The organism is Rhodococcus daqingensis (assembly GCF_042665615.1).
GTDB lineage: Bacteria > Actinomycetota > Actinomycetes > Mycobacteriales > Mycobacteriaceae > Rhodococcus_G > Rhodococcus_G daqingensis.
This window is the reverse complement of the sequence record NZ_JBHTCS010000030.1, coordinates 226,490-338,736: the sequence shown is the minus strand read 5'-3', so window position 1 is coordinate 338,736 and position 112,247 is coordinate 226,490. Positions and strand designations below refer to the sequence as shown.

Genomic DNA, 112,247 nt, shown 5'->3' with positions numbered 1-112,247 from the left:
CCTGGTGGTGATGTCGCTGGCCGGGCTGGCGGTCGGCTGGCGGATCCACACCAGCCCACTCGAGGCCGCGGCCGGATACGTGCTGCTGCTGCTGTTCGCGTACGCCCTGTCCTGGGTGATGGCCGTGGTGGGGCTGTGGATCCGCACCCCGGAGGTGTACAGCAACGCCAGCTTCATGGTGATCTTCCCGCTGTCGTTCATCGCGAACACCTTCGTACCCACCACGAATCTGCCCACGATGCTCCGGATCATCGCCGAGTGGAATCCCGTCTCGGCGGTGACGCAGGCGGTCCGGGAACTTTTCGGCAACACCAATCCCGCGCTCGAGGTGCCGGACGTCTGGCCCCTGCAGAACCCGGTGCTGGCCTCCCTCGCCTGGATCGTCGGGATACTCGTGGTGTTCGTGCCGCTGGCGATCCACCGCTACCAGAAGGCGGTCAGTCGCTGATGGACCGGACCGTTCGGTCGACGCCCGAGGCGACGGTCGCGGCGGTCCCCACGGGTCGGGCCCACCCCCGCATCCTCTCCCCCGAGCGGATCGATGACGAACGCACGTCACCGTCCGGGGCGAGCGCCGCCATGGGCGACATCGACGTCGGCCAACGTATCGACGACTTCGACCTGATCATGGCGCTCGGCCGCGGCGCGTTCGCCCGGGTCTTCCTCGCCCGGCAACGGTCGATGCACCGACTGGTCGCGGTGAAGATCTCGCACGACCACGGCACCGAACCACAGACGATGGCCCAGCTCGACCACGACTACATCGTCCGGGTCTTCGACCAGCGACAACTCGAGGACCTCCGGGTGAAACTGCTCTACATGCAGTACGTCCCGGGTGGGACGCTGCTCGCCGTGCTGCACCGGAACCGGAGATCCGCACGGGAACCGCGCGGAGGCCAGGTGCTGCTCGACGCGATCGACGAGGCGCTCGAGTCCAAGGGCGAGATCCGGCCGACCGACTCCAGCGTGCGGGCCGAGATCGCGGCGCTCTCCTGGCCGGAGACGATCGCCTGGCTGGGCACCCGCCTCGCCGAGGCGCTCGACCACGCCAGCAGGCAGGGCGTGATCCACCGCGACATCAAGCCCGCGAATGTGCTGCTCACCGCGGACGGAGTCCCCAAGCTCACGGATTTCAACATCAGCTTCAGCGACCGCATCGCCGGCGTAAGCCCGGTTGCGTACTTCGGTGGGTCACTGGCCTACATGTCACCGGAGCAACTGGCGGCCCGGCATCCCGGGATGGCAGGGACCGCCGCCGACCTCGACACCCGCAGCGACATCTTCGCGCTCGGCGTCATGCTGTGGGAACTGCTGACCGGCAGGCGCCCGTTCCGCGACGCGATCGACGCCGACGAGTCGGACGCCTCGCTCGGCACCATGCTGGATCTACGCAGGCGCCGGATCGATTCGCAGGTCGAGGCCGACCTGCCGCTGGACTGCCCGGCCACCCTGCGCCGTGTGCTGCTGACCTGCCTCGAACCGGCCCCGCGGGACCGCTGGCAGACGGGCGCCGACCTGGCGCAGCAGTTCGAGCTGTGCCTCGATCCACGCGCCCGCGACCTGGTCGACCCGCCACCGGACAGCTGGCGGCTGCGGCTGCGGCCGTGGGCGGCACCGATCCTCGCGGCCGGGATCCTGGTGCCGAACGCGCTGGCCGGCCTCTACAACTACACCCACAACCGCACGCTGATCGTCAGCAAACTCTCCCCTCTCGCGCAGGAGCATTTCGGGCAGATCCAACTGGCCATCACCGTGATCGCCTTCCCACTGATGGCGGTGGTGCTCGCCCGCCTGTGCCGCCGCCCGATCCTGGTGCCGCGAGCGCTGGTGCGCGGTCGCACCTTCGACGCGTCGGCCCTCGCGCGGGCACGAACAGACACCCTGCTGCTCGGCGATCGCGTGGTGGTCCTGTTCTTCGCCGCGTGGTGGATCGCGACGGCCGTGAACCTGATCGCCATGCGCATCGCCGCCGGGGCGGTACCGCGGGGGTCGTACGTGCATTTCCTCGCCTCGACGGTGGTGTGCGGCGCGATCGCGGTGGCGTACCCGTTCTTCCTGGTCTCGTTCTACGTCGTGCGCTGCCTGTACCCGGTGCTGCTGCCGCACGGCATCATCAGCGGCGACGACGCCCGGCGGTTGCGCGGGCTCGATCGGCGCAGCACCCGCTACCTGGCCGTTGCCGCGTCCGTGCCCCTGGTGGCGATCGCCGGGGCGACGTTCCTGCCCGCTGCCGAACTGGGGGCGATCGTGGTGCCGATCCGGGTGCTCTGCCTCGGGGCGATCGCCGCGTTCATCGCGGCCTACTGGATGTTCCGGCAGCTCGAACAGGACCTGCGCGCGCTCGAACGCGTCGTGGCGGGCGAACCCGGTCCGCTGTCCACGATCCGCGGCCCCACCCACACGGCGCTATCCTGAGAGGCGTCTCCCGCACGATATCGATCGCTGCAGGCGCATACGCCAGTCCGAGGTTTTCGTCATGAAACGGACCATTCGACCAACGCCCGACGCGACGGGCGCGGCACAATCCTCGCCGGATTCGACGGGCGCGGCGCAGTCACCCATGGACTCGACGGTCGTGGCACAGTCACCGGTCTCCCGCTTCGCGGCCAGCTGGGAGGCCACCGGCACTCCCCCGAACCTCGCCGATTACCTTCCCGAGCGGGAGGACCAGCGGCGCGACTCGTTGATCGAACTGATCAGGGTCGACCTTCGGTACCGGTGGCTGGAGTTCGACAAACCCAAACGCCTCGCCGCCTATCGCGAGGAGTTCCCCGAATTGAAGTCCGAGCCGTTGCCGCCCGAGCTGATCCACGAGGAGTTCCGCCTACGGCGCGAGAGCGGGCTGACCGTGGAGGCGAGCGACTACTCGCGCGACTTCCCGGAAGAGTCCCAGGTGATCAAGACGCCGAGCGCCCGTGACGACCAGAACACGCTGATCGCGACGCCGGTAGCGGAGACCGCGCTCGAGGACATCGACGTCGGCCAGCAGGTGGACGACTTCGACCTGCTGATGGGCCTCGGACGCGGCGCGTTCGCACGGGTCTTCCTCGCCCGCCAGCGTTCGATGGAGCGACTGGTCGCGGTGAAGGTGTCGCACGATCACGGGACCGAACCGCAGACGCTGGCCCAGCTCGACCACGACTACATCGTCCGGGTCTTCGACCAACGGGTACTCGGTGATCACAAACTGAAGCTGCTCTACATGCAGTACGTCCCCGGCGGCACCCTGCTCGGGGTGCTGCGGCGGGTCCAGGCGACGGCGCCCGAGGACCGCAGCGGACAGCTGCTCCTCGACGTGATCGACGAGGCGCTCGAGAGCAAGGGCGAGATCCGGCCGAGCGACTCCAGCGTGCGGGCCGAGATCGCGCCCCTGACCTGGCCGGAGACCGTCGCCTGGTTGGGCCGTCGCCTGGCGGAGGCACTCGACTACGCGGGCAAGCACGGCGTGCTGCACCGCGACATCAAACCGGCCAACGTGCTGCTCACCGCCGAGGGGGTGCCGAAGCTGGCCGACTTCAACATCAGCTTCAGCGACCATGTGGCGGGCGCGAGTCCCGTCGCTTACTTCGGTGGGTCCCTGGCCTACATGTCGCCGGAACAGCTCGCGGCCTGTCATCCGGGCTTGCCGGGTACGGCGAGCGACCTCGACACCCGCAGCGACATCTTCGGGCTCGGTGTCATGTTGTGGGAACTGCTCACCGGCGCACGACCCTTCGACGACGGCCCCCGGGGAGGCCAATCGGAGGGCTCGCTGGAGCGGATGCTGGCGGTACGCGCGCGCGGCGTCGACGAGGAATCCCAGGCCGAGCTGCCACCCGACTGCCCCGCCGCGCTGAAGCGGGTGCTGCTGACCTGCCTGGCCCCCGAGCCGCGCGGCCGGTGGTCGACGGGCGCGGAGCTGGCCCAGCAGTTCGAGTTGTGCCTGGACCCCCGGGCCCGCGACCTGGTCGACCCGGGGCCGAAGAGCTGGCGGATGCTGCTGCGGCGCCTGGTGATCCCGATCACCGTGCTGGCCATGCTGATCCCGAACGTGCTGGCGGGCGTCTACAACTACCACCACAACAAATCGCTGATCGTCAGCAACCTGTCGGTGGAGGCGCAACAAAAGTTCGAGCAGCTCCAGACCGTGATGAACGGCATTCTCTACCCGATCGGCATCGTGGTCGTGGTCTACCTCAGCCGCTATCCGATGCGGATGCCGCGCGGGCTGCGCAAGGGCAGAATCTACGACAAACAGACCCTGGCGAAAGCACGCACCGACACGCTGATGCTGGCCGACCGGGCGGTGCTCGTCATGTTCGGAATGTGGTCGGTGGCGGGAATCGCGTACCCGATCTCCCTCCGGGCCGTCGCCGGCGAGATCCCGACGAGTGCCGATATCCACTTCTTCGTCTCGCTGGTCGTCTGTGGCGCGATCGCGGTCTCGTACCCGTTCTTCCTGGTCGCCTTCTACCTGGTGCGCTGCATCTACCCGATGATGCTGCCGCAGGGAATCACGAGCAGCGACGACGCCCGCAAGCTACGCGGGCTGAGCAGGCGCAGCGTCCGCTACCTGGCCCTGGCCGCCTCGGTGCCGCTGGTGGGTGTTGCCGGGGTGACCTTCCTGTCCCCCGACGAGATCACGTCCGTGATCGTGGCGGTCAGGGTGCTGTGCGTCGGGGCCATCGCCGCGTTCATCCTCGTGTACTGGCTGTTCCGGATGCTGGAGAAGGACCTGCGCGCCCTCGAGCGGGTCGTCTCGCACGAGCCTGCGACCAGGTCGGCCGGGTGATCGCATGGCCGAGCAAACCGATCACGGGAAGCGCCCGGTGAGCGCTGTTCTCGCGGGACCGTACGGCCATCCGTTCCATCCGATCCTGGTGACGCTTCCGATCGGCGCCTGGGTCAGCAGCCTGGTGTTCGACATCGCTTCCCGAATCGTCGAGGATCCGGGATTCCTCACCAAGGGTTCGGTGTGGCTGATCGCGATCGGCGTGCTCGGCGCGCTGGCCGCCGCGACGGTCGGCTTTCTCGACCTGCTTGCCATCCCCACGGGAACACCAGCGTTTCGCACCGGTCTGGTGCACATGAGCCTGAACGTGACGGTGACCGTCGCGTACGCGGTGAACCTCGTGTGGCGCCGCGCCGACTACGGGACCCCGGACGCCGTGGGCGTGGGCCAGCTGGCGCTCTCGGCCGCGAGCCTGGCCGCCTTGGCCGCCTCGGGATATCTCGGCGGCAAGCTCGTCTTTCGCCACGGGGTGCGGGTGGTGGACGAGGCGACCCAGGCCGAGGCCTTCGAGCACAGTTCCCGACGCGGGAAGCATTCATAGCCCCCCGGTCCACCAACTGCCTAGGAGATGTCATGGGTATCGCAGCTCTTGTGACCTGGTTACTGACGGCCGCGGGCGGCTTCTTCCTGCTCGCCACCTGGATCACGAAAGGCGGTGCGCGGCAACCACGCAACAGCCACTTCCCGCCCGCCTTGATCTTCGGGCATTTCGCGCTGGCCGTTGTCGGACTGATCGTGTGGATCGTGTACCTCATCGGCGACAACGACGCCCTGGCGTGGACCGCCTTCGTCCTGCTGGTCCCCGTCGCACTGCTCGGATTCGCGATGCTGATCCGCTGGCTCCCCACCTACCGCGCGGGTGCCGCGGCCGAGGCGCCGTCGGATGCGGTGGCCGAGAAGCACTTCCCCGTGGCGGTCGTCGCAGGCCACGGCTTCCTCGCCGTCGTGACCGTGGTGCTGGTGCTGTTGACCGCCCTCGGGGTGGGCGAGAGCTGAGCGCGTCACGCCACCGCGACCCGCGGCCGTCACACCACCGCGACCCGCGGCCGTCACACCACCGCGACCCGCGGCCGTCACACCACCGCGACCCGCGGCCAGGGCTGCAGCGCCTCGAGCTGTGCGGCCAGGGCCAGGATTCGTGACTCGCCACCGGGCGGCGCCGCGATCTGCACACCCAGCGGCGTTCCGGACTCCGGGTGTATCCCGACCGGGACGGTCGCGGCCGGCCAGCCGACCAGATTCCACACCGGGGTGAACGGCGCGAAACGCATGGTGGCCACGACGTTCGACGACCACGACCGCTCGCTCCAGCGGTGCGCCTCCATCGGCGGACCGGCCAGCGTCGGGGTCAGCACCACGTCGAAATCCTCGAAGAACCCGCGCAACGTGGCGTCCATCCGGTCCACCTGTCCGGGCTTGACGAGCCGACGCATCGCGCGCCCGACCGCGGCGTGGGTGCGGGTGCGTGGCTCCATCAGCGAGCGATCGAGCCCCTCCGCGTACGCGGCCGTACCGGCCGTCCAGCGCGCCACCAGCGGCGTCGGGTTCAGCGAGTACGGCAGTTTCGCGGCCGAGACCGTGTGACCGGCACAGCCGAGCAACTGCGCGCTGGTTTCCACCCCCTCCCGCCAATGCGGGTCCACCGGGACAATCGGCAACGGTGAGCCCGTCGCCACCGCGATTCGCAGCCGGCGCGGAGCTTCGAATTCCGCCAGGTCCGGGCGGTCCGCCATCACCGACAACAGCAGCGCGGCATCCTTCACCGTCGTCGTCAGCGGACCGTTCTCCGCCATCCCGAACCAGGAATTCGCGCCCAGGTCGCGCGGCACCACGCCACTGCCGGGTTTGAAGCCCACCAGCCCGCAGGTCGCGGCCGGGATCCGGATCGAGCCGAGGCAGTCGGATCCGTGCGCCACCGGCACCATCCCGGCGGCCACCGAGACGGCCGCCCCGCCCGAAGATCCCCCCGACGCCCGCTCGGGATTCCACGGATTCCTGACGATCGAATCGGGTGAGTCGGTCGAGGGCCACACACACAGCTCGGACAGCCTGGTCAGCCCCACCGGGATGGCGCCCGCCCGGCGCAGCCGGTCGAGCACGGGGTGGTCGTCGGCCGAGGGCTCATTTTCGGTGGCGGCGGATCCGTTCCCCAGGGGATGCCCCACGATCGGGATGTTGTCCTTGATCGCGATCGGCACCCCGGCGAGCGGCATCGTCGACAGGCCCGGCCTCTCGGCCAGAGCCCTGGCCTCGGCGCGCGCCTGTTCCCCGCGCACGACCACGAACGCGTCCGACCCGGGATCGCGGTCGGCGATCCGGGCCAGGGCCCCCTCCACCGCCTCCACCGGAGACAGTGCGCCCGCGCGAACCCGCGCGGCGATCGCCGCAGCGGTGAACTCGAGTTGGGCGCCGGTGGACGCGGCGTTCACCGAAGAGTTGAACATTCGTCACCGCCTCACCTGGTTGGAACTCAATCGTCCGCCCTGGTGACGGGCACTGATAGCCACCCCGGGGTGGGGCTACGGCCACCCTGGGGTGCGCAAATTGCTTGCGCTACTGGAGAAGGACCTGCGCTCGAATGGTCCCGCGTCGATCACACCGACGCGACCCGCGTCCATCACACCGACGCGACCCGCGTCGCCTTCACACCGACGCGACCCGCGTCCATGGCCGCAGGCGTTCCAGCTGCGCCGCCACCGACAGGATCAGCGCCTCGCTGCCGGGCGGCGCCGCGATCTGCACGCCCACCGGGGTGCCCGACTCGGGGTGGATCCCCACCGGCACGGTCGCGGCGGGCCAGCCCACCAGGTTCCACAGGGACGGGAACGGCGCGTAGCGGATGTTGGCCGCGACGTTGGCGAGCCAGGACTTCTCGCTCCAACGCAGAGCCTCGATCGGGGGCCGGGCCAGCGTCGGGGTGATCACCACGTCGCTGTCGGCGAAGACCCGGCGCAGCGCCGCATCGACCTTCCGCACCTGCTTGGGGTCGACGAACCGGGTCAGGAGGCGTCCGACGGCGGCGTGCCTGCGGGTCCGCGGCTGCAGCAGGGCCGGGTCGAGTCCGGTCACGTCGGTCGCGGCACCGCCCATCCAGCGCGCCAAGATCACCATTGGGTTCGCCGGATAGGGCAGCCGAGCCGTCGTGAGGTGGTGGCCGGCCCCGCCCAGCACCGCGGCGGCGCCCTCCGCGCCAGCCCGCCAGTGCGGATCGACCCGGACCAGCGGCAGGGGCGAGCCGGTCGCGACCGCGATCCGCAGCGGACCGGGCTCGGCGAGGTCCGCCAGCTCCGGGCGGTCCGCCATCACCGACAGCATCAGCGCCGCGTCCTCGACCGTCGTGGTCAACGGGCCGTTCTCCGCCATCCCGAACCAGGAGTCCTTCCCCAGTTCGGCGGGCACCACACCGAGACCGGGCTTGATACCGACCAGCCCGCAGCCGGCGGCGGGGATCCGGATCGAGCCCATCCCGTCCGCCCCGTGCGCCGCGGGAACCATGCCCGCCGCGACCGCGGCGGCCGACCCGCCGGAGGAACCGCCGGTCGTCCGGCCCGGGTTCCACGGGTTCCGGGTGACGGTGTCCGGGGTGTCGGTGGTGCCCCACAGGCACAGCTCCGGGACCGCGGTGAGACCGACCACGACGGCCCCGGCCGCACGCAGCCGCGCGACCACCGGATGGTCCGCGGGCGAGGGCTCACGGGAGCTCGCCTTCGAGCCGTTGCCCAGACGGTGTCCCGCCACCGGCACGTTGTCCTTGATCGCGATCGGGACGCCCGCCAGCGGCAGCGCGGCGAGGTCGGGCCGCGCCGCGACCGCGTCGGCCTCGGCCAGCGCCTGCTCGGCCCGAACGGTCACGAACGCGCCCAGCCGCGGATCCCGCTCGGCGATCCGGGCCAGTGCCGCCTGGACGGCGTCGCGGGGAGTCAGCGCGCCGGAGCGCACCTGCGCGGCGATGGCGGCGGCGGTCAGATCCGTGGACATGCCACGAGTATGGCCCGTCAGCCGCCGTACACCGTGGGTTCGAGGGTTCCGATGTAGGGCAGGTCGCGGTACCGCTCGGCGTAGTCGAGGCCGTAGCCGACGACGAACTCGTCCGGGATGTCGAAGCCGACGTTCGCGACCTCCACGTCCACCTTGATGGCGTCCGGCTTGCGGAGCAGGGTGACCACCTCGAGCGAGGCGGGGTTGCGCGTGCGGAGGTTGCGCATCAGCCAGGACAGCGTGAGACCGGAGTCGATGATGTCCTCGACGATCAGCACGTGGCGGCCGGCGATGTCCTTGTCCAGGTCCTTGAGGATCCGGACCACGCCGGAGGACGAGGTCGACGAGCCGTAGGAGCTCACCGCCATGAACTCCATCTGGGTCGGGATCGGCAGGGCCCGAGCCAGGTCCGTCATGAAGAAGACCGCGCCCTTGAGGACGCCGACCAGCAGCAGGTCGCCCTCCGGCGCGCCGACCGGATAGCGCTCGGCGATGATCGCGGCCAACTCGGCGATCTTGTCCTGGATCTGTTCCTCGGAAATCAACACCGATGCGATGTCGCCTTCGTACACGGCGCGAATCCCTTTCGTTCGACTGACCTGGTCATGGACGGAACTGTTCACTCACCGGTCCGGGCCGATCGCTGTCAGCCCGAGCGTTAGCCTGCCATGCCGCCGCGACAGCACCAACCTGGCTCCCGGACGGCCGCCGCCGATCGCGACGCCACCCTGCCCGCGCCACCGACCGATCAGGTCGTCCGCCGCCCGCAGTTGCCGGTCGGTCAGGTCCCTCGCACCGTTCCCGAGGAGCCACAGGCGCAGCGCCCGGCGCCGCACGGCCGGATGGATGTCGAGGAGCCCGGCCACGTCCAGCCCGCCCTCGGATTCCGCGTCGGCCAGCACCCGGACCGCGATCGCGTCGAGCACCTCGCCGTCCTCTCGCAGCTGGTCCGCGGTGCGGGCCAGCGCCTGCGCCACGCCACCGCCGAGGATCTGTTCGAGCAGTGGCAAGGCCTCCGAGCGCAGCCGCACCCGGGTGAACTCGGGGCTGAGGTTGTGCGGATCCCGATACGGGTCGAGCTCGAGTTCCGCGCAGGCCCTGGCGGTGACGCCGCGGCGCACGGTCAGCAGCGGCCGGCCCCACGGCGCGTCGAAGTCGCGCATCCCGGCGAGCGAGCGCGGTCCCGATCCCCTCGACAGCCCCAGCAGCACCGTCTCCGCCTGATCGTCGAGGGTGTGCCCGAGCAGGACCTGTCTGCCGGATCTGGCGGCGTCGAGCGCGTCGTACCTGGCCGTGCGCGCCGCGGCCTCCAGCCCGCCGTCGCCGCCGACGCGCACCGCCAGGACCTGCGCCGAGGCACAGCCGAGCGCCAGGGCACGGGTCGCGGCCTGCTCGGCCACCGCCGCCGAACCCTCCTGCAACCGATGGTCGACCACGAGGGCGTGCACCGGCCCGGCCTCGGCGACGGCGGCCGCGGTCAGGGCCAGGGAGTCGGCCCCGCCGGACAGGGCCACCGCGACGCCCGCGCCGGTGCCGTGCGCGGCGACCCAACGCCGGACGGCATGCCGCACCTCCAGCAACGCCGGGCCCTCGGGCAGCAGCGGAGGCCGGTTCATGCGAGTACCCGGGTGATCCAACTCTCCGGGTCGTCGATCTCGCCGAGCAGCGGCAGGGTGTCGGGTCCGGTCCAGATCGTGTTGAACTCGGTCATCCCGACCCGGCCGACGACGGCGTCGACGAAGGCCTTGCCCCGCACGTACTGCGCCATCTTGGCGTCCACCCCGAGCAGGGCGCGGACCAGCCGCTGCAGCGGGTTCACCTGCCGGGCGCGGCGCCGGTCGAAGGCCCGCCGGATCGCCACGACCGAGGGGACGGTCGCGGGGCCGACGGCGTCCATGACGTGGTCGGCGTGTCCTTCCAGGAGCGTGCCGAGCATCAGCAACCTGTCCAGCGCCGCGCGCTGCGACTCGGTCTGGGTGGCGCGCAGCAGCCCGAGCACCCCGCGGTCCTCGGGCGCGGTGTCCTCGCCGCCTCGCTGGCGGAGCACGCTGGTGAGCCTGCCGAGGAGATCTGCGACGGTCTGATCGCCGCCCTCCCCGATCGCCGCGACGTTGTCGCGCATGTACCCGGCCAGCCAGGGCGTGGAGGAGAACTGGACCCGATGGGTGACCTCGTGCAGGCAGACCCACATCCGGAAGTCGCTCGGGACCACCTTCAGCGCACGCTCGACGCTGACGACGTTGGGCGCGACCAGCAGCAGCGTGCCGTGCTCGCCGGTGAACGGGTCGTACTGGCCGAGGATCGCCGAGGACAGGAACGCGAGCATGGCCCCCGCCTGCAGCCCGGCGGGCACGCCACCGAACAGGCCGCGGTCGGTGACCGCGTCGTCCCCGGTGAGATTGGCCATCGAGCGGGCCGCGGCTCGGATCCATCCGGCCCGGTCCACCACCTGCGCCTGCGGCACGGGCAGCCCGTCGGCCAGGCCGGTGACGTCCCGGACCGGTCCCTCCGCGCGGACGGACGCCGCGGACAGCTCCGCGACCGCCGCCTCCGCGGAGTACCTCGTGGTGCTCGGGCCGGGCTTGGCCAGCCGCACCCCGGTTCGCGAGGCCAGGTCCCAGTCGACGACGCCGGCGAATCCGCCGGATCGTGGAGATTTCGCCGACTCGCGGCTCACAGGCACCCGCAGGAACGCAGGGTCGACGCGATCGCGTCCAGCGCGGGGCGACTGACGTTCGGCGGCCGGTCGTTGGACATCAGCGCGAAGGTCAGCACCCTGTTGTCGGTGTCGGTGACGTATCCGACGAGCGCACTCGCGTTCGACAGGGTTCCGGTCTTGGCCCGGACCCACCCGGCACCGCGACGGTCGCCCGAGGCGTAGCGGTCGGACAGCGTCCCGGTGGCCCCCGCCACGGGCAGGTAGTCCAGCATCGGGCGCAGCCGTGGTTCGGCATCACCCGCCGCCTGGGTGAGCGCCCGGTCCAGCAGTCGCGCCGGGATCCGGTTGTCCACGGACAGCCCGCTGGCGTCCTGCAGCGTCATCCCGGCGGTGTCGAAGCCCGCCGACCCGAGGGTCTGCCCGATCGCGGTGACCGCGCCGGTGAACGAGGGTTCGGTCCCGACCGCGATCGCGATCTCCCGTCCGATGGCCTCGGCGAGGACGTTGTCGGAATGACCCATCATCTGGCCGAGCCGGTCGCGCAGGGCTGCGGACTCGACCGAGGCGAGCGGGGCCGCACCGGGCGGGGCGATGCCGGGGGTGACCCTGGCGGGGTCGATGCCGAGCGCGGCGGCCAGCGCGCGGCCGGTGTCCAGCGCGGCGGTGCCGGTGCGGGGCGATTCGTCCTCGAGCGGGTTCAGCCGTCCGCCGTCGAGCATGAGTGACTCGATCGGCGCGATGTAGCCCTCGCCGATGTCGGCGGGGAACCAGCCCTGCGCCATCGTCGGCCCCGCATACGCGCTGGTGTCGACCACGATGCTGTCCACAGCGGCCCCCGCGCCGCGGATCTGGGCGGCCAGGTCCTCCAGGCGGGGCGCACCCGGATAGAAGCCGGGTTGACCCGCCGGCTGAGCGGTCAGGGTGGGATCGCCCCCGCCGATCAGGACGATCTGACCCGGGGCGGCCCCCTGCACGACCCGGGTGGCCACCCGGTGCTCAGGCGGCAGGGCGAGCAGCGCAGCGGTGGCGGTCAGGACCTTGGTCGTCGAGGCCGGGGTCATCGGAACCTCGGGACGCTGGCTCCAGAGCACGGTCCCGGTCGCCGCGTCGGACACCGCGCCGGTGAAGTTGCCGAGTCCGGGGTCGGCCAGCGCGCCGCCGAGAGCGGCGGCGAGGGCGGCCGGATTCGGCACCGGGGCGTCCGCGGGGACCGGTGCGACCTGGGGGTCGGGCAGGATCGGCGGCGGCTCCGGCATGGTGGTCGTGGCCGCCTCGGCGGACGAATCACCGGTGAACCGCTGGCCCGCGAACACCGCGGCGCCCGCGCCGATCACGAGGACCAGCGCCGCGGACAGGAGGAGCCGGACCCGCTTGCGCCGTCGCGCCACCAAGGACCCCAGCTTCCGGTCCTTGGATCCGAGCTTTGCCAACACCCCTCCGTTTGCTTTTCCGGCCCGTCGCTGCGCCGCAGGTCCGTCTATGTACATCCACATTATCCCGGACCGGCTACCCTGACCCCGCACCATCCACCGAGACAAAGCGAGGAAGAGGCGTGGAGTTCGACGTCACCATCGAGATCCTTAAGGGTCAGCGCAACAAGTACGAGGTCGATCACGAGACCGGCCGTGTGAAGCTGGACCGCTACCTCTACACCTCGTTCGGCTACCCCACCGACTACGGCTACATCGACAACACCCTCGGCGAGGACGGCGACCCGCTGGACGCGCTCGTACTGCTGCCCGAGTCGGTGTTCCCCGGCGTCATCGTCGAGGCCCGCCCGGTCGGCATGTTCAAGATGGTGGACGAGGCCGGTGGCGACGACAAGGTGCTGTGCGTCCCCGCGGGCGACCCGCGCTGGGACCACATCCAGGACATCGGCGACATCTCCCAGTTCGAGCTCGACGCGATCAAGCACTTCTTCGTGCACTACAAGGACCTCGAGCCGGGCAAGTACGTCAGCGGCGCCGACTGGGTCGGCCGCGCCGAGGCCGAGAAGGTCATCGCGGAGGCGTTCGACCGGCTGAAGGCCAACGGCGGCCACTGAGCCTGTCGCCGGCCCTCGGCCGGCAATCACGACGAGCGTGGGACCTCACCCGAACCGGGTGGGGTCCCACGCTCTTTTGTTGTCGTCGGCCACCACTACCATTCGCCGCGTGACCGGATACGACGACGATCTCGACTACCTCGACACCTCGACGCTGCCGCCCCGCCAGCAGCGGATTCTGGCCGTCATTCGGGATTGGGTGGTCGAGCGGGGTTATCCGCCCAGCACCCGGCAGATCGGCGACGCGGTGGGCCTGCGGTCGTCGTCCTCGGTGTCGAAGCATCTGAAGAGCCTGGAGGAGAACGGCTTTCTGCGGCGCAGCGAGGCGGTGTCGCGGGCCATCGACGTGCGCATGTTCCTGCGCGGATCGGCGGCCAGGGAAGCGGCAGAGGACTCGGTGGCCGTGCCGGTGGTCGGTGACATCGCGGCCGGCAGCCCGATTCTCGCCGAGGAGCACACCGACGACGTGCTGACGCTGCCGCGCGAGCTGGTCGGGTCCGGCACCGTGTTCGGCCTGCGCGTGCGTGGCGAGTCGATGATCGATGCCGCGATCTGCGACGGCGACATCGTGGTGGTGCGCCAGCAGCACGAGGCGCATTCGGGACAGATCGTCGCCGCGATGATCGACGGCGAGGCCACCGTGAAGGTGTTCCGGCGCAGGGGCGGTCACGTCTATCTCGAACCGCGCAATCCCGCCTACGAGGTCATCGACGGCGACGAGGCTGTCGTGCTGGGCAGGGTCGTCTCGGTGATGCGGCGCGTCTGAGCCCACACGCTTTCATCGCGCTCGTCCAAAGCAGCTGAAAGTGTGGGATCTCGGTCGGTCACCGACCGAAATCCCACACTTTTCTGTTCGAACCTACTGCTCGCCGACTTCCTTCCGCGCCGCCGCCGAGGCGGCCAGCCCCCCGGCCGTCCGCAGCGGGACCTCCTTCCAGAAGAACACCAGCACCAGCGCGACCAGCGCGACACCGGTCACCGACAGGAAGACCGTCGACATCGACTCGGAGAAGCCGACCTTGAACGGCTGGGCCAGCGCCGGGCTCAGCTGTTGGATGATCGAGCTGTCCTCGAGGACCCGGCCGGCCGAGGTCACGTCCTGGTTCGCCAGCCCGGTCGACAACGCGACATCGGCCGGGTTCGAACTGTGCAGGCCGTCCACGACCGCCTGCTGGAAGGCCGGTTCTCTTGCGGCGGAACGCAGTTCGTCGCTGATGTTCGGGGTGAGCTGAGCGAACAGGATCGACAGGAACACCGCGACGCCGAGGGTGCCGCCGATCTGCCGGAAGAAGGTCGCGGCCGCCGTCGACACCCCCATGTCCTGCGGGGGCAACGCGTTCTGGATCGCCAACGTCATCGGCTGCATCAGGTTGCCCAACCCGAAGCCGGTGATCGCCATGAACGCCATGACCAACGGCAGCGGCGAATCGGCGTGCACGAAGTGCAGCAGGAACATGCCGAGGGTCAGCATCGAGGCGCCGATCAGCGGGTACACCCGGTAGTGGCCGGTCTTGGAGATCCGCTGACCCGAGATGATCGAACCCGCCATGAGCCCGAGCACCATCGGCAGCATCTGCATACCCGCCATGGTGGGGCTCGACCCGCGGACCACCTGCAGGTACTGCGGCAGCAACGTGATTCCGCCGAACATCGCGGCGCCGACCACGATCGAGATGACCACACCCATCGCGAAGGTGGAGTTCCGGAACATCCGCAGCGGGATCAGCGCGGCGTCGCGCATCCCCCGTTCGACGAGGATGAACCCGAGCACGCCGAGCACGCCGATGACGTAACAGGCGATCGAAAGCGCACTCCCCCAGCCCCATTCACGTCCCTGCTCGGCGACGACCAGCAGCGGGACGATGCCGATCGCGAGGACGAGCGCGCCCCACCAGTCGATCCGCACCCCGGGGCGGCGGACCCTCGGCAGGTGCAGCACCTTCGAGACCACCGCCAGCGCGAACACGCCGATCGGGACGTTGACCAGGAAAACCCAACGCCAGCCGTCGATCCCGAGGATGGCCTCCTGGCCGGCCAGCAGGCCGCCGAGCACCGGTCCCAGGACGCTGGATGTGCCGAAGACCGCGAGGAAATAGCCCTGATACTTGGCGCGTTCGCGCGGACCGACGATGTCGCCGAGGATGGCGAGCGCCAATGACATCAGCCCGCCCGCGCCGAGGCCCTGGAAGGCGCGGAACGCCGCCAGCGCATACATCGACTGGGCCAGGGTGCACAGCAACGAGCCGAGCACGAAGATGACGATCGCGGCCATGAAGAACGGCTTGCGGCCGTACATGTCGGACAGCTTGCCGTACAACGGGGTGGAGAGCGTGGCGGTGATCAGGTACGCGGTGGTCACCCACGCCTGCAGCGCGTACCCCTGCAGGTCGTCGGCGATCGTCCGGATCGCCGTCGAGACGATGGTCTGGTCGAGCGAGGCCAGGAACATGCCCAGCATCAGTCCGCTGAGGATGACCAGGATCTCCCGGTGGCTGAACTCACCGACGGCAGGGGCGGGGGCGGTGCGCTCGGTCGCATCGGTCACCGGGGGCTCCGCGGGGTCGCCTCCGAAGAAAACGTGGGACGCATCCGCTCGTAGTCCGTCACGAACCGGTCCATCAGGCCCGCGAAGGCCTTCAGGTCCTCGACGGGCCAATCGGCGAGCATCGTCCCGAGCCGCTCGTTACGCAGCGCGCGGATCCGTCCCGCGGCGGCCCGGCCGGACTCGGTGACGGCAAGCACGCTCGCCCGACCGTCGGTCGGGTCGGCCTGCCGCTGCACGTGGCCGCGTTCGACCAGCTGCGCCACCTGGCGACTGACGGTCGACGGGTCGGTGTACATCGACTCCGCGAGGGCGCCCGACCGCATCGGACCGTCCTTGAGCAGCCGGAACAGGCACGCGTAGGCGGCGGGATCGATCCCGTCGGTTGACTTGGCGTGCGCGATGGTCCGGTCGCGCACCCGCTGCAGCCGCACCAGGTAATTGCCGATCTCGTCGGCGTATGGCTCGATCTCGTCGCGCATCCCCGCGCCCCCAATGCTTGCGTCACTCAACTAGTTTCCGGCCGCAAGTATGTGACGGGGGCACGCCGCTGGGCAAGCGCGGGTGGGTCAGCGCCCCTGGAAGTCCGGGGTCCGCTTCTGGAACACCGCTGCCATGGCCTCGCCGATGTCCTCGGAGGCGAGGAACGCCGCGTTCCAGGCCGCGACGTAACGCAGGCTGTCGTCGACTCCGGCGGAACGGCTGTGATCGAGCACGTCCTTGATGCCCTGCACCACCAGCGGCGGGTTCGCGGCGATCTCGGCCGCGGTGGCGTGTGCGGCGGCCAGGACCGCGTCGGCGTCCTCGTACACGTCGTTGACCAGGCCGATCTTCTCGGCCCGCGCCGCGTCGATGTCCTTGCCGGTGAGCGCGAGCTCGCGCAGGTGGCCGTCGCCGATGATCGCGGGCAACCGGGCGAGGGTGCCCATGTCCGCGACGATCGCGACCTTCACCTCGCGAATGCTGAACTTCGCGTCGGCGCTCGCGTAGCGGATGTCGGCGGCGCTGACGAGATCGACGGCGCCGCCGATGCACCAGCCCTGGATGGCGGCGACGACCGGCTTGCGGCAGTCGGCGACGGCGTTGATCGACCGCTGCATCTTCTTGATGTCCTCATGGAAGGCGGTCCGCGGCGCGGCCTGCGCCTTGTCGCCGAGGACCGGCGCCATCATCGGCGCCATGGCCGCGAGGTCCAGGCCGAAGGAGAAGTGCTTGCCCGATCCGGCGAGGACCACCGCCCGCACCTCGGGATCGGCGTCCAGCTCGGCGAAGACCAGCGGCAGCTCGCGCCAGAAGTCGGGCCCCTGCGCGTTGCCCTTACCGGGACCGATGAGGGTCACCTGTGCGACGCGGTCCTTGCGCTCGACGGTGAAGGCATTCCAGGTCTGCTCGGTCATTACTCAAGAGTAACAATCCCCGGCGGCGCGCGTTAAGGCTGCGCAAACTCCGCCCGCGGGGCCTTCTCCGGGACCAAACTGGGGCGCACAATCAGCTGTGCCCGGGCCGGGGGTGAGATCGGAGATGCCATGTTGATGCATCAGGGGATCGGGCTCGACAGGTTCAACGCCCTGCCGGAGCGCGGCGCTGTGCACGCGCTGTTCGAGTGTTGCTGCTCGGTGACCTGGGCGCGCCAGGTGGCGGCGGGCAGGCCCTACCGTGCCCACTCCGATCTGCTGACCGCGGCGGACACCGAGCTGTTCGAGCTGTCCGAGGCGGACATCGACCGGGCCCTGGAGGGCCATCCCGGGGTCGCCCGCCGGGCGCAGACCACCGCCTCGAGCTTGGAACAGTGCGCGGTCTGGGCACCCGACGAGGCCATCATGGCCGCGGTGATCGAGGCGACCGCCCGCTACGAGGAACGGTTCGGGTACGTCTACCTGTGGTGCGCCGCCGGCCGCGACGCGACCGAACTGCTCGGCGACCTGACCCACCGCCTGGGTAACGCCCCCGACACCGAACGCAAGACCATGCTCGGCGAGCTCGCGAAGATCAACCGGAGCCGGATCGAGCGGATGCTCGGACCGGAGGACGGCTTCGCGGATCCCAGGTACTGACGGCCTCTATGCGTACGACCAGCGTCCGACGCCACAGAACATCGCGAAACCGTCTGGCGTCTGCGTGACCCTGTCGACCGATTCGTCGCACGGGTCCCTGTGGTTGTGGACGCCGACCACATCCTCACTGCTCCACCTGCCCTCCCCGGTGCGAGGGTGGGTGTGGCAGACGAGATCGCCGCCGGTGTTCGCGTCGACGCCGACCCGTCGCTGCTCCGAGCAGGGCTGCCCGTCGACGGCCACCGGGGGCGTGACGGGCTGCGGATGCTCGCCGGGGTGGGCGTTGGCCACGCCCGCGAATCCGAGCGCGGAGAATCCGATCAACGCCGCGGCCGCGCAGGCTCGGACGGTGGTGAGTGAGTTGTTGGTGGACATGGGTTTTGACCGTTCCATCGGTGATGCTGCGGCGGACCCCGGGGTGCGGGCGCCAAGATCCCTGAACAGCTTCCAAGCCTATTCGCGTGCCGGCCGAGACCACCACCATCCTTGGGGTGGAATCACGCCACCCCCGGCGCTCACACGGTCAGCGCACTCGCGAACAGTTCGGACACCGCGGTGTGCACCGCGCGCCCGTCCACCTGGTCGGGATCCACGGCGTGCTCGAGCATCAGCCCGGAGATCAGCGCCATCAACGTGATCGCGATGTTGCGGGCATCGACCCGCTCGGCCACCCCCCATTCCCGCGCCCGCTCGGAGATCAGCTCCTCGATCTGGGCGCGCAGGTGCCGGCGCTCGCGCAGATACGCCTGCGCGAGCTTCGGATCCCGGGCGGCCTGCAGACCGAACTCGAGGACGAGCAACGCCCAGCCGGGGTCGGAGATCAGCCAGGAGCTGATCGTCTCGCCGCCCCGTCCGGCGGCGTCGGTGGCGCTGAGTCCGGCGATCTCGGCGAGCACCCGGCCTGCCAACTCCAGGGAACGCTGCGCGAACAGCTCCGCGAACAGGTCCTGCTTGGAATCGAAGTTGGAATACACGGCGCCCTTGGTGAAACCGGCCCTCCTGGCGATGTCCGCCAGGGTCGCGGCCGCGAAACCGTTCTCGACGAACTCCTCGGCAGCCGCGTCGATCAGCCGTTGACGCACCACGTCGCGCCCGGGCCGGGTCTGGGGATACCTCCCGGCCGCGGCGGACGGATCCGGCGGTGACGCAGCTCTCCCTTGACCGATCTCATTCACGATACCTACGGTATTCAATACCGAGAGTATCGACAAGGACGCGCCGCGAGAGCAAGGAAGCCATGACGACCACCACCGAACCGCACCGGTCCACCAGCCCGACCGACCGCTACAGCCCGCGGCAGATCATGGTCGCGGTGGTCCTTGGCGTGCTGCTGCTGCAGCTCGGCTTCATCACCAGCTACGTGGCCGCGTTCCACCAGCCCACCCCGCGCGACATCCCGATCGCGGTGATCGCCGAGCCCGGGCTCCCCGACGGCATCGGCCAGCAGGTCACCGACGAGCTCAACCGCATCGACGGCCACCCGGTCGACGCCCGCACGGCCACCAACACCTACGAGGCGCGCTCCCTGATCCGGGACCGCGAGATCATGGGCGCCTACGTCATCAGCCCCACCGGCACCGACACCCTCATCACCGCCAACGCCGCCGGGAGCTCGGCGGCGACCGCTCTCGAGGGCATCTTCACCAAGGCAGACGCCGCCAAGCACCGCGCGTTCGTCGTCCGCGACGAGGTGCCCGTCGCCGTCCACGACAACCGCGGGCTGTCCGGCTTCTACCTCTCGATCGGCTGGGTCGTCGGTGGATACCTGCTCGCCGCTGCCATCGGCCTGCTCATCGGCGCACCGCGCACCCTGCGGGAGGCCGGCGGGCACATCGCGATCATGGCCGGGTACGCCGCGGTCTCGGGATTCCTCGGCGCGCTCATCACCACTCATCTCCTCGGCACCTTCACCGGCCATCTACTGCCGCTCTCGCTGCTCGGCGCGGGCGTGGTCTTCGCGACCGGCGTCTTCACCATGGGGCTGCGGGCCGCGGTGGGCATCCTGGCCGTGCCGCTGGCGATCCTGATCTTCGTCGTGCTCGGAAACCCGAGCGCGGGAGGCGCTTTCGGCTCCAACGTGCTGCCCGGTTTCTACGCCGCCATCGGGCGCTGGATCACCCCCGGGGCCGGCACCGAGGGCGTGCGGTCGATCGTCTACTTCCAGGGCACCGGCGTCGGCCAGCCGATCGTCGCGCTCGCCATCTACGCCCTGGTCGGGGTCGCGCTCATGCTCGTCTGCACCGCACGCCTCGGCCGGCGCACACCGGCCGCCGCGTGAGCGCCGCGACACGTCGGCTCGGATGCCGTGCGGAGCCGCCGCGCCAGTCCTAGTGTGGGGCATGGCCAGGCTCCTGCACCCGAATGCCGCCCACGTCGCGCGCATCCTGATCTCGCGGGGCCATCACGGCGTGGTGGTGACCCAGGACGAATCGACGCACACCGCCGAGGCGGCGGCCGCCGCGCTCGGCGTGAACGTCGGCGCGATCACGAAATCGCTGGTGTTCCTGCTCGATGACGACCCGATCCTGCTGCTGGTCTCGGGGGCGCACCGGGTCGACACCGAGCGCACCGGCAAGCGGCTCGAGGGCACCCTGATGCGGGCGACCGCCGACACCGTCCGAGAGGTGACCGGCCAGCCGATCGGCGGCGTCGCCCCGCTCGGCCACCCCACCAACCTGCCGACGTACGTGGACGCCGCGCTCGCGCAGTACCCGGAACTGTGGGCGGCGGCCGGCCATCCCGCAACGATGTTCCGCACCACCTTCGCCGAGCTGCTCCGCATCACCGCCGGGCTGGCCATCGACGTCGACTGACCCGGGTCCTATAGTGGGCGAAACAGATCCCTGGAGGCCACGTGACTGACGGAGTGTGGAGCCGGCGACACGTCGACCTGTGCCGCACTTCCGCGAGCCAGTGTCCGCGCTGACCTGACTCATCGGCGCGCACCACTGGTGCGTGCGTCCTGTGCAGCCGAAGATCCGGAGAATCCGTTGTCCCAGCCACTCGACAGTTATCCACATGACGATCTGCCACCCGCCGCCACCCCGATAGACCCGGTCGGTATCACCGCCGACCAGTACCGGGCGGCGATGCGCCGCTACCCGGCGGGCGTCACCATCGTCACGCTCGACTCCGCGGCCGGCCCGGTCGGCTTCACCGCCACCTCTTTCGCGTCGATCTCGCTGGATCCGCCGTTGGTCTCGTTCAACATCGCGCACAACTCGTCGAGCATCAAGGCACTGCACGCCGCGGACTCGCTGGTCATCCACCTGCTCGGCGAGCATCAGCAGCACCTCGCCCAGCGCTTCTCGCGCAGCGCCGACCAGCGGTTCGCCGACGAATCGCTCTGGAAGCGTCTCGACACGGGCGAGCCGGTGCTGCACGGCACTCCGATCTGGCTGCGCACGACCGTGCACCAGCTCATCCCGATCGGCGACCACACGCTGGTCATCGGGATGGTCACGCGCGTCCACGACGAGGACGACGCGGAGGCCGCGGCCGCTCCCCTGCTGTACCACGACGGCAGGTACTACCGCCCGACCCCGCTCGGCGAATGATCCCGGCGCCGCTCATGATCGTGCCCAGCTCTACCGTCGACTCTCCCGTTCGGAGTGAGTGTCGCCGCTGTCGTTGACCACGACCGCCGCACACCAACACAGCCGAAACTGGGAGTCACCCATGGTTCATTCCGTACTGGGGCAGCGGGATTCAGATCCCGACCTCGTCCTCACCCTTCAGTTCAGCAACCCCGGATCCGCCGATCGGCAGCAGCTGGTCGCGCTCGCCAACGCCCTGCGCGCGACCGCTCAGGAGCTCGTCCCCGGTGTCAGCACCCGTGCCCGGATGGACACCGCGCCCGCCGCCGCGGCCTCGAAGACGGAGGCGATCGACGCACCGCTGGTCATCGACCTTCCAGCACGACAGGTCTTTTCCCGCGGCGAGCCGGTGTCGTTGAGTCACACCGAGTTCGAGATCCTCTCCCACCTGGCCCGCCGGCCTCGGGTGGTGGTCTCGCGGCGACGACTCCTCGAGCTGAGCGGCAACCTCGGCGAGCGCGAACGGGCCGGGCGGAGCGTGGATGTCCACGTGTCGCGGGTCCGGACAAAGCTCGGGCGTTACGGCTGGCTGGTGTCCACCGTCCGCGGCACCGGCTACCGCTTCGATCCCGATTCCCGGGTCCGCATCATCACCGAGACCGCGGCGGCTTGACCGGCCGGTGACGGGGTGCCGTCGGCCTGGCCGGCCGCGGCACCCCGGCACCGAGCTTCCTCAGGACGCGAGAATGGTTCTGCCGGAGGTCAATCCGAACTGACCCAGCACTTCGCCGAGCGTGGCGGACGGGCGGGTGAGGCCGCGGCCGTGCAGCAACGGCAGCACGTCGTCCACCACCCGGTCGAGCACGCGGGGCAGGACGAGCGGCAGCAGGGTCACCCCGTCGGCGACCCCCGCGGCGCCGATGTCGGCGATGAGCCCGGCCAGCCCCGGCGCCGTACCCACATAGGAGATCGAATCGGGCACCCGGGCACCCCGGAGCCCACCATCGAGCAGGGCCAGTTCCCTTCGCGCGGAACGCGAATCGTCACCGAGGAGCACCTCGACGTCGAGCAGCACGGTGACCGAGTCCGGGTCCCGGCCGTCGGCCGCGACCTCCGCCCGGATCCGGTCGCGCTGCTGCTGGGCCCCACGGAGGTCGTGGGCGCGGATGCGGACCACGGCGCCGGGAACCGCGGCCAGGTCGAGCTGCGCAGCGGGGTCCGCCGGCGCGGTCAGGTCCACCCAGTAGTCGGTGAGCCCGAGCGGAATCCGGAAGTCGGTGTGCGCAGCGGACGCCGGATGGTGACCGGCGCCGGACAATTCGACCGCGACGTGCAGCGGCCGGGTACGGAAAGACGAATCGATGGACATGGGTCTCCTCGAGGGATGCGTACGAGCTGATGAGCTGAGGGCGAGCTCAGCTCAGACACGTGCCCGACGCGGTACGGCAGAGATCCACATGCCGACGGCACCACCGGGCGTCAGTCGCCAGGGTCGTCACGGGTGCCATGGCGCGAGTTTACCCGGCAAGGCCCGGCGCCGGGCGGCGACCGTCCACCAGTTCGCGCAGCGCCACGACCAACCGGTCCACGTCGGCCGCGTGACTGCCCAGGCCCAGGCTCGCCCGGACGGCGCCGTCGGGTCGGCCGAGCCGGGCCAGCAGCGGGTGCGCGCAGAAGCGGCCGTCACGCACCCCGATGCCGTGCCGGTCCGAGAGGTAGCTCGCCACCTCGCGTGGCGCGTAGCCGTCGACAGTAAAGGTGACGATGCCGACCGAATCCGGTGAGTCGGACCAGATCCGGAGCAACTCGACGCCGTCGATCCCGCGCAGCCCGTCGACGAGCCGAGCGCACAGGACTCGCTCGTGGCGCTCCGACGCGTCGGCGTCGAGCCCGGCCAGGGCCGAGCAGGCCGCCGCCAACGCCGCGACGCCGAGCACGTTGGGAGTGCCTGCCTCGTGCCGCTGCGGGGCGGGCGCCCACTCGACACACCCCGACGAGACGTCGCGGGTGGCGCCGCCGCCGACCAGGTACGGCTCGGCGGCGTCCAGCCAGTCCCGCCTGCCGATGAGCGCGCCCGCCCCGAACGGCGCGTACAGCTTGTGACCGGAGAAGGCCAGGTAGTCGACGCCGAGCGCGGCGATGTCCACCCGCCGGTGCGGCAGCAACTGGGCCCCGTCGACCAGGATCCGCGCCCCGCAGGCGTGTGCGACCTCGGCCAGCCGCGCGATCGGCAGCACCTCACCGGTGACATTGGAGGCGCCGGTGACGGCGAGCAGCGCCGCAGGCTTGCTGCACAGTTCGGCGACGATCCGCTCCACCGTCTCGGCGACGGTGTCTGCGGACCGGACGATCCGCGCGCCGTTCTTCTTCCAGGGCAACAGATTTGCGTGGTGCTCGATGTCGAGGACGACGGTGTCGCCGGGCACGCAGCCGGCGAGCAGGTTGAGCGCATCGGTGGTGTTGCGGGTGAACACCACCACGTCGTCCGCGCGGGCCCCGACGAACCCGGCGACCACGTCGCGGGCCCCCTCGTAGCTGGCGGTGGACACCTGCGAGGCGTACCCGGCGCCCCGGTGCACGCTGGCGTAGTACGGCAGCAGCTCCTGTACCCGCTCGGTGACCTGCGCCAGCGCCGGCGCGCTCGCCGCGTAGTCGAAGTTCGCATAGGTGCAGGTCCCGCCGCCTGCCAGCGGGACGGTCAGGTCGGCACCCGAGACCGCGGCGAACGGCCGGTCGGCAGAGCAGCCGATGGCGGGGCGAACAGCAGCGGCGGTGAGAACAGCAGTCATCAGACATCCCTCGGTCAGGACCCGTGTGCTTGTGGAAGACAACGAGCCCGCGCTTGCCGGGTCCGGTGTTGGACCGCAGCCAGGTCGTCACCCGGGGCACCCCACCGCGGTGGAGGGTTGCCGGCCAGCAAGCCGGGGCTATCTGCTGGCACTCATGACCTACGGCGAGGATGGCAGTTCGGTCCGGACGTTGTCAACCGCGTGAACCGGCTCGCGGTTGCGCGAGCCGGTTCACATCGTCCGATCCAACCCTTTCTTCCACTCGAAAATCCTTGGCCCGGAAAGTGTCTGACAATCGGCTCGGCGGCAAGCACTAGCAGGCGGCGAGGAGCATCACCGGCGCGTAGGGCTCCACCCGGACGCACGGCACTCCCAGCGCGCGCACGTGCTGCACCGCCGCCGCGTCGGCGGCCGAGCAGATCCCGTCGAGCACGTCCTCGGTGGCGATCGCGCCGAGCAGGTCGTCGCCGAGCGCCCGCGTGGACTCCAGTCCGTGCCTCACGAGCCACCGCTCCGTCTCGACGAAGGCCGCCGGGGTTCCGATGAACAGCACCCGCCTCGGCGCGGCCGCGACTGCCGTCATCGTCATCGCTGTTCCTCTCCCACAACGGAAGTCACGGATTCCGGCTCTGCGAACATCGCGGCGATGTGGAACTTGATCTGCTCGGTACTCATGACCCCGCCACGTGTAGCGGGTCGCGGATTGGGTGCGTCTGCCACTGCTGTACTCATTCGTGCGCTTCCTCTGCGGTTTGGGATTCGGGGCCGTTTCACTTCCCGGCATGAATCAACTATGGCCCTGGTCCGGGGTTGCGTCTGTCCACCAACTGCCCCTTCTGGCGGATGAACCGGCCGTCCCCCGATCGGAGGACACGCCGGGAACCTGCGCCCGCGCGCGAGCCACCGGAATGCGCGTGGCGTGACCCACATCGATGACGAACTGAGCACAGCATCACACCCGACGCCCCTCGGTTCGCATCATCTGATCAGAATGCTGCGCTATTGACTTCACTATTGACTGCCTTGCCATCGATACGGACTGTAGTTGCGACACACAGCACACCTCGGCACCCCTCATCGCGCCACACAGCCCAGCTATCGGAAGGACGTCAACGATGACCACCCTGGAAGCCCGACCCGTCACCCGCACCCCGCGCAGCGGCTTCGACCACGAACACGTGGTCCTCGAGTCCGGACACCGCTCGGGCCTGCCGATCACCGTCGCCGTGCACTCCACCAAGCTGGGACCGGCGCTCGGCGGCTGCCGGGTGTGGCAGTACCCCGACTGGCAGTCCGGCATGCAGGACGCGCTCCGGTTGTCCGCCGCGATGACCCTCAAGTGCGCGGTCGCGGGCCTGGACACCGGCGGCGGCAAGTCCGTCATCGCCCTGACGCCGGGCGAGGTCCTCGACGGGGACCGGCGCCGCGCGGCCATGCTCGACCTGGCCGACATCGTCGACGGGCTCGGCGGCAGCTACCGGACCGCGGAGGACGTCGGCACCAGCGCGGCCGACATGCAGATCGTCCGCGAACGGACCGCGCACGTCTTCGGCCTGCCCACCGCCACCGGCGGGATCGGCGAGCCGGCCGAGCCCACCGCCGTCGGTGTCTACTCCGCCCTGCGCGCGACCGTCGCCCGCGCGTTCCCGGGCTCGGGCCTCGCGGGCCTGCGGATCACGATCAGCGGACTCGGGCAGGTCGGTTCCCGGCTCGCGCGCACGCTCGCCGCCGAGGGCGCCGTCCTCACCGTCAGCGACATCGACGGCGGCAAGCGGGCGCTGGCCGAGGAGATCGGCGCCCACTGGGTCCGTCCCGAGGACGCCGCCGCCGTGCCTGCGGACGTCTTCGTCCCGGCCGGTGTCGGCGGCGTGCTCACGGACGAGGTGATCGACGGCCTCGACTGCCGCGCGGTCGTCGGTCCGGCGAACAACCAGCTCGCGCACCACGACGGCGCGGATCGCCTGGCCGACAAGGGGATCCTGTGGGCGCCCGACTTCGTCGCCAATGCTGGCGGCGCCCTGTTCGCGATCCTGGCCGACGGCGAGAACCGGGGTTACGACGAGGTCCTGACCCGGGTCAATCTCATCGGCAGCACCCTGAGCGACCTCTTCGATCGCGCCGAGCGTGCGGGCATCACCCCACTGGCCGCGGCACACGCGGCCGCGGACGAACGCCTCGGCCGGGGCTGAGACACGGGGCGCCCGGTCCGAGAGACACGCATCCCCGGGCGCTCCCCCGTGGTCGGCCGTAGGGTTCAGGGCACAGAGAACCGCGCCCGCAACGTCTGGAGAAGCCATGCCCGCATCGCAACCCGCGCCCCGACGACCAGCCCCCGACGCGGTCATCGAAGCGGGGCGCGAGGCCCGGCCGCCGCTCGCGGCACCACGGTTCCGTGTCGCAGACCTCCCCGACCAGCGGGGCCGCACCATCATGGTCACCGGGGCCAACAACGGCCTGGGCCTGCGCGCCGTCACCGCGCTCGCCGGCGCCGGCGCACGCGTGGTGCTGGCCTGTCGCGATCTCGAGCGCGGCGCGCGTGCGCTGGAGTCCGTGCGGGCCGCGAGCGACGGGGCCGGGTCGGGTGCCGAGCACGTACTGGTCCGTCTCGACCTGGCGGACCTGTCCTCGGTGCGGGCGGCGGCGGCCGAGACCGCGGCCGCGGTGGAGTCGGTCGACGTGCTCATCAACAACGCCGGCGTCATGGCAGTCCCGAAGGGCACGACGGCCGACGGGTTCGAGACCCAGTTCGGCACGAACCACCTCGGCCATTTCGCGCTGACCGATGCGATGCTGCCGCTGCTCCTGCGGGCCGGCGCGCCGCGGGTGGTCACCCTGGCGAGCATCGCGCATCTCGGCGGGACCATCGACCTCGAGGACCCGAACTTCGAGCGGCGCCCGTACGAGCGCATGGCCGCATATCAACAGTCCAAGCTGGCGAACCTGATCTTCAGCGCCGAACTCGCCCGGCGGGCCGCGGCCGCGGGCAGCCCGCTCGTGTCGATCGGCGCGCATCCGGGCGTGGCCGCGACCAACCTCTTCGACACGATGCTGCCGCCGATACCCGGGCTGGCGTCGCTCACCCGATTCGGCATGCGGATCATCGTCAACAGCGAGGCCGACGGCGCCCTGAGTCAGCTCTACGGCGCGACCATGCCCGACGTCGACAACGGCGACTACCTCGGCCCGGACCGTCTGCGCAGCATGCGCGGGCCCGTGACCCGGTGCGGACGCAGCCACAACGCCCGCGACCCCCGGCTGGCGCGGCGACTGTGGGAGCTCTCCGTCGAGATGACCGGCGCCGACTACGCGGCGCTGCGCGCCTGACGCGGCCCACCGAACTGGGACACCGCGCCGGAGTTCGATTTGATCCAGATCCTGATCTGCGATTTCCTGTGGCCATGACCGCCGCCACCCTGCTCAGCTTCGCGGGCGTCTGCCTGCTGCTCGCGCTCATGCCGGGTCCCGACTCGTTCCTGGTGCTCCGCTACAGCATCGGCGGCACCCGCCCGGGCGTCGCGGCGGCCGTCGGGGTGTCCATCGGCAGCCTGTTCTGGGCGGTGGTGGTGGCCCTGGGCGTCGCGGCGCTGCTCGAGCAGTCCGCGTCCGCCTACCGGGTCGTCAAGATCGCGGGCGGGCTCTACCTGCTTTACCTCGGGGTCCGCGCCCTGCTCCGGCGGCGGGCGGCGGGACCCGCGTCGACGGGACCGGTCGCGGCCTCGACCGGATCCGCGTTCGGGGCCGGGGTGCTCTCGTGCGCCCTGAACCCGAAGATGGGCCTGTTCTACCTCGCCGTCGTCCCGCAGTTCCTCGACCAGGTGACCTTCGGCTCGGCGATGACCCTGGGCGCGGTCGAGGCGGTGGTGGCGCTGGTGGTGATGGGTGCGTTCGCGGTCGCCGCGTCGCGCCTGGTCGCACTGCTGCGCAGGCCCAAGGTGACCGAGCGACTGGAGACCGTCAGCGCCGGAATCCTCGCCGCGCTCGGCGTCGGCACCCTCGCCTCGGCGGGCGGTTCCTGACCGAGGCGGGTGGGAGATTTCATCACGCTGGCCGGGGGCGAGGCCGAGATCGGCGGTCGCGGCCGCCCGTCGGTCGGAAATCAACACCCAGGGTGTCCTTCGCTCCCCCCTGGGTGGCTGGTGACGGCAGCCACCCGGGCGGACTCTGGACGATGCCCTCGGCAAACCCAGAACAAAGGATTGGAAATGAACACCAAGACAACGCCCGCAACGGCGACAACCGTCACGCCCGGTCGGCGAGGTGTGCTGGTCGCACGATCAGCGATCGTCGCGACCACCGTCACGATCGCCGCGATCGGTCCCGGATTGGGACTCGCACAGGCCCTGATGGGCAGGAACCACAACGAGGTCCTGGCCACCTCACGCCGGTGAGATCGCTGTCGTGTGTCTCCCGAGTCCAGCCGGATTCGGGAGTCGCACTGGACGATTCCCTACTGGCGCGGGCGATGGCGCACGATCGTCGGCGCGCGCGTCGTCATTACGACCGCCGGGAAGGGGCCATCGGGGCGAGGCCGAGATCGGCGAGCTCGGCCGCGCCGCGGGCGGCATGGTCGCCGCCGGCGAGCACCCGGGTCCGCGCCGACTGGTAGCCGCAACCGGCGGCATCAAAGACATCGACCGTGGCGAGCAGCCGCTCCCGGTCCCCGGCGAGCAGCGCTTCGGCCCGCTCCACGATGGCACCGGCGATGGGGTTCCCGGCCACGATGGTCCGGGCCTCGGCCAGGCGGTCCCCCGCATCGGAGCTCCCGGCGAGCACGGTGGCTTCGGCGCGCAGCGCCACGTACCAATGCAGCCAGACCCACGTGACCCATCGCCACACCTCGCCGGGCTCCGGCGCCATCCGTACCAGCGCCCCGCCCGCATCTCCGTTGTGCAGCAACAGCATCGAGTCGTAGACCGCCCGGTAGCCGAAGGTATGTTCCGTCGGCGTGTCGAGTTGATCCAGGACCGCATTCCATTCGCGCCGCGCATCGTGGTCGTCGCGGAGGCCGTGGATCATCGCCACACCGGCCACTGCCGGACCGAGAACCGATCCGGAGGGGCTGCCTGCCCGCTGCCACGCCTCGAGGAACCGGGCACTGCGGGTGCGCACCTCATCGACGTTGCCCGCCAACGCGTCGGCCACCAGCAACTGGCTCGTCGCACGATGGCCGACCTCGGCCAGCATCGGATGATCCGCGAGTTGCCGTGCCCAGCGGCGGGCACCCGGCAGGTCCCCCACGCCGAGGCCGGCTTCGGCGGCCTCACCGAGCGCCTCGATCAGCTCGTGGGTGCCGAGCGGGGTATCCGGCGCGGACGCGAGCAGGGTCATCCGGCGCCGGGCCGTGGCCGCAGCGGCGAACGCGTCACCGGCCCAGCTCTGAACGCCGGTGAGTGTGTCGAGCGCGGCGGACTCGGCGAGCGGGTCGCCGGCGCGGTGGGCGAGTTCGACCGCCCGTTCGGCGCGCGCGATCGTCTCCGGCAGCGCGTCGCCGGGTCCGTCCTGGGCGGCACCGAACGCCTCGGTCAGCGCCCTCCCGGTCTCGGCCAGCGCCACTGCGGCCTGGGCGGCCGGGTCGTCGCCCGCCAGCTCCCGCGCTTCGGTGATGAGCGCGATCGCCTCCTCCTGCGGCAGGGTCCGCACGAACTTGCTCGCAAACCGGTACGCGTTGGCGGCGGCGGTCGCCAGGTCGGCGGCGGCGCCGGCGGTGTCCCCCGCTCGGAGGGCGGCGTCCGCGGCCGCTCGGTTGAGGCGGTACATGTCGTCACCGCGCATCCGGCATCCGGCCACTGCCGCGGCGTGCCGCAGCATCGATGCGGCGGCCTGATCGTCCGCGAGCGCGGCCGCCTGCTCGTACCGCTGCTGGGACTCGCCGATCAGGTGACGGGTGAAGGTCAGCTCCGCCAGGTGCCGGGCGAGCCCGTACGCCTCCACGCGCTGTCCCGGGTGGTCGGCCGCCCAGGCCAGGGCGGCGCGAAGGTCGTCGGCCACCGCGTCGAATCGTGCCCGCCAGTCCGCGCGGACGACCGTCAGTTCCTCCGCCTCGGCCAGGCACCAGCGCAGGTGCCGGGCCCGCGCATCGCCGCGTTCACCGGCCTCCGTGAGCCGCTCCATCCCGTACTGGCGGATGGTTTCCAGCGCCCGGTACTCGGTCCCGCTCGGGGACGCCGTCACCACCAGCAGGCTCTGCTCCGCGAGCCGGGCCAGCCCGTCGGCGACCACGCCCCTCTCGGACGCGGTCGCCTCCGCCGCCGCCTGGACGGTGAACGACTTCATGAACACCGATATCCGGCGTAGGAGCACCTGATCCTCGGGCTCCAGCAGGGCGTGGCTCCAGTCCAGCGCGGCCCGCACCGAACGGTGCCGGTCGTCGGTGCGGGCGCCGCCTGCGAGCATCCGGAGTTGGTCGGACAGACCCGCGGCGAGGCCGTCCAGCCCGAGGGTGGTCCATCGGGCGGCGGCCAGCTCGATCGCCAGCGCCACTCCATCCAGCCGCCCACAGAACTCCGATACCTGTTCGCGCAGTGCATGATTCGGCGGCCAGCCGCTCGCAGCCGCGCGGTCCATGAACAGCGCGACCGCGTCCGATTCGCCTGCGCCTGCCAACGACATCGGCGGGACCGCATACGCCCGTTCGAACGGCACCATCAGCCGGGCGCGGCTGGTCGCCAGGACGGTGACTCGAGGGCACGCCGCGAGCAGCCGTTCGATGAAGAGGGCAACCCCGTCCAGCACGTGTTCGCAGTTGTCCAGCACCAGCAAGGCGTGACGGTCGGCGAGCGCGGCCAGCACCGACTCGTCCATGCCTCGGCCGGGCTGCTCGCCGAGTCCGAGTGCCAGGCCGACCGTACCGGCGACCACGCAGACGTCCGGGCTGTTGATCGGTACCAGGTCGACGAACCACACCCCGTCGGAGAACTCGCCTGCCAGCTCCGCGGCGACCGTCAACGCGAGCCGGGTCTTGCCCACTCCGCCGGGGCCGACCGCGGTCACCTGCCGGTCGTTCTTGACCATCTCGGTCAGCTCGGCCCGCTCCCGCGTCCGGCCGATGAACGAGGTCAGCGGTGTCGGCAGGACCGGTGCCGGGTGCGACCGGTCGGCGCGACCCAGCTCGGACGCGTGCTGGGCGAGCGCCCGCCGATCCGGAACCTCCAGCTTCCGCAGGAGCGAGGAGACATGACTCTCCACGGTGCGCACCGAGATGAACAGTCGCGCCCCGATCTCGGCGTTGCTGAGGTGCTCCCCCACCAACGCGAGCACCTCGGCTTCCCGAACCGAGATCTCCACCGTCGCCGTCATGGGCCTCATTTTGCAGTATCGGCCTCGTACTCATGGTCTTTGGACCGTCTCCGTGGCGAGCACCGCCGATCCGTGCCCCGATCAGTGGGCGATTCCGTGGTCGCCACGGATGTGGAGCAACCCCGCCGAGGGAGATGGTGTTCATACGTCCGGTTCACCCCGACAGACGGACACCACCCCGGGTCGATACGACCCACGACTTTCAGGAGTAATCATGACCAGCTCTGCCACCCAGGGAATCAAGACCGTGCTGCACCCCGTGTCCGACCTCGAGGCAGCCAAGACGCTCTACGCCGCCCTGCTCGGCGTGGAGCCGCAGACCGACTCGCCCTACTACGTCGGCTTCGAGGCCGAGGGTCAGCACATCGGGCTGGTGCCCGGTGGTGGACCGCAGGGCATGACCGCGCCGGTGGCCTACTGGCACGTGCCGGACATCGAGGCGAAGCTGGCCGAGATGACCGCCGCGGGAGCCACGGTGAAGGAGCCCGCGAACGAGGTCGGCGGCGGCCGCCTGGTGGCCACCGTGACCGACACCGACGGCAATGTCCTCGGGCTGATCCAGGACCGCTGAGCCCCGCCCCCACCCCCGCCGCCATCGTCGCTCATCCGATCAAGGAGTCCCCATGAACTCGAACAACAGGTTTCGGCAGATCCACCGCTGGACGGCCATCGTCTTCACGGTCACCGTCATCGTCGCCACGGTCGCGGTGTCGCTGAAGGCCGCCATCTGGTTCTCCTACCTGCCGCTGCTCCCGCTCGCCGTGCTGCTCGTCAGCGGCCTCTACCTGTTCGTGCTGCCGTACACCCGGCGCAATACGCGGCGGGTCGTCGCCGTTCGGTGACCCAGGGGTACCTGCTCGCCGGCATCAGGATCGTCCTCACCAACACTCACACGAAGGAGACAGACCGATGACTGCTCAGAAGGCCAAGTCCGCTGTGGGATTCACTGACGAAGAACGTGCCGCGATGAAGGAGCACGCCCAGGAGCTCAAGACTGCCGCCCGCCGCGGATCCCGCGCGGCCAAGGCGGACGGGGAGGCGGACGTGCTCGAGAAGATCGCCGCGATGGCGGACTCCGATCGCGTCATGGCCGAACGGATCCATGCCATCGTCAAGGCCAACGCACCGGACCTCTCGCCGAAGACCTGGTACGGCATGCCCGCGTACGCCAAGGCAGGCAAGGTCGTGTGCTTCTTCCAGAGCGCCGAGAAGTTCAAGGCACGGTACGCGACGCTCGGCTTCAACGACACCGCGAACCTCGACGACGGCACCATGTGGCCGACCGCTTTCGCCCTGACCACGTTGACCGCCGCCGACGAGAAGAGGATCGGCGAGCTCGTGAAGAGGGCTGCGGGCTGAGGACCGACCGAGGCGGCCCCGCGTACCGTTGCGCGGGGCCGGGCTGACGCGCTGTACTGGCAGCGGCACCGACCGAAGGAACCGGCATGGCACGCGTGGTCATCATCGGCGGTCACGGCAAGATCGCCCAGCACCTCGCGCGGATCCTCACCGGCCGAGGCGACGACGTCACCGCCCTGATCCGCAATCCCGCTCACGCCGCCGACGTCGAGGCGACCGGTGCGAGTGCTGTCGTCGCCGATGTCGAGACCCTCGACACGGACCGGATCGCCGAGCTGATCCGCGGGCACGACGCCGTGGTGTGGTCGGCGGGCGCAGGCGGCGGCAACCCCGCCCGCACCTACGCCGTCGACCGGGATGCGGCGATCCGCTCGATGGACGCCGCGGCCCGGGCCGGGGTCGACCGGTACGTGATGGTGTCGTACCTCGGCGCGCGGGCCGATCACGGAGTCCCGCCGGACAACTCGTTCTTCGCGTACGCGGAGGCCAAGGCCGCCGCCGACGATCATCTCCGCGGCACGGCCCTGTCCTGGACCATCCTCGGACCCAGCACGCTCACCCTCGACGCGGGCACGGGCAGGATCGAGACCGGCCCCGACCTCGAGTCGGGCACGGTGCCCCGCGAGGATGTCGCGCGGGTGGCGGCGGAGGTGCTGGTCAGGCCGGTGACCATCAGTCGGTTCATCGGCTTCAACACCGGCGACACCCCGATCGATGCCGCGCTCGACTCGCTCGCCCGCGAATGACCGCGCGGTCTCAGGAACCGGAGCCCGCCTGATCGATCCGCTCGATGAGTCGGACCGTGACGGTGTCCCCCTCGTCCTTGCCGATCGCCCGTCGGATCTCTGCGCGGACCGGCAGTTTGTGCGTCCCGTCGCCCATCGCCATGAACGAACTCCGGAACGCGCAGCCGTCGATCGTGCCCCGGACCTTCACCAGGCCCCGCGTCCCGAAGAACGTCGCCGATTCCGGCCAGACCACGTACGTCCAGCCACCCTTGCTCGCGCTCTTGCGCATGGTCGCGGTGAATTCCGCCTCCAACATGGTCGTCCTCCTCTGCACGTGCCGTCTACCGATGCCTACCGATGTAGACAGCCGAGCCGATGGAAACTCATCGACCCGGTGCCGACCCGCCGGGGTCAGCGCCGCTCTGCGTGGGTGGCCCTGATCCCCCAGTCGACGAAGGCGCCACCGCGAATGCGACACCACGGCGGAAGAAATTTTCGGGCGTAGTCTGCACGCATGTCTCAGCGGCAATTTCCGCCGCCCGCGCGGGCGCCGATCGCCCCCTACTGCGCGCCGCCCTCGTCCGCGAGTTCACCAGCTAGCAAACTTGTCATGAGATAACGACTCGACAGCCAGCCGACTCAGACAGGAAACATCCGGGTGCCACTGCAGTCCCAACCGGAAACGGATCGATCCCAGCGGATCCCGACCGAGTACCTCCGGTCGCCGCTGGCCCCCACGCCACGCACCCTGGTCGACATCGTCATCGCGACCGCCGAGGCCAACCCCGAGGCCCTCGCGATCGACGACGGCACCACCACCCTGACCTACCTCGAACTGCTCGAGGAGATGTACCGCGGTGCCCAGCGGCTCGGCGAGGCCGGGGTCGGCGCCGGCGACCGGGTCGGCATCCGGATGCCGTCCGGCTCGTACGCGCTGTACGTGGCGATCCTGTCGGTGCTCGCCGCGGGCGCCGCCTACGTGCCGGTGGACGCGGACGACCCGGACGAGCGGGCGGACCTGGTGTTCGGCGAGGCGCGGGTCGCGGCCGTCATCACCGGCGACGCCATCGAGTCCGGCACCGCGCCCCGACGCGATAACCCACCCGCGCCCCGGGTCCCGACCGTCGACGACGACGCCTGGATCATCTTCACCTCCGGGTCGACCGGCACCCCCAAGGGCGTCGCGGTCAACCACCGGAACGCGGCGGCGTTCGTCGACGCCGAGGCACGGATGTTCCTGCAGCATGCGCCGATCGGGCCGGGCGACCGGGTGCTGGCCGGGCTGTCCGTCGCCTTCGACGCCTCCTGCGAGGAGATGTGGCTGGCCTGGCGGCACGGCGCCACCCTGGTGCCCGCGCCCCGCGCGCTGGTCCGCAGCGGCATGGACCTGGGACCGTGGCTGGTCTCGCGCGACATCAGCATCGTCTCCACCGTCCCCACCCTGGCCGCGCTGTGGCCGGCCGAGGCGCTCGAGGCGGTGCGGCTGCTCATCTTCGGCGGCGAGGCCTGCCCGCCGGAGCTGGCCGAACGCCTGGCGGTCGACGGACGCGAGGTGTGGAACACCTACGGCCCCACCGAGGCCACGGTCGTCGCGTGCGGCGCGCTGATGGACGGCTCGGGACCGGTCAGCATCGGGCTGCCGCTCGACGGCTGGGACCTGGCCGTGGTCGACGGCGAGGGCACCCCGGTCGAGGTCGGCGAGGTCGGCGAGCTGGTGATCGGCGGGGTCGGCCTGGCCCGCTACCTCGACGCGACGAAGGACGCCGAGAAGTACGCGCCGATGCCCTCGCTCGGCTGGGATCGCGCCTACCGCAGCGGTGACCTGGTCCGCCTCGAGCTCGGCGGGCTGCTGTTCCAGGGCCGCGCCGACGACCAGGTCAAGCTCGGGGGCCGACGCATCGAGCTCGGCGAGGTGGACAGCGCGCTGCAGAACCTGCCCGGCGTGAGCGGGGCGGCGGCCGCGGTGCGCAAGACCGCGGCCGGGAACTCGATCCTCGTCGGATACCTGGCCAGCACGGACGCCGACTTCGACATCGCCGCGGCCCGCGAGCTGCTCGCCGAGCGGCTGCCCGCGGCCCTGGTGCCCCGGCTCGCGCTGCTCGACGAGCTGCCTACCCGCACCTCCGGCAAGGTGGACCGGGCGGCGTTGCCGTGGCCACTGCCGGGCACCGACACCGGCGACGCCGCGGCGGATGCCGGGCTCGACGGCACCGCGGCCTGGGTCGCCGGGGTATGGGCGTCGATCCTCGGCGCCCAGATCACCGGGCCCGACGACGACTTCTTCGCGGCCGGCGGCGGCTCGCTGTCCGCCGCCCAGCTGGTGACCGCGCTGCGGGAGCGCTTCCCCGAGGTCACCGTCGCGCAGGTGTACGACCACCCCCGGCTCGGTACGCTGGCCGCGTTCCTCGACGAACTCGCCCCCAGCGCCGCCGCGCCGCCCCGCACCGTCGAGCCCACCCCGCGCTCCACCCAGCTGGCGCAGATCCTGCTCACCATCCCGCTGACCACCCTCACCGGTCTGCAGTGGGTGACCTGGCTGGCGATCGTCAACAACGTGTTCGCCCTGGTCGCCGAGGTGTCGTGGGCGCCGACCGTGTCCTGGTGGTGGGTGCTGGCCGCGTTCGTCGCGTTCATCACCCCGCTCGGCCGGATGGCCATCTCCGTCGCCGGGTGCCGGCTGCTGCTGCGCGGGCTCACCCCCGGCAGCTACCGGCGCGGCGGCAGCGAGCACGTGCGGCTGTGGGTGGCGCACCGGCTCACCGAGGCCAGCGGCGCGGCCAACCTGTCCGGCGCGCCGTGGATGATCTATTACGCGCGCGCCCTCGGCGCCACGGTCGGACGCGGTGTCGACCTGCACACGCTCCCGCCGGTGACCGGGATGCTCGTGCTCGGTGACGGCTGCTCGGTGGAACCGGAGGTCGACCTGACCGGGCACTGGATCGACGGCGACGTCGTGCACATCGGGGAGATCCGGATCGGCGCGGGCGCGGCCATCGGGGCCCGCTCCACGCTGCTGCCCGGTGCCCGCGTCGGCAAGAACGCGGAGGTCGCGCCCGGCTCGGCGCTGACCGGCCGGGTCAAGGCCGGGCAGAGCTGGGCCGGATCGCCCGCCGTCAAGGTCGGCAAAGCCGCGCACCCGTGGCCTGCCGAGCGCCCGCCGCTGGCGACCCAGTGGGTGCCGGTGTTCGGTCTCACCTCCGTCGTCATCGCCGGCATGCCGATCCTCGCGCTCGCGGCCGGGATCGCGCTGATCGGATGGGGCGTCCGCGACACCCCCGACCTCGGCTCCGCGGCGGCGCGCGCGCTGGCCTGGCTGCCTGCCGCGACGGTCCTGACCCTCGCCGTGTTCGCGACGCTGACCCTGATCGCGGTCCGGGTGCTCGGCGTCGGCCTCCGCGAGGGCTACCACCCCGTGCGCAGTCGCGTCGGCTGGCAGGTCTGGGCCACCGAACGGCTGATGGACTCGGCGCGGACCCTGCTGTTCCCGCTCTACGCCAGCCTGCTCACCCCGGTCTGGATGCGGCTGCTCGGCGCGAACATCGGCAAGAACACCGAGATCTCCACCGCGCTGGTGCTGCCGAAGTTCACGACCGTCGCGGACGGCGCGTTCCTCGCCGACGACACCATGGTCGCGTCCTACGAGCTGGGCGGCGGCTGGCTGCACATCAAGGAGGCCAAGGTCGGCAAGCGCGCCTTCCTGGGCAACTCCGGGATGGCCGGGCCGGGCCGGCGGGTGCCGAAGAACGGTCTGGTCGCCGTGCTGTCCGCGGCGCCGAGCAAGGCCAAGTCCGGCTCGTCCTGGCTGGGCAGCCCGCCGGTGCGGCTGCGCCGGTCCGCGAACGACACCGACACCTCCCGGACGTTCGAACCGCCGCTGCGGCTCAAGATCGCCAGGGCCGTGGTGGAGACCTGCCGGCTGATCCCGGTCATGATCACCTTCGGCATCGGCCTCGGGGTGCTGTTCGCGCTGCAGGCGATGGCGGGCGCGGTGGGGTTCTGGCTCGCCGCCCTGCTCAGCGGGATCGTGCTGCTCGTGGCCGGCGCCGTGGCAGGCGCCGCCTCGGTGGCGGCGAAATGGATCGTCGTCGGGCGGATCGACAAGGTCGAACACCCGCTGTGGAGTTCGTTCGTGTGGCGCAACGAGGTGTCCGACGCGTTCGTGGAGACCGTCGCAGCACCGTGGTTCGCGCGCGCCGCCACGGGAACCGCGGTGCTGGCCGTCTACCTTCGAGGCATGGGTGCGAAGATCGGGCGCGGGGTCTGGTGTGAATCCTATTGGCTCCCAGAGGCGGACCTGGTGACCCTAGGCGACGGCGCGACCGTCGAGCGGGGCTGCGTGGTGCAAACCCACCTGTTCCATGATCGGATCATGTCCATGGACACCGTCACCCTCGGCAACGGGGCAACCCTGGGCCCGCACTGCGTCGCGCTGCCCGCGGCCGGCATCGGCGACGGTGCCACGGTCGGGCCCGCGTCGCTGGTGATGCGCGGCGACACGGTGCCGCCGAACACCCGCTGGCAGGGCAACCCGATCGCCCCCTGGGTGTGACGATGGCGAAGCCGGGAAAATACTACGAGGAACCGATCGATTCGTACCTGCCGCACGTCGGCAACCACGGCTATCGGGTGTCGCGGTACGAGCTCGACCTGACCTACAAGGTGGCCGGAAACCGGCTGTCCGGCAAGGCGTCGATCACCGCCGCGACCACGGAGATCCGGCCGAGGTTCGCCTTCGACCTGTCACAGAGCCTGTCGGTGTCGAAGGTGTCGGTCAACGGTTCACGGCCGGCGAAGTACACCCACCAACACGGGAAACTGACGATCACCCCGGCGCATCCGATCCCGGCGGGCGGCGCGCTGTCGGTCACCGTGCAGTACGCGGGCACCCCGAAGCCGATCCGCAGCCTCTGGGGCGAGGTCGGCTGGGAGGAACTGACCGAGGGCGCTCTGGTGGCCAGCCAGCCGAACGGCGCCGCATCCTGGTTTCCCTGCGACGACCACCCCGGCTCCAAGGCCAGCTACCAGATCGCGATCACCACGGACTCGCCGTACTACGCGCTGGCGAACGGCGCGCTGGTGCGCAAGCAGGTCCGGGCCAGCCACACCACGTGGGTGTACGAGCAGACCGAGCCGATGGCCAGCTACCTCGCGACCATCCAGATCGGACCGTACGAGCGCAGGCGCGTCGATCACCATGCCGTACCCATGCACGCGGTGCTCCCCCAACGGCTGCGGACGGCGTTCGAGCACGACTTCGGCAGACAGCCGCAGATGATGGAGACCTTCGTCCGGCTGTTCGGGCCCTACCCCTTCGCCGATTACACCGTCGTCGTCACCGACGACGAGCTGGAGATTCCCATTGAGGCACAGGGCATCTCGGTATTCGGATCGAACCACTGCGACGGCAGGCGCAGCGCCGAGCGACTCGTCGCGCACGAGCTGGCGCACCAGTGGTTCGGCAACAGCCTCACGCTGGGGTCGTGGCGCGACATCTGGCTGCACGAGGGCTTCGCCTGCTACGCGGAATGGCTGTGGTCGGAGAACTCCGGCGGGCCGTCGGCCCAGGAGATCGCCACCCAGGCACACCGCAATCTCACCGGGCTGCCGTATGACGTGTTGCTCGGCGACCCGGGACCCGAGCTGATGTTCGACGACCGGGTCTACAAGCGCGGCGCCCTGACCCTGCACGCGCTGCGGACCACGATCGGCGACGAGGCCTTCTTCGACCTGCTCCGGCAGTGGACCGCCAAGCACCGCCACGGGACGGTCACCACCGAGGAATTCACCGACCTGGCGGCGCATTACACCGATCGGCCGCTCCGCCCGTTGTGGGACGCGTGGTTGTTCCAGAAGGCGATGCCCTGACCGCGGCTGCGCCGCCCGTGGGCGCTCGGGGTGGTGAAGAGTTTCCCTCCTGTTGTGGATAGCGGCAGTGGGTGCCGACACGCGAGTCTTGTCGTGTCAGCAAAACCACCACCCAGCAAGGAGATTCACATGTCGAACACCATCAAGCGCACCTTCGCCGCTCTCGCACTCTCGGCCGCGGCCCTCGGGGCAGGCGCGGGCGTCGCCTCCGCATTCCCGATCGGCGGATTCGGCGGTCCCGGCGGCGCCGGCGGATCGTTCAACGCCGGCGTCGGTGGAATCCAGCTGTTTTCCAACGGCGACAACCAGGGCTCACCCCAGGTGGGCAACGGTGGCCCCGGCGGCAACGGGAAGCAGTGCGTCGTCGTGGGACTCTGCTGATCCCCCCGGACTCATTTCGGAAGCCATACGCACCCTGGGCCGCCGCGGCACCGCAGCGGCGGCCCGGCGCTCCGACCCACCCCGACCAATCGACCCATGCCAGGAGGTTTCTACATGTCCATCACCAGAAGTCTGAGCCACGCCGCCACCACGCTCGCTGCCTCCGCCCTCGTCCTCGCCGCGGGCGCGGGTATCGCGTCCGCGCTGGTTCCGAGCGACAGCTTCAACGCGGGCGCCGGAGGCATCGCCCTGGGCCCGCTCGCCACGCCTGGCGTGAATGCGCACCCGAGCGGCGTAGGTGTCGGCGACTTCCGCGTTCCGACCCCGTTCTACCCCGCGGGATAGATGCGGCTTCGCCGCAGTGGTGTGGATTCGGAGTCCCCGGACTCCGTATCCACACCACTGCGCAGCACCACCAGCACCAGGGACGCCACGGCGACGACCGCGCCGATCGCGAACAGCATCGGGTAGCTGAACACCGTCGGCCAGGCCTGCACACACAGCGCCATCGCCGCGGGCACCGCGAACCCGATGTAGGTCAGCGAGTAGAACACCGCGGTGAGCCCGGCGAGGTCGTCGGGGCGCGCGATCCGCTGGATCTCCAGGAGCCCGGACACCAGCGCCATGCCGTACCCGCCGCCCAGCACTGCGGCCGCGGCCAGCGCCAGCGGGACCGTCAACCGGTCGGCCGCGACCGCGCCGACCGCCATGCCCACCACCAGGATCGCGAGCGCGACGACCACGGCGCGAGCGCTGCGCGGGGTGTCGATGCGCCGGCCCAGCGCCTGGATCGAGAACCCCGCGGCCAGCGCGACCACGCAGAGCAGCGCCGAGAACGCGACCGGGCGACCGCCGCTGTGCGGGGCCATCAACGCGGGCATCACCGCATACGCGCAGCTGGCGGAGCCGAACACCCACGGCGCGACCGGGGCGATGACGTACCGGAAGCGCCGGTGCCCGGCCGCCGGGATCCGCAGGTCCTCGCGCAGCGGGACCCGCTGATCGGCCGGCACCGCGGGCCGGGTCTCCGGCGCCGCCAGGAGGGCGACCCCCGACACGACCGCGATCGAGATGTGCACCAGGTACGCCAGCGCGCTGGGCCACGGCGCCCACTGCGCCAGCACGCCCGCCGCCCCGGCACCGAGGGCGAATCCGGCGGTCAGGCTCATGGCCGCCCGCCTGGCCCCTGAGCCTGCGCCGGCACGCGGGTCCCACGGCGACGCCGAGAGTTCCTTGAGCCAGCTGCCGCCCACCGCCATGCCGATGCCGAGCCCGACACCGCTGAGGATTCGGCCCCCGATGAGCAGCGCGGAGCTGTCCGCGCCGGTGGCGAGCACCAGCGATCCGGCGGCCGCGATGAAGGGGGCGGGCAGCATGACGGGCCGGCGGCCGAGCCGATCGGACAGTGGGCCGCCGATGAGCAGGGCAGGCACGATGCCGAACACGTACGCGAACAGGAAGCTGTCCACCACCACCGGCGAGTAGCCGTGGTCGAGGCGGTACATCACCAGCAGCGGGGTGAACTCGTTGCCGCCCCACGCGACGGCGAACATCGCCGCGGACACCAGCGCCCACGGCGCGACGACCCTCCTCCGTGCCCTGTCGCCCGGCCGGGCCCTCCGGATTTCGGTCAGCACGCTCATCGGGCACCGACCGCCAACAGCGGCAGACCGTGCACACGGCGCATGTGCACCGTGACGGCGGCGTCGTAGCCGTCGGCGTCCGCCGCGTCGACCAGGGCCGTCAGCGCCGCGTGGTCCTCGATGATCGATGCGAGCTGCAGCGGGTCGCGGGCCAGCGAGCGCGCGGTCATCCGGCGCTGCCGCTCGCGCAGGCCCGCGTAGAAGGTGACGAGCAGCGGGTTGCCGCCCGCTCGCACGATCAGCCCGTGGAAGTCGGCGTCGAGGCCGCTGAACCCGTCGACGTCCCCGCTCGCTGCCGCTTCGCGCTGGGCCACGAGGTTCGCGCGCAGCGCCGCCGCCAGCTCGGTGCGGGCGGTCTCGTTTCCGGCGACGGTGCGGACGGCATCGGTCTCGACGAGCCTGCGCGCGGCTAAGACGTGTTCGGCCTCGCCGTCCGCGACGGGCACGATCAGCGCCCCGCGCTTGGGGTAGAGCCGCATCCATCCCTCGGCCTCGAGCCGGAGGAACGCCTCGCGGACCGGGGTGCGGCTGGTGCCCATCTCGGCGGCGATCTCGCCCTCGCTGATCAGCTCGCCGCCGGGCAGCGCGACGGACAGGATTCGCTCCTTCACCTCGCGGTAGACGACCTCCGCCGCCGAATGCAACTTAGACACAAGATGTATTCATACCGCAGGCACGCGGCGTCACCGCAGGTGGGGTGGCATTTCGGGTGTGACCTAGGGCACCCAGTACTTGGCCGCGAGGTGCTCGATCACGGGATCGTCGTCGAGCGCCTCATCCAACGCGGCGAGGTCGTCGTCGAGCGCGACCAGTCGCGGATCGTTGCCCTCGCCACGCTTGGAGGGATAGCCGCCGTCCTCGGCGATCTGACGGAGCAGCTTCTCCCGCACGCGGTCCTTCAGCGATTCGGCCATAGCTGAGCATTGACCAGAGCGGCCGCCCTGTCGACCGGACGCGCCGGATCAGTCGTCGTGCTTGCGGAACACCCGACGTGCCACCGGGATGAGCACGACCAGCGCACCCACGAGCACGATCAGCGAGAAGATCTGCATTGCCATCGGATACCTCCGGGTCGAGTTCGTCGATTCGTCAGGTCGGGGCGAGCACCGCTGCGCCGTCACGTCGGGGCGAGCACCGCTGCCCATGGGGTGTTGCGCACCACGGTGAACACCGCCAACAACACCAGTATCGCCGCGGTGGCGGGTCGGCCGAGCACGATCATCCGGTCCTCGACCCCGCCCCACCGCCGCCGCACCCAGCGCACCCACGCCACCGCCAGCACGACGACCAGCGGCAGGATCAGCACGTTGCTCGACACCGACGCGACCAGATCCCCGTGGACGAGGTCGTTCACCGCGCGGAGCCCGCCACAGCCGGGACACCACCAGCCGGTCACCACGTGAAACGGACAGAACCCGTAGGCGCCCGCGCGGTGCGGGTCACGCAGATACAGCAGCGCCGCCGCGCCGGCACCCGCCGCCGCGACCGCGAGCGGCGCGCGCATCGAGCGGGTCCGAATCCCCGACTGTGTCACCGTCATCTCGTCACCGTCGCCCTCACGGCGCCGCCGTCACGGCACCCTTGACCACAACCGACGAGACCAGCATGTCGTGCCAGCACCGGTGTCGCGGATCCCACAGCGGCCACAGGAAATTCAGGAAACAGAGGTCGCCCAGAATCCACAGCAGCAACCACCGCACGAACGCCATCCCGGCCCCGAGGGGCCTACCGTCCGCCTCGCGGACCACCGAGATGCCCAGCCACTTCTTGCCGAGCGACTGGCCGGTGCCGCCCTGCCGGAACACCATGTTCCAGACCAGGATCGCGAGCGCCAGCAGGATTCCGGCCACCATGATCGCGATTCCGAGGCCGTTGACGTTCGTCAGCTCGGTCTCGGTCTCGTAGTAGTAGTCCCCCGAGTAGCCGGTCGTGACCGACCGCGCATCCTTGAACGCGATGACGGCCCCGAGTGCCGCGAGCAGGTAGCCCGGGAGCGGAACCACGATCCGATCGAGCAGGTATGCGCCGACCCGGGACCACCAGGAGGCATACGGGTATGCCGGCGGCGGGGGCGGCGCGTAGTACGGCCCGCCCGGCGGCGGATAGCCCGGCTGCGGATAGCCCGGTTGCGGCGGGTACTGCGGTGCGCCGTATTGCGGCTGTCCCGGTTGAGGCTGCCCGTACTGCGGTTGCTGCTGACCGTACTGCGGCTGAGGTGGCGTCTGGCCGGGCTGTGTGGGATCGGGCGGCCGAGGCTGATTCGGATCCGACATGCCGCCACTTCCTGTCCGCCGGTGATGATTCAATTCCCAAACCATAGCCCGGAACGACATTCCGGCACGTTCCTTGTTTGGTTAGTTCACGAAGGCTACATTTCGCCTGACCCAGCACCACTCGACTCGCAATCGGCGATTGCAGGACAGAAAGTTGGACCAGTTGAAGCTCGTCAAGGCCGCCGCAACCCTGATTCTCACCGCCTCGATGTCGGTGGGGCTGGCGGCGACAGCAACCGCCGAACCCATCAACAACGGAGCAGTCATCGACGGCACCGGAAACGGCACCAATGGCGGTGCGGCCAATGGCGGCTCCGGCCCCGTGGTGATCGACGGCGGGGATTCGCAGGGCGACATCATCATCAACGTGAACATTTTGAGCTTCAATGGAAACGGCAACGGGAACGGTGCGCTGAGCGGCAATGCCAACGGCGCGCTCAGCGGCAACGCGAACGGCACCGCCAACGGTGCGGGTGCGGGCAACGACGTCGGCATCCTGCTGAACACCCTGCTGTCGCGGGTCTTCAATGTCGGCTCCTGAGACTGCGGGACGAGCGGCGGCGACCAGGAGGCAGACATGACCGAACCGGTATTCGACAAGTCGGAGCAGCTCAAACAAGTACAACAGGCCATTCTCGAGGGCGAGACGATCATCGCCGTCTACGACTGCATCGGCGCGGGCACCGGATTCATCGGATTGACGAATCTTCGCCTCGTCATTCAGGACAAGAGCTTCGTCGGCAGCCGAACCGCAATCACCTCGATTCCGTACAAGAATGTCCGGTCGGTGTCCTTTCTCAGCAACAAATCGTGGGCCGGGCATTTCTTCTCGTCCAGCAGCATCGCCGTGGACATCGGCCAGCAGACCTACGAGGCCGACTTTCGCGGGACGGAGAAGGCACAGCATGTGCACCGGGTGATCCTCCAGCACATCACCCGGTAGGCGGCCCCGGCGGAGCGCGTCCAGAGCTCGACGACGACGGGTCCGTCGTGTCGGTGTGGGACTCGCCGCGCTGTTGCGCCGGACACCGCCAGGTCGGAGAGTTGTCCCCCGTGAGCCAACGCATCCACCACCTCAGCTGCGCGACGATGTGCCCCGGCGCGGGCCGCCTCCCGGCCCTGGGCCCGTCCCGCCTGGTCGCCCACTGCCTGCTGGTGGAGGGCCAGGACGGGCTGACGCTGGTGGACACCGGCTTCGGCACGGCCGACGTCGCCGATCCGGCCGGCAGGCTCGGCCGGCTGTTCGTGATGTCGGTCGGCGCCAGGATGGACCTCGCGCTCACCGCCGTCGCCCAGGTCCGGGCGCTGGGCTACGACCCGTCAGATGTCCGCGACATCGTGGTCACCCACCTGGACGGCGACCACGCGGGCGGCCTCGGCGACTTCCCGTGGGCACGAGTGCACGTGCATGCCGACGAGCTCGCGACCGCGCGCGCCCGGTCCAGGATGCTCGACAAGACGCGGTACAGCGCGAAGCAGTGGGCGCACAACCCGACCTGGGTCGAGCACCGAGCGGGCGGGGACCGGTGGTTCGGATTCGAATCGGTGCGGGCGGTGGGCGACGACGTGCTGCTGGTGCCGTTGCGCGGCCACACCCTCGGGCACAGCGCGGTGGCGGTGCGTCGGCCCGGCGGCGGATGGTTCCTGCACGCGGGCGACGGCTACTACTTCACCGATGAGAAGCTGACGCCGCCGTCCTGCCCGCCGGCGTTGCGGGCCATGCAGGTGCTGATGGAGATGGACCGCGGGTCGCGGCTCGCCAACCAGCACCGGCTCCGCGAGCTGCACGCCGCGCACGGCGACCAGGTCACCGTCATCTGCGCCCACGACGCCGGCGAGTTCGACGCGCTGGCCGCCGTCACCGACTGAGCGCGGGCTCGGCTATCCGGCCAGGTCGTCCGGGCCGATGGGGTCGGCGTCCCAGTGGGTCTGCGCGATCGGCTGCCCGGTCCGGAGCCGGTTGACGACGGCGAACCCCACCGCGATGAGCGCCCCGACCGCGGCTCCCGTCGCGACGCGGCGCCATGCGCGGGTGGGCTTGGTCGGTTCGAGAACGGTGGTGGTCATGCGAGGAGTCTCCCGCACTCCCCCGCGAAACCCGAAAGGCCCCTCTCCCGCGGATGCGGGCGAGGGGCCTTTCGGGTGGAGCCGCCTAAGAGAATCGAACTCTTGACCTTTTCATTACGAGTGAAATGCTCTACCGACTGAGCTAAGGCGGCGTGCCCGACCTCGCGGCCGAGCCAGAGGGAGTCTAGCGGCTCACCCCTCGGATACGAAAACGGACCCCACTACTTCAGCTCGGCGCCCAGCTTGGCGACCATCGCCGCCACCGCGAACCGGGGCTTGACGTTGACCGCGAGCGCCTCGCGGCACTCGAGCACCGCCTCCACACACCGCAGCAGCGCCTCGGGGCTGCCCGCCGCGGCCATCTTCCGCACCTGGTCCGCCTTGTCGGGGTGGTTCGGCTGCGCCCCCGAGCCCAGCGCGACCGCCAACGCGTCCCGGTAGAGGCCGGCCAGGTCCATCAGGGCCCGGTCCAGGCTGTCGCGGCCGGTCCTGGTGGCCCGCGACTTCTGCCTGCGCTCGAGGTCCTTGAGCGCCCCCGCCGACCCGCGCAGCGCGCCCGCCGCCCCCTTGCCGGTGCCGCCGGCGCCCAGGGCGGTGCGCAGTTCCTCGGTCTCGCGTTCGTCGCGGGCCGCGCTCATCTCCTTGGCCTCGGCCTCGGCGGCCCGGACGAGCTCGTCGGCCGCCGCGTATCCGGTGGCCGGGCGGGTCGCGGCGGACGCGATGCCCAGCGCCTGGCCCCGCCGCGCCCGCGCCTCCTCGTCCGTCGCCAGCCGCCTGGCCCGGCCGACGTGGCCGCCGCTGATCGAGGCGGCCAGCAGCGCGGTCTCCACGTCGAGCTGGTCTCGTTCGCGCAGCACCCCGGCGATCGCCTCCACCGACGGTGTCACCAGGGCCACGTGCCTGCACCGGGACCGCAGCGTCACCGAGATGTCCTGCGGATCCACCGAGGGCGCGCACAGCAGGAACACGGTCCGCTCCGGCGGCTCCTCGACGACCTTGAGCAGCGCGTTGGCCGCGCCCTCGGTGAGCCGGTCCGCGTCCTCGATCACGACCACCTGCCAGCGCCCGGTGCTCGGTCGGCGGGCAGCGGTCTGCACGATGGCGCGCATCTCCGCGACGGAGATGCTCAGGCCCTCGGGGACCACCCGGCGCACGTCGCCGTGGGTGCCGGCCATCGTGGTGGTGCAGGCGTGGCAGTGCCCGCACCCGGGTTCGCCGTCGCCGGTGCACTGCAGCGCGGCGGCGAAGCAGAGCGCCGCCACCGAGCGCCCGGACCCGGGGGGTCCGGTGAACAGCCAGGAGTGGGTCATCAACGAACCAGCCGAGGCGGCGCCGCCCCTGGCCGCCCGCGCGGCACCGGTCAGCTCGACCTCGACATGCTCCTGGCCGACCAGTCGATCGAATACTCCTGCCACGCGCCGAGCCTATCGGTCGGGTCCGACGGCGCCGGGTGGGTGTCCGAAACGTTCAAGACCGGCCGGACCACGGGCCGCTACCGTCGCGGCATGACACCACAGCTCTCGATGATCGGTCTCGCCGTGGCGGACCTGTCCCGCTCCTTCGACATCTACCGGCGGCTCGGCTTCGACCTGCCCGCCGATCCCGGCCGGGAACAGCACCACGAGATCACCCTGCCGGGCGGCGTGCGGGTGGGCTGGGACACCCTCGAGACCATTCGCAGCTTCGCCCCCGACTTCACCCCCGGGACCGGTGGCCCGTCGCTGGCCTTCGACTGCGGCACACCCGAGGCCGTGGACGCCAAGTACGCCGAGCTCGCCGAGGCCGGCTGCACCCCGGAGTCGAAGCCGTGGGACGCGTTCTGGGGGCAGCGCTACGCGGTCGTCAGGGACCCGGACGGCCACGGCATCGAACTCTTCGCCGCCTCGGCAGGCTGACCGATCAGCCCGGTCAGGGAGGTCTGGGCCAGCGCCCGGACCTCCCGCGACAGGTGCGCCTGGTCGCTGTAGCCCGTCTCGGTGGCCACCGCCGCGAGGGGCACACCCGCGCGGGCCAGGCCCACCGCCCGTTCGAAGCGCAGGACCCGAGCCAGCATCTTCGGCCCGTACCCATACGCGGACAACGACTTTCGATGCAGTTTCCGCGCGCTCCAGCCGACCGCCGCCGCCACCTCGGACACGGGCGCGCCTGCGGCCAGGCGCGCCGCGATCGCGGTCTCCACCGGCCGCCCCACACCGTCGAGCCGGCGCCGCGCCACGGCCGCGAGGGCCCGCAACGGATCCCGCTCGGCCTCCTGGAAGATCCTGCGCACCACGGCATCCGGCCACAGCGCCTCGAGCGGTACACGCCCGCGGCTCCCGGCGTCAGGACTTCTTTGCGGCGGCCTTCTTCGCGGCCGCCTTGGCGGGCGCCTTCTTGGCCGCGGTCTTCTTCGCCGCGGCCTTCTTGGCGGGCGCCTTCTTGGCGGCGGCCTTCTTCTTCACCGGACCACGCGCGCGCCGGTCGGCGAGCAGCTCCGAGGCGCGCTCGTCGGTGATGGTCGCGACGTCGTCGTCCTTGCGCAGGCTCGCATTCGTCTCGCCGTCGGTGACGTACGGGCCGAAGCGGCCGTCCTTGATCACCATCGGCTTGTCCGTCGCCGAGTCCTTGCCGAGCTCACGCAGCGGCGGCGTCGCCGCGCCCGTACGGCCGCGACGCTTGGGCTCCGCGTAGATCTTCAGCGCGTCCTCGAGGGTCACCGTGAACATCTGCTCCTCGTTCTCCAGCGAACGAGAATCGGTGCCCTTCTTCAGGTACGGGCCGTAACGCCCGTTCTGCGCGGTGATCTCTTCCTTCGACTCCGGGTCGACGCCGACCACACGCGGCAGCGAGAGCAGCCGCAGCGCGTCCTCGAGCGTCACCGTCGCCACGTCCATGGTCTTGAGCAGCGAACCGGTCCGCGGCTTCGGGCCCGCGGCCTTCTTGGCGGTCTTCTTCGCCGCCGCCTTCTTCGCGGGCGCCTTGGTCGTGACGGCGCCCTCACCCTCGGCCGTGACCGGCACGATGTCCGGCTCGGGTTCGGGCTCCGGCTCGGGCAGGATCTCGGTCACGTAGGGGCCGAAACGCCCTTCCTTCGCGACGATCTCGTGCCCGGTGAGCGGGTCGACACCGAGCTTGCGGCCATCCTGCGGGGTGGCGAACAGCTTCTCCGCATACTCGGGCGACAGCTCGTCCGGGGGCAGATCGTCGGGCAGGTTCGCGCGCTGCGAGACCGGATCCCCGTCGGGGTCATCGGGATTGACCACCATGCGCTCGAGATACGGTCCGAACCGGCCGACCCGGACCACGACGTCACGACCCTCGGAGTCGGCGAACAACCGGATGGAGTTCACCTCGCGGGCGTCGATGTCCTCGAGGTTGGTGCCGACCATCTTCTTCAGTCCACCGGAACGCGCGACCGAACCCTCGGCGCCGCGCTCGCCACCGAAGTAGAAGCTGGACAACCAGTTCCCGCGTTGCTCGCGGCCACCGGCGATCTCGTCGAGGTCGTCCTCCATGCCCGCGGTGAAGTCGAAGTCGACCAGCCTGCCGAAATGCGCCTCCAACAGCCCGATCACGGCGAACGCCACCCAGGAGGGCACGAGGGCACTGCCTCGCTTGTAGACGTAACCGCGGTCGAGGATCGTCTTGATGATCGACGAATACGTCGACGGGCGACCGATTCCCAGTTCCTCGAGGGTCTTGATGAGGCTGGCCTCGGTGTAGCGGGCCGGCGGGTTCGTGGTGTGACCGTCCGGGTCCAGCTTGGTCGCGGTGACGCCCTGGCCGGCGACGAGCACCGGCAGCCGCGACTCGGCGTCGTCGGACTGCCCGCCTGCCTCCTCGTCGACGCTCTCGACGTATGCCTTGAGGAAGCCCGCGAACGTGATGGTGCGGCCGGAGGCGGAGAAGGTGCACTCCTCGCCGGTGCCGGCGGTGCCGGTGATCCGCAACGTCAGGGTGGTGCCGCGCGCGTCGGCCATCTGCGAGGCCACGGTGCGCTGCCAGATCAGCTCGTAGAGCTTGAACTCGTCGGCGGCGAGCTGCGAGTGCAGCTGGCCCGGGGTCGCGAACACATCGCCCGCGGGGCGGATAGCCTCGTGCGCCTCCTGCGCGTTCTTCACCTTGCGGGTGTACTGCCGCGGCGACGGGCTGACGTACTCGGGGCCGTACAACTCGGTGGCCTGCGCCCTGGCCGCGGCGATCGCCGACGGCGACAGCGTGGTCGAGTCGGTACGCATGTAGGTGATGTGGCCGTTCTCGTACAGCCGCTGCGCGGTGCGCATGGTGCGCTCGGAAGTGAAGCGCAGTTTGCGTGCCGCCTCCTGCTGCAGGGTCGAGGTCATGAACGGCGCGTACGGCTTGCGGGTGTACGGCTTGTCCTCGGCGGAGGAGACGGTGAGGTCGGTGCCGTGCAACGCCTCGGCCAGTCGACGGGCGTAGCCCTCGTCGAGCACCGTGACGCCGGTCGACTTCAGCTGACCGTCGGCCCCGAAGTCGCGGCCCGCGGCGACCCGGCTGCCGTCGACGCTGACCAGGCGCGCGCCAAAGCTGCGCGGGTTCGCCTCGGCACCCGCGTCGAGGGTGGCGGAGATGTCCCAGTACTCGGCGGAACGGAAGGCCATCCGCTCGCGTTCGCGCTGCACGATGACCCGGGTCGCCACCGACTGGACGCGGCCCGCCGACAGCTTCGGCATGACCTTCTTCCAGAGCACCGGGCTGACCTCGTAGCCGTAGAGGCGGTCGAGGATGCGGCGGGTCTCCTGCGCGTCCACCAGGTCCTGGTCGAGGTCGCGGGTGTCCTGCGCGGCCGCGAGGATGGCGGGCTTGGTGATCTCGTGGAAGACCATCCGGCGGACCGGGATCTTCGGCTTGAGGGTCTCGAGCAGGTGCCAGGCGATGGCCTCGCCCTCGCGGTCGGGGTCGGTGGCGAGATAGAGCTCGTCGGCGTCCTTGAGCAGGCTCTTGAGCTCGGCGACCTTGGACTTCTTGTCCGGGCTCACCACATAGAGCGGTTCGAAGTCCTGGTCGACGTTGACCCCGAGCCGGGCCCAGGGCTCACCCTTGTACTTGGCCGGCACGTCCGCCGCGCCGCGGGGAAGATCGCGGATGTGGCCGACCGAGGCCTCGACGACGTAGTTCTTGCCCAGGTAGGGGGCAATTTTCCTGGCCTTGGTCGGCGACTCGACGATCACGAGACGGCGCGTCTGGTCGGCTGTGGCGGGGCTGTCGCCCGCCGTGTCCTTCTCCCGAGCTGCCACCTTGCTGCCTGCACCTTCCTCGACTCGATTCGGCGATCACTTCAGTAACAGGGTGACACACCGCGAGACCATCCTTGCAGATCAATCCCGTGTCGACTGTTCTACACCTGCGGCCAGGCCTCGCGCGCCTCCTCCCGGTCAGGGGCCTGACCGATGTTCTCGACCAGCCGCATCAACCGCTTGTGCCCCGCGATCCGCAGCCCGGGGCCGGCCCCACGGGTACCGATGAGGGTGGGCGCGATCCCGGCCCGCATCAGGGATTGGGCGAGCACGGGGTGGGTGTCGGGGGCGTGCGGGTCGAGCCCGAGCACGAACCGGTCACCCTCGCCCTCGGACCTGCCCGCGGCCAGCGCCCAGGCGCGCAGGGCGCGCGAGTCCGGGATCCAGCCGGCCGGGACGGCCTTGACCGCGCCTTTGGTCCACTGGGCGGCGAGCGCGGCCAGCTCGGGAACCGACGCGGTGCGGACCAGCGGGCTGCCCTCGTCGGACCGGGCGATCTCGGCGACCAACCCGGCCTCCTCGATCAGCTCGGCGACGGCCTCCGCCCGCCACGGCGCGTCGACCACGACGGACACCCGGGCCCGGCCCGCCGTCACGGAGACCTGCCCCTGGGCGGCGAGGAGCCCGCTCAGGTCCGATACCGCGGGCGGCACCGCCTCCGCGGAGAAGAAGGAGAGCTGGTTCACAAGAGGACAGTAGGCCAATCCCGCCGCCCGACCGTCGCCTGACACGACACGGTCCGCGCGCCGAACGGGGCGCCTAACGACTCGTCCCCCACCACCTCACGGTGCTGGGGGACGAGTTGATCCGTCTCGAGGAACGAATGAATCAGACCGCGCGAACGCCGGTGGCCTGGGGACCCTTGGTGCCCTGACCGACCTCGAACTCGACGCGCTGGTTCTCCTCGAGCGTGCGGAACCCGCTGCCCTGAATCTCGGAGTAGTGGACGAAGACGTCAGCGGAGCCGTCCTCGGGGGCGATGAAGCCAAAGCCCTTCTCCGCGTTGAACCACTTCACAGTGCCCTGTGCCATGCTTTTCCTTCACTTTCTAACACCGGATTCGGTGAACAGCAGTCAACAGTCCACCGGGCCGGTTCCGACCGCTGTACCGCTGATTTCCCCCTCAGGAAAAGCATCGAGCACCGCGCTCGCAACATCGATCCTGCGAGCGCGTACACGAACACAGAAGCTGCGACCACTTATAAGTCAATCATGCTTCGCGCGATGACAACAGTCGAAATCCAACAATGGATCGTAAAGAAATGATCTTGTATCCGACGGCCCGTCGGCAACCGCTCTATTGGACACTCGTCAAGTATTGGCAAGGGCCGCACGGTGTTAAACACCTCCCGGCAAGTACCATCAAAACCGCAGGTGAACGGGCACGTGAACGCGGCCAACCAACGAACTCGGAGTTATCAGTGAGCCAAGCGGCCGCCGCCCCAAGCTACGGGCAGTCACTGCTCGATCGGGTGCTCGCGGGCACCCCGCGCGGCGAAGATCCCCTTACCCACGTGGCGGAACTGCCCGCCCGCGAGTCACGGTTCACGCAATGGCCATCGTGGATTCACCCCGACGTCGTCGATGCCGTGCGCGGGAACGGAATCCCCCTGCCGTGGACACATCAGGAGGCCGCGGCCTCGCTCGCCGCGTCGGGTTCGCACGTCGTGGTGGCGACCGGCACCGCCTCCGGCAAGTCGCTGGCCTACCAACTGCCCGTCCTCACCGCGCTCGCCGAGGATCCCCGCGCGACTGCCCTCTACCTGTCCCCGACCAAGGCCCTCGGCGCCGACCAGATCCGGGCCGCGATCGCACTGACCGAGCAGGCCGAGTCGCTCGCGACCGTCTACCCCAACGCCTTTGACGGCGACACCGCGGCCGAGGTGCGCCAGTGGGTGCGTGCCAACTCGCGCTGGATCTTCACCAATCCGGACATGCTGCACATCGGGATGCTGCGCTCGCACCAGCGCTGGTCCCACTTCTTCCGGAATCTGCGCTATGTGGTGATCGACGAATGCCATTCCTATCGAGGTGTTTTCGGCTCGAATGTCGCGCTGGTCCTGCGCAGGCTGCGGCGCATCGCGCACCGCTACGCCGCCGATCCGGTGTTCATCCTCGCCAGCGCCACCACCGCGGCGCCGGGCGCGGCGGCATCCCGCCTGATCGGCGCCGACTGCAAGGAGGTCACCGTCGACGGCTCCCCGCACGGACCGCGGACGGTCGCGCTCTGGGAACCCCCGCTGCTGGCCGAGGTGACCGGCGAGAACGGCGCCCCCGTCCGCCGCGCCGCCGGCTCGGAGGCCGCCCGGATCATGGCCGACCTGATGGTCGAGGGCGCCCGCACCCTGACCTTCGTCCGCTCGCGCCGCGGTGCCGAATTGACCGCGATGGGCACGAAAAGGCTTCTCGCCGAGTCCGCCCCGGACCTGACCGAACGGGTCGCCGCCTACCGGGCCGGGTATCTGGCCGAGGACCGACGCGAGCTGGAGGCGGCGCTGGCGGACGGCACGCTGCTCGGTGCCGCCACCACCAATGCCCTCGAACTCGGTGTCGACATCGCCGGCCTGGACGCGGTCGTGGTGGCGGGATTCCCCGGAACCGTCGCCTCGTTCTGGCAGCAGGCCGGGCGATCCGGCCGCCGCGGCGAGGGCTCGCTGGTGGTGCTGGTCGCCCGCGACGATCCGCTCGACACGTACCTGGTCCACCATCCGGCCGCGCTGCTGGACAAGCCGGTCGAGGCCACCGTCACCGATCCGTCCAACCCCTACGTGCTCGGCCCGCAGTTGCTGTGCGCGGCGATGGAGCTGCCGCTCAGCCACACCGAGGTCGAGCAGTTCGGCGCGGTCGAGCTGCTCACCCGGCTCGCCGAACAGGGTCTGATCCGGCGTCGCGCACACGGCTGGTTCGTCACCGCGGAGTCCAACCCCCATGCGGCCGTGGACATCCGCGGCGGGATCGGCACGCAGGTCGCGATCGTCGACGCCGAGTCCGGCCGGATGCTCGGCACCGTCGACGGCGGCCGCGCCCCGGCAACCGCCCACCCCGGCGCGGTGCACCTGCACCAGGGCGAGTCCTTCGTGGTGGACACGCTCGACCTGGAGGAGGGCCTGGCGCTGGTGCACGCGGAGACCCCGGAGTGGAGCACCTCGGCGCGCGAGACCACCGAGATCGTCGTCACCTCGGTCCTCGAGCACGACGACCACGGCCCCGTCACGGTGGCGTTGACCGAGGTCGAGGTCACCCACCAGGTGGTGGGCTACCTCCGGCGACTGCCTTCCGGCGAGGTCCTCGACTCCGTCGAACTCGACATGCCCCCGCAGCGCCTGAACACCCGTGCCGTGATGTACACCGTGACACCGGAACTGATGGAACGGGCGGGCATCACGGCCGACTGTTTCCCCGGCTCGCTGCACGCCGCCGAGCACGCCGCGATCGGGCTGCTGCCGCTGGTGGCGACCTGCGACCGCGGCGACATCGGCGGGGTGTCGACCGCATTGCACCAGGACACCGGGCTGCCGACGGTCTTCGTCTATGACGGGCACCAGGGCGGCGCCGGATTCGCGGACCGCGGGCACGCCGAGCTGCTGCGGTGGCTGCACGCCACCCGGGACGCGATCGGGTCCTGCGAGTGCGCGGCCGGGTGCCCGTCGTGCGTGCAGTCCCCCAAGTGCGGCAACGGGAACGACCCGCTGGACAAGGACGGCGCAGTCAGGCTGCTCGGCGCGGTGCTCGATCACCTGCGCGGCGACCGCTGACCTGGCTCAGATCAGGTCGGTCTTCTGCATCCACCGCAGGATCGGCCAGCCGGCGAACACCGGCAGCCAGCAGGTCAGTACCCGGTAGAGCAGCACCGACGGCACCGCGACCGCGGCGGGCACGCCGAAGGCGGCGAGACCACCGATCAGCGCGGCCTCGACCGCGCCGACACCGCCGGGGGTCGGCGCGGCGGAGGCCAGCGTGCCGCCGATCATCGTGACGATGGTGACGGTGACGAAGCTGGTGTCGCCGCCGAACGCTTCGACGCTCGCCCAGAGTGCAAGCGCGGCACCGAGAGTGGTGGCCGCGCAGCCGCCGACGATGAGCAGGAAGCGGCCCGGGTCGCGGGCGAGGTCCAGCAGCTCGGTGCTCACGTCGGCGATCTGCGGGCGCAGCTCGTCGATCAGCCAGCGACGCAGCCTCGGCACGATCATGAAGGCCCCGACCACCCCGAGCAGTACGCCGACCACCAGGTAGATGACCGTCGCGTTCGGGATGAAGTTGGACAGGTCCGCGCTCCTGCCCGCCGCCACGCTGAAGACGATCAGCAACCCGACGTGCGTGACCACCTGGACCGTCTGCTGCAGCGCAACGGCCGCGGTCGCCCGGACACCGCCGAGCCCGTTGTGTTGCAGGAACCGAACACTCAGCGCCAGGCCGCCGACCCCCGCGGGCGTGGTGGTGGCCGCGAAGGTGTTGGCGAACTGCATGATCACCAGGTTCTTGAGCCGGACGGACTCTGACGCGCAGGCCCACAGCGCCACCGCCGTCCCGATGTACTTCGACACCGACACCACCAGGCCGAGCAGCGCCCACCACCAGTTCGCGGTCCGCAGCTCGGTGAGGAAGGCCGGCACCTGACTGACGAACGGGTAGGCGACGTAGACCAGTCCGATCAACAGCACCAGCTGGATGATCTGATTCCGGCTGAAGCGGGTGACCTGCTCGGTCTTGATCACCTCGGAGTCGGTCTGGGTCCGGACCTGGTGCCGGGTCGCCGACATCAGGGCGTCCGCCTCCGGCAAGACGCTGCGCAGCCGCTTGGGCATCGCCGCCTTCGTCAATCGGCCCGACGCGGCGAGGACCTCGTCCTCCCCCAGCGTGCCGATCGCGGCGCGCACCGCCGGTTCCGCCCCGAATCGCGCACCGGTGGTCAGCAGCAGCTGGGCGATGTCCGACTCGAGCTGTGCGTCCGACGCGCCGACCTCCGCGTGCGCGAAGCCCTCGAAATGGACTCGGTCGCCGCTGATCCTGAGGTTGTCCGGGCGAAGGTCGCCGTGCGCTACCTGATTCGCGTGCAGGATCTTGAGGCCGGACCAGGCGGCCTCGAGGTGCGCGGGCTCCGCCTGCTCGAGCGGGGTCCCCGCGGGCACCGAATGGGCGTAGAGCATCCAGCCCCGCTCGAGCGGCGACACCGCGACCGCCAGGCTGGAGGACAGTCCCATCCTCGCGACCGCGGTCGACATCAGCGCCCGGTGCTCGACCGCCCGGCGCAGCGACGCGTACGGGGCGGGCGTCTCCGCGGTGCGGAACGTGAGCCAGTGCCAGACCTGACGGACGGCGCCCTCACTCCGCTGATGCGGCCCGAAGAGTTCGAGGATGACGGTGTCATCGGCGCCCACCTTCCGGAGATCGACGCCGAGGTCCACCTTTCGGCTTGCGGCGCTGCACTCCGCCGAGAGCACGAGGGGACCCGGCCCGGTGGGGCTGAGCACCGACAGCGCGTCCACCCTCAGTCCACGCCTGCCGAGCGCGCGGACCGCGAGATCGACGGGGACCTCGAGCGCGGGAGTGCCCACGAACAACACGACCAGCGCGCCGATCAGCCACCCGGCGGTCAGGCCCAGCACCGATCGGGCCGGGACGACCGCGCTGACGAACAGGTGGATCGGCACGAAGGCCAACAGCAGCAGCCACCAGATCCGACGCCAGCGGGCGGGCAGCCACGGACCGGACACGGTCAGCATGGCGGCCAGCATCGCGATCCAACGCGGGTCGTCGAGGAACTGCGACAGGAAGGTGTCCAGGTGCCCGTCCAGATCGAGGTGCCACTTCGGCGCGGACACCCCGGTCCCGGTGATGGACAACGCGGCGACGGCGAGCAGGCCGGCGGTCGCATACCCCGCGAGCAGCTTCCACCGTCGACCCAGGACCAGCCCGACCAGGATCGCGAACGGGAGGATCAGGATCGCGGCCCCGTACAGCAGGTAGATCCGGGTCGACGCCTCCGCCGAAGCGACGCCGATGAGGTCCGACAGCGAGTTCTCCACTGCCTCCCAGCGGCCCCGGGTGATCAGCGAGGTGGCGATCACCGCGCCGACCAACACCGCCGCGATCACGACACGGAGCTGATCATTGGTACGCCGACGCAACGGCTGCAGCAGGCTGCCCTGGACCGGGATCTCTCGTCCGTCGACTCGCATGGGGTGATCGAGCCTATCCGACGTGCACGCGCGGTCGACGGGACACGTCGGGCTCGGCGCGCCGCAACACCTCCCGGGTGACGGGTGCCACCTCACCCTGTCCGATGAACAGGAATCGCAGCAGGTTGGTCACCGGATCGCCCTCCGTCCACTCGAAGTAGACGTGCGGGATGGACCCGGTCCGATCGCGGATGTCGAGCAGGATGGCGGCGATCGAGTTGGGGATGGCCGCGCTGTTGACCCACAGGATCCGGTGCTCGTCGCGCTGGCGTCCGTGCACCCGTAGGTCCGTGGCGAACTCCGAGGAGTCCTTCACGTTCACCTCGAGGAAGAGGATGGGCTCGCCGGCGGGGATGTGACTCTCCAACCGCTGATCGGACTCCTTCTCCCGGTACTCCTCCGAGTCTCGGCGATCCACGTCGTGGGTGACGATCCGGATCGTCCCCCTGGCGGCCTCCTCGAGGAACTTCTCCGCGGTCGCGTCGTAGCTCACCGAGGTGGCGCGCAACTCGAAGGCCCTCGAGAAGCGGGAGGCGAACGAGACGATCAGGATCGCGAGGATGAACAGGATCGCCAGGTGCAGGCCCTCGGGACGCTCGAGAATGTTGGCGATGGTGGTGTACACGAAGATCGCGGAGACCACTCCGAAGCCGAACGCTCTGCGCCGCTGGTTCCGTCGCAGCGCGGACAGCGTCACCGCGACGGCGGCCGAGGTGATCAGCACCAGGACTCCGGTGGCGTAGGCGGCGCCCTGCGCGTCGACGCTGGCGTCGAAGTACCAGGTGATGCCGAAGGCGATGACCGCGAACACCAGCACCAGCGGCCGCACCGCTCGCGCCCAGTCCGGGGCCATGCCGAACCGGGGCAGGTACCGCGGGACCAGGTTGAGCAGACCCGCCATGGCCGAGGCGCCCGCGAACCAGAGAATCGCGATGGTGCTCACGTCGTACACGGTCCCGAAGATGCTGCCGAGGTACTCGTGGGCGAGGTAGGCCAGCGCGCGGCCGTTCGCCTGTCCCCCGGCCTTGAACTCGTCCGCCGGGATCAGCACGGTGGTGAGGAAGCTGGTCACGATGAGGAAGCCGCTCATGATCAGCGCGGCGGTGGTCAGCAGGTGCCGGGCGCCGCGGATCCGGCCGCGGGGGGCGGACCTGGTGTCGGTCGGATCGCCCTGGATCTGCGGCATCACGGCGACCCCGGTCTCGAATCCGGACAGGCCCAGCGCGAGCTTCGGGAACACCAGCAACGAGATGGCGACCATCATCCAGGGGCTGCCGTGCTCGGTGGTCATGGCCGCGGTCCAGTCCGTGACGACCGACGGCGCGGTCGCCACATGCCACAGACCGACGACGACCACGACCAGGTTCAGTGCCAGATACACCGCGACCAGGGTGACCGCGATCCCGATCGCCTCGGAGAAGCCCTTGAGGAACACCGCCGCGAGCAGGGCCAACAGCACCAGGGTGACCCACAGATTCTCGCCGTGCAGGGCGGCGGGGGCGAACGGGTTCTCCACCACGTGCGCGGCGCCGTCGGCCGCCGACAGCGTCATGGTGATGATGAAGTCGGTCGCCGCGAACCCCAGCAGAACCAGGACGAAGATCTTGCCGCCCCATTTCGGCAGCAGCCGGGCCAGCATGGCGATCGAGCCCTCGCCGCGTGGGCTCTCCTGCGCGACACGGCGATACACCGGCAGCGCGCCGAGCAGGGTCAACGCGACCAGGACCAGGGTCGCCAACGGCGAGAGCACGCCCGCGGCCAGCGCGGCGATGCCCGGCTGATAGCCGAGGGTGGAGAAATAGTCGACGCCGGTCAGACACATCACCTTCCACCACGGGTGCTTGTGTTCCGGTTTCGGCGCCACCCGGAACGGACCCTGGTGTCCGGCCGGCTCCTCGGTGACATCCTCGAGCATCCAGGTGTGTAGGCGCGACGGAGCCCGATCCGTGGTGGTCACACTCGAATCCTGCCACCGGCCGCGCCCCTTCCCCGGCAACGCGCTCGATGAACGGGACGGTCGCCGGAGCTCCCGCTCCGGGCGGGCCCGGGGGTGGCTCCCCGCTACGGCACCGGGCCCGCCCTGGCCGCGGCGACGGCATCGCCTCCGACGAGGGCGGGCAGCGGCGGCCGAACCCCCACGGTCACCACCACGTCCCAGCCCTCGACCCGGCAGTCGCGCAGCGCCGCACGCATCCGCCCGGCGATCGCGGTCGCCGACCCGCAGGCCGCCTCGCTGCCGCGCTCCAGTGCGGCCGCCGCGGCCAGCGCGGCCAGGTCGGCGGCCGACTGGGCCCGGTGCCGAGCCGACACCGCCGAGCCGAGGTGGATCACCAGCGCCGCCACCGCGATCAGCGCGAGCATCGCCCAGCAGGCGAGGAGGGTCGCCGATCCGCGTTCATCCCTCACCTGCCGGCTCCTGCCCGCGACGGATCCGGCGGTGGATCGACGGTATCGGGCTCCCCCGTGGACGAGTCCTCCATGGCGGCAACCGCTTCCGCGGAGATGTCGAGCGCGGGGAGCAGCGGTACCGCGGCCCTGACCACCGCCGTGGCGAACCCGTCGACCTCGCGGATCGTGATGTGTGCGCCCCGTGGAGCCACCCGCTGTGCCGCGGGGATCGCCCCGGCCCGGTCGCCCCGCGCGACGAGCCTGGCCGCCTCGCGCGCGGCGTCCACGCAGCGAACGTGCGCGGACAGCGCGACGAAGGAGCCCAGACACAGCACCACGACCACCGTGATCGACGCGATCGCGATGGCGGCCTCCACCGTCACCGCGCCGACATCGTTCACACCGCGGTGTTCAACGCCCTGTCGATGATCCCGGTCAGGGCCGCCACGATGGGAATCGCCCGTCACCACCGAGTACAGCACCGCCCCGAACGCCGCAGCGGCGATCGTGCCGATCGCGTACTCGATAGAGGTAGTTTACATACATGGGCACCTCAAGCAAGCCTAAGCGCGCATTGATTGTCGTCCGGCTCTCACGGGCCACCGACGCGACCACGTCACCAACGCGCCAGCGCGAGGAATGTCGCAGGCTCTGTGACCAGCGCGGATACGATGTTGTCGGCATCGCAGAGGACTTGGACGTATCCGCCGGCCTCACGACTCCGTTCGAGCGCCCGCAGCTCGGCGATTGGCTCGAGAATCGGTTTCATGAATTCGACGTACTGGTCGTCTACCGGATGGATCGAATCGTCCGGCGGCTGCTTGACCTCGCCGATCTGATCCGGTGGGGACAGACTCACTCGGTGTCGCTGGTGAGCGCCACAGAGTCGTTCCTCGACCTCACTTCACCGTTCGGGGACATCATCGCGTTGCTGGTGGCGAAGGTGGCCGAGCTGGAGCTAGAGGCGATCAGCTCTCGAATCGCATCCGCTTACAACCACAATCGGCAGCTTGGGAAGTGGACCGGAGGTGCTCAACTTCCCTGGGGTTACCTTCCCCGCCAGGCCGACGACGGCTGGAGGTTGTTCCCGGATCCCGAAGCTGTCCCGGTAATCCACGAGGTTGCCGAGCGTGTCCTGGCCGGTGAGCCGCTGCGGGCAATCGCCCACGATCTGAACGAACGCAAGGTGCCGACCGCCAAGGATCGGATGAACGCGCACCTGGGCCGAGAGCTGAAGGGATACGAATGGACGTCGGGAGGCCTCAAGCGGTCGATGACGCTGCCGACGATGCTCGGGTACGTGACCGTGCGGGAGCCCAAGCGAAACGCGAACGGCGAGATCCTGCGGGATGCACGCGGACGCAAGATGTTCGAGGCCGAGGACGTCCTGCGCGGCCCTGACGGCTCGCCCGTGCAGCGAGCCGAACCGATCCTGACCAAGCATGTTTTCGACCAGCTTGGCGTGGAGTTGGCAGGCCGCGAGAACCGCAAGGAGCCGACCAAGCGATCGAACGCGCTGCTGCTGCGGGTCATCTACTGCGGAGTCTGCGGGCGACCGTGCTACCGCCTGAAGGGCGGCCAGGGCCGACGGCCCCGGTATCGGTGCTCATCGGCTCAGTACAAGTCGACGTGCGGCAACGGCTCGGTTGCCATGGAGGAACTCGACGAGCTGGTGGTGACGTCGGTTCTGGGCCTGATGGGAGATTCCGAACGGCTGCAGCGGGTTTGGGATGCAGGCGAGGACAACGCAGCCAAGCTAGCCGACGTGAACAACAGGCTGGACGATCTCACTGCGCAGATGGGTCGACCTGCTTTCAGGGCCGGAACTCCGCAGCGTGCGGTACTCGATGCGGAGATCGACGCGCTCGCCGAGCGTCGAGACGAACTCGCGGCAGTGACTACCCGCCCCGCTGGCTGGACCTGGCAGTCGACCGGCGAGACATTCCGGGATTGGTGGGAGTCGCTGGACCTCACCCAGCAGAACGTCTACCTGCGCTCGATGGGTGTCCGGGTCACCTACGACAACCGCGAGGAGCTGAAGCTCCATCTGGAGATGGTCGAGCTGGAACAGATGGCTGCCCAGGTCAAGGCTGTCGGACCAATCGAGACGATGACCGAGACGTACGCCTCGATGACCGAGGCGGGGATCCAGGGAATCGAGACCCACAAGGACAAGACGGTAGTTGTCCTGAAGTCCGGAGAGCGGTTCGAGATCCCGCACTGGCTGGACGAGATCGGTATCTCAGAGATCACGAACGACGATGACGTGCGGATCGTGTGGACCACCGACGGCAGAGGCTGGTACCACCAGCCGTCTGGGGAGTGGATCGCGGTGCCGCTGGGCGACGTCGAAGAGTGACCGGGCGCCGGGGCCGGCCAAAAGCAGGCAGGCCCCGGCACCGTCGGAACCGAGGAACCATCCGCAGCGTCCAACCTCATATGGACGAACGCGAGGATTTCTTACTCTGGGAGCTGGAGATTCTGCGAGACCGTTTGAGGTCCGAGGAAGATCCCGACTAGCCCTTAGGCTCGTGGCGGCGGATCTAGTCGTTCTCGCCTGAGATGACCGGCGCAAGTACGGCCCGGCCCTTGTCGGTCAGATGGCCGCCCGCACGCCCCGGCGACCTCTCCAACAACCCTTTTCGAGTGGCCTGCCATAGGTGATTCTTGATCGCCGCCGCCGACTTCCCAGTGAGCGTGGCGAGGTAATCCAGCGGCTTGTCCTTCCCGGTTTCCACTGCGGTGATGTAGACGCGCGAAAGCAGTACGAGGTACTCCTGAGTGATCGCGCCACCTGCAGCGTGACTGGCCAGCAGGGTGTTCAGGTCGTGGCGGTGCCATCGTTCGGTGAAGGCGAGGCTGCGCCGAAGTCGATCAAGCGCGTACTTGAAGTCGACGTCTCGAAGCACCGTCTGCGACAGTCCGCCCGGCGGGCAGGTGTCGGGGTCGGACGGGTAGATCACCAGTACAGCCGGCCCACCCTGCGTCTCGCCCTCAGGCCACTGCATCTCCGCGACCCATTCGTAGTTCGGGCCGAGATCCATCGTGAACGAGAACTTGCCGTCGCGGTCAACCAGCCACTTCGTCATATCGGCACACTAGCACGGTTAACTGGTTTGACAGACCAGTTAGACGCGCAGTACATTTCCGAATGTCAGTGATGACGCAAGCCCGGATCCGGGCGAACCCACGGCAGCGGGACGAGTTGCCACGAACAGCAAGGAAGACGAATTGACCAACTACACGGCGGTGCTCACGTGAGTCGTCAACAGAGGTCACGTCAGCAGAAGCCGTGGCAAAAAGTCCTGGACGAGGACATCGAAGACCCCGGATCGACCATTGGCGTGGCGGACAACGCGGTCGATCCCACCGATCTCCCGGAGGTGGCGCCCCCACTTCGCGGCGGGTTGGACGAAGTTGTCGATGTCGACGACCAGGGCAAGAAGTGCCTGGTTGAGCAAGCCCCGGTCGTGATGGGCGACGACGGCGACGACAGCCCGGAGATTGCACACGTACGTCCGAGGGTCGACAACGAAAAGCTCGAGAGGGGCGACATCAGCGAGTCTGTGCAGTCGAAACCTGACACGATCGACAACCCGGCTGGGCAGATGATCGAGGCGGGACACGGCTTCACGGTCGATGATCGCCGTAGCCGACCGTGGAAGACCGCCAAGCGCACCAACTGCGCCTTCTGCGGCGGGCCGATGCCTGCCCCGGCTGTCAGCCGGTACCGCTGTGAGTTCGACCCGGATGCCAGCGACGCCGAGCTGGCGCTGATCGGCTCCGACCAGGGTCGAGGCGATCGCCCTGGCCCTCTTTGGGACTTTTGGCCCGGACAGAAGCGTCAGGAACGACTGCACCAGGGGTGCCAGTGCTCCGGATGCAACCTGCGTTGGCAGGTAGCCAACGGGGCGGAACGCAACCGGGGCCAGCCGAAAAAATACTGCTCCAAAGAGTGCACGCGGCGTGCTGGCAACGAACGCAGCGCCTGGAAACGTGCCGTGGTCACTGCTGAGAAGCGAGGCGTGGCGCCGCCGCCTGAGCCCGAAGATCGGGGCCTGAAGTTTGTACTTCGTCGAGGCCCTCGATCCTGCGCCGAAGGCGCATGCCGCCGAGCGTAGCCGCCGAAGTATTCCGTAACAGGTAGAGGGAGGGATGGCTGGCTACCGTCCCGCGTCTTGTTGGGGAGTGACTCGAGAGGCCCGGTCTGCCCCGTCGGCAGACCGGGTCTTTCTTCGGCCACCAACGACTACCTGTATCCAATCCCGAAGGAGGTGGCGACATGCCAGCCCACAGATGTACTGACCACCCGCACGACGGCCCCCATCGCCGGAACGGACGATGTCAGCTCTGCCAGAAGGCAGCCCGCAGGCGGTATGCGGTCCGATGCCGCGAAGCCCACCAAGCGATGAAGGCCGATCAGGAGGCCTAACCGCACATCGCCCGGACCACGTGGTCCAGGACTCACAACCGCGCCGACGTTCGGCGCATCGCCCGACCCGAGGAGGTCAACCCGTTTGAACCACACCATCGACATCGCGACGCGGTTCCCGCGTTCCACGACCAAGGAAGCGTACGAACGCTCCAAGCATCAGGAGCGCTGGGTGTTCCCCGAAGTGATCTGCTCGTCGGTGACGATGATCTACGGCAGGTCGAACGTCGGCAAGTCGTACCTGGTCAGCTCGCTGCTGCTTTCGTTGCTGGTCGAGGACCGCGACTTCCTCGGTCTCCAGCCGACCGACAAGACCAAATTGTGGCGACCGGCGATCTTGTGGACCGATCCCGGCTCGGATGAAGAGTACGGCGACCGTATCCACACGGCGCTGACCGATGTCGATATCGATGTTCCCGCGTACCACATTGGGCGCACCGCACGCGCCGACGAGTGGGAAGCCATCACCGATCATCTTCTGGCCCAAGGGATCAACTTCGTGGTGCTCGACAACCTGATGGGTGCCACCGGGGACACCAACGACGCCGCCGTAATGACGACGGTGTTCGACGGGTTGACCCGTCTCACGAACCGAGGGGTTCCCGTGGTGGTTCTCCACCACGAGTCGGAGAAAGGCATTACCGTCGCTGGCGGCACATCGATGGGGGCGTCCACCGCTGTGCAGAAGTCCCGTGTGTGGATTCAGGTACGCCAATCCAACAAGCGCAAGCTGCGGGGTGGGAACACTGTGCTGGTGATCCAGTCGAACCTGCTGGACCAGCCGCAGGAGATCGTTACTGAGCCGATGGCCGGCCCCGACTACGAGGTTCTGAAGCGGGGTCCGTGGGTCGCACGAAGCGACGCTGTTGACGACAAGCCGAAGCAGAAGCGGTCGCAGGAGACCCTGGACGAGAACGCTCGCATGGCCGCCTGGGTGGTCGAGAACCTCCAGGGCGTAGGCGTGAACCAGGCCGCTGGTCGGGTCGCGGCCGAGTTCAACAAGTCGTCGGCAACTTGTAAGGACAAGCTCACTCGAGGTGCTGTATCGAAGTTGTTGCGCCGCACCGGGGAGGGCACGTCGACCACCTGGGAGCACGCCGCGTAGGTGGTGGCGATCCACCACCAGTCACTGGGTGTTTCCGCAGGTGGCGGGCTGGTGGTGGTGGTGGTGTCCCCCATATAGGTGTGAACAAGTTCCCACCACCCCCCACTTCTCAACCGCTGTCAGCGGTTGGGAGAGACAGATGACTAGGCCGGCACGGACCGGCCTCATCCCGTGATCGTTCTCGATCACGTCAATCACTGGCAGCCGCCTGAATGCGGCTGCGACTCAGAAGAATCCGGTGGATCACCGGCCCATCCGGTGATCGTCGTCGGTTGCCAAATCATCGTGCAACCGACTCACGCTGGCCACCCCGAACGGGTGGCAAACCGGGCTGCCAGCGGGCAGCTCTCATCAGGGTGCGCGAAAACGCACCCTTCAACAGTTAGGAAACCATGCACGACAACATCAGCACCGCCGACGCCGTCAGCCGCTGGAACGCCCTGGGCGTCAAGCTCCCCAAGGAACTTGCGACTGCGGTCGAAAAGTTCGAAGCGATCCGATGGATCGAGACCGGTCACACGGTCCAGTTCGATCTGGCCGACATCACTGCCGCCAACGCAGAAGAGAAGCTTGTCGAGTTCGCCAACCGGCTTGTGCCGGCGCTGAAGACGGGCGACCACCTCAGCCGCACCCCGTTGGAGGAGGCCAAGCAGCGGATGCTCGACGCAGCCGCACGTGAAGTGCTGTGCCAGGCGAATGCCGCCGTTCCAGCCGTGATCGAGCAGTTGACGCCGGAGTTCGACAAGCATGCGGCGGCGTACATCGCCGCCGTTGGCGATCTCCCCGACATCGTCGACTCTGAGTCGCTGCTGCAGGCGGGTCCCCTTGCGGTGCAGGCGTACATGACCGCTCAGACCGAAGCTGCCTACCTCAACAAGGTCTCTTCGTGGGTCGCCGGCACCAGGGACTTGCCAGGCTTCGCCGGCCTCGACGTCGAGGTTGCACTTCGAATCCTGCAGCCCGCGGATGCGTTGCAGCTCGCCAAGCTCGACGCCGCTCAGTACAAGAACGTGAATCAGCAGTTGGGTGCACTCGACAAGGTGCTTTACACCGCTGCTCGCGAGGGCATCAAGTTCGGCATCAACACCCTGCGCGAGTGTGCCGAGATCCGGCAGTCGCTGCCATTCACACCGGAGAAGGTCAGCGGCCGCGTGACGATGATTCGCTGATCCCCGTTCATCCGCGAAGAGCCCCCGGCGATCCACCGCCGGGGGCCTTGCGTCCCACCAAAACCCCAACAGCAAGAGCAGGAGAATCAATGACAACCCGTAGGAAGCTCAGCGCGGCAGCACTGCTGACCCGCCAGATCAACTCGACCAATCGGAAGCCCGACGCCGTCCAAGGCGGCCTTGCTCAGGCGGTCGCTCGCCGGCTGGAGGAGCGCAACATCGCGACGGTTCCCGGCCTCCCCGACGATCAGTCGGAACAAGAGTGGTACGACCTCGCCATCGAGTCCCACCGCCGACACGAGGAGTTCCTCACCGAACGCGAGGCGAAGCACCAGGCCGAACAGCATGCAGTGCTATCGACACCGGACTTGATCCGCTCAGCACTCGCAGGAGCCGCCCGGCACCGCTCATCGACCATGCCGCTCAACGGCACTCGTGTACTCCACGCGGCACTAGCCGGCGGGGGCGGGACGATCAACAGCACTCGACCGTGACGCCGAAACTGAACTGACATTGCAGCGGCCGAGGGGTCGGGCGGACCCCTCGGCATGTCGAGTGCCGTCAATGCGTTGCGATCAGGTAGGAACTCGCTGTTGATGTTCAAAGTTCCGCGCGGCGGTCGCGGCCGCCTTGCCGGCCTGGCGCTCGGAGGCCATCCGCAACGATAAACGGGTGCACCACGAGCGCCACCCAAGCATTGCTGCCGTAACTTGTCGGATGGGCAACCTAGAGTTCGGGCCTATGACTCAGCCGGCGCCGGTGGACAAACAAAATTGTTCTGTGGACGGGTGCGGCAACAAGGTCGACATAAAGAAGCACCAGCTCTGCGCCAAGCACTATCAGGCGTTCTGGCGGCATGGCGACCCACTCGGCAGCCCGAACAAACGGCAGCCAGGCCCTTGCCGCGCGCCCGACTGCGGGCGCAGGAGCACCAGTGCCGACGGACTGTGTCACAAGCACTATCTGCGCCAAAAACGCACGGGCCGACTCGATTTACGCGAACGGGCCGCCTGCTCGGTGCCCGGGTGCTCCCGTAAGTCCAAGGCAAAGGGCCAGTGCCAACTCCACTACGACCGACAACGCGGATCACATCGGTCGTCCAGTCGCACTTGCAGCGAGGCCGATTGCGGCAAGCCTGCCAAGGCGCGCAGCCTATGCAAAACCCACTACGAAGCACTGCAACGGCACGGGAAGCTGCACACCGCGCCGCTGCAAGGCAAAGCTAGTCCCGTCGCGACGCGACACCGACCATGCCAAGGATGCGGTGCAGACATCGCAGGGCTATCGCGGGGGCGTCGCTATTGCAGCGAAGCTTGCAAGCCGCGATGCGCTGGGCCCGAATGCCATCGGAAGGTCCAGGGGCACGGCCTCTGCTCGACCCACCTGAAACAGAAGAACGCTGGGATAGCCCCGCTCCGCCCCATCGACGCACGCGACGTTCGCATGCCCAACCAACCATGCGTCTGGTGCGGAGAGCCAGTCGGGCCAAGTAACACCGCCTCGTACTGTTCGGAAGTCTGCCGCAAACTTGCGCGCCGTCACGCCGAGGCACCTACGGCCGGCAACTGCGCCCAATGCGGCGGTGCCATCGACTACCTCGCGCCCGCGAACGGGACAGGTCGAAGGCTCACACCCCTATCGAAGCGCCTGTGCGACGAATGCCGCCACCGCAGCGCGTCGCTGTATATGTCGGCCGATGCGCTACGACGGCGTGACGGTGACAACTGCCACCTGTGCGGCCTCCTCGTTCCGGCGACGGCACGGAAGCCACACCCATTGGCCGCCGAAGTGGATCACATACAGCCCATCTCACGGGGAGGCACACACGACCCCGAGAACCTGGCACTTGCACACAAGACGTGCAATATCGCCAAAGGAGGTCGGCCAGCGACGTGGCGGCGCGATCCCGCCGAGGTCGCACCAATGGTCGCCAAATGGAATCGCGAAGGTCCCACCGAGCCGCCGAGGACGTGCTCGGTGATTGACTGCGAAGGACGCCCGGCAGGTCACGGAATTTGCAACAAGCACCGCTGGCGAGTGAGGAAGTACGGCACCACAGAACTACCGCGCCGCCCAACTCACTGCACCGTTGACGACTGCGGCATGCCAGTCCGGGTCAATGGCATGTGCCGGCCGCACTATCGCAAGTACCTGATTGGTGATAAGACATGCACCGTCGCCGACTGCTCCAAGCCCGTGCACACCCGTCAGCTTTGCCGACGCCACTACCAGCACTTCCTCGATAACCGCAACGGTCCGAACACGTAGTTGGCGGCCGAAGGCGTGCCGTATCGCGGCCTTAGTCCGGCTAGCTCTGTGGGCCGTAACCCGAACGCAACGCCGCAACGCTGGGGCTCTGGGTGATCTTCTTGCCGTGGAGATCCCGGTAGGCGGGGTAGTTCAACAGCTCCGCGGAGAGTTCGACGGCTCCGGTGTCTGGATTGATCGCGAGGGAGCCAGCATCGAGCAGGCGGTGAATATCGGATCGCAGAAGCAGGCCGCTGTCGACATCGTGCGTCTCGTGTTCAGCAAACGGAATGAGGTGCGCCGCCTCCAGTGCTTCAGCTGGGCATGGTCCAGTTACGGCGCAGGACAGTCCGTACCTGCGTAGCAGTGCGGTTCGGAACTTGCCTTGGCCGACGCGGGCCTGGATCTTCGCGAGCCGTCGGCCGCCCGGGATCGGTAGGGGCAGAACTGGCGTATTAGATTCAGGCAGTGAGACGTTGACGCCTGCCAGAAGATCACCGATCGCGTCGAGGCTGCATGGGCGAATCGCATTCTGTGCAACCCCGGATAGCCATGGCTCTAGCTGCGAGTAGCTGATCGCGCCATCCAACGCCTGCCACTGCGTGCTGTAGTGCGCGATGTACCTGGTGACGGGATCGTCAACCTCGTCTGGCACCGGAAAACGCTTCCGACAGTCCTTATGCGTGCATACGTAGTCCGCTGTTCGGACTCGAGGTTCGATCCCAGTGCGCCCACAGGCCGGACACCGCCTCCGTCGCTTCTGTCCCTGCATCTTGTCAATCTGATCGATGCGGGAAACGCCCATCACCACGTCGTCTTCACGGATCAGAATTACATCGCCGGCCTGCACCCGAAGGTGATAGGCAACACCGCTGTCGTATGGGTATTGAGTACCGAGTACGTCGTCGTAGCCCGTGTTGCTTTGCCAACTGGTCGTTCCAGTGACCGACGTAAACAACCATCCGTTCATGCGGCAACTCTATTCAGAGGTGGTGACACTCGGCGCAATCCGACAACGAGAGAGCTGCTCAATACGTACCCGGTAGCCGGCTACTCCTCGAAGCCGGCGAGCAAGTCATCCTCGACTATCTCGATGTTCTCGGGGTGAATCGCCGGATCCCACTGAGGGTTCGGGGTATCCACGATCACGTGGTCCTCGCCGAGTTCCGCTGCAAAAAACGCGTCCAGGCCGTCAGGAGCCGGCCCCGTGCCGGTGTCGTCAGTCTGCATCGGCACATCGTAGGTCCAGGGGCCGACAACACGAGGCCGACGAAGCGTCTCTGTAGGTCACGAAGGTGACGGCACCCCAGGGGGTTACCCCTCCCACCCCCCTTCCTGACCGGGTGGTAATGCGGTTGAGCCATCGTGTACGGGTTTCCAAGTCGATCAGGACAGTCGGTAGTGGCAACGCCCGGCAGTTGGGAGCGTGTTCGGCGCACTAAGGGGAGCAACCGAGCAAGGCATTCGCCATTGCTCCCAACGCACCCTTGCGAGGTTCGTTGCCCGGCTCAGGGGGCTAGCCGCAGCGACCACTCGACATATCGACCACTGGGCTGCTCGACTAGTCACATAGGTATAGAGCTACGTGACCACGTAGTCACGTAGTTACGCGCTCAGGGCCTTGCGGCCGTTGAGTTCTGCGAGGTCGGACTGACTGCCCGCCTCGTGATAGCCCGAGTCAGAACGTGTCGCGATTCATCCAGCAGTCCCGATACGGTCGGGGTCCGTTACACGGCGGCCGGTACGTCTGCGACGTCGCGGTCCGAGGATGATCGGGGTCCGACTGGCCGTGCGCGAGGGCTCGGGCGAATGAATCCACACATCCAAGGTTCCGTCCGCGAACTGTCCGCGACAGAACCGGTAGCCGTCATCGTCGGTGAACTCGATCTGGGGTAGTGGAATCCACCGTTGAGATTCGTGGGCACTCATCTCTGTTATGTACTCGATGGATTGCGTTTCGCCGTTGTCGACTGCCTCGAGGTTCCCTTCAGAGTCCCCTTCAGAACTTATGGTCACGTCGCTGGACGATTTCTGGTTGGGTTCATCGAAGTTGTACGCGATCATCCCATTCCAGCGAAAGTCATAGATCGGGTGGCCTGAGAGATTCGTAACCGAGACCTTCCAGCCAAGTGCGCTACCACTGGTCGGTATGCTTCGGACGGTTTTCACCCGGACTCTTTTCGCGCGTCGCAGCGCGCGTGCACGTCGTTCGTCTTCGTCTTCCCTGCGGGTTCGTAGAAGCTCCCGCAGGGTCACGAATGCAGCGCCAGAGGCAAGCGCCGTAGCGATTCCGCCGACCCAGGTGCCGAGGTCGCCATATTGAACTCCCCAACCGAAGGCTTTGTTCGCTGCGATGAAACACAGGATCAATGCAAGCGAGGCCACGAGAATGGCGGCGGTTCCGAGCGTGCGTGCGTTGGCTCCCCTTGTGTGGGTCCAGGTAGCTTTCCAGCGAGTCACCGGATGACCCTATCCGCCGAGGCCAGTCCAGCGGCGCAGGTTTCGGCTCGGCAGACCCCGGATGGTGGTCCAGGTAGAGCTAGATTGTCACCGTGCATGCGGACCTTCCGGAGACTGTTTACCACTACACCGACATCCACGGTGTGCAAGGCATTTACGAGAGTGGCGAGCTCTGGGCAACCAGTTCGCGGTACCTGAACGATTCGACGGAGGCGACGCTTGGACTCCACTGGCTGACGCGTCGGCTACTGGAGACGGATACGGCGAATCTAAAGGCGCAGAACGCGATCTACCGGCAGGCATTGGATGACGGACAATCGGTCGCCGATCGCCCTGGTGCGAGCGAGGCACTCGCGGAGCTCGAGGAACGTTCCAGGAAGTTGAAGCCGGTCCTGGATGCCGCAGAGGACGTCGAGAAGTACATCGACTGTTTCATCGCCAGCCTCTCCGAGGTGCCGGACCAACTGAGCCAGTGGCGAGGGTATGCACGGGACGGATACTGCATCGGATTCTCCACCGAGAAGTTGTGCAAGGCACTTGACGAGCAGTACGAGCTCCGCAAGGTCATCTACCACGACGAGGAAGCCGCGACGATCGACTACCTAAACGGCATCACGGCCATCACGACGAATCTCGCCAACTCGACCACCGTTGATGATGAGGATCATCGAGCGTGGGCGTTGCGGAGCGCGATCCGGTTCGAGAGCGCGTTCGTGAAGGATCCCCGATTCAGCGAGGAGAAGGAACTCCGGATCGTGCCGTTCGGCGTTGTCTCTCCGACTCACTTCACTGCCGGACGGTACGGAATGACGCCGAGGCACAAGATCACTATCCCCCGAGATGCAATCACCGAGGTTTGGGTAGGGCCCGGCGCCCACAAGGACCTCAGGGGTCGCTCGCTGGTCGAGTACTTTCATCACTGCCGGGTCCAGTTTGACTGGCAAGCCCATCCGAAGGTGAGGCAGTCGGCGGTGCCGTATCGCGATTGGTAACTAGTGCGGAGCCCTGGTGGGGCACTGCCCTAACCGCACCGACGCCCTTCGGGCGCCTAGACCCTTGGCCCTCGCTTTCCCCCCAGCCCTTCGGGCAGCCCCAACGGAACCCACGGACCTAGCCCCTCACCGTGTCAGGCCAGCACAAGTAGCCCCGCCCTGGAGTAGGACGCGGCTGGGCTGGACCCCGGTGGAGGTGTGCACCCCTCGCACCGAAGTGCCGCCCCGCGAGCTGGACGGACTGTGCTACTCGCGCTCCGTTGGTTAACGTCGGACTGGAGAGGCCAACGACGACCGCAGCACCGGTAGTAAAACTCAACTTCCGAATATTCGGCCGTGGACATGCCCTCCTCGGCGGTCGCCGCGAGCAGCAACCGGGTGCGAAGCGCGCCGATCCCCTTGGTCACCATGATGTTCCCCCTTCTCGGTCACCGTCGCGGCCTCTCCGCGACGGGTTGTCTGGGCCGTTTCGCTGCACTCCCTCACAGCACGCCCCCGCCCAGCACCCGGGTGGCCAGACCGACAACCACGGGGACGATTCCCAGGCACAGGAACGCGGGCAGGAAGCACAGCCTCAGCGGGCCGCTGATCAACACACCCGCCCGCTCCGCCGCGGCCACGGCCCGGTCCTCGATCGCCATCCGACGCTGTGTCGCCAATTCGGCCACCGCGCCCGCGAAGGCCGCACCGGACCGCGACGAACGGCGGGCCATCCGCGCCAGCCCCTCCGTCTCGGAGTCCATCGCCGCACGCTCCCAGGCGATCTCGGGCTCCGCGCCGAGGGCGAGCAGGTTCGCCGCCGACTCCAGCGCGCCGCTCAGCGGCTCCGGAGCCGACTCCGCGACCGCCCCGGCCGCCGCGGCCACCGGCATGCCCGCCTGCAGGCACGCCGCCAACAGGTCGAATCCGGCCGCGATCGCCATGGGGTCGGAGGCGTCACGGCTGCGCCCGCGGCGCGGCCACCCCCGTGACCGCGGCGCCGCGAGCGGCCCCCGAAGGCGCGACGTCGCCGGGGCGCGACCGGGTGCTGCGACGGCGGCGGCCGCGAACAGCACCGCGACCGCGGCGCTCATCCGGTCACCCGCCCGGTGATGCGATCGGTCCAGAGCAGGCCGGCGCAGGCGAACATCGTGCCGAGGACCAGCAGTACACCACCGAGTCCGCCGGACAGGAGCACCCGCAACGGGCTCGCGCCCATCAACTGCCCCAGCGCGATCCCGAGCAGCGGCAGGCAGGCGAGCACCGCCGCGGTGGCCCTGGCTCCCGCCAACCCCGCCTCGACCCGGTCCCGGAACCTGATGCGCCCGAGTAGATCCGTACGGACCGCGTCGAGCAGATCGGCCAGGGCCACGCCGTATCGGTCGGCCACACGCCACGCCGCCGCCACCCGCTCCAGCTCGACGTCGATCACACAGCCGGGAGCGTGCAGTCCCTCGGCGGCACCGCCACCGAGCCGGGCCCGGGCCGCGGCGGCACGAAACGCCTCTGCCGCCGCGCCACTCGACTCACGCGCCGCGGTGGTACACGCGTTCGCCGGGTGGGCCCCGACCCTCAGCTCCCCCGTCGCCGCCTCGAGGCAGCCGAGCAGTCCGCGCAACTCCGCGTCGCGGGCACGCTCTCGGCGGCGCCGCGTCCGGCGATAGGCCACCGTCAGCGCCAGAGCTGCCCCGGCGAACCCGGCTGGGGGTGCGTAGATCGTCACGGCGGCAACGAGTCCGAGCACCGCGGCGGTCCGCGCCCACGCCGGTCCGGGTGCCCTCACGTCGCGCCGCGCCGGGCGCAACCTCGCGATCGTGCCGGGACCGGGCGCGACGACGAGCGCGAGGACCGCGACCGTCAGTACCGCGACCATCACGACCCCGCCCCGACGCCGCGGCTCGCCAGCAACTGCTCGAGACGTCCCGCCCCCGGACAACTCCTGGTGTCCTGGGTCCAGGCCGCCACCACGCCGACGAACCCGCGCTCGTCCCGTTCCAGCACCCCGATCTGCGCGAGTGTGCGCCTGCCGTCCGCCGCCCAGTGCACGTGCAGCACCACCTGCACCGCCGCTGCGAGCTGACTGTGCAGCGCGGCGCGGTCCAGCCCGCCGAGGGCCGCCAACGCCTCCAACCGTGCGGGTACCTCCTCGGGAGAGTTCGCGTGCACGGTGCCCGCTCCGCCGTCGTGACCGGTGTTCAGCGCCGTGAGCAGGTCCACAACCTCGCCGCCACGCACCTCCCCGACCACGATGCGGTCCGGTCGCATCCGGAGCGCCTGCCGTACCAGCTGACGGACGGTCACCTCGCCGACGCCCTCGACGTTCGGCGCGCGAGCGACCAGCCGCACCACGTGTGGGTGGGGCGGGGACAGCTCGGCCGCATCCTCCACACAGACGATGCGCTCGCGACGATCCACCTGCGCCAGCAGCGCCGCGAGCAGGGTGGTCTTCCCCGCGCCCGTCCCACCGACGACCAGGAACGCCAGCCGGGCCGCCACGATCCGCACCAGCAGTTCACGCGCGTCCGGGGGCACCGTTCCGCCGGAGCAGAGCGCGTCGAGCCCCTGGGTCGCCGGTCGCAACACGCGCAGCGACACGCAGGTCCCGCCCTGAGCGAGCGGGGCGAGCACCGCGTGCAGCCGAACCCCGAATCCCACGCCCGCGGCCGCCGGGAGCCGTCCGTCCACCCACGGCTGAGCATCGTCGAGCCGCCGACCCGCGGCGAGCGCCAGCCGTTGCGCGAGTCGGCGCACCGCGGCCTCATCGGCAAAGCAGACCGGTGCACGCTCGAGTCCGGCGCCCCGATCCACCCACACCTGATCCGGCGCGGTGACCAGGACATCGGAGACATCAGACTGCGCGAGAAGCGGTTCCAGCGCTCCCGCCCCCGTCAGTTCGGTCTGCAGGACGTGCAGGGCGTCGAGCAGGTCGGTGTCCCCGAGTACGCCGGAGGCCTCGGCCCGGATCGCGGCGGCCACCATGGCCGGGCTGGGCTGCGCCGACGTCCGCGACAACCTCTCCCGAACCCGGTCCAGGAGTTCAGGCGAGACCAGGGAACTCATGCGACACGCCCCGCCGCACCCGACTCGAGCACCTCGAGGACCGCATGCGCGGCCGCGGACAACGGCGATCGCCTCCGCAGCCGGAGGCCGCCGCGCTCGAGGGCGGCGGACAGGCGCGGCTGCGGCCGCATCGCCGCGAGCGCGGGGATCCCGAGCAGCTCCGCGATGTCCCTGCCGCGCAGCCCTCCGGGCGCCGGACCACGCACCACCACACCGACATTCGGGTTTCTGGTCCGTACGGCGGCCACCACGGCCTCGGCGGCCGCCGCCGACCGCAGCTGGGCCGGCACCACGATCGTCACCAGGTCCGCGAGGTCGAACACCGCGGTCGCCAGGTCACCGAGCCCGCGCCCCACATCGCACACGACGAGATCACCTGCATCGCAACCCGATTCGATCATCGCCCGCATCGCGGCGGCCGACGGCTCCCCGGCATCGGCGCCGCGGCCGCAGGAGAGCACCGCCACTCCGGCACCCGCGCGGGGAAGCGCGTCGTGCAGGGCGGTCGCCGACACCCGCCCGCCCTCGACCACGACCGCCGGCCAGCGCAGTCCCGGCCGGTCCTCCACCCCGAGCAGCAGGTCGAGGCCGCCACCGTGCGGATCCGCGTCGACCAGCAGCGCGCGGCTCCCAGGCCGACGGGCGGGGCCGGTCAGGGCGATCGCCGCGGCCAGTGTCGACGCCCCGGCCCCGCCGCAACCGCCGACGACGGCGATCACCGAGCCACCCGCTGCGGCGCGGTCGCGCCGGTTCGCCAGCGATTCGACGAGCGCGGGTTCGTCGGCGGGGAGCACGAGGACGGACTCCGCCCCGACCGCGGCGGCGGCCTGCCATTCGGCGAGCCCGGGCGGGCCCGAGCACACCACCTGGACGGCCGATCTACGCGGTAGGGCGTCGGAGGCGCAGGTTCGGGCGGCGGCCGGGTCCAGCACGATCGAGGCCGCGGAGTCCCATACCTGTCGGGGGATCGGGAGCACCCGTTCGTCGAGGGTGCGGTCGGCCGCGGCCGCGGCCCTGCGCACGCTCAGGGACAGGCCGTCCTCCGCGAGCACCGCGAGGACCGGACGTACGTTCGACGGATGCGGGGCGCCCGAGGCGTGTGGGGTTTCCATATCGGTGAGCCTGCGTGCACGGACGGCGCCGCAACAGGGGCAGCTCGCCGAATGTGGACAGAACCGACCCTGTGGATGGATTCCGGTACGCGCGAACCACTCCGGGGTCGACACCCACGCGGAAAACGACCGGATGAGCGGGAGAAGGGGAAGCCCGAACGGACCGGAAAATGGAGGAAGACCCCCGCCAGGGGGGGAGGAGGCGGGGGTCTTCAGAGTTCAGCCCCGGGGGGTCGGGCTGAACACACCCAGATCAAGTCCAGGTGGTTTCGATACTACACCCGCCGCGATCCGAGTTTGCAAATTCAAGTATCCCGTCGGAGATCCGAAGATGAACACCGAGAATCGCGCTCGGATCCCCGATTCACCCGGGGGCTCTATCCTGGATTCCGTGACCGCAGAGGCGAACAGACAGCCCGTGAACGGCCGGGTCGCGGCGTTCTTCGACCTGGACAAGACCATCATCGCCAAGTCGAGCACGCTTGCATTCAGCAAACCGTTTTTCGATCAGGGCTTGATCAATCGGCGATCGGTCCTCAAGAGCAGCTATGCCCAGTTCCTCTTCCTGCTCGCCGGCGCCGACCACGACCAGATGGAGCGGATGCGGACGCACCTGACCAACATGTGCGCGGGCTGGGACGTCGAGCAGGTGCGCACGGTGGTCGCCGAGACACTGCACGACATCGTGGACCCGCTCGTGTTCGCCGAAGCGGCCGATCTGATCGCCGACCACAAGCTCCGCGGCCACGACGTCGTCGTGGTCTCCGCCTCCGGGGAGGAGGTGGTGACGCCGATCGCGGACGCGCTCGGAGCCGACCATGCCGCCGCCACCCGGATGGAGGTCAAGGACGGGCGTTTCACCGGTGAGGTCGATTTCTACTGCTACGGCGAGGGCAAGGTCGACGCGATCCGCGAACTGGCGCGGCAAGAGAACTACGATCTCGAGCGTAGTTTTGCCTACTCGGATTCGGTGACCGATCTGCCGATGCTCGCCGCTGTCGGCCACCCGACCGCCGTCAACCCGGACCGCGCGCTCCGCAAGGAGGCCGCCGGAAAGGGTTGGCCCATACTGACTTTCTCGAATCCGATATCCCTCCGGGCCCGACTCCAGCCGCCCTCGAGGAGCACGGTCGCGACGACTGCGGCGGTGGGCATGGGGGCGCTCGCGGCCGGCGCGTTGACCTACGGATTGTTGCGCCGTCGGCGCTGACGGGCGCCGAAGACTGGGATCAATCCAGGTGCGTGTACCCCTTGAAGCGCGTGCGGTCACGGGGTACAAAGGAGTTACGGAAGAACGGCAGGCCAAGGTCGACTCGGAAGAGAAGGATCGATCTCCCGGCCGGGAAATCCCAGCACGGACACCAGGCACCCACGCGGAGCAGCAAGCCACTATAAGGGCAGCAGCGTTGTGGGCCTGCGTGACTCGAACATTCGGCAGCGAGGACCTTGCACAAGTTGCAGAGGCGAACTGGCGATGCTTGAGCCCACGCCGAGGCCGGACACACAACCCACAAAGCACGCTTGGTAACCAGGCGATCCGTGCTAGCGGGCGGCGAAGTCGACGAGAGTCGGCAGCGCCGCTCGCATTGCGTCCGGAGGCGTTGACGCACTGATGCCCAGTGCCGTTGCCTTGCAGACGATGTCCGCCCCGGCGCAGGACACCACCGGCCGATGGATCAGCCCGCGGCCGCATCCGCGATCGACGTGGCCTCCCTCGCCCCGGCCTCCATCGCCCCGCAGCACAGGATCACCCAGCTGCCGACGCCCTCGGGTGTTCCCGACGCGAAGCCCTTGACACCGTCGCGGTAGGCCTGCTGCCGGCGCAGCCAACTCACCTCCGGCACGCCCAGATTGTGGGGGTCCAGCCCGGTCGACGCCGCCACCAGCCGGGAGGCGGCCCTGGCGACGACTCCGTCGGCGGTACCGAAGGGGCTCAGCGACAACAACTCCCCGTGCACGACGGCCGCGAGGACCGGCGCCGGAGCCTTCGTTCCCCCCGTAACCAACTGCGCGAGGCCGTCGAGCCGCTCCGCCACGCCCGGATCGGTCCTGGGACGGCCCAGCGTGGACTCGTCGGTGACCAGGTCCGCCGCCGCGAGCAGGTGCAGCCGGGCCAGCGCCTGGAGCGGCGCCCGCTGCCAGGTCGGCACCATGATGGTGAGCGCGTCACCGTCGATGGCCTGGGCCACCCGCAGCGCACCCGCCAGGATCGGGTCGCCCTCCTCGCCCTCGGCCGGGAGCTCGGTGCTGCCCCCATCGATGGACGCCGACGCACGCGCGGCCCGGATGGCCGCCTCCGCCGCGGTCGTGGGCCAACCGCGGCGATTGGTCTTGTGCCGGTGCACGTCGCCGAGCGCGTCGCGCGCCCGGTCGGCGGCCTCGCGCACGCCGGGCAGGTCCACCAGGGGCTGCAAGGGGTCGTTCACGCTGCTCAACGCTACCCGGCGCCAATATCGGCCCCTCGGGCGAGGAGGGCTGCGCGGGCCAGCTAGTCGTCTCCAGGCCCCGCCGGGTCGGCCTCCCCGATCGCGACCCTGCCGTCCTCGTGCACGACCAGGCCCTGATTGTGCGCGATCTCCCAGCGGTAGCCGTCCGGATCGGCGAAGTATCCGCTGTACCCGCCCCACGCCCGCCGGGCGCCCGCCACCAGGACCGATCCGCCGGCCCGCGCCGCGGCCGCGAGGACCTCGTCCACCTCTCCCGGGCTACCGACGTTGTGACCGAGGGTGACGGGCGCCCGGCCCTGCTCACCCACCACGGGCGCGGTCGGCCCGGCCTCCCGGGCCATCTCGTCGGCGGACCACAACGAGAGCACCACTCCGTGCCCGACCTGCAAGAACAACACCTCACCCGGGACGTACAGCGTCGGCGTCCACCCCAGACCGCCGACATAGAACGCGTGCGCTCGGGGCAGGTCGGCGACGCCGAGGGTGAGGACGCTCAGATGCTGTTTCACGCCTCCACTGAACCACCGCGCACCGAGACGAGCCAGGACCGTTTCGCGATCTCAGGAATCCCGCGCGAGATCGCGGCCCGGGATCGCCTCGAGCAGTCTCCGGGTGTACTCGTGCTGCGGGTTGTCGAACACCTCGGCGGTCGGGGCGGCCTCGACCACCCGGCCCTGGCTCATCACCACGACGTCGTCGGCGATCTGCCGCACCACGGCCAGATCGTGCGAGATGAACAGGTACGACAGGCCGAGCTGGGCCTGCAGATCACCCAGCAGGTTCAGGATCTGCGCCTGCACGAGCACGTCCAGCGCCGAGACCGCCTCGTCGCAGACGAGCACCTCGGGTCGCAGCGCCAACGCCCGCGCGATCGCCACCCGTTGCCGCTGGCCGCCGGAGAGTTCGTTGGGGTACCGCCGCAGCACCGAGCTCGGCAGCGACACCCGGTCCAGCAGGTCGCGCACGGTCCGCTCGCGCTCGCCCCTGTCACCGACCCGGTGAGTGCGCAGCGGCTCCTCGACGGTGCGGTAGATCGAGTACATCGGGTCCAGCGACCCGTACGGATTCTGGAAGATCGGCTGCACCCGGCGCCGGAATGCGAACGCGGCCTTCGCATCGAACTCCGCCAGATCGCGCCCCTCGAAGGTGACGGTCCCCGAGGTCGGCTTCAGGAGCCCCAGAACCATCTGCGCCACAGTCGATTTACCCGACCCGGACTCACCGACGACCGCCGTCGTGGTGCCGCGTGCGAGGCGGAACGACACGGAGTCGACCGCCGTGCAGTCGGTGTGGCGCCACGGCGCATCGCCCCGGATTCTGAACTTCTTCACCAGGTCCGAGGCCACCACCACGTCCCCGCCGACCGTCCGGGGTTCGCCGTCCGCCGCCGCGGCGTGTTCGGCCACCATGGCCGCGCGCGCCCGGATCCTCGCGCGGGCTTCGACGGACTCGAGCTGCTGTGATGCCAGGGACGGCGCGGAGGACACCAACCTCTGGGTGTACGCGTGCTGCGGATCGCCCAGGATCTGGCGGGCGGGCCCGGATTCGACGACCCGGCCGCGGTACATCACCACCAGATGCTCGGCACGTTCCGCCGCCAGGCCCAGGTCGTGCGTGATCAACAGCACGGCCGTGCCGAGTTCCCCGGTGAGCCCGGCGAGATGGTCGAGGATCTGCCGCTGCACCGTCACGTCCAGGGCGGAGGTCGGCTCGTCCGCGATGAGCAACTTCGGGCGGCACGAGAGCGCGATCGCGATGAGAGCGCGCTGGCACATACCGCCGGAGAACTCATGCGGATACTGATCGACCCGGTGCGACGCATCCGGCAGGCCCGCCTCGGTCAGCAGCTCGGCGGCCCGGGCCCTGGCCGCCCCACCCTTCGCGATCCCGTTGGCCGCCAGGGTTTCCGCGATCTGAAAGCCTATCTTCCACACGGGATTCAGGTTCGTCCTCGGGTCCTGCGGCACCAGCCCGATGCCGCGTCCGCGCACCGCCACCACGTCGGCCTTCGGGGCCCCGACCAGCTCCCGCCCGTCGAATCGGATCTGCCCCGAGGTGACCCTCCCGGTGCCCGGCAACAGATCGATGATCGCGTGTGCCAGCGTCGACTTGCCCGAGCCCGACTCCCCCACGATCGCCACGGTCTGCCCCGGGTAGGCGGTCAGGTTCACCCCGCGCACCGCGGGTACCGCGCGACCGCCGGAGCGGAAGTCCACGCTCAGGTCTCGGATCTCGAGCAGCGGATGCGAATCTGTGTCCGTCATTGCTTCCGCGCCTTCGGATCCAGCGCGTCACGCAGGGCGTCGCCGAGCATGATGAATCCCAGGACCGTCACCGCCAGGGCCGCGGCGGGGTAGAAGATGATGCCCGAGCCGGACCTCAGTCTGCTCTGCCCGGTGCTGATGTCCCCGCCCCAGGACACCACGCTCGGCGGCAGCCCGATGCCCAGGTAGGACAGCGTCGCCTCGGTGACGATGAAGACGCCGAGCCAGATGGTGGTCACCACGATCACCGGGCCGATCGCGTTGGGGAGCACGTGCCGCAGCAGGGTGCGGAACCGGGAGACCCCCAATGCCTTCGCGGCCAGCACGAAGTCGTTGCCCCGCACCGAGATGACCGAGCCCCTGGCGATTCTGGCCACGTGGGGCCAGGCGAACAGGGCCAGGGTCAGCATCACCGTCCAGATGGTCCGGCTCCGGAACAGCTGCATCATCACGATCGCCGCGAGTATGAGCGGGATGCCGAAGAAGACATCGGTGATCCGGGAGACCACGGCATCGAGCCAGCCGCCATAGAAGCCGGCGAGGGCGCCGACGGTACCGCCGATGAGCAGGAAGATCGCGGTCGCGCCGATACCGGTGAGGACCGAGGCCCGCGCGCCGTACACGGTGCGGGCGTACACGTCACAACCCTGCAGGTCGAACCCGAACGGGTGCCCGGACCGCGGACCCTGCATGCTGTTCTCCCCCAAGCACATTCGCGGGTCCTGGCTGGCGAACAGCCCAGGAAGGGCAACCACCACCAGGACGAAGAGGATCAACAGGGTCGCAGCGAGGAACAACGGGTTGCGCCGCAGGCTGTGCCAGGCGTCGCGCCACATGCTCGTCGGTGGCGAGGCCCCGTCCAGCGGATCGGTGCCGAGCACCTCCACCTCATCCGGTCCGGCGACGAAGTGGTCCTGCCCGGCGCGCCCCGCAGGGTATGGGCGATCGGGCCTCGGGCCGCGCGGATCAGGCATAGCGAATCCTCGGGTCCAGCGCGGCGTACAGCAGGTCGACGAGCAGGTTGGCCACCAGGAACACGACCACCAGCACCGTCACGAAGGACACGACCGTGGCGGCCTCGCCGCGGATCACCGCCTGGTAGATCGTGCCGCCGACGCCGTTGATGTTGAAGATCCCCTCGGTGACGATCGCGCCCGCCATGAGCGCTCCCAGGTCGGCGCCGAGGAAGGTGACGACCGGGATCAGGGAGTTGCGCAGGATGTGCACCACCACGACCCGGCGACGACTCAATCCCTTGGCGGTGGCGGTACGGACGTGATCGGCGTCCTTGTTCTCCGCCACGGACGTCCTGGTCAGCCGCAGCACGTACGCAAAGGACACCAGCCCGAGCACGAAGGCGGGCACCAGGAGCCTCGTGAAACTGGCATCGGCGCCGACGGTCACCGGCGCGATCCCCCACTTCACGCCGAGGAAGAACTGAGCCAGGAAGCCGATCACGAAGACCGGCACCGCGATGATGAAGAGGCTGAGCACCAGCACCGTCGCGTCGAACGCCCTGCCCTTGCGCAGGCCGGCTACGACGCCGAAGAGGATGCCGAACACGGATTCGATGACGATCGCCATGAAGGCGAGCCTGATGGTGATGGGGAACGCCCCGGCCAGCACGTCCCGCACCGGCTGGCCGGAGAACGAGGTGCCGAAGTCGAGGGTGACGATGCCCCTGAGGTAGAGCAGGTACTGCACGACGAAGGGTCGGTCGAGGTGGTAGCGCTCGCGGAGCTGGTCCGCCACCGCGGGGCTGAGCGGCTTGTCGCCGGCGAGCGCCTGGATGGGGTCGCCGGGGATCAGGAACACCATCGCGTAGATGAGCAGCGTGGCCCCGATGAACACGGGGATCATCTGCAACAGTCGCCGCCCGATGTACCACCCCACCAGGTCACTTCCTTCCGGCCGCGCGGCCCGGCGTCAGGACTTCTCGATCGCCTCGTACATCGGCAGCCCGTTCCAGCTGATCTGCACGTCGCTCACCGCCTCGGAGTGTCCGGCCGCCGCGATGTAGTCCCACAGCGGGAGCACGGGCAGGTCCCGGAGCAGGATCTCCTGCGCCTGCCCGGCCAGCGCGAACGACTCCTCCTGACCCGGCGCGGCCGCGGCCCTGCGGACCAGGTCGTCGAAGGCCCGGTTCGAGTAGTCCTCGTCGTTCGAACCGGCCCCGGTGACGAACTGCGGCTCGAGGAATTCCAGGATCGACGGATAGTCGCCCTGCCAGCCAGACCGGAACGCGGTCCCGATGGTCCGGTTCGTGATCTCGGTCCGGATCTGCTTGAACGTCGGATACGGCGCGCCGACCGCATCGATGCCGAGCGTGTTCCGGATGCTGTTGGCGGCCGCGTCGACCCAGGCCTGGTGTCCGCCGTCGGAGTTGTAGGCGATCTGGAACCGACCACTCCACGGGGAGAGGGCGTCCGCCTGCGCCCACAGCGCCTTCGCGCCCTCGGGGTCGAACTCGAGCGCCGAGGCGCCCGGCAGGTTCGCGTTGAACCCGGGCAGCGAGCTCGCGGTGAAATCGCGCGCCGGTGTCCGCAGGCCCTGGAATATCTGCCGGGTGATCTGCTCTCGGTTGATCGCCCGCGACAACGCCTGCCTGCGCAGACTGCCCTCCTGCCCGGCGAAGTGCGGCAGGTTGCCCGGGATACCGATCTGCGCGTTCTGCGCGGTCGGCGCCTCGAGGGCGCGGTCGCCGAGGTCCGCCCTGAAAGTGCTCAGGGCGCTCTCCGGGACGGTGTCCAGGACGTCCAGGTTGTCCGCCTGCAGGTCCGAGTACGCGGTGTCGAGCGAGCTGTAGAAGACGAAGCGCAGGCCGTCGTTGTTCGGGGTCCGGTTGCCGCGGTAGTCGGGGTTCGGCACCAGGTCCAGCGTGACGTTGTGCTGCCACGCGTCGCCGTCCGCGAACGTGTAGGGGCCGTTCCCGATCGGCCGCTGACCGAACGCCTCCATGTCCCGGAACGCCGCCTCCGGCAGCGGATAGAACGGGGTGAAGCCGAGCCGCAGCGTGAAGTCCACGGTCGGCTGCTTGAGGTCGACCGTGAACGTCGTGTCGTCGACGATCTTCAGCCCGGACATCGTCTGCGCGGTGGGCGGGTCGGCGGAGACCTCGTCGTAGCCGACGATCGGCTCGAAGAAGCTGGACTGCAGCTGGGCGTTCGTCGAGAGGGCGCCGAAGTTCCAGGCGTCCACGAACGACTTCGCGGTCACGAGTGTCCCGTCGGTGAACGTCCAATCGGGTTTGATCGTGATCACGAACGAGGTCGAATCCGTGGTCTCGATCGACTGGGCGACCTCGTGCCGGGCGTTGCCCATCGCGTCGTAGGACTCGAGTCCGGCAAAGAGACGGTCGACGATCCGTCCGCCGCCGTTCTCATTCGTGTTCGTCGGGATGAGCGGGTTCTGGGGTTCGCTTCCGTTCACCGTGACCACGCCGCTGTCACCGCCGGAGCTCGACGCGCAGGCGGACAACACCAGCACCCCGGACAGCGCGAGCGCTGTCAGCGCGGTCACCCTGTGGAACTTCAAGAGTCGCCTCCTGCTCGTTCACACGAAGACGCCGCCGTCGCCCGCGCCGGTGGGCGCGGCGCGCACGCGGCCGACCGTGGATGCCGCGAAGACTAGCCACCGAGCGCCCGGGTGTCCGGCGATTGTCTCGGTCGGGACCAAGTCGTCGGGCAATCGCAACCCCTCGGATACCTGGTGGGACGATCCTCCCGCCGCGCGATCGCGCGCGGCGACCTCACCGATCCGGTCCGTTCGTCGCCCAGTTCGACCTTCGGTCGCACGAACACGACCGATCACCGCAGATGCCGGGGTTGCAGGCGCCTGCAACGATGCGCTCGTCGCGACATGTGACTACCCTCACAAAGGCGCGAATAGCGCCACGGAATCACCGAAAGAGGGCCCGGGCGACATGACCAGTAGCACCGCCGATACCAACCCAGCCGAGCACGCGACGAGCTATCCGCCGAGCGCGGAGTTCGTCGCGGCCGCGAACGCCGGGCCGGAGCTCCAGGCCGCGGCGGACGCCGACCGGCTGGGCTTCTGGGCCGACCAGGCTTCCCGGCTGCACTGGCACGAGCCGTGGAGCCAGGTCCTGGACTGGTCCGACGCCCCGGTCGCCAAGTGGTTCGTCGGCGGCAAGCTCAACGTCGCGTACAACTGCGTGGACCGGCACGTCCAGGGCGGCCACGGCGACCAGGTCGCCATCCACTGGGAGGGCGAACCCGGCGACAGCCGCGACGTCACCTACAACGAACTCCTCGCCGAGGTGAGCCGGGCCGCAAACACTTTCACCGAGCTCGGCCTCGTGGCCGGCGACCGGGTCGCCATCTACATGCCGATGGTCCCGGAGGCGATCGTCTCCATGCTGGCCTGCGCCCGGCTCGGCCTGACCCATTCGGTGGTCTTCGCCGGCTTCTCCGCGTCGGCGCTGCGGTCGCGGATCGACGACGCCGAGGCCAAGCTGGTCATCACCACCGACGGGCAGTGGCGTCGCGGTCAGGCCGCCCCGCTCAAGGCCGCCGTGGACACCGCGGTCGACGGCGCGGAGTCGGTCCGCAACGTGCTGGTGGTCCAGCGCACGAACATCGACGTCGAGTGGACCGAGGGCCGCGACATCTGGTGGCACGAGACGGTGGCCACGGCCTCGCCCGAGCACACCGCCGACGCGTTCGACGCCGAGCACCCGCTGTTCATCCTCTACACATCCGGCACGACGGGTAAGCCCAAGGGCATCATCCACACCTCGGGTGGCTACCTCACCCAGGCGTCGTACACCCACCACAACGTCTTCGACCACAAGGCGGGCAAGGACGTCTACTGGTGCACCGCCGACATCGGCTGGGTGACCGGACACAGCTACATCGTCTACGGACCGTTGTCGAACCGGGCCACGCAGGTGGTCTACGAGGGCACCCCGAACTCGCCTGACGAACACCGGCATTTCAACATCATCGAAAAGTACGGCGTCAGTATCTATTACACGGCGCCGACCCTGGTGCGCACCTTCATGAAGTGGGGCCACGAGATCCCCGACGCGCACGACCTGTCGTCGCTGCGGTTGCTGGGCAGCGTCGGCGAACCGATCAACCCCGAGGCGTGGCGCTGGTTCCGCGACGTGATCGGCGGCGAGCGCTGCCCGATCGTCGACACCTGGTGGCAGACCGAGACCGGCGCGATCATGATCTCCCCGCTGCCCGGGATCACCGCCACCAAGCCCGGCTCCGCGATGGCGCCCTTGCCGGGCATCTCCGCGAAGATCGTCGACGACGATGCCAAGCCGCTCGGCGCGGGCGGCAACGGCTACCTGGTGCTCGACGAGCCGTGGCCGGCGATGCTGCGGGGCATCTGGGGCGACATGGAACGCTTCAAGGACACCTACTGGTCCCGGTACGCCGAAGAGGGCTGGTACTTCGCCGGTGACGGTGCCCGCTACGACGACGACGGCGACCTCTGGGTGCTCGGTCGGGTGGACGACGTCATGAACGTCTCGGGCCACCGGATCTCCACCTCCGAGGTCGAGTCGGCGCTGGTCGGGCACCACAGCGTCGCCGAGGCCGCGGTGGTCGGCGCCGCGGACGAGACCACCGGCCAGGGCATCGTGGCGTTCGTCATCCTGCGTGAGGGCGCCGAGAACACGGGCGAGACCCTGATCTCCGAGCTCAAGGTGCAGGTGTCCACGGAGATCAGCCCGATCGCCCGGCCGCGCCAGATCACCATCGTCCCCGAGCTGCCGAAGACCAGGAGCGGAAAGATCATGCGCCGCCTGCTCCGGGACGTCGCCGAGGGCCGCGATCTGGGCGACACCTCGACGCTGGTCGACCCCAAGGTGTTCGACGCGATCCGGGGCAAGTAACCCCCGTCCCACCCCACCGACTGTGCCCCCGTGCGACTCGATCGCACGGGGGCACAGTCGTCTCGTGTCGCGTGACCCCGTCGTGGCGCGAACCTTCCCGGCCGTGGCGGATTGGCCTACCATGGGTCCGTCAGCGATGGCCCCCAGTCCCATTCATGACGAGTGCCGAACCGAGTGACGCTCACGGGTTAGCCGCGGGTCCGAGCTCGAACGGAGACCGTCATGCATGATCGGCGTCGGCGAACGAGGATCGCCGCCCTGCTCGTGCTGCTGTTCGCGGCACTCATCGGCTCCCCCGCCGTCGCGCTCGGCGACCAGGATCCGCCCGAACGTCCCGTGCCGAGCCCGGAGCAACGCGCGGCCGCCCTCGTCACCCCGTCCGTCGTCCTGGTCAAGGCCGAGGCCAGGGGCTGGGTGCGCTTTCCCGACGGCCAGCCGATCAAGATCGATCCCTTCATAAGCGGCTGGCGCTGTAGCGGATTCGTCGTCAACCCGGACGGCTGGGTGGCCACCGCCGGCCACTGCGCCGAGGGCGCCCGCGAGGCACTCCTGCGAACCGCGGTCGACTGGGCGGTACGCGTGATCCCCACCCTCGATCCCGCGCTCGTGACCGAGACCGCCCAGGCGAATTGGCGGGTCGAGGGCGACGAGCCCGGATCGGCCCCGACCCTCGCCCTGACGGTGATCGCCGGCGGGACCGCCGAGGGCGAGGCACTCCCCGCCGAGGTCACCGGTCTGGTGCCGCTCACCGAGGGGGATGTCGCGCTGCTCAAGGTCCAGCGGGGCGGCCTGGCCGCCGCGGAACTGCTCTCCGACACCGGCGTCGCCCCCGGCACGCCCGCGGTGTCGGCCGGTTTCCCCGGCAGCACCGACACCCCGGCCGAGCCGTCCCTGAAGCCGGTGGTGGCCGGCGGCGACCTCAGCGCGGGGAAAGCCATCGGAAACGTCCCCGTCTATCAGACCGACGCGGAGGTCTCCGAGGCCATGAGCGGAGGCCCCACCGCCGATCTCGACGGTCGGGTGATCGGCGTCAACAGCTTCGGAATACACGGGCAGACAGAGCCGTTCGCCTTTGTCGCCCCGGCGCACGGGCTCCTGGACCTGATGAGCGACAAGGGTGTCGCCCCGGCGACCGGCCCGGCCGACACCGCCTTCCGGGCCGGGGTCGAGCATCATGTCGACGGCGAGTACACCGCCGCGATCGCCGAATTCGACGAGGTGCTGGCCCTCTCGCCGGGCTATCCGGGGGCAGCGGACCTCCGGACCAGCGCCGAGCAGGAACGGGATCGCTACGGCGACGCGGCGCCCGCGGACTCGGGCCCGGACTGGTACCTGCTCGGCGCACTCACGGTGCTGGTCGCGGTGGGTGTCGGCGCCGTGGTGCTGGTCCGGCGGACGAATCCGTCCTAGAGTTCGGCCCCGCGCGGATCGAGCTCGGGCGCGTCCAGCGAGGCGTCCTTGGTCTCGCGCATCACCAGCAACGCGACGAAGGTGAGGGCTCCCGCCACCAGCAGATAGACACCGACCCATCCGACGCCGTAGGTGGTCGCGAGCCAGGTCGCGATGAACGGCGCCACCGCCGCACCCAGGATGCTCGCCGTGTTGTACGCGATGCCGGACCCGGTGTAGCGCACATTGGTCGGGAACAGCTCCGGCAGAACCGCGCTCATCGGGCCGAAGGTGAAGCCCATCAACAACATTCCGACGATGAGGAAGGCCAGCATGCGGGCGTCGGTCATCTTCTCGGCGTTCAGGGCCACCGAGAAGGTCAGACCGAAGACCATGATCGCGCCGGTGGCGACCAGCAGGGTGATGCGTCGTCCGTACCGGTCCGCGAGCCAGCCGGTGATGGGCACGCCCGCCGCGAAGAACAGCACGGCGATCAGCTGCAGCACAAGGAAATCCGAGTACTTGAAGCCGAGACCCGTACCGCCGGCGGCGACGGTCTTGCCGGTGCCGTAGCTCAGCACCCAGGTGGTCATGATGTAGAAGAGGGTGTACGTCGCGAGCATCACGAAGGTGCCGATGATCAGCTGACGCCAACTCGTCTTGAACACCGTGGCGAGCGGGGTCTTGACCTTCTCGCCGCGCTCGACGGCGCGCGCGAACACCGGCGTCTCCTCCAGCTTGAGCCGCACGTACAGGCCGATGATCACCATGATCGCGCTGAGCAGGAACGGGATCCGCCAGCCCCAGGTCAGGAAGGCGCTGTCCAGGTCCGGGTTCGCGTTGTCGTGGCCCATGAACAGGGTGATGATCAGGAACAGCCCGTTGGCCAGGAAGAACCCGATCGGTGCGCCGAGCTGCGGCCACATCGCCGCCCACGCCCGCTTGCCGGACTTCGCCGTTTCCGTCGCGAGCAGCGCCGCTCCCGACCACTCACCGCCGAGCCCGAGGCCCTGACAGAACCGCATCAACGCCAGCAACGCGGGGGCGATCAGCCCGATCGAGTGATACGTCGGCAGCAGTCCGATGACGAACGTCGCGATGCCCATCGTGAGCAGCGACCCGACCAGTGTGGCCTTGCGGCCGACCCGGTCGCCGTAGTGACCGAACAGGATCGAGCCGAGCGGACGGGCCACGAAGGCGAGGCCGAAGGTGGCCAACGAGGCCAGCAGTGCGGTGGTGCCGTTTCCCTTCGGGAAGAACAGGTGCGGGAACACCGAGACGGCCGCGGTCGCATAGATGTAGAAGTCGTAGAACTCGATCGAGGTGCCGACCATGCTGGCCACCACGATCCGACTGCGGGGCACCTCGTCCTTCGCGGCGACCGCGTCGTCGACCAGCACGTCTGGGGCTTTGCTCATCCGATTCTCCTGCACCGATTCCACGGAGTGGACATCCGACGCCCAAACCCCAGGAAGCAGATCACCCGGGGCGTTTCGGTGGCAATCCAGCTCGGGGTGTTTGCGCCGAGCGGTATCAAGATCGCGTTAAGCTGCCATCGGAGCGCCGGGAAGTCTGGTCGGCACATGCACACCTGTACGCCCGCGACCTCGGGGAGAAACCTGACGTGATCCAGCCGCTCCGCTCTGAACTGTCCCGCTATCTGCGCACCGAGACCGTGGGCGGCTCGATCCTGCTGGTGGCGGCCGCGATCGCGGTGATCTGGGCGAACTCCCCGTGGGCCGACGCGTATACCGCCCTGCGGGACTGGCAGGTCGGGCCGAGCGCGATCCACCTGAACCTGAGCCTGAACACCTGGGCCCAGGACGGCCTGCTGGCCGTGTTCTTCTTCGTCGCGGGCCTCGAACTCAAACGCGAACTGGTCGTCGGCGAGCTGGCCGACCGCAAGAAGGCCCTGTTGCCGATCATCGCGGCCGTCGGCGGCGTGGTCGTGCCCGCGCTGATCGCGCTCGGGGTCGGCTGGGGCACCCCCGGCATCGAGCGGGCCTGGGCGATCCCGGTGGCGACCGACATCGCCTTCGCCCTCGGAGTGCTCGCGCTGACCGGATCGAGGATCCCGGCCAGCGCCAGGGTGTTCCTGCTCAGTCTCGCGGTGGTCGACGACCTGCTCGCCATCATCATCATCGCCGCGGTCTTCACCACCTCGATCGCGATGCTGTGGCTGCTCGGCGCGGTCGCCTGCCTGGCCGCCTATGCGTACGCGCAACACCGGCGGATCACCACCCCGCTGCTGTACGTCCCGCTGGCGTTGCTCGCCTGGTACTCGATGCACGAAGCGGGCATCCACGCCACCCTCGCCGGCGTGGCTCTTGGCCTGCTGACCAGGGTCCGCAAGGACCCGGGCGAGGCGGAGGCCCCCGCGACCCGGCTCGAGCACCGGATCCAACCGTTCTCCGCCGGGTTCTGCGTGCCGGTGTTCGCCCTGTTCGCATCCGGGGTCCCGTTGGGCCCCGAGGTCCTCGAGTCGATGTTCACCGACCGCATCGCCCTGGCGATCATCCTGGGCCTGCTCGTCGGCAAGACGGTCGGCATCTTCGGCGTCTCGTGGCTCGCGGTCCGGCTCGGCATCGCCACCAAACCGGGAAGCCTCGGCTTCCGCGACATGTTCGCGCTGTCGGTGCTCGGCGCGATCGGTTTCACCGTTAGCCTTCTCGTGGCCGAACTCGCGCTCGAAGGAGCCGAGGCGGAGACGGCAAAGGCTGCGGTCCTGTTGACCTCGCTGACGGCGTCGCTGATCGGCTCGGCGCTACTGTTACGCCGGGGGCGCGTCCACCATGCGCGCGCCAACGCGGCCGGTTCCGCCACCGGTCAGAGACGACCACACTCTGGCGAGCCGGACGACACACTCCGGCGAGCCGGACGACACCTTGGAGAGGCGCAGACGTGAGCATCAGTGACCGCAACGGCGACAGGTATGACCGGCTGACCGGGGACGGGGTGCCGACAACCATCACGTCGATCCCGCTCACCGACGTCGATGCGCACGCCCCCGGCACCGCCAGCATCGGGAACCTCGTCAAGGACGCGACCACGCAGGTCTCCACCCTGGTCCGCGCCGAGGTGGCGCTCGCCAAGGCCGAGGTGACCAGCGAGGTCAAGAAGGGCCTGCAGGGCTCGCTGTTCTTCATCCTCGCGCTCACCGTCCTGCTGTTCAGCTCCTTCTTCTTCTTTTTCTTCCTCGCCGAGACCCTCGCCATCTGGACGCCGCGCTGGCTCGCGTTCCTGATCGTGTTCCTGCTGATGGTTGTGGTCACCGCGGTGCTGGCGCTGTTCGGCTACCTGCGGGTGCGCAAGCTGCGGGCCCCGGAGAAGACCCTCGACTCGCTCCGGCAGGCCGCCACGGTCCTGCCGAACGCCGCGGAGTCGAGCTACAAGCACGGCGACTACACGCCCGGCGAGTACGCCCGCCGCACCGCCCCCTAGCGCGGCGCCGAACCGAGAGCATCACCGTTCCCGTGACCTACCCGGATCCATCCACCGTCCGATTCGACGGACCGTGGCAGCACCGCGACATCCACGCCAACGGCATCCGCTTCCACGCGGTCGAGGCGGGCCCGGCCGACCCCGGCGCCCCGCTGGTCGTACTGCTCCACGGATTCGCCGACTTCTGGTGGTCCTGGCGCCATCAGCTGACCGCGCTCGCCGACGCCGGATACCGCGCGGTCGCGCTGGACCTGCGCGGCTACGGGGACAGCGACAAGCCGCCGCGCGGATACGACGGCTGGACCCTGGCCGGTGACGTCGCCGGGCTGATCCGCGCCCTCGGCCACACCGAGGCCACGCTCGTCGGCCACGCCGACGGCGGCCTGGTGTGCTGGGCGACGGCGGTGTTGCACCCCCGGCTGGTCAGGTCGATCGCCCTCGTCAGCTCGCCGCATCCGATCGCGCTCAAGCGATCGGTGCTCACCGACCGCGCGCAGCGGTCGGCCTTCCTGCCTGCGTTCTTGCGCTGCCAGCTGCCGTGGCGCCCCGAGCGGGTGCTGACCCGCGACGACGGCGCCGAGGTCGCACGGCTGTTGCGCGGGAGGTCGGGGCAGGCGTGGCAGCAGACCGAGGAGTTCACGGAGGTCGTGGAGCGGGCCAGGTCCGCGATCCAGATCCCGGGCGCCGCGCACTGCTCGCTGGAGTACCAGCGCTGGGCGTTCCGCAGCCAGTGGCGACCCGACGGCCGTCGGTTCATGAAGGCGATGAACCAGGCGGTGACCATCCCGGTGTTGCAGATCCACGGAGACCAGGATCCTTATGTCCTGGCGACCGCGTTGCGCCGGGACACCCGGTGGGCCCCGGGGCGACGGCTGCACAGCGTCGCGGGCGCCGGCCACTTCGCCCACCAGGAGCGCCCCGCCGAGGTGACCGCCGCGCTGACGGAGTTCCTTTTGCGCTGACGCGCCTGTGAGTCCTTCTGGCCCGAACAGGGGCCAAAAGGACTCACAGGCGGCGAAGCCGCTAGAGGATGCAGCCGCCGGTGTTGACGGCGCTGGTGAGCGCGGAGGCAGACGCCAGCTGGCGTGAGACCTCGTCGGCGGTCAGCACGAATCCGGTGTCGCTGTTGTCCACGGCGGCACCGAACACCACCCCGAGCACCCGGCCCTGCTCGTCGACGAGCGGTCCGCCGGAATTGCCCTGCCGGATCGAGCCGCGGACCGTGTACACCTCGCGCTCGACCTCGGCGGCCCGGTAGATGTCCGGGCCGGTCAGGTCCAGGGTCTCGCGCACCCGGGCCGCGCTGGCGGTGTAGGCACCGCCGCCCGGGTAGCCGAGCACGATCGCGTTGTCGCCGGTCGCGGCCGGCTCGGGCGCGAACGAGAGCACCGGGGCGCGCAGACCGGGCACCGCCAGCACCGCGACGTCGACGGCCGGATCGAACAGCACCACCTCGGCGTCGAGCGGCCCGTCGGCGGTGTCCACCGAGACCCCCGTCGTGCCGGCGACGACGTGCGCATTGGTCATGATCCGCTCCGGCGCGATCACGAAGCCGGACCCCTCGAGCGCGCGCTGGCAACTCGGCGCCACCCCGCGCACCCGGACCACGCTGGTCTGCAGCCGCTGCGCGACGGGACTGCCCAGGACGCTGGGGTCGGGCGCCTCGACGACGGCGATCGGGGTGCGACCGAACGGCCCGATCACGTCCGGCAGCCCGGAGGTGTCCAACAGCGCCGAGAACTCGTCCGGCAGCCTGCGCATCCAGCTCGGGGCGTACTCGTCGACCTGCGTCAGCACCCGCGACCCGCGCACCGCGCTGGCCACCTCGGGCTGCGAGGACGCGGTCAGCGGGATCGCCAGCAGCCACGCGGCCACCAGGACCGCGGTGCACTGCAGGCCGGCGCCGATGACGCTGTCGACGGACCGCGCGACGGGGCTGTGCATGCCGCCGCGGGCGGCGCGGCCGAGCACCATGCCCGCGACCTCACCGACGATCACCAGCACGACGATCAGGGTGATGCCGGCGAGCACCCGCATCCGCCCCTCGTCGACATGCACCAGGACGTGCGGCGCGATCAGGATCCCCGCGACCGCACCGAGCACGACGCCGAGGAAGGCGAGCGCGGACGCCACCGCCCCGTGCCGCCACCCCGAGGTCGCCGCGAGGACGGCGATCGCGAGGATCGCGATGTCGATCCAGGCCGAACCGGTCATCGGTCGTGTACCTCCACGATCCCCGCATCCACCTCGGCCAGCGCGACCTCGAGATCACGCACGTCGGAACGGTCCCACTCGATCTCCCAGCCGGAGATCGCGATCAGCCCGGCCAGCACGCCCGCCGTGAAGCCCCACACGAGCATGTCGTCGACGAGGAACGCCGGCCCCTGGTACCCGAGCCGGTGCCGGACCTGGAACCGGTTGTCGGGGTCGAGCAGCCTGCGCATCGGCACCCTGGCCACCCGTTCGGTCTCGGCGAGATCGACCGCGTGCACCGGGGTGGGGCGGTCCCAGTACCCGATCACCGGGGTGACGTCGAAGCCCGAGGGCGGGACGAAGATCCCCGGCAACACCGCGAGGGGACGAACCCCGGCCGGGTCGAGTCCGGTCTCCTCCTCCGCCTCCCGGAGCGCCGTCCCGACGGGCCCGTCGTCCCCGGGGTCGCTCGCGCCACCGGGAAACGCGATCTGACCGCCGTGCTGACGCAGGGTGGAGGCGCGTTGGAGCAGCAGGAGGTCGGCGTCCTCGGGCAGACCCCCGACCGCGATGGGATCGGCCTCGGCGGCACCACCGAAGAGCACCAGGACCGCGGCCTCGCGCGCCTGCACCCCACTGGGTGCCCGTCGCAGCAGGACCGGGTTGACCGAATGCGTGTCCGACGGCGGCAGCGTCGAGACCCGGCGCAGCCATTCCGGCGGCAGGTGGTTGGACTCGCTCACGCGCTCACACCCAGCTTCTCGCGCACCGCGTCGGCGATCTGGTCGGCGCTCTCGAACGGCACCGGCAGGACCCCCGCCACGGTGCCGTCGGCCCGGACCAGCACGGTCACGGGCAGCACGTTCGGCGCCCCGACGGCCGCGGCGATCTTGCCCGCGCCGTCCTGTACGCCCGGCAGGTGCACGCCGTAGTCGGTCAGGGCGGACAACGCATTCCCTTCCTTGGGGTCCTGGTGGACGGTCAGCACGGTGACGGCGTCCCCGGCGCGCTGCGCGAACTCCTGCAGGGCGGGTAGTTCCCTGGCGCAGGGCCCACACCAGTAGGCCCAGAGGTTGACCAGCGCGGGCTTGCCCGCCAGCGCGGCGCCGACGTCGATCCTGCCACCGTCGGCGAGGCACTCGAGCCCGATCCCGGCCAGGGGGCCCGCCGGGATCGTGCCGGTGGTGGGCGCGGGACATGCGCTCAGCGCGGCCGCGGCGCGCGCCCCGGCCAGCGCCTCGGGGGTGTCGCCCGCGGACCGTTCCTGCGGCGCCGCGGTGGGGGTGCCGATGTAGTCGGCGTAGCTGCGCGTCCCGGTCTCCTCCGAGTCGCCGCGCGGCCAGATCGCGACGATCAGGGCCACCACCACCACGAGCGCGGCCAGACTCCATCGACCGGTGTTCGACAACCGCATGCTCACCGACCCGCCAGCTCGAGCAGGTGTTCGGTCTCGGGACCCTTCACCAGGGCGGCCGCGGCCACCGGATCGGTGGGCCCGGCGCCGTAGGAGGGACAGTCCTTGGCCAGCAGGCACACCCCGCAGGCCGGCTTCTTGGCATGGCAGACCCGGCGGCCGTGGAAGATCACGCGGTGCGAGAGGTCGGTCCACTCCTTGCGCGGGATCAGCTCGCCGACGGCGCGCTCGACCTTCACCGGGTCCTCCTCCTGCGTCCAGCCCCACCGCCGGACGAGCCTGCCGAAATGGGTGTCGACGGTGATCCCGGGCACACCGAACGCGTTCCCGAGGACCACGTTGGCCGTCTTCCTGCCGAAGCCCGGCAGCGTCACCAGATTCTTCAGGTCGCCGGGGACCTCGCCGTCGAACCGTTCGAGCAACGCCTGCCCGAGCCCGATGATCGAGTTCGCCTTGTTGCGGTAGAAGCCGGTGCTCCGGATGTACTCCTCCAGCTCCGTTCGGTCCGCCTCGGCGTAGTCGCGGGCGGTCCGGTAGCGCGCGAACAGCGCCGGCGTCACCTGGTTAACCCGCACGTCAGTGCACTGCGCGGACAGGATCGTCGCCACCGACAGCTCGAGCGGGTCGGTGAAGTCGAGCTCGCAGTAGACGTGTGGGAAGGCCACGGTGAGCGTGCGGTACATCCGCCGCGCCCGGCGCACCAGGCCGAGCCGGGTCTCCTCCCTTGCCGGTCGCACGGTCGGCGCCGCCCCACGCGGGGACGGGATCTGCGATGCGGTGGTCGACACCAGCCCAACTCTACGGACGGCGCCAAACGGAACTGGACATCGTTTCGCTTCTGAGACAAACGGCGTGTTTACTACCCGGTATGCAAGGACTGGCTGTGGTGCTCTTCCCAGTGCTGCTCATTCTTTTTGCACTGGCAATGGAGCGGGTGGAATTCCGGCTGCGCCGGCTGACCGTGCGCGAGCAGGAGGTCCAGGAGTTCCTGGACAAGGCGAGTCACGCCGACGTCGCCACCCTGGCCAACGAGGGACTGCCGCGGGCGCTCGCCCGGTTCCACCTCCGCCGCAAGCGCGGCGTCGAAGACGAGGACGAGGACGACTCGCAGACGCCGGAGCAGCGCGCGAGCTGACATTTCGGGGGTGTCGAACACTGTTCGGCACGCGACGCGTGGCGTCGGTCACTAGTCTTCGACGTCGGGACGATAGACTGCCAGCGAGTACTCAACGATAGGTCGGCGCGTTCGTGCGTCGATCACGTCGGGGGAGACCACACGATGGCGTCCCCCAACGACCGAAGAAGGAGCGCACGTGGACGAGATCCTGGCCAGAGCCGGAATCTTCCAGGGAGTCGAACCGTCGGCGGTGGCCGCACTGGTCAAGCAGCTGCAGCCTGTCGACTTCCCTCGCGGGCACGTGATCTTCAACGAGGGCGAGCCCGGTGACCGGCTGTACATCATCGTGTCCGGCAAGGTGAAGCTCGGACGCCGCTCCCCCGACGGCCGCGAGAACCTGCTCACCATCATGGGCCCCTCCGACATGTTCGGCGAGCTCTCGATCTTCGACCCGGGCCCGCGTACCTCCACCGCCACCACGGTCACCGAGGTCCGCGCGGTGCAGATGGATCGCGACGCCCTCAAGTCGTGGATCGATCAGCGCCCCGAGATCGCGGAGCAGCTGCTGCGCGTGCTGGCCCGCCGCCTGCGCCGCACGAACAACAACCTCGCGGACCTGATCTTCACCGACGTCCCGGGCCGTGTCGCCAAGGCGCTGCTGCAGCTCGCCCAGCGCTTCGGCACGCAGGAGGCCGGATCGCTGCGCGTGACGCACGACCTCACGCAGGAGGAGATCGCCCAGTTGGTCGGCGCCTCACGCGAGACCGTGAACAAGGCGCTCGCCGACTTCGCGCATCGCGGCTGGCTGCGGCTCGAGGGCAAGAGCGTGCTGATCTCCGACTCGGAGCGCCTGGCCCGACGGGCCCGCTGACTCCCCCACACACGCGTACGGCCCACCCCGGGACCCCGGGGTGGGCCGTTCGTCGTTCCGGGCCTCAGCCCCGCTGCCGGGCGACCGCCTCGCGAACCGCGGGCACCACCTCGACCGCCCACTTCTGGTGCTGGTGCGGGTCGTCGCCCTCCGCGCCGAACACGAAGGTGTCCATGCCGGATTCGAGCACCAGCCCGGTCAGCTCGTCCACCCACTGTTTCACCGGGCCGTTGAGGAATCCGCTGCTCGGCCCGTCGGTGATGGCGCCGAACACGTTGTAGATCCGCTGGATCGCCGCGGGATCGCGCCCGGCCGCCCGCGCGGACTCGTCGATGCGCGCGTGCAGGCCGGGCAGCGCCGGCGGGGGGAAGTAGCTGACCGACGGGACCCAGCCGTCGGCCACGCGGCCGAGCAGGCCGAGCATCCGCGGGCCGCCGACCCCGAGCCACAGCCCGATGTCGTGGGCGGGCCGCGGCCCCGGGTGCACGCCCGACAGCTGGTACTGGGTGCCCTCGTAGCGCGCCGATGCCTCGCCGGACCACATGAGCCGGATGACGTCGACGGCCTCCGACAACGCCCGCGCCGCCTCACCGGGCGTGCGCTCGGGTCCACCCATTGCCCCGATTGCCGGCCAGAACGCCCCGGCCCCGAGCGCCAGCTCGAACCGCCCGCCCGAGATCAGGTCCAGACTCGCGGCCGCCTTCGCCATCACGGCCGGCGGTCGCAGCGGCAGGCACGCCACGTCCGGGAAGACTCGGACCCGATTGGTGCGCGCGAGCACCACGGCCATCAGCGACCAGGTGTCCAGGAATCGCTTCTGATACGGATGGTCCTGGATGCCAACGAGATCCAGGCCCTCGTCATCGGCCATTCGGACGAGGTCGAGGATCTCGTCGACCCGGTCGGCCTCCGGGGTGGGGAACATCCCGAACTGCGGTGGACGTCCATAGTCGGTCATCGCCGCGCTCCTCCGTCTCGGCTGCGCCTGATGTCAACAGTCACCGACGCGGCCCGAATGCGCAACGGTCGCCGCGGGATCGGGCCGAAATGGACCGATCGCGCGGCGACCGTCGGTGCCGTGTGCGTGGAGCGCAGGGGGCTACTTGGGCTCGACCGGGCTCAGCGAGCCACCGGCCAGGTTGCCGAGGAAGTCCCCGAGGACGGGCACGAGGGCCTTGAACACGTCGCCCAGGTCGGAAACAGATCCCATGGTCATACTCCTTGAAGTCGAGGGTGCCGCCGGTGATCCGGCGACTACGGGGTGGGGGTCTCGCCTGCGCTGCCCGCGCCGGCCGAGCCGGAGTTGAGTCCGGTGAACAGCGTGGTCAGCGAGTTGACCAGCTCGGTGAGGTTCTCGACAGAGGTCATCGTTGTCTCCAGTTCGTGGTCGGTCGGCGGGTCAGTTCGCCGCGCTGACGGAATCGAGGCCCTCGATGGCCTTCATCAGCGGGAGGAGCTTGAGCATGTCGAGCAGGCCGAAGCCGGCGCCGTTGGCGTCGAGGAGGTTTTCAACGGATCCCATGAGTACTGCTCCCTTGTGTCGATCGTCGTGATGCCGACGCGGTGTGTGGTGCGTCACGCAGATTTAAGTACGTGCACTAAGTAACTGTCTAGGACCAAACCTGCCCACGGCGAGAGAACTCGACGATCAACCATCGGGAAGCGGACCCAAAAGGCGAGCCTGCCTGCAACCATCGGTCACACGCACATCAAAATATGACGTGCGTCACAGTGCCTCGTGGGGCCACTCGAGCCACACGCCGTCAGCGACGCAGGTACTCCAACTGCACACGCACGGACTGCTCGGCGACCGGCCACAGGCTCTGATCGACGTCGGAATACACGTGCTCGACCACCGCACGCGGCCCGGCATCGGCGCCGAGGACCTCCAGCGCCGCCCGCACCTGATCGAGCCGCTCCTCGCGATGGCTCAGGTACTGCTGCGCGACCACCTGCAGGTCCGGCAGCTCCGGCCCGTGGCCCGGCAGCGCCGCGCGACCCGACCCCAGGTCGATGAGCGCGCGCAGGGAGGCCAGGTAGTCGCCGAGATCGCCGTCGGAGGCGTCCAGGACGGTGGTACCCCGGCCGAGGATGGTGTCGCCGGTCAGCACCGACCCCTCCCCCTCGATCACGAACGAGGTCGAGTCCTTGGTGTGCCCGGGCGTGCGCAGCACCCGGATCGCGAGACCGACCTCCTCGATAAGCTCGCCGTCCGGCAGGCCCGCGTCGGTGTGCCTGCGGAATCGCGGATCCACGGACCGGACGGGACTGCCGGTGAGCGCGGCGAACCGCTCGACTCCCCCGGTGTGATCCCCGTGCCGGTGCGTGATCAGGGTCAGCGCCACCGGGCCGACGGCCGCCACCCGCAACAGGTGGTCCTCATCGGCGTCACCCGGGTCGACGACCACACACTCCTCGCGTCCGGGGGCGCGCAGGATCCAGGTGTTGGTGCCGTCGAGGGTCATCATGCCCGGGTTGTTCTCCAGCATCACCGCCGCGATGGGGGTGACCTGGCGCAGCTGGGCATACGCCGGATGTGCCGTGGTCATGGGCTCACTGTACGGATTCACCGGCGCCGCCGGCTGGACGCATCAACCGGCACCGCCGGTGTTGGGCCACATGCGGATTGGCTCCGCGCGTCGACGCCCGCGCGTGATCGGCCCCTCCCGTCGAGGAGCCGACCACGCGCGGGCGGACCGTGCCCTAACGGACTTCCGCGATGACCTCGACCTCGACCGGGGCGTTCAGCGGCAGCTCGGCCACGCCGACCGCGGACCGGGCGTGCACGCCCGCGTCGCCGAACACCTCGCCGAACAGCTCCGAGGCGCCGTTGATGACGCCGGGCTGCCCGGTGAAGCCCTCCGCGGAGGCCACGAAGCCGACCACCTTGACGATGCGGACCACCGAGTCGAGCCCGACCAGGGCATCGATCGCGGCGAGCGCGTTGAGCGCGCAGGTACGGGCGGCATCCTTCGCCGTGTCCGCGGCGACCGCGCCGCCCACCTTGCCGGTCTGCTGCAGTTCACCGTCGATGAAGGGCAACTGGCCGGAGGTGTAGACGAGGTTCCCGGTCTGGACCGCGGGGACGTAGGCCGCGACCGGCGCCGCCACCGCGGGCAGCTCGATCCGCAGTTCGGCGAGCCTGGACCTCCAGTCGGTCATCCCGATCAGCCCTTCGGACGCTTGAGGTAGGCCACGTGCTGCTCGCCGGTCGGGCCGGGCAGTACCGACACCAGTTCCCAGCCGTCGCCACCCCACTGATCGAGGATCTGCTTGGTCGCATGGGTCAACAGCGGAACGGTGGCGTATTCCCAGGTAGTCAATTCGCTCATGCCGCTGAGCCTAGTCGGCCGACGCCGCGCCGCCGCGACTTATAGGCTCGGGGGGTGGCAGCACCCGCGACAGCACCCGTATACGAGTGGCCCGCCAAGGCGGACAAGGCTCGCCTGCATTTCGTTTCCGGCAAGGGCGGCACCGGAAAGTCCACGGTCGCGGCCGCTTTGGCGCTCGCGCTGGCCGCGGGCGGCCGACGGGTCCTGCTCGTCGAGGTCGAGGGCAGGCAGTCCATCGCCCAGCTCTTCGACGTGCCCCCGCTGCCCCCGGAGGAAACCAAGATCGCCACGGCCGACGACGGCGGCGAGGTCTTTGCCCTCGCCCTCGACATCGAGCACGCGTTCCTCGAATACCTGGACATGTTCTACAACCTCGGTTTCGCGGGGCGCGCCATGCGCAAGCTCGGCGCCATCGAGTTCGCGACCACCATCGCGCCCGGCCTTCGGGACGTGCTGGTGACCGGCAAGATCAAGGAGTGCGTGGTGCGCACCGACAAATCGGGGGCCCGGATCTACGACGAGGTGGTCGTCGACTCCCCGCCGACCGGCCGGATCGGCAGCTTCCTCGACGTGACGAAGGCGATGGCCGACCTCGCGAAGGGCGGACCGGTGCACTCGCAGTCCGAGGGGGTGGTCCGGCTGTTGCACTCCGACGAAACGATGGTGCACCTGGTGACACTGCTCGAGGCGCTGCCCGTGCAGGAGACCACCGACGCGGTCGTGGAACTGGAGGCCGCGGACCTTCGGCTCGGCACCGTGATCGTCAACCGCAGCGGCAACGCCTACCTGCCGACCAAGACGATGGCGCAGGCCGCGGAGGGCGACATCGACGCGGACGCGGTCCGCGCCGGGCTGGAGGCCGCCGGGATCTCGCTGTCGGAGGCCGACTTCGCGGGCCTGCTCACCGAGACGATCGAGCACGCGTCGACGCTGCGCGCGCAGGACGACAGCGCCGCCACCCTCGACGAGCTGGACGTCGCGCGCCTGCACCTGTCGGCGCTGACCGACGGCATCGACCTCGGCGCGCTCTACGAGCTGGCCGAGCAGCTGGCCGAGCAGGGGGTCCGATGACCGCGGCACTCGACATCGACTCGATCCTCACCGACCCGGCGTCCCGGATCGTGGTGTGTTGCGGGGCCGGCGGCGTCGGCAAGACGACCACCGCCGCCTCGATGGCGCTGCGGGCGGCCGAGGAGGGTCGCCGGGTCGTGGTGCTCACCATCGACCCGGCCCGCCGGCTGGCCCAGGCGCTCGGGGTGCGCGAGCTCGACAACACCCCGCAGCTGGTGCAGCTGGCGCCGGGCGCCACCGGTGAGCTGCACGCGATGATGCTGAACATGCGTCGCACGTTCGACGACATGGTGCTCGAGCACTCCGCCCCGGACACGGCGCAGCAGATCCTGGCGAACCCCTTCTACCAAACGGTGGCCACCTCCTTCTCCGGCACGCAGGAGTACATGGCCATGGAGAAGCTGGGTCAGCTGGCCGCCAGCGACGAGTGGGATCTGGTGGTCGTCGACACCCCGCCCTCGCGCAACGCACTCGACTTCCTCGATGCCCCACAACGCCTGGGCGCCTTCCTCGACGGCCGGATGATCCGGATGCTCTCCGCTCCGGGACGCGGGATCGGACGCCTGGTGACCGGTGCGATGGGACTGGCCCTCAAGGCGGTGAACACCATCGTCGGCAGCCAGATGCTGTCCGACGCCTCGGCGTTCGTGCAGTCCTTCGAGTCGATGTTCGGCGGGTTCCGGGAGCGGGCCAACCACACCTACCAATTGCTGCGCGCGGAGGGCACCCATTTCCTGGTGATCGCGGCCGCCGAGCCGGACGCGCTCCGGGAGGCGTCGTTCTTCGTCGATCGACTCTCCACCGAGGGGATGCCGCTGGCCGGGCTGGTGCTCAACCGGACCCATCCGACGCTGAGCTCGTTGTCGGCCGAGCGGGCGACGGCCGCCGCGGACCAGCTGAAGGAACGGGGCGAGCACCCGCTGGCGGCGGCGGTCCTGCAGATCCACGCGGAGCGGACCCGCACCGCCCAGCGGGAGCTGCGGCTGCTCGGCCGGTTCACCGGGGCGCATCCGCGGGTGCCGGTGGTCGGCGTGCCGTCCTTGCCGTTCGAGGTCTCCGACCTCGAGGCGCTGCGCGCGGTCGCCGATCAGTTGACCCGCCGGGGCTGACCGGCCTCGTCGGCCTCGTCGCCCGCGCCCGCCGTCCGCGCGGGGCGGCGCACGACGAGCGCCGCTGCGGCGGCCGCGACCAGGCAGGCGGCGGCGCCCATCGCGAGGGCGACCCGGCCGCCGAACTGCTCGGCGACGGCGCCCGCGATGGGCCCGCCGATCGGCGTCGACCCGAGAAACGCTACCGACCACAGCGCCATCACCCGGCCGCGCATGCCGGGCTCGGCCTCGAGCTGCAGGGTGCTGTTCCCGATCGAGAGGAATCCGACGCTGGCCGCCCCGACCAGCACCAGGATCACCAGCTCGAGCCAGAGGGTCGGGGCGAGCGCGGCCGCGGCGATCAGCACGCCGAACAGTGTCGCCGCCCCGACCAGCGCGGGGATCCCGGTCTTGCCGCGGGCCGCGACGAACAGGCCGCCGACCACCGCGCCGAATCCCATCGCCGCGGTCATGAATCCGTAGACGCTGGCGTCGCCCCCGAAGGTGTCGCGCGCGAGCACCGGCAGCACCACCTGGAACTCGTAGGCCAGGCAGCCGACCAGCGCCATCATCAGCAGCGGGACCAGCAGTGTCGGGGTGCGCCGCACGTACCGCAGGCCCTCCCGCAGCTGCCCCGGCCTGCGCTGCGCCGGCGGCGCGGGGCGCAGCGCGCCGACGTCGAGGGTGGTCAGCGACGCGACGACCGCGACGAAACTGACCGCGTTCAACAGGAAACAGAATCCGAGCCCGCCCGCCGCGATGACGATGCCCGCGACCGCGGGCCCCACGGCGCGGGCCGCGTTGACCAGCACCGAGTTCAGGCTGACCGCGTTGCGCAGGTCCTCGGGCCCGACCATCTCCAGCACGAACGCCTGCCGCGCGGGATTCTCGAAGCTGTTGTTCACCCCGAGCAGGAAGGCGAGCACGTACACCTGCCAGAGCGTGACCGCGCCGGTCACCGTCAGCACGCCGAGCACCAGCGCGAGGATGCCCATCATCGACTGCAGCCCGATCATCAGCCTGCGTTTGTCCATCCGGTCGGCGACGACGCCGCCGTAGGGGCCGAAAAGCAGGACCGGCAGGGTCTGCAACGCGACCACCAGCCCGAGCGCGGTGCCCGAGCCAGTCAGCTGCAGCACCAACCACGCCTGCGCGACGGCCTGCATCCAGGTGCCGACCATCGACACCGCCTGCCCGCCGAAGTACCGGCGGAAGTTGGGGGTGGCGAGGGACGCGAAGGTCCGGTGAGCGGCCGCGGAGAGCGTGGTCACGGCAGGCCGCGCACCGCGGCGCCCGTCCCCGAGTCGCCGGACCGCGGCGCGATCTCCCTGGCCAGCGACTCGATCGCGGGCAGTGCCGCTCGCAGGGCCCGTTCCTCGGCCGCCGGGAGTCGGGCGAGCGCGTCGGTGAAGAGCCGGGTCCGTTCGCCGCGCAGCCGATGATGCATCAGCTCGCCCGCCTCGGTGACCTGCACCCGCGCGACCCGGCGGTCACCCGGATCGGTCGAACGCTCGAGCAGACCGTCGGCCTCGAGCTTGCCGACCACCCGCGAGAGCATCGTCGGGTTGAGTCCCTCGGTCTCGGCCAGCGCACCCAACCGCAACGGACCGAGCCGGGCGACGGTGCCGAGCACCGAGAGCTGCGTCCGGGTCATCCCGCCGCCCGAGACCTGACGATCGACCAGCCGGGCGATCCGGGCGAGGGCGATCTTGAGGCGGGTGACCTCGTCCTCCGAGTGCACCGTCGCCATCGCCTACCCCTCCCGAATTAATTGCCTATCGGCAAGCATATAACTGGGGAGGAATCATGTCGAGCGCGTGACGGGAACGCCCGGCGCTGCAATGATCGAGGTCATGACGGAACTGCCCGACTGGGCGCGCGAGCTGAACCTCGCGCCACACCCGGAGGGCGGCTGGTATCGGGAGACCTGGCGCAGCGACATCACAGTCCCGGCGACCTCCCTGCCCGGCGACTACCCCGGCGCCCGGGCCGCCGGGACCGCCATCCTGTTCCTGCTGATGCCGGGCGAACGGTCGGCGTGGCACACGGTCCGCAGCGAAGAGATCTGGCTCTTCCACCGCGGCGGCCCACTCCGACTCGACGTCGGCGGGGATGGCGATCGCCCCGGCCCGGTGACCGAACACGTCATCGGCACCGACATCGCCGCCGGCCAGCAGCCCCAACTGGTGGTACCCGCGCGCCATTGGCAGCGGGCCGAACCCGCCGGGAACGAGCCGACGCTGGTCAGCTGCGTGGTCGTGCCGGGATTCGACTTCGCCGACTTCCGGCTACAGGACGACTAGCGTCCCGATCCGGGTCCGGGCGATCAGCAGATAACAACACGGTCACGCGGCCCTTTCGGGCCACCGGAAAACCGGCAGGAGTTTCTGCGGGTGAAATCAATCGAGCGTGGTCTTACAGCCGATATCGCGGCGCATCGTTACCTCCGCGGACCGGCCCGGCCGGGGATCACACCCCGGCCGGCGCGCCGGTCTCAGACGGCGTTGGACTGCGACCGCTGGGTGTCGAAGAAGTCGGCCCAGGACTCGACCTCGGGGTGCTGCTTGAGCAGGGCACGGCGCTGACGCTCGGTCATGCCTCCCCACACGCCGAACTCGACCTTGTTGTCGAGGGCGTCGGCGCCACACTGCATGAGCACCGGGCAATGCCGACAAATCGTGGCGGCCTTGCGTTGTGCCGCGCCACGAACAAACAACTGGTCAGGATCAACTGCCCGGCATCTCGCCTGTGCGACCCACGCGATGCGGGCCTCGGCTTCCTCAACGTCCAACCGGTGGGCCGTGGTGATAACGGTCATTCTGGTGCCCCTCTGCAGTCCAAGCGTCGCCCTCGCAGACGCTCTGGAATTACGTATGACCCGCCGTATCACAGCGAGTCACACCACATTCCTCAACGAGTGTTATCTCTATCACACTCAGAAGACAACTTAGGCACTGAAGATCGCCCAGCGCAAGATGCTGAGGCATTTTTTTGGTACGGACGTCCATCAAGTGGTGTACGGCGGCCACATCTGCAGGTCGCGGCCACCCGCCCACGTAGGCTGTCCCCGTGCCGATCGCAAAAACTGTCGCGAAGCTCGCCGGATGCTCCGCTCTCGCCGGGGCTCTGCTCGCGGGCGTCATGTTCCCCTTGGCCGGCGGGTTCGGAATCGTCTCGAACCGGGCCGCCGATACCGTCGACAACGTCTCGGCCGAGCTGGTACAGGGCGATGCCCCCACCGTCTCGACGATGGTCGACGCCGCGGGCAACCCCATCGCCTGGCTCTACGAACAACGCCGGTTCGAGGTGCCGAGCGACAAGATCTCCAACAACATGAAGCTGGCGATCGTCTCCGTCGAGGACAAGCGCTTCGCCGACCACCAGGGCGTGGACTGGCAGGGCACGCTGCGCGCGTTCCTGACGAACACCACCAGCGGGCAGGTCCAGCAGGGCGCCTCCACCATCGACCAGCAGTACGTGAAGAACTACCAACTGCTGGTGGTCGCCAAGACCGACGCCGAGCGCCGGGCCGCCATCGAGACGACCCCGGCCCGCAAGGTCCGGGAGATCCGGATGGCGTTGACCCTGGACAAGAAGCTGACCAAGGACGAGATCCTCACCCGGTACCTGAACCTGGTGCCGTTCGGCAACGCCTCCTTCGGCATCCAGGACGCGGCCCGCACCTACTTCGGGGTCGACGCGAAGGATCTCGGCCTCACCCAGTCGGCGATGCTCGCCGGCATGGTGCAGTCCAGCTCCGCGCTGAACCCCTACACCAATCCCGAGGGCGTGCTCGCGCGCCGAAACGTCGTGCTCGACACCATGATCGCGAACATCCCCGGACGTGCCGACGAGATCCGCGCGGCCAAGGAGGAGCCGCTCGGCGTCCTCCCCGAGCCGAACACCCTGCCGCGCGGCTGCATTGCCGCGGGCGACCGCGGCTTCTTCTGCGACTACGCGCTGCAGTACCTGGCCAACTCCGGGATCAGCCGCGAACAGGTCAACAAGGGCGGCTACCTGATCAAGACCACCCTCGACCCGGTCCTGCAGAACTCGGTGCACAGCGCGCTGTCCGCCACCGCCAACCCCGCGGTCGACGGGGTGGCCGAGGTGATGAACGTGGTGCAGCCCGGGCAGGACCAGCACCGGGTGCTGGCGATGGGCAGCAGCCGCAACTACGGCCTCAACGGCGAGATCAACGAAACCGTTCAGCCGCAGCCCTATTCACTGGTGGGCAACGGTGCCGGCTCGGTGTTCAAGATCTTCACCACCGCGGCCGCCATGGAGAAGGGCCTCGGCACCAACGCGGTGCTGCAGGTGCCCGGCCGGGTCGAGGTCAAGGGCATGGGTCACGGCGGCGCCAAGGGCTGCCCGGCCACCAGCTACTGCGTCGAGAACGCCGGCAAGTACGCGGCCTCGATGTCGGTGACCGACGCCCTCGCCCAGTCCCCCAACACCGCGTTCGTGAAGCTGATCGAGCAGGTGGGTGTCACCCCGACCGTGGACATGGCCGTGCGCCTGGGCATGCGCTCGTACGCGCAGCCCGGAAGCTCCGGCCGAGACGACAACCTGTCGATGGCCGACTTCCAGAAGCAGTCGAACTCCGGGTCGTTCACCCTCGGGCCGTCCTGGATCAATCCGCTCGAGCTGTCGAACGTCGCCGCGACCCTCGCCTCGCACGGGAAGTGGTGCCCCCCAACGCCGATCGACTCGATCTTCGATCGCGCGGGCAAGCCTGTCTCCATCACCCAGCAGGCGTGTGAGCAGGTCGTCGAGCCCGGGCTGGCCGACACCCTGGCCAACGCGATGAGCAAGGACGACAAGCCCGGTGGCACCTCCGCCGCGGCCGCCGGATCCGTCGGCTGGACGCTGCCGATGGCGGGCAAGACCGGCACCACCGAGTCGCACATGTCCTCGGCGTTCCTCGGGTTCACCAACAACCTCGCGGCCAGCGTGTACGTGTACGCGGATTCGCCCACCCCCAAGGAGATCTGCACCTCGCCGCTGCGACAGTGCGGCGACGGCAACGTGTTCGGCGGCAACGAACCCGCCCGTGCCTGGTATCTCGCGATGAAGCCGGTGGTCGACAAGTACGGTCCGACCTCGCTGCCGCCGATCGACCCGAAGTACCACCGCGGGTCGAAGAACGCTCAGGTGCCGGAGGTGACCGGGATGACCCAGTCGCAGGCGACCGGGGCGCTGCAGGCGGCCGGGTTCACCGTCAACGCCGTCAACACGTCGGGACCATCGCCGCGCGGCAACGTGCTCAGCACCTCGCCCGCGGGGTCGGCGGTGCCCGGTTCGGCGATCACCATCTACGTCAGTGACGGCTCGGCGAAGGCGGCCGCGCCCGCGCCTGCCCCCGGACAGGCGGCTCCCCCGCCGCCGATCCAGATCCCGGGCCTGCCGCCCATCCAGCTCCCCCCGCTGCCGCGGTAAGGCGGCTGCGCCGCCTGTGAGTACTTCTGGTCCCCATAGGGGCCAGAAGTACTCACGGGCGCGAAGCGCCTACAGCCGGTCTTTGACGGCCTTCGAGATCCGGGTGCCGTCGGCCTTGCCTGCCGCGAGCGCGGTGGCGGCCTTCATGACCTGACCCATCTGCCGCATCCCGGGCCGCTCGCCGATCTCCTCCGCGACCTGCGCGATGGCGGTGTCGGCGACGTCGGCCAACTCGGCGTCGGTCAGCGGGGTCGGGAGGTACTCGTCGATGATCTGCGCCTCGGCGCGTTCGGTCGCGGCCAGCTCACCGCGTCCCGCCTCGGTGTAGATCTCGGCGGATTCACCGCGCTTCTTGGACTCCTTCGCCAACACCTTGAGCACCTCCTCGTCGGTGAGCTCGCGGGCCTCCTTGCCGGAGACCTCCTCGGTCTGCACTGCGGCGAGCAGCATGCGCAGCGTCTGCAGGCGCAGCGCATCCTTGGCCTTCATGGCGGCCGTCATGTCGGCCCGGAGCGTGGATTTCAGGGAGGAAGTCGATTCGGACATGGTGCCGAACGCTACGCGCTCCGAGCACTGACGCGCATATCGTTTGCGCGCGCTGCGTATCCTGAAATGGTGTTTGACGACTCACGCAACGTGCTCCGGGGAACTGCCGCCGGATTGGCCGGCGCCGCGGCGCTCGGAATCGGGTACGCCTCCCTGATCGAGCGGAACGCCTTCACCCTGCGTGAGGTCACCATGCCGGTCCTCGAACCGGGGTCGTCGTCGCTGCGGGTGCTGCACATCAGTGACCTGCACATGATGCCGAACCAGAAGCTCAAGCAGAACTGGCTGCGCGAGCTCGACCGGCTCGACCCCGACCTGGTGGTCAACACCGGCGACAACCTCTCGCACCAGCGTGCCGTGCCCGCGGTGGTGCAGTCGCTGAGCAGCCTGCTCGGTCGCCCGGGCCTGTTCGTCTTCGGCAGCAACGACTACTTCGCCCCGAAGCCGAAGAACCCGTTCAAGTACTTCAACAAGGAACACAAGCGCACCCACGGGGAGCCGCTGCCGTGGCAGGACCTGCGCGCGGCCTTCACCGAGCGCGGCTGGCTGGACGTCACGCACACCCGGCGCGAACTCGAGGTCGCCGGGATCCGGATCGCCACCGCCGGCGTCGACGACCCGCACCTCAAGCGGGACCGCTACGACACCATCGCCGGGCCGCCGAACGCGATGGCCAACCTGAAGCTCGGCATCACCCATTCACCGGAGCCCAGGGTGCTGGACCGGTTCGCGGAGGACGGCTACGACCTGGTGCTCGCCGGGCACACCCACGGCGGCCAGTTGTGCCTGCCGTTCTACGGCGCGCTGGTCACCAACTGCCAGATCGACCGGTCGCGGGTCAAGGGTCCGTCGAAGTGGGGAGCCCACACCCAGCTGCACGTCTCCGCGGGCATCGGCACCTCCCCGTACGCGCCAGCGCGGTTCTGCTGCCGTCCGGAGGCGACGCTGCTGACCCTCGTCGCGGCGCCGAACAAGGGGCCCAGTAAGGGCGTGCGACCAGGCGTTTCGTCTTCCGCGGCAGTCGTGCGCTAGACTTTCGCTCGCTGCCCGATGAGGGCAGATGCAGGGCACGGGGTGTGGCGCAGCTTGGTAGCGCGCTTCGTTCGGGACGAAGAGGTCGTGGGTTCAAATCCCGCCACCCCGACAGTGCCAGAAGGACCCGATCCGCGACGCGGATCGGGTCCTTCTGCGTATGCGGGAGGATCAGCCGACGGCGAGGAGATCGATCACCCCCGTGGTGTCCTCGTCCCCGCGTCCGGCGGCGAGGCGCCGTGCCATCAGCGCCATGTACGGGGTGAGCAGCACCGGACTGACCCGCTGCTCCTCGGCGGTGCGGAGCAGTGTCTCGTTCCCAGCGACCTGCATCGCGAGGTTGGAGACGACGCCCTTGGTGTAGTCGCCGCTCTCGAGCTGCTCGGCGGCCAGGTGCACCGACCCGGCCATGGCGCCGAGCCAGTCGGCAAGCAGCGACGCGAACCCCGTGGGCGCGATCTCCTCGCGGCGGATCAACGCGAAGGCGTGCGCGACCCCGGCGAACATCCCGGTCATCGCGCTCAGCAGCGCCACGTCGTGCAACGCGGCGAAGCCGGGATCGGCGCCGACGAAGGTCGTTCCCGCCGGGACCGCGAGCACCTCCCGGTGTTCGGTGAACAGTTCCTCGGACCCGCTGTAGAACACGTAGGCGCCCGAATCGGGGACGCCGATCATCGGGGGCACGGCCATGATCCCACCGTCCAGGAAGCGGGCACCGCGGGCGCGCGCCCAGTCGGCGCGGGCGCGGGCCTGGGCGGGCGTCCCGGTGGTGAGGTTCACCAGGTCCTTGCCCGACAGGTCGATCCCGTCCAACGCCTCACCGACCGACTCGTCGTCGAGCAGGCACACCACGACGAGCCTGCCCGCGGCCACCGCCTCGGCGGCCGTGGCCGCGACCGTCGCGCCCTCACCGGCGAGTGCCTGGGCGCGGTGCGGGGTGCGGTTCCACACCGTCAGCGGGGTACCCGTCGCGAGCCAGGTCCGGGCGAGTGCGGTACCCATGGCGCCGAGGCCGAGCAGGGTGATCGGGGTTGCGGTGTCAATGTTGTTGTCTGTCATGTGGATCAGGCTCGTCGCGAATCCCGGGACGAACAAGTACGCACTTTGAGGTGGGTGGTTACCCTGAGGTGAGCAACCAGGTGGGAGGCGGGGACATGACCACAGTTCCGAGGGCGGGGACCTACGTCTGCGGCATCGACGCCGCGATGGACGTGATCGGCGGGAAGTGGAAGGTGCTGATCCTCTGGGAGCTCGACCGGCGCGCGTGCCGGTTCGGCGAGCTGCGCAGGCTGCTGCCCGGCGTGACGGAGAAAGTGCTCGCCTCCCATCTCCGGGAGCTCGAGCACGACGGCATCGTGCTCCGCACCGACTACGGCGAGGTGCCCCCGCGTGTGGAGTACTCGCTGACCGAGCTCGGCCGCTCGCTGAACGAGGCCCTGGCACCGCTGGGCGCCTGGGGACGCGAGCACGTGCTCGGCCGCGCCCCCGACGAGGCGTCGGCCGGTGCCGTCGTCACGCCGCTCGTGCCTCGCGACGGTACGCCCCGGGCGCAAGCCCGTACTCACGCTTGAACGCCTTCGCGAAGGCGAACTCCGAGCCGTATCCCGCGCGGCCCGCGACCACGCTCAGTGGGGCGTCCGACTCGCGCAGCAGCCGGGCCGCCGTCGTCATCCGCCAACGGGTCAGATAGGCCATCGGCGGCTCCCCGACCAGCGTGGCGAAGCGCCGGGAGAACGCCGCCCGGGACAGGCCGGCCCGGTCGGCCAGCGACTCGACCGACCACGGAGCCGCGGGATCGTCGTGGATCGCCGCCAGCGCGGGCGCGACCGCCCGGTCGGCGAGCGCCGCGGCCCAGCCCTCGGCGCTCGCCGACGGCTGGGCCTCGAACCAGGCCCGCAGGATGTACAGCAGCAGCGAGTCGATCAGCGTGGGCACGATGCCGTCCGATCCGATCCGCGGGTTCTCCAGCTCGGCCCCGAGCAGCTGCACGGCCGCGCTGAGCTCGGGATGCCTGCCGTGCCCGGTCTGCAGGTGGACCACCTCCGGCAACTGCCGCACCAGCGGGTGCGGGCGCCGCTGGTCGAGGTGATAGTTGCCGCACAGCAGACTGGTCAGCGGCCCGTCGCTGCCCAGCGACACCGTCCCGATCGGTGAATCCGGCCGGAACTGCTCGGCGGTCTCCTCGACCGCAGGCGTGGACGGGTGGTCGGCGAGAATGTGGCCGCGGCCGTCGCGCAGGAAGACCACGTCGCCCGGGCTCAACGCGATCGGCGACAGGTGCGGCGCATCCTCCAGCGGCACCAGCCAGCAGGTGCCGTGCAGCACCACGTGGAATCCCGCCCCGGCGACCGGCGGCAGCCGCAGGCCCCACGGGGCGCGGCCGTCGGTGCGC

General features: G+C 69.7%; 112 protein-coding genes, 2 tRNA genes, 1 pseudogene and 1 riboswitch (2 of these 116 running past the window's edge). Of the genes and pseudogenes, 52 read left to right on the top strand and 63 right to left on the bottom strand.

The annotated features are described in order from the left end of the window. From ACFQS9_RS25985 to ACFQS9_RS25965, 5 genes are all read left to right on the top strand, one after another. Window positions 1-448 carry the 3' portion of an ABC transporter permease gene (locus ACFQS9_RS25985; RefSeq protein WP_378409511.1) on the top strand. Its footprint begins 341 nt before the window's first position, so only the last 448 of its 789 coding nucleotides appear in the window; its start codon lies off the left edge, out of view; its stop codon occupies window positions 446-448. Next, entirely contained in the window at window positions 448-2,415 is a 1,968-nt protein-coding gene (locus ACFQS9_RS25980) for a serine/threonine-protein kinase (protein WP_378409418.1), read from the top strand. Before ACFQS9_RS25985 ends, ACFQS9_RS25980 begins: the two co-directional genes overlap by 1 nt. A 145-nt stretch (window positions 2,416-2,560) precedes the next feature. Continuing rightward, window positions 2,561-4,771: a serine/threonine-protein kinase gene (locus ACFQS9_RS25975; RefSeq protein ID WP_378409510.1), complete on the top strand. Its 2,211-nt coding sequence runs from the start codon at window positions 2,561-2,563 to the stop codon at window positions 4,769-4,771. Between the two features lie 4 nt (window positions 4,772-4,775). Beyond that, window positions 4,776-5,312 carry a DUF2231 domain-containing protein gene (locus ACFQS9_RS25970; protein ID WP_378409417.1) on the top strand — a complete coding sequence of 179 codons (537 nt, stop codon included), beginning with the start codon at window positions 4,776-4,778 and terminating at the stop codon, window positions 5,310-5,312. 32 nt (window positions 5,313-5,344) lie between these two features. Beyond that, complete coding sequence (locus ACFQS9_RS25965; protein ID WP_378409416.1) at window positions 5,345-5,767, top strand: hypothetical protein; 423 nt, start codon at window positions 5,345-5,347, stop codon at window positions 5,765-5,767. Window positions 5,768-5,844: 77 nt separating this feature from the next. On the opposite strand, the gene ACFQS9_RS25960 is transcribed toward ACFQS9_RS25965, so the two are convergent. The 6 genes from ACFQS9_RS25960 to dacB all read right to left on the bottom strand — a co-directional run bounded on the left by ACFQS9_RS25960 (window position 5,845) and on the right by dacB (window position 12,838). Next, window positions 5,845-7,215, bottom strand: coding sequence for an amidase (locus ACFQS9_RS25960; protein WP_378409415.1), 1,371 nt, complete (start codon window positions 7,213-7,215; stop codon window positions 5,845-5,847). Between the two features lie 199 nt (window positions 7,216-7,414). Further along, the gene (locus ACFQS9_RS25955; protein WP_378409414.1) at window positions 7,415-8,749 is read right to left on the bottom strand and encodes an amidase; all 1,335 of its coding nucleotides are present in this window, start codon (window positions 8,747-8,749) and stop codon (window positions 7,415-7,417) included. Between the two features lie 17 nt (window positions 8,750-8,766). Beyond that, window positions 8,767-9,321 (bottom strand): hypoxanthine phosphoribosyltransferase, encoded by a 555-nt coding sequence (gene hpt / locus ACFQS9_RS25950; protein ID WP_378409413.1) that lies wholly within the window; start codon window positions 9,319-9,321, stop codon window positions 8,767-8,769. Window positions 9,322-9,372: 51 nt separating this feature from the next. After that, complete coding sequence (gene tilS, locus ACFQS9_RS25945) at window positions 9,373-10,365, bottom strand: tRNA lysidine(34) synthetase TilS (RefSeq protein ID WP_378409412.1); 993 nt, start codon at window positions 10,363-10,365, stop codon at window positions 9,373-9,375. Beyond that, window positions 10,362-11,438 carry a zinc-dependent metalloprotease gene (locus ACFQS9_RS25940; RefSeq protein WP_378409509.1) on the bottom strand — a complete coding sequence of 359 codons (1,077 nt, stop codon included), beginning with the start codon at window positions 11,436-11,438 and terminating at the stop codon, window positions 10,362-10,364. Before ACFQS9_RS25940 ends, tilS begins: the two co-directional genes overlap by 4 nt. Further along, the gene (gene dacB, locus ACFQS9_RS25935) at window positions 11,423-12,838 is read right to left on the bottom strand and encodes a D-alanyl-D-alanine carboxypeptidase/D-alanyl-D-alanine endopeptidase (protein ID WP_378409411.1); all 1,416 of its coding nucleotides are present in this window, start codon (window positions 12,836-12,838) and stop codon (window positions 11,423-11,425) included. Before dacB ends, ACFQS9_RS25940 begins: the two co-directional genes overlap by 16 nt. Window positions 12,839-12,960: 122 nt before the next feature. Between dacB and ACFQS9_RS25930 the strand changes: the two genes are divergently transcribed. Beyond that, window positions 12,961-13,452 (top strand): inorganic diphosphatase, encoded by a 492-nt coding sequence (locus ACFQS9_RS25930; protein ID WP_378409410.1) that lies wholly within the window; start codon window positions 12,961-12,963, stop codon window positions 13,450-13,452. Between the two features lie 109 nt (window positions 13,453-13,561). Next, window positions 13,562-14,218 (top strand): transcriptional repressor LexA, encoded by a 657-nt coding sequence (gene lexA / locus ACFQS9_RS25925; protein WP_378409409.1) that lies wholly within the window; start codon window positions 13,562-13,564, stop codon window positions 14,216-14,218. A gap of 93 nt (window positions 14,219-14,311) precedes the next feature. On the opposite strand, the gene ACFQS9_RS25920 is transcribed toward lexA, so the two are convergent. The 3 genes from ACFQS9_RS25920 to ACFQS9_RS25910 form a co-directional block, all read right to left on the bottom strand. Further along, window positions 14,312-15,910, bottom strand: a complete 1,599-nt coding sequence (locus ACFQS9_RS25920; protein ID WP_378409508.1) for an MDR family MFS transporter — start codon at window positions 15,908-15,910, stop codon at window positions 14,312-14,314. Window positions 15,911-15,993: 83 nt separating this feature from the next. Next, entirely contained in the window at window positions 15,994-16,476 is a 483-nt protein-coding gene (locus ACFQS9_RS25915; protein ID WP_378409408.1) for a MarR family winged helix-turn-helix transcriptional regulator, read from the bottom strand. Window positions 16,477-16,563: 87 nt separating this feature from the next. Further along, window positions 16,564-17,391: a crotonase/enoyl-CoA hydratase family protein gene (locus ACFQS9_RS25910; RefSeq protein ID WP_378409407.1), complete on the bottom strand. Its 828-nt coding sequence runs from the start codon at window positions 17,389-17,391 to the stop codon at window positions 16,564-16,566. 129 nt (window positions 17,392-17,520) lie between these two features. Between ACFQS9_RS25910 and ACFQS9_RS25905 the strand changes: the two genes are divergently transcribed. Further along, window positions 17,521-18,048: a 2-oxo-4-hydroxy-4-carboxy-5-ureidoimidazoline decarboxylase gene (locus tag ACFQS9_RS25905; RefSeq protein ID WP_378409406.1), complete on the top strand. Its 528-nt coding sequence runs from the start codon at window positions 17,521-17,523 to the stop codon at window positions 18,046-18,048. A 6-nt stretch (window positions 18,049-18,054) separates the two neighbouring features. Here the strand turns inward: ACFQS9_RS25905 and ACFQS9_RS25900 are convergent, their stop codons facing one another. Together ACFQS9_RS25900 and ACFQS9_RS25895 are read right to left on the bottom strand one after the other, a co-directional pair. Beyond that, window positions 18,055-18,423 (bottom strand): hypothetical protein, encoded by a 369-nt coding sequence (locus tag ACFQS9_RS25900; protein WP_378409405.1) that lies wholly within the window; start codon window positions 18,421-18,423, stop codon window positions 18,055-18,057. A gap of 140 nt (window positions 18,424-18,563) precedes the next feature. Then, a complete protein-coding gene (locus ACFQS9_RS25895) occupies window positions 18,564-19,130 on the bottom strand; it encodes a TetR/AcrR family transcriptional regulator (RefSeq protein ID WP_378409507.1) in 567 nt (188 codons plus the stop codon). Between the two features lie 155 nt (window positions 19,131-19,285). Between ACFQS9_RS25895 and ACFQS9_RS25890 the strand changes: the two genes are divergently transcribed. From ACFQS9_RS25890 to ACFQS9_RS25870, 5 genes are all read left to right on the top strand, one after another. Continuing rightward, window positions 19,286-20,326 (top strand): ABC transporter permease, encoded by a 1,041-nt coding sequence (locus tag ACFQS9_RS25890; RefSeq protein ID WP_378409404.1) that lies wholly within the window; start codon window positions 19,286-19,288, stop codon window positions 20,324-20,326. 61 nt (window positions 20,327-20,387) lie between these two features. Then, window positions 20,388-20,861: a YbaK/EbsC family protein gene (locus ACFQS9_RS25885; RefSeq protein ID WP_378409403.1), complete on the top strand. Its 474-nt coding sequence runs from the start codon at window positions 20,388-20,390 to the stop codon at window positions 20,859-20,861. Between the two features lie 41 nt (window positions 20,862-20,902). Beyond that, window positions 20,903-20,974 carry a putative leader peptide gene (locus tag ACFQS9_RS25880; protein WP_378409506.1) on the top strand — a complete coding sequence of 24 codons (72 nt, stop codon included), beginning with the start codon at window positions 20,903-20,905 and terminating at the stop codon, window positions 20,972-20,974. 163 nt (window positions 20,975-21,137) lie between these two features. Next, a complete protein-coding gene (locus ACFQS9_RS25875; RefSeq protein ID WP_378409505.1) occupies window positions 21,138-21,605 on the top strand; it encodes a flavin reductase family protein in 468 nt (155 codons plus the stop codon). Window positions 21,606-21,726: 121 nt separating this feature from the next. Then, window positions 21,727-22,257, top strand: a complete 531-nt coding sequence (locus tag ACFQS9_RS25870; protein WP_378409402.1) for a winged helix-turn-helix domain-containing protein — start codon at window positions 21,727-21,729, stop codon at window positions 22,255-22,257. A 60-nt stretch (window positions 22,258-22,317) separates the two neighbouring features. Here the strand turns inward: ACFQS9_RS25870 and ACFQS9_RS25865 are convergent, their stop codons facing one another. The 3 genes from ACFQS9_RS25865 to ACFQS9_RS25855 form a co-directional block, all read right to left on the bottom strand. Continuing rightward, on the bottom strand, window positions 22,318-22,953 hold the full coding sequence (locus ACFQS9_RS25865; protein ID WP_378409401.1) for a hypothetical protein: 636 nt from the start codon (window positions 22,951-22,953) through the stop codon (window positions 22,318-22,320). A 148-nt stretch (window positions 22,954-23,101) separates the two neighbouring features. Further along, window positions 23,102-24,373: an aminotransferase class V-fold PLP-dependent enzyme gene (locus tag ACFQS9_RS25860; protein ID WP_378409400.1), complete on the bottom strand. Its 1,272-nt coding sequence runs from the start codon at window positions 24,371-24,373 to the stop codon at window positions 23,102-23,104. Window positions 24,374-24,417: 44 nt separating this feature from the next. Further along, a riboswitch (SAM riboswitch) is annotated at window positions 24,418-24,533 on the bottom strand. 153 nt (window positions 24,534-24,686) lie between these two features. Next, the gene (locus ACFQS9_RS25855) at window positions 24,687-24,962 is read right to left on the bottom strand and encodes a hypothetical protein (protein WP_378409399.1); all 276 of its coding nucleotides are present in this window, start codon (window positions 24,960-24,962) and stop codon (window positions 24,687-24,689) included. A 526-nt stretch (window positions 24,963-25,488) separates the two neighbouring features. Here ACFQS9_RS25855 and ACFQS9_RS25850 point away from each other — a divergent pair. From ACFQS9_RS25850 to ACFQS9_RS25835, 4 genes are all read left to right on the top strand, one after another. Next, complete coding sequence (locus ACFQS9_RS25850) at window positions 25,489-26,562, top strand: Glu/Leu/Phe/Val dehydrogenase family protein (RefSeq protein WP_378409398.1); 1,074 nt, start codon at window positions 25,489-25,491, stop codon at window positions 26,560-26,562. A gap of 106 nt (window positions 26,563-26,668) precedes the next feature. Then, complete coding sequence (locus ACFQS9_RS25845; RefSeq protein ID WP_378409397.1) at window positions 26,669-27,697, top strand: oxidoreductase; 1,029 nt, start codon at window positions 26,669-26,671, stop codon at window positions 27,695-27,697. Between the two features lie 74 nt (window positions 27,698-27,771). Next, complete coding sequence (locus ACFQS9_RS25840) at window positions 27,772-28,389, top strand: LysE family translocator (RefSeq protein WP_378409396.1); 618 nt, start codon at window positions 27,772-27,774, stop codon at window positions 28,387-28,389. Between the two features lie 186 nt (window positions 28,390-28,575). Next, a complete protein-coding gene (locus ACFQS9_RS25835; protein WP_378409395.1) occupies window positions 28,576-28,761 on the top strand; it encodes a hypothetical protein in 186 nt (61 codons plus the stop codon). A gap of 106 nt (window positions 28,762-28,867) precedes the next feature. On the opposite strand, the gene ACFQS9_RS25830 is transcribed toward ACFQS9_RS25835, so the two are convergent. Further along, a complete protein-coding gene (locus ACFQS9_RS25830) occupies window positions 28,868-31,669 on the bottom strand; it encodes an ATP-binding protein (protein WP_378409394.1) in 2,802 nt (933 codons plus the stop codon). Between the two features lie 214 nt (window positions 31,670-31,883). Between ACFQS9_RS25830 and ACFQS9_RS25825 the strand changes: the two genes are divergently transcribed. The 4 genes from ACFQS9_RS25825 to ACFQS9_RS25810 all read left to right on the top strand — a co-directional run bounded on the left by ACFQS9_RS25825 (window position 31,884) and on the right by ACFQS9_RS25810 (window position 33,774). Further along, on the top strand, window positions 31,884-32,240 hold the full coding sequence (locus tag ACFQS9_RS25825; protein WP_378409393.1) for a VOC family protein: 357 nt from the start codon (window positions 31,884-31,886) through the stop codon (window positions 32,238-32,240). Window positions 32,241-32,292: 52 nt separating this feature from the next. Continuing rightward, window positions 32,293-32,511: a hypothetical protein gene (locus ACFQS9_RS25820; RefSeq protein WP_378409392.1), complete on the top strand. Its 219-nt coding sequence runs from the start codon at window positions 32,293-32,295 to the stop codon at window positions 32,509-32,511. Between the two features lie 67 nt (window positions 32,512-32,578). Continuing rightward, window positions 32,579-33,028, top strand: coding sequence for an iron chaperone (locus ACFQS9_RS25815; RefSeq protein WP_378409391.1), 450 nt, complete (start codon window positions 32,579-32,581; stop codon window positions 33,026-33,028). 86 nt (window positions 33,029-33,114) lie between these two features. Further along, window positions 33,115-33,774, top strand: coding sequence for an SDR family oxidoreductase (locus tag ACFQS9_RS25810; RefSeq protein ID WP_378409390.1), 660 nt, complete (start codon window positions 33,115-33,117; stop codon window positions 33,772-33,774). Window positions 33,775-33,784: 10 nt separating this feature from the next. Here ACFQS9_RS25810 and ACFQS9_RS25805 read toward each other — a convergent pair whose 3' ends face one another. After that, the gene (locus ACFQS9_RS25805) at window positions 33,785-34,072 is read right to left on the bottom strand and encodes a DUF1905 domain-containing protein (protein WP_378409389.1); all 288 of its coding nucleotides are present in this window, start codon (window positions 34,070-34,072) and stop codon (window positions 33,785-33,787) included. A 342-nt stretch (window positions 34,073-34,414) separates the two neighbouring features. Here ACFQS9_RS25805 and ACFQS9_RS25800 point away from each other — a divergent pair, with 342 nt between their 5' ends. The 4 genes from ACFQS9_RS25800 to ACFQS9_RS25785 all read left to right on the top strand — a co-directional run bounded on the left by ACFQS9_RS25800 (window position 34,415) and on the right by ACFQS9_RS25785 (window position 40,347). Beyond that, window positions 34,415-38,305: a Pls/PosA family non-ribosomal peptide synthetase gene (locus tag ACFQS9_RS25800; RefSeq protein WP_378409388.1), complete on the top strand. Its 3,891-nt coding sequence runs from the start codon at window positions 34,415-34,417 to the stop codon at window positions 38,303-38,305. A 2-nt stretch (window positions 38,306-38,307) separates the two neighbouring features. Next, complete coding sequence (locus tag ACFQS9_RS25795) at window positions 38,308-39,621, top strand: M1 family metallopeptidase (protein ID WP_378409387.1); 1,314 nt, start codon at window positions 38,308-38,310, stop codon at window positions 39,619-39,621. Between the two features lie 129 nt (window positions 39,622-39,750). After that, window positions 39,751-40,002, top strand: coding sequence for a hypothetical protein (locus tag ACFQS9_RS25790; RefSeq protein WP_378409386.1), 252 nt, complete (start codon window positions 39,751-39,753; stop codon window positions 40,000-40,002). 114 nt (window positions 40,003-40,116) lie between these two features. Then, window positions 40,117-40,347: a hypothetical protein gene (locus ACFQS9_RS25785; protein ID WP_378409385.1), complete on the top strand. Its 231-nt coding sequence runs from the start codon at window positions 40,117-40,119 to the stop codon at window positions 40,345-40,347. On the opposite strand, the gene ACFQS9_RS25780 is transcribed toward ACFQS9_RS25785, so the two are convergent. The 5 genes from ACFQS9_RS25780 to ACFQS9_RS25760 all read right to left on the bottom strand — a co-directional run bounded on the left by ACFQS9_RS25780 (window position 40,332) and on the right by ACFQS9_RS25760 (window position 43,918). Next, a complete protein-coding gene (locus ACFQS9_RS25780) occupies window positions 40,332-41,555 on the bottom strand; it encodes an MFS transporter (protein WP_465269954.1) in 1,224 nt (407 codons plus the stop codon). The genes ACFQS9_RS25785 and ACFQS9_RS25780 overlap by 16 nt on opposite strands. Before the next feature lie 86 nt (window positions 41,556-41,641). Then, window positions 41,642-42,298, bottom strand: a complete 657-nt coding sequence (locus ACFQS9_RS25775) for a GntR family transcriptional regulator (protein WP_378409383.1) — start codon at window positions 42,296-42,298, stop codon at window positions 41,642-41,644. A gap of 63 nt (window positions 42,299-42,361) precedes the next feature. Beyond that, window positions 42,362-42,559 (bottom strand): hypothetical protein, encoded by a 198-nt coding sequence (locus ACFQS9_RS25770; protein WP_378409382.1) that lies wholly within the window; start codon window positions 42,557-42,559, stop codon window positions 42,362-42,364. Window positions 42,560-42,762: 203 nt separating this feature from the next. Then, window positions 42,763-43,185 (bottom strand): DUF2752 domain-containing protein, encoded by a 423-nt coding sequence (locus ACFQS9_RS25765; protein ID WP_378409381.1) that lies wholly within the window; start codon window positions 43,183-43,185, stop codon window positions 42,763-42,765. A 16-nt stretch (window positions 43,186-43,201) separates the two neighbouring features. Beyond that, the gene (locus ACFQS9_RS25760; protein WP_378409380.1) at window positions 43,202-43,918 is read right to left on the bottom strand and encodes an RDD family protein; all 717 of its coding nucleotides are present in this window, start codon (window positions 43,916-43,918) and stop codon (window positions 43,202-43,204) included. Window positions 43,919-44,072: 154 nt separating this feature from the next. Between ACFQS9_RS25760 and ACFQS9_RS25755 the strand changes: the two genes are divergently transcribed. From ACFQS9_RS25755 to ACFQS9_RS25745, 3 genes are all read left to right on the top strand, one after another. Then, the gene (locus ACFQS9_RS25755) at window positions 44,073-44,459 is read left to right on the top strand and encodes a hypothetical protein (protein ID WP_378409379.1); all 387 of its coding nucleotides are present in this window, start codon (window positions 44,073-44,075) and stop codon (window positions 44,457-44,459) included. A gap of 36 nt (window positions 44,460-44,495) precedes the next feature. Further along, complete coding sequence (locus ACFQS9_RS25750; protein ID WP_378409378.1) at window positions 44,496-44,861, top strand: PH domain-containing protein; 366 nt, start codon at window positions 44,496-44,498, stop codon at window positions 44,859-44,861. A gap of 110 nt (window positions 44,862-44,971) precedes the next feature. Further along, complete coding sequence (locus tag ACFQS9_RS25745) at window positions 44,972-45,787, top strand: MBL fold metallo-hydrolase (RefSeq protein WP_378409377.1); 816 nt, start codon at window positions 44,972-44,974, stop codon at window positions 45,785-45,787. Window positions 45,788-45,799: 12 nt separating this feature from the next. On the opposite strand, the gene ACFQS9_RS25740 is transcribed toward ACFQS9_RS25745, so the two are convergent. From ACFQS9_RS25740 to ACFQS9_RS25730, 3 genes are all read right to left on the bottom strand, one after another. Further along, window positions 45,800-45,985, bottom strand: coding sequence for a hypothetical protein (locus ACFQS9_RS25740; protein WP_378409376.1), 186 nt, complete (start codon window positions 45,983-45,985; stop codon window positions 45,800-45,802). A 76-nt stretch (window positions 45,986-46,061) separates the two neighbouring features. Beyond that, window positions 46,062-46,137: transfer RNA gene (locus tag ACFQS9_RS25735), tRNA-Thr, on the bottom strand. Between the two features lie 69 nt (window positions 46,138-46,206). Next, window positions 46,207-47,400, bottom strand: coding sequence for a DNA polymerase III subunit delta' (locus tag ACFQS9_RS25730; RefSeq protein WP_378409375.1), 1,194 nt, complete (start codon window positions 47,398-47,400; stop codon window positions 46,207-46,209). Between the two features lie 90 nt (window positions 47,401-47,490). On the opposite strand from ACFQS9_RS25730, the gene ACFQS9_RS25725 reads away from it, so the two are divergent. Further along, window positions 47,491-47,880: a VOC family protein gene (locus ACFQS9_RS25725; RefSeq protein WP_378409374.1), complete on the top strand. Its 390-nt coding sequence runs from the start codon at window positions 47,491-47,493 to the stop codon at window positions 47,878-47,880. Here ACFQS9_RS25725 and ACFQS9_RS25720 read toward each other — a convergent pair. The 4 genes from ACFQS9_RS25720 to ACFQS9_RS25705 form a co-directional block, all read right to left on the bottom strand. Further along, on the bottom strand, window positions 47,817-48,254 hold the full coding sequence (locus ACFQS9_RS25720) for a helix-turn-helix domain-containing protein (protein WP_378409373.1): 438 nt from the start codon (window positions 48,252-48,254) through the stop codon (window positions 47,817-47,819). The two genes, ACFQS9_RS25725 and ACFQS9_RS25720, sit on opposite strands and share 64 nt — an antisense overlap. A 52-nt stretch (window positions 48,255-48,306) precedes the next feature. Beyond that, window positions 48,307-51,222, bottom strand: coding sequence for a type I DNA topoisomerase (gene topA, locus ACFQS9_RS25715; protein ID WP_378409372.1), 2,916 nt, complete (start codon window positions 51,220-51,222; stop codon window positions 48,307-48,309). A 101-nt stretch (window positions 51,223-51,323) separates the two neighbouring features. Beyond that, window positions 51,324-51,908, bottom strand: a complete 585-nt coding sequence (locus ACFQS9_RS25710) for a hypothetical protein (RefSeq protein WP_378409371.1) — start codon at window positions 51,906-51,908, stop codon at window positions 51,324-51,326. Window positions 51,909-52,050: 142 nt separating this feature from the next. Further along, entirely contained in the window at window positions 52,051-52,254 is a 204-nt protein-coding gene (locus tag ACFQS9_RS25705) for a cold-shock protein (RefSeq protein WP_005248460.1), read from the bottom strand. A 389-nt stretch (window positions 52,255-52,643) separates the two neighbouring features. Here ACFQS9_RS25705 and ACFQS9_RS25700 point away from each other — a divergent pair, with 389 nt between their 5' ends. After that, the gene (locus ACFQS9_RS25700) at window positions 52,644-54,977 is read left to right on the top strand and encodes a DEAD/DEAH box helicase (protein ID WP_378409370.1); all 2,334 of its coding nucleotides are present in this window, start codon (window positions 52,644-52,646) and stop codon (window positions 54,975-54,977) included. Between the two features lie 6 nt (window positions 54,978-54,983). On the opposite strand, the gene ACFQS9_RS25695 is transcribed toward ACFQS9_RS25700, so the two are convergent. The 5 genes and pseudogenes from ACFQS9_RS25695 to ACFQS9_RS25675 all read right to left on the bottom strand — a co-directional run. Beyond that, a complete protein-coding gene (locus ACFQS9_RS25695) occupies window positions 54,984-57,401 on the bottom strand; it encodes a lysylphosphatidylglycerol synthase domain-containing protein (RefSeq protein WP_378409369.1) in 2,418 nt (805 codons plus the stop codon). A gap of 13 nt (window positions 57,402-57,414) precedes the next feature. Next, window positions 57,415-59,316: an APC family permease gene (locus ACFQS9_RS25690; protein WP_378409504.1), complete on the bottom strand. Its 1,902-nt coding sequence runs from the start codon at window positions 59,314-59,316 to the stop codon at window positions 57,415-57,417. Between the two features lie 146 nt (window positions 59,317-59,462). After that, window positions 59,463-59,807: an Rv3654c family TadE-like protein gene (locus ACFQS9_RS25685; RefSeq protein WP_378409368.1), complete on the bottom strand. Its 345-nt coding sequence runs from the start codon at window positions 59,805-59,807 to the stop codon at window positions 59,463-59,465. Next, a complete protein-coding gene (locus ACFQS9_RS25680) occupies window positions 59,804-60,190 on the bottom strand; it encodes a TadE family type IV pilus minor pilin (protein WP_378409367.1) in 387 nt (128 codons plus the stop codon). Before ACFQS9_RS25680 ends, ACFQS9_RS25685 begins: the two co-directional genes overlap by 4 nt. Before the next feature lie 63 nt (window positions 60,191-60,253). Continuing rightward, window positions 60,254-60,316, bottom strand: a pseudogene (locus ACFQS9_RS25675) (DUF4244 domain-containing protein); the annotation flags it as partial. A gap of 17 nt (window positions 60,317-60,333) precedes the next feature. Here ACFQS9_RS25675 and ACFQS9_RS25670 point away from each other — a divergent pair. Beyond that, window positions 60,334-62,148: a recombinase family protein gene (locus ACFQS9_RS25670; RefSeq protein ID WP_378409366.1), complete on the top strand. Its 1,815-nt coding sequence runs from the start codon at window positions 60,334-60,336 to the stop codon at window positions 62,146-62,148. A gap of 184 nt (window positions 62,149-62,332) precedes the next feature. On the opposite strand, the gene ACFQS9_RS25665 is transcribed toward ACFQS9_RS25670, so the two are convergent. After that, window positions 62,333-62,878 carry a hypothetical protein gene (locus ACFQS9_RS25665; RefSeq protein ID WP_378409365.1) on the bottom strand — a complete coding sequence of 182 codons (546 nt, stop codon included), beginning with the start codon at window positions 62,876-62,878 and terminating at the stop codon, window positions 62,333-62,335. A gap of 168 nt (window positions 62,879-63,046) precedes the next feature. On the opposite strand from ACFQS9_RS25665, the gene ACFQS9_RS25660 reads away from it, so the two are divergent. The 5 genes from ACFQS9_RS25660 to ACFQS9_RS25640 all read left to right on the top strand — a co-directional run bounded on the left by ACFQS9_RS25660 (window position 63,047) and on the right by ACFQS9_RS25640 (window position 68,763). After that, on the top strand, window positions 63,047-63,910 hold the full coding sequence (locus tag ACFQS9_RS25660; RefSeq protein ID WP_378409364.1) for a hypothetical protein: 864 nt from the start codon (window positions 63,047-63,049) through the stop codon (window positions 63,908-63,910). A gap of 396 nt (window positions 63,911-64,306) precedes the next feature. Then, window positions 64,307-65,326, top strand: a complete 1,020-nt coding sequence (locus ACFQS9_RS25655) for an AAA family ATPase (protein ID WP_378409363.1) — start codon at window positions 64,307-64,309, stop codon at window positions 65,324-65,326. Between the two features lie 392 nt (window positions 65,327-65,718). After that, window positions 65,719-66,495 carry a hypothetical protein gene (locus ACFQS9_RS25650; RefSeq protein ID WP_378409362.1) on the top strand — a complete coding sequence of 259 codons (777 nt, stop codon included), beginning with the start codon at window positions 65,719-65,721 and terminating at the stop codon, window positions 66,493-66,495. An 89-nt stretch (window positions 66,496-66,584) separates the two neighbouring features. Then, window positions 66,585-66,989 carry a hypothetical protein gene (locus tag ACFQS9_RS25645; protein ID WP_378409361.1) on the top strand — a complete coding sequence of 135 codons (405 nt, stop codon included), beginning with the start codon at window positions 66,585-66,587 and terminating at the stop codon, window positions 66,987-66,989. A 223-nt stretch (window positions 66,990-67,212) separates the two neighbouring features. Next, complete coding sequence (locus ACFQS9_RS25640) at window positions 67,213-68,763, top strand: HNH endonuclease (protein ID WP_378409360.1); 1,551 nt, start codon at window positions 67,213-67,215, stop codon at window positions 68,761-68,763. A gap of 40 nt (window positions 68,764-68,803) precedes the next feature. Here ACFQS9_RS25640 and ACFQS9_RS25635 read toward each other — a convergent pair whose 3' ends face one another. From ACFQS9_RS25635 to ACFQS9_RS25625, 3 genes are all read right to left on the bottom strand, one after another. Continuing rightward, the gene (locus ACFQS9_RS25635; protein ID WP_378409359.1) at window positions 68,804-69,712 is read right to left on the bottom strand and encodes an HNH endonuclease; all 909 of its coding nucleotides are present in this window, start codon (window positions 69,710-69,712) and stop codon (window positions 68,804-68,806) included. Between the two features lie 80 nt (window positions 69,713-69,792). Next, window positions 69,793-69,972, bottom strand: coding sequence for a hypothetical protein (locus ACFQS9_RS25630; RefSeq protein ID WP_378409358.1), 180 nt, complete (start codon window positions 69,970-69,972; stop codon window positions 69,793-69,795). 465 nt (window positions 69,973-70,437) lie between these two features. Continuing rightward, window positions 70,438-71,202, bottom strand: coding sequence for a hypothetical protein (locus ACFQS9_RS25625; protein ID WP_378409357.1), 765 nt, complete (start codon window positions 71,200-71,202; stop codon window positions 70,438-70,440). Window positions 71,203-71,294: 92 nt separating this feature from the next. Between ACFQS9_RS25625 and ACFQS9_RS25620 the strand changes: the two genes are divergently transcribed. Further along, entirely contained in the window at window positions 71,295-72,194 is a 900-nt protein-coding gene (locus ACFQS9_RS25620) for a DUF2971 domain-containing protein (protein ID WP_378409356.1), read from the top strand. 482 nt (window positions 72,195-72,676) lie between these two features. Here the strand turns inward: ACFQS9_RS25620 and ACFQS9_RS25615 are convergent, their stop codons facing one another. From ACFQS9_RS25615 to ssd, 4 genes are read right to left on the bottom strand one after another with little or no spacing between them, the layout of a single operon-like run. After that, window positions 72,677-73,267 carry a type II secretion system F family protein gene (locus ACFQS9_RS25615; RefSeq protein WP_378409355.1) on the bottom strand — a complete coding sequence of 197 codons (591 nt, stop codon included), beginning with the start codon at window positions 73,265-73,267 and terminating at the stop codon, window positions 72,677-72,679. Continuing rightward, window positions 73,264-74,046 (bottom strand): type II secretion system F family protein, encoded by a 783-nt coding sequence (locus ACFQS9_RS25610; protein ID WP_378409503.1) that lies wholly within the window; start codon window positions 74,044-74,046, stop codon window positions 73,264-73,266. Before ACFQS9_RS25610 ends, ACFQS9_RS25615 begins: the two co-directional genes overlap by 4 nt. Next, window positions 74,046-75,233: a TadA family conjugal transfer-associated ATPase gene (locus tag ACFQS9_RS25605; protein WP_378409354.1), complete on the bottom strand. Its 1,188-nt coding sequence runs from the start codon at window positions 75,231-75,233 to the stop codon at window positions 74,046-74,048. Before ACFQS9_RS25605 ends, ACFQS9_RS25610 begins: the two co-directional genes overlap by 1 nt. Continuing rightward, entirely contained in the window at window positions 75,230-76,345 is a 1,116-nt protein-coding gene (gene ssd, locus ACFQS9_RS25600; protein WP_378409353.1) for a septum site-determining protein Ssd, read from the bottom strand. Before ssd ends, ACFQS9_RS25605 begins: the two co-directional genes overlap by 4 nt. 331 nt (window positions 76,346-76,676) lie before the next feature. On the opposite strand from ssd, the gene ACFQS9_RS25595 reads away from it, so the two are divergent. Continuing rightward, window positions 76,677-77,555, top strand: coding sequence for an HAD-IB family hydrolase (locus ACFQS9_RS25595; RefSeq protein ID WP_378409352.1), 879 nt, complete (start codon window positions 76,677-76,679; stop codon window positions 77,553-77,555). 466 nt (window positions 77,556-78,021) lie between these two features. Here ACFQS9_RS25595 and ACFQS9_RS25590 read toward each other — a convergent pair whose 3' ends face one another. The 6 genes from ACFQS9_RS25590 to ACFQS9_RS25565 all read right to left on the bottom strand — a co-directional run bounded on the left by ACFQS9_RS25590 (window position 78,022) and on the right by ACFQS9_RS25565 (window position 84,590). Next, complete coding sequence (locus ACFQS9_RS25590) at window positions 78,022-78,771, bottom strand: Fic family protein (RefSeq protein ID WP_378409351.1); 750 nt, start codon at window positions 78,769-78,771, stop codon at window positions 78,022-78,024. Window positions 78,772-78,833: 62 nt separating this feature from the next. Further along, window positions 78,834-79,301 carry a VOC family protein gene (locus ACFQS9_RS25585; protein WP_378409350.1) on the bottom strand — a complete coding sequence of 156 codons (468 nt, stop codon included), beginning with the start codon at window positions 79,299-79,301 and terminating at the stop codon, window positions 78,834-78,836. A 51-nt stretch (window positions 79,302-79,352) separates the two neighbouring features. Then, the gene (locus tag ACFQS9_RS25580; protein WP_378409349.1) at window positions 79,353-81,056 is read right to left on the bottom strand and encodes a dipeptide ABC transporter ATP-binding protein; all 1,704 of its coding nucleotides are present in this window, start codon (window positions 81,054-81,056) and stop codon (window positions 79,353-79,355) included. Further along, a complete protein-coding gene (locus ACFQS9_RS25575; RefSeq protein ID WP_378409348.1) occupies window positions 81,053-82,030 on the bottom strand; it encodes an ABC transporter permease in 978 nt (325 codons plus the stop codon). Before ACFQS9_RS25575 ends, ACFQS9_RS25580 begins: the two co-directional genes overlap by 4 nt. Next, the gene (locus ACFQS9_RS25570; RefSeq protein ID WP_378409347.1) at window positions 82,023-82,949 is read right to left on the bottom strand and encodes an ABC transporter permease; all 927 of its coding nucleotides are present in this window, start codon (window positions 82,947-82,949) and stop codon (window positions 82,023-82,025) included. The genes ACFQS9_RS25575 and ACFQS9_RS25570 overlap by 8 nt, the downstream gene beginning before the upstream one ends. A gap of 33 nt (window positions 82,950-82,982) precedes the next feature. Continuing rightward, window positions 82,983-84,590, bottom strand: a complete 1,608-nt coding sequence (locus ACFQS9_RS25565; protein ID WP_378409346.1) for a peptide ABC transporter substrate-binding protein — start codon at window positions 84,588-84,590, stop codon at window positions 82,983-82,985. Between the two features lie 388 nt (window positions 84,591-84,978). Between ACFQS9_RS25565 and acs the strand changes: the two genes are divergently transcribed. After that, a complete protein-coding gene (gene acs, locus ACFQS9_RS25560; RefSeq protein WP_378409345.1) occupies window positions 84,979-86,922 on the top strand; it encodes an acetate--CoA ligase in 1,944 nt (647 codons plus the stop codon). Window positions 86,923-87,144: 222 nt separating this feature from the next. Then, complete coding sequence (locus tag ACFQS9_RS25555; RefSeq protein ID WP_378409344.1) at window positions 87,145-88,332, top strand: trypsin-like peptidase domain-containing protein; 1,188 nt, start codon at window positions 87,145-87,147, stop codon at window positions 88,330-88,332. Here the strand turns inward: ACFQS9_RS25555 and ACFQS9_RS25550 are convergent. After that, on the bottom strand, window positions 88,329-89,729 hold the full coding sequence (locus ACFQS9_RS25550; protein ID WP_378409343.1) for an MFS transporter: 1,401 nt from the start codon (window positions 89,727-89,729) through the stop codon (window positions 88,329-88,331). The two genes, ACFQS9_RS25555 and ACFQS9_RS25550, sit on opposite strands and share 4 nt — an antisense overlap. A gap of 206 nt (window positions 89,730-89,935) precedes the next feature. On the opposite strand from ACFQS9_RS25550, the gene nhaA reads away from it, so the two are divergent. Genes nhaA through ACFQS9_RS25535 form a run of 3 tightly spaced genes read left to right on the top strand, consistent with a single transcriptional unit; the run spans window position 89,936 to window position 92,714 of the window. After that, window positions 89,936-91,216 (top strand): Na+/H+ antiporter NhaA, encoded by a 1,281-nt coding sequence (nhaA, locus tag ACFQS9_RS25545; RefSeq protein WP_378409342.1) that lies wholly within the window; start codon window positions 89,936-89,938, stop codon window positions 91,214-91,216. A gap of 2 nt (window positions 91,217-91,218) precedes the next feature. Then, window positions 91,219-91,752: a phage holin family protein gene (locus ACFQS9_RS25540; RefSeq protein ID WP_378409502.1), complete on the top strand. Its 534-nt coding sequence runs from the start codon at window positions 91,219-91,221 to the stop codon at window positions 91,750-91,752. 32 nt (window positions 91,753-91,784) lie between these two features. Further along, window positions 91,785-92,714, top strand: coding sequence for an alpha/beta fold hydrolase (locus ACFQS9_RS25535; RefSeq protein ID WP_378409341.1), 930 nt, complete (start codon window positions 91,785-91,787; stop codon window positions 92,712-92,714). Between the two features lie 61 nt (window positions 92,715-92,775). Here ACFQS9_RS25535 and ACFQS9_RS25530 read toward each other — a convergent pair whose 3' ends face one another. From ACFQS9_RS25530 to nth, 4 genes are read right to left on the bottom strand one after another with little or no spacing between them, the layout of a single operon-like run. Further along, window positions 92,776-93,966: a MarP family serine protease gene (locus tag ACFQS9_RS25530; protein WP_378409340.1), complete on the bottom strand. Its 1,191-nt coding sequence runs from the start codon at window positions 93,964-93,966 to the stop codon at window positions 92,776-92,778. Beyond that, window positions 93,963-94,670: an NUDIX hydrolase gene (locus tag ACFQS9_RS25525; RefSeq protein ID WP_378409501.1), complete on the bottom strand. Its 708-nt coding sequence runs from the start codon at window positions 94,668-94,670 to the stop codon at window positions 93,963-93,965. The genes ACFQS9_RS25530 and ACFQS9_RS25525 overlap by 4 nt, the downstream gene beginning before the upstream one ends. A 14-nt stretch (window positions 94,671-94,684) precedes the next feature. Continuing rightward, window positions 94,685-95,359 (bottom strand): TlpA family protein disulfide reductase, encoded by a 675-nt coding sequence (locus ACFQS9_RS25520; protein ID WP_378409500.1) that lies wholly within the window; start codon window positions 95,357-95,359, stop codon window positions 94,685-94,687. 2 nt (window positions 95,360-95,361) lie between these two features. After that, complete coding sequence (gene nth, locus ACFQS9_RS25515) at window positions 95,362-96,042, bottom strand: endonuclease III (RefSeq protein ID WP_378409499.1); 681 nt, start codon at window positions 96,040-96,042, stop codon at window positions 95,362-95,364. A 185-nt stretch (window positions 96,043-96,227) separates the two neighbouring features. Between nth and ACFQS9_RS25510 the strand changes: the two genes are divergently transcribed. Both ACFQS9_RS25510 and ACFQS9_RS25505 read left to right on the top strand, forming a co-directional pair. Then, window positions 96,228-96,494 carry a hypothetical protein gene (locus ACFQS9_RS25510; RefSeq protein WP_378409339.1) on the top strand — a complete coding sequence of 89 codons (267 nt, stop codon included), beginning with the start codon at window positions 96,228-96,230 and terminating at the stop codon, window positions 96,492-96,494. Between the two features lie 178 nt (window positions 96,495-96,672). Further along, on the top strand, window positions 96,673-97,347 hold the full coding sequence (locus ACFQS9_RS25505) for a Crp/Fnr family transcriptional regulator (RefSeq protein WP_027500354.1): 675 nt from the start codon (window positions 96,673-96,675) through the stop codon (window positions 97,345-97,347). Window positions 97,348-97,411: 64 nt separating this feature from the next. On the opposite strand, the gene ACFQS9_RS25500 is transcribed toward ACFQS9_RS25505, so the two are convergent. The 5 genes from ACFQS9_RS25500 to ACFQS9_RS25480 form a co-directional block, all read right to left on the bottom strand. Continuing rightward, complete coding sequence (locus ACFQS9_RS25500; protein WP_378409338.1) at window positions 97,412-98,305, bottom strand: LLM class flavin-dependent oxidoreductase; 894 nt, start codon at window positions 98,303-98,305, stop codon at window positions 97,412-97,414. Between the two features lie 441 nt (window positions 98,306-98,746). After that, on the bottom strand, window positions 98,747-98,869 hold the full coding sequence (locus ACFQS9_RS25495) for a hypothetical protein (RefSeq protein ID WP_269321311.1): 123 nt from the start codon (window positions 98,867-98,869) through the stop codon (window positions 98,747-98,749). Window positions 98,870-99,110: 241 nt separating this feature from the next. Beyond that, window positions 99,111-99,896, bottom strand: coding sequence for an MBL fold metallo-hydrolase (locus ACFQS9_RS25490; protein WP_378409337.1), 786 nt, complete (start codon window positions 99,894-99,896; stop codon window positions 99,111-99,113). A 154-nt stretch (window positions 99,897-100,050) separates the two neighbouring features. Next, complete coding sequence (locus ACFQS9_RS25485; protein ID WP_378409336.1) at window positions 100,051-100,509, bottom strand: RidA family protein; 459 nt, start codon at window positions 100,507-100,509, stop codon at window positions 100,051-100,053. A gap of 5 nt (window positions 100,510-100,514) precedes the next feature. Beyond that, window positions 100,515-100,679, bottom strand: coding sequence for a DUF4177 domain-containing protein (locus ACFQS9_RS25480; RefSeq protein WP_072750449.1), 165 nt, complete (start codon window positions 100,677-100,679; stop codon window positions 100,515-100,517). Window positions 100,680-100,733: 54 nt separating this feature from the next. Here ACFQS9_RS25480 and bagA point away from each other — a divergent pair, with 54 nt between their 5' ends. Together bagA and bagB are read left to right on the top strand one after the other, a co-directional pair. Next, window positions 100,734-101,750 (top strand): ATPase BagA, encoded by a 1,017-nt coding sequence (gene bagA / locus ACFQS9_RS25475; RefSeq protein ID WP_378409335.1) that lies wholly within the window; start codon window positions 100,734-100,736, stop codon window positions 101,748-101,750. Beyond that, the gene (gene bagB, locus ACFQS9_RS25470) at window positions 101,747-102,859 is read left to right on the top strand and encodes an ATPase BagB (protein WP_378409334.1); all 1,113 of its coding nucleotides are present in this window, start codon (window positions 101,747-101,749) and stop codon (window positions 102,857-102,859) included. Before bagA ends, bagB begins: the two co-directional genes overlap by 4 nt. Here the strand turns inward: bagB and ACFQS9_RS25465 are convergent. Next, on the bottom strand, window positions 102,838-104,109 hold the full coding sequence (locus ACFQS9_RS25465; protein WP_378409333.1) for an MFS transporter: 1,272 nt from the start codon (window positions 104,107-104,109) through the stop codon (window positions 102,838-102,840). The two genes, bagB and ACFQS9_RS25465, sit on opposite strands and share 22 nt — an antisense overlap. Next, complete coding sequence (locus ACFQS9_RS25460) at window positions 104,106-104,588, bottom strand: MarR family winged helix-turn-helix transcriptional regulator (RefSeq protein ID WP_378409332.1); 483 nt, start codon at window positions 104,586-104,588, stop codon at window positions 104,106-104,108. The genes ACFQS9_RS25465 and ACFQS9_RS25460 overlap by 4 nt, the downstream gene beginning before the upstream one ends. Before the next feature lie 103 nt (window positions 104,589-104,691). On the opposite strand from ACFQS9_RS25460, the gene ACFQS9_RS25455 reads away from it, so the two are divergent. Then, the gene (locus tag ACFQS9_RS25455) at window positions 104,692-105,141 is read left to right on the top strand and encodes a cupin domain-containing protein (protein ID WP_378409331.1); all 450 of its coding nucleotides are present in this window, start codon (window positions 104,692-104,694) and stop codon (window positions 105,139-105,141) included. A gap of 191 nt (window positions 105,142-105,332) precedes the next feature. Here ACFQS9_RS25455 and ACFQS9_RS25450 read toward each other — a convergent pair whose 3' ends face one another. Continuing rightward, entirely contained in the window at window positions 105,333-105,656 is a 324-nt protein-coding gene (locus tag ACFQS9_RS25450) for a WhiB family transcriptional regulator (protein WP_378409330.1), read from the bottom strand. A gap of 323 nt (window positions 105,657-105,979) precedes the next feature. Here ACFQS9_RS25450 and ACFQS9_RS25445 point away from each other — a divergent pair, with 323 nt between their 5' ends. Then, entirely contained in the window at window positions 105,980-108,277 is a 2,298-nt protein-coding gene (locus ACFQS9_RS25445; protein WP_378409498.1) for a penicillin-binding protein, read from the top strand. A gap of 69 nt (window positions 108,278-108,346) precedes the next feature. Here the strand turns inward: ACFQS9_RS25445 and ACFQS9_RS25440 are convergent, their stop codons facing one another. Beyond that, window positions 108,347-108,823, bottom strand: a complete 477-nt coding sequence (locus ACFQS9_RS25440; RefSeq protein ID WP_378409329.1) for a GatB/YqeY domain-containing protein — start codon at window positions 108,821-108,823, stop codon at window positions 108,347-108,349. 69 nt (window positions 108,824-108,892) lie between these two features. Here ACFQS9_RS25440 and ACFQS9_RS25435 point away from each other — a divergent pair, with 69 nt between their 5' ends. Then, window positions 108,893-109,855, top strand: coding sequence for a metallophosphoesterase (locus ACFQS9_RS25435; RefSeq protein ID WP_378409328.1), 963 nt, complete (start codon window positions 108,893-108,895; stop codon window positions 109,853-109,855). A gap of 38 nt (window positions 109,856-109,893) precedes the next feature. Continuing rightward, window positions 109,894-109,967 (top strand) — tRNA-Pro (locus ACFQS9_RS25430). A gap of 59 nt (window positions 109,968-110,026) precedes the next feature. Here the strand turns inward: ACFQS9_RS25430 and ACFQS9_RS25425 are convergent. Beyond that, window positions 110,027-110,914, bottom strand: a complete 888-nt coding sequence (locus ACFQS9_RS25425; protein WP_378409327.1) for an NAD(P)-dependent oxidoreductase — start codon at window positions 110,912-110,914, stop codon at window positions 110,027-110,029. 95 nt (window positions 110,915-111,009) lie between these two features. On the opposite strand from ACFQS9_RS25425, the gene ACFQS9_RS25420 reads away from it, so the two are divergent. Beyond that, window positions 111,010-111,426, top strand: a complete 417-nt coding sequence (locus tag ACFQS9_RS25420; protein WP_378409326.1) for a winged helix-turn-helix transcriptional regulator — start codon at window positions 111,010-111,012, stop codon at window positions 111,424-111,426. Here ACFQS9_RS25420 and ACFQS9_RS25415 read toward each other — a convergent pair. Further along, a protein-coding gene (locus tag ACFQS9_RS25415) for an AraC family transcriptional regulator (protein WP_378409325.1) crosses the window boundary here: on the bottom strand, window positions 111,368-112,247 show its 3' portion. The gene runs 56 nt beyond the window's last position; 880 of the gene's 936 nt are visible here — the last part of the coding sequence; its start codon lies beyond the right edge, outside the window; it ends in the stop codon at window positions 111,368-111,370. The genes ACFQS9_RS25420 and ACFQS9_RS25415 overlap by 59 nt on opposite strands.

Bases quoted from the DNA above. Each gene is read 5' to 3' on its own strand.
- ACFQS9_RS25980 (WP_378409418.1), top strand. From the start codon at position 448: ATGGACCGGACCGTTCGGTCGACGCCCGAGGCGACGGTCGCGGCGGTC.
- ACFQS9_RS25975 (WP_378409510.1), top strand. From the start codon at position 2,561: ATGGACTCGACGGTCGTGGCACAGTCACCGGTCTCCCGCTTCGCGGCC.
- ACFQS9_RS25970 (WP_378409417.1), top strand. From the start codon at position 4,776: ATGGCCGAGCAAACCGATCACGGGAAGCGCCCGGTGAGCGCTGTTCTC.
- ACFQS9_RS25965 (WP_378409416.1), top strand. From the start codon at position 5,345: ATGGGTATCGCAGCTCTTGTGACCTGGTTACTGACGGCCGCGGGCGGC.
- ACFQS9_RS25960 (WP_378409415.1), bottom strand. From the start codon at position 7,215: ATGTTCAACTCTTCGGTGAACGCCGCGTCCACCGGCGCCCAACTCGAG.
- ACFQS9_RS25955 (WP_378409414.1), bottom strand. From the start codon at position 8,749: ATGTCCACGGATCTGACCGCCGCCGCCATCGCCGCGCAGGTGCGCTCC.
- tilS (WP_378409412.1), bottom strand. From the start codon at position 10,365: ATGAACCGGCCTCCGCTGCTGCCCGAGGGCCCGGCGTTGCTGGAGGTG.
- ACFQS9_RS25920 (WP_378409508.1), bottom strand. From the start codon at position 15,910: ATGCTGGGCATGTTCCTGGCCTCGCTCGACCAGACCATCGTCTCGACG.
- ACFQS9_RS25915 (WP_378409408.1), bottom strand. From the start codon at position 16,476: ATGCGCGACGAGATCGAGCCATACGCCGACGAGATCGGCAATTACCTG.
- ACFQS9_RS25910 (WP_378409407.1), bottom strand. From the start codon at position 17,391: ATGACCGAGCAGACCTGGAATGCCTTCACCGTCGAGCGCAAGGACCGC.
- ACFQS9_RS25905 (WP_378409406.1), top strand. From the start codon at position 17,521: ATGTTGATGCATCAGGGGATCGGGCTCGACAGGTTCAACGCCCTGCCG.
- ACFQS9_RS25900 (WP_378409405.1), bottom strand. From the start codon at position 18,423: ATGTCCACCAACAACTCACTCACCACCGTCCGAGCCTGCGCGGCCGCG.
- ACFQS9_RS25890 (WP_378409404.1), top strand. From the start codon at position 19,286: ATGACGACCACCACCGAACCGCACCGGTCCACCAGCCCGACCGACCGC.
- ACFQS9_RS25885 (WP_378409403.1), top strand. From the start codon at position 20,388: ATGGCCAGGCTCCTGCACCCGAATGCCGCCCACGTCGCGCGCATCCTG.
- ACFQS9_RS25875 (WP_378409505.1), top strand. From the start codon at position 21,138: ATGCGCCGCTACCCGGCGGGCGTCACCATCGTCACGCTCGACTCCGCG.
- ACFQS9_RS25870 (WP_378409402.1), top strand. From the start codon at position 21,727: ATGGTTCATTCCGTACTGGGGCAGCGGGATTCAGATCCCGACCTCGTC.
- ACFQS9_RS25865 (WP_378409401.1), bottom strand. From the start codon at position 22,953: ATGTCCATCGATTCGTCTTTCCGTACCCGGCCGCTGCACGTCGCGGTC.
- ACFQS9_RS25860 (WP_378409400.1), bottom strand. From the start codon at position 24,373: ATGACTGCTGTTCTCACCGCCGCTGCTGTTCGCCCCGCCATCGGCTGC.
- ACFQS9_RS25855 (WP_378409399.1), bottom strand. From the start codon at position 24,962: ATGACGATGACGGCAGTCGCGGCCGCGCCGAGGCGGGTGCTGTTCATC.
- ACFQS9_RS25850 (WP_378409398.1), top strand. From the start codon at position 25,489: ATGACCACCCTGGAAGCCCGACCCGTCACCCGCACCCCGCGCAGCGGC.
- ACFQS9_RS25845 (WP_378409397.1), top strand. From the start codon at position 26,669: ATGCCCGCATCGCAACCCGCGCCCCGACGACCAGCCCCCGACGCGGTC.
- ACFQS9_RS25840 (WP_378409396.1), top strand. From the start codon at position 27,772: ATGACCGCCGCCACCCTGCTCAGCTTCGCGGGCGTCTGCCTGCTGCTC.
- ACFQS9_RS25835 (WP_378409395.1), top strand. From the start codon at position 28,576: ATGAACACCAAGACAACGCCCGCAACGGCGACAACCGTCACGCCCGGT.
- ACFQS9_RS25830 (WP_378409394.1), bottom strand. From the start codon at position 31,669: ATGACGGCGACGGTGGAGATCTCGGTTCGGGAAGCCGAGGTGCTCGCG.
- ACFQS9_RS25825 (WP_378409393.1), top strand. From the start codon at position 31,884: ATGACCAGCTCTGCCACCCAGGGAATCAAGACCGTGCTGCACCCCGTG.
- ACFQS9_RS25820 (WP_378409392.1), top strand. From the start codon at position 32,293: ATGAACTCGAACAACAGGTTTCGGCAGATCCACCGCTGGACGGCCATC.
- ACFQS9_RS25815 (WP_378409391.1), top strand. From the start codon at position 32,579: ATGACTGCTCAGAAGGCCAAGTCCGCTGTGGGATTCACTGACGAAGAA.
- ACFQS9_RS25810 (WP_378409390.1), top strand. From the start codon at position 33,115: ATGGCACGCGTGGTCATCATCGGCGGTCACGGCAAGATCGCCCAGCAC.
- ACFQS9_RS25805 (WP_378409389.1), bottom strand. From the start codon at position 34,072: ATGTTGGAGGCGGAATTCACCGCGACCATGCGCAAGAGCGCGAGCAAG.
- ACFQS9_RS25795 (WP_378409387.1), top strand. From the start codon at position 38,308: ATGGCGAAGCCGGGAAAATACTACGAGGAACCGATCGATTCGTACCTG.
- ACFQS9_RS25790 (WP_378409386.1), top strand. From the start codon at position 39,751: ATGTCGAACACCATCAAGCGCACCTTCGCCGCTCTCGCACTCTCGGCC.
- ACFQS9_RS25785 (WP_378409385.1), top strand. From the start codon at position 40,117: ATGTCCATCACCAGAAGTCTGAGCCACGCCGCCACCACGCTCGCTGCC.
- ACFQS9_RS25780 (WP_465269954.1), bottom strand. From the start codon at position 41,555: ATGTTCGCCGTCGCGTGGGGCGGCAACGAGTTCACCCCGCTGCTGGTG.
- ACFQS9_RS25770 (WP_378409382.1), bottom strand. From the start codon at position 42,559: ATGGCCGAATCGCTGAAGGACCGCGTGCGGGAGAAGCTGCTCCGTCAG.
- ACFQS9_RS25765 (WP_378409381.1), bottom strand. From the start codon at position 43,185: ATGACGGTGACACAGTCGGGGATTCGGACCCGCTCGATGCGCGCGCCG.
- ACFQS9_RS25760 (WP_378409380.1), bottom strand. From the start codon at position 43,918: ATGTCGGATCCGAATCAGCCTCGGCCGCCCGATCCCACACAGCCCGGC.
- ACFQS9_RS25750 (WP_378409378.1), top strand. From the start codon at position 44,496: ATGACCGAACCGGTATTCGACAAGTCGGAGCAGCTCAAACAAGTACAA.
- ACFQS9_RS25740 (WP_378409376.1), bottom strand. From the start codon at position 45,985: ATGACCACCACCGTTCTCGAACCGACCAAGCCCACCCGCGCATGGCGC.
- ACFQS9_RS25725 (WP_378409374.1), top strand. From the start codon at position 47,491: ATGACACCACAGCTCTCGATGATCGGTCTCGCCGTGGCGGACCTGTCC.
- ACFQS9_RS25705 (WP_005248460.1), bottom strand. From the start codon at position 52,254: ATGGCACAGGGCACTGTGAAGTGGTTCAACGCGGAGAAGGGCTTTGGC.
- ACFQS9_RS25695 (WP_378409369.1), bottom strand. From the start codon at position 57,401: ATGCGAGTCGACGGACGAGAGATCCCGGTCCAGGGCAGCCTGCTGCAG.
- ACFQS9_RS25690 (WP_378409504.1), bottom strand. From the start codon at position 59,316: ATGCTCGAGGATGTCACCGAGGAGCCGGCCGGACACCAGGGTCCGTTC.
- ACFQS9_RS25670 (WP_378409366.1), top strand. From the start codon at position 60,334: ATGGGCACCTCAAGCAAGCCTAAGCGCGCATTGATTGTCGTCCGGCTC.
- ACFQS9_RS25665 (WP_378409365.1), bottom strand. From the start codon at position 62,878: ATGACGAAGTGGCTGGTTGACCGCGACGGCAAGTTCTCGTTCACGATG.
- ACFQS9_RS25650 (WP_378409362.1), top strand. From the start codon at position 65,719: ATGCACGACAACATCAGCACCGCCGACGCCGTCAGCCGCTGGAACGCC.
- ACFQS9_RS25645 (WP_378409361.1), top strand. From the start codon at position 66,585: ATGACAACCCGTAGGAAGCTCAGCGCGGCAGCACTGCTGACCCGCCAG.
- ACFQS9_RS25640 (WP_378409360.1), top strand. From the start codon at position 67,213: ATGGGCAACCTAGAGTTCGGGCCTATGACTCAGCCGGCGCCGGTGGAC.
- ACFQS9_RS25635 (WP_378409359.1), bottom strand. From the start codon at position 69,712: ATGAACGGATGGTTGTTTACGTCGGTCACTGGAACGACCAGTTGGCAA.
- ACFQS9_RS25630 (WP_378409358.1), bottom strand. From the start codon at position 69,972: ATGCAGACTGACGACACCGGCACGGGGCCGGCTCCTGACGGCCTGGAC.
- ACFQS9_RS25615 (WP_378409355.1), bottom strand. From the start codon at position 73,267: ATGAGCGCCGCGGTCGCGGTGCTGTTCGCGGCCGCCGCCGTCGCAGCA.
- ACFQS9_RS25610 (WP_378409503.1), bottom strand. From the start codon at position 74,046: ATGGTCGCGGTACTGACGGTCGCGGTCCTCGCGCTCGTCGTCGCGCCC.
- ACFQS9_RS25605 (WP_378409354.1), bottom strand. From the start codon at position 75,233: ATGAGTTCCCTGGTCTCGCCTGAACTCCTGGACCGGGTTCGGGAGAGG.
- ssd (WP_378409353.1), bottom strand. From the start codon at position 76,345: ATGGAAACCCCACACGCCTCGGGCGCCCCGCATCCGTCGAACGTACGT.
- ACFQS9_RS25595 (WP_378409352.1), top strand. From the start codon at position 76,677: ATGAACACCGAGAATCGCGCTCGGATCCCCGATTCACCCGGGGGCTCT.
- ACFQS9_RS25580 (WP_378409349.1), bottom strand. From the start codon at position 81,056: ATGACGGACACAGATTCGCATCCGCTGCTCGAGATCCGAGACCTGAGC.
- ACFQS9_RS25575 (WP_378409348.1), bottom strand. From the start codon at position 82,030: ATGCCTGATCCGCGCGGCCCGAGGCCCGATCGCCCATACCCTGCGGGG.
- acs (WP_378409345.1), top strand. From the start codon at position 84,979: ATGACCAGTAGCACCGCCGATACCAACCCAGCCGAGCACGCGACGAGC.
- ACFQS9_RS25555 (WP_378409344.1), top strand. From the start codon at position 87,145: ATGCATGATCGGCGTCGGCGAACGAGGATCGCCGCCCTGCTCGTGCTG.
- ACFQS9_RS25550 (WP_378409343.1), bottom strand. From the start codon at position 89,729: ATGAGCAAAGCCCCAGACGTGCTGGTCGACGACGCGGTCGCCGCGAAG.
- ACFQS9_RS25530 (WP_378409340.1), bottom strand. From the start codon at position 93,966: ATGACCGGTTCGGCCTGGATCGACATCGCGATCCTCGCGATCGCCGTC.
- ACFQS9_RS25520 (WP_378409500.1), bottom strand. From the start codon at position 95,359: ATGCGGTTGTCGAACACCGGTCGATGGAGTCTGGCCGCGCTCGTGGTG.
- nth (WP_378409499.1), bottom strand. From the start codon at position 96,042: ATGTACCGCACGCTCACCGTGGCCTTCCCACACGTCTACTGCGAGCTC.
- ACFQS9_RS25510 (WP_378409339.1), top strand. From the start codon at position 96,228: ATGCAAGGACTGGCTGTGGTGCTCTTCCCAGTGCTGCTCATTCTTTTT.
- ACFQS9_RS25500 (WP_378409338.1), bottom strand. From the start codon at position 98,305: ATGACCGACTATGGACGTCCACCGCAGTTCGGGATGTTCCCCACCCCG.
- ACFQS9_RS25495 (WP_269321311.1), bottom strand. From the start codon at position 98,869: ATGGGATCCGTTGAAAACCTCCTCGACGCCAACGGCGCCGGCTTCGGC.
- ACFQS9_RS25490 (WP_378409337.1), bottom strand. From the start codon at position 99,896: ATGACCACGGCACATCCGGCGTATGCCCAGCTGCGCCAGGTCACCCCC.
- ACFQS9_RS25485 (WP_378409336.1), bottom strand. From the start codon at position 100,509: ATGACCGACTGGAGGTCCAGGCTCGCCGAACTGCGGATCGAGCTGCCC.
- ACFQS9_RS25480 (WP_072750449.1), bottom strand. From the start codon at position 100,679: ATGAGCGAATTGACTACCTGGGAATACGCCACCGTTCCGCTGTTGACC.
- bagB (WP_378409334.1), top strand. From the start codon at position 101,747: ATGACCGCGGCACTCGACATCGACTCGATCCTCACCGACCCGGCGTCC.
- ACFQS9_RS25460 (WP_378409332.1), bottom strand. From the start codon at position 104,588: ATGGCGACGGTGCACTCGGAGGACGAGGTCACCCGCCTCAAGATCGCC.
- ACFQS9_RS25455 (WP_378409331.1), top strand. From the start codon at position 104,692: ATGACGGAACTGCCCGACTGGGCGCGCGAGCTGAACCTCGCGCCACAC.
- ACFQS9_RS25450 (WP_378409330.1), bottom strand. From the start codon at position 105,656: ATGACCGTTATCACCACGGCCCACCGGTTGGACGTTGAGGAAGCCGAG.
- ACFQS9_RS25445 (WP_378409498.1), top strand. From the start codon at position 105,980: ATGTTCCCCTTGGCCGGCGGGTTCGGAATCGTCTCGAACCGGGCCGCC.
- ACFQS9_RS25440 (WP_378409329.1), bottom strand. From the start codon at position 108,823: ATGTCCGAATCGACTTCCTCCCTGAAATCCACGCTCCGGGCCGACATG.
- ACFQS9_RS25425 (WP_378409327.1), bottom strand. From the start codon at position 110,914: ATGACAGACAACAACATTGACACCGCAACCCCGATCACCCTGCTCGGC.
- ACFQS9_RS25420 (WP_378409326.1), top strand. From the start codon at position 111,010: ATGACCACAGTTCCGAGGGCGGGGACCTACGTCTGCGGCATCGACGCC.